General features: G+C 66.0%; 91 protein-coding genes and 1 tRNA gene. 35 read left to right on the forward strand and 57 right to left on the reverse strand.

Annotated features, from left to right (window positions below; all coding sequences use genetic code 11):
- Positions 1-27: 27 nt before the first annotated feature.
- Positions 28-792, reverse strand: a complete 765-nt coding sequence (locus AC3WRR_RS13395; RefSeq protein WP_010809358.1) for an SDR family oxidoreductase — start codon at positions 790-792, stop codon at positions 28-30.
- 165 nt (positions 793-957) lie between these two features.
- Between AC3WRR_RS13395 and AC3WRR_RS13400 the strand changes: the two genes are divergently transcribed.
- The 3 genes from AC3WRR_RS13400 to mdeB all read left to right on the forward strand — a co-directional run bounded on the left by AC3WRR_RS13400 (position 958) and on the right by mdeB (position 4,928).
- Complete coding sequence (locus tag AC3WRR_RS13400; protein ID WP_011617130.1) at positions 958-1,890, forward strand: LysR family transcriptional regulator; 933 nt, start codon at positions 958-960, stop codon at positions 1,888-1,890.
- 168 nt (positions 1,891-2,058) lie between these two features.
- On the forward strand, positions 2,059-2,448 hold the full coding sequence (locus tag AC3WRR_RS13405; protein WP_492297215.1) for an Lrp/AsnC family transcriptional regulator: 390 nt from the start codon (positions 2,059-2,061) through the stop codon (positions 2,446-2,448).
- Positions 2,337-4,928 (forward strand): alpha-ketoglutarate dehydrogenase, encoded by a 2,592-nt coding sequence (mdeB, locus tag AC3WRR_RS13410; protein ID WP_492297254.1) that lies wholly within the window; start codon positions 2,337-2,339, stop codon positions 4,926-4,928. The genes AC3WRR_RS13405 and mdeB overlap by 112 nt, the downstream gene beginning before the upstream one ends.
- A 72-nt stretch (positions 4,929-5,000) precedes the next feature.
- Here mdeB and AC3WRR_RS13415 read toward each other — a convergent pair whose 3' ends face one another.
- Positions 5,001-5,255 carry a hypothetical protein gene (locus tag AC3WRR_RS13415; RefSeq protein ID WP_231881523.1) on the reverse strand — a complete coding sequence of 85 codons (255 nt, stop codon included), beginning with the start codon at positions 5,253-5,255 and terminating at the stop codon, positions 5,001-5,003.
- Between AC3WRR_RS13415 and ampC the strand changes: the two genes are divergently transcribed.
- The 3 genes from ampC to AC3WRR_RS13430 all read left to right on the forward strand — a co-directional run bounded on the left by ampC (position 5,148) and on the right by AC3WRR_RS13430 (position 8,319).
- Positions 5,148-6,299, forward strand: coding sequence for a class C beta-lactamase (gene ampC / locus AC3WRR_RS13420; protein ID WP_492297256.1), 1,152 nt, complete (start codon positions 5,148-5,150; stop codon positions 6,297-6,299). The two genes, AC3WRR_RS13415 and ampC, sit on opposite strands and share 108 nt — an antisense overlap.
- Before the next feature lie 157 nt (positions 6,300-6,456).
- Positions 6,457-6,903, forward strand: a complete 447-nt coding sequence (copM, locus tag AC3WRR_RS13425; RefSeq protein ID WP_058697108.1) for a CopM family metallochaperone — start codon at positions 6,457-6,459, stop codon at positions 6,901-6,903.
- A 36-nt stretch (positions 6,904-6,939) separates the two neighbouring features.
- Positions 6,940-8,319, forward strand: coding sequence for a YncE family protein (locus tag AC3WRR_RS13430; RefSeq protein WP_011617134.1), 1,380 nt, complete (start codon positions 6,940-6,942; stop codon positions 8,317-8,319).
- 35 nt (positions 8,320-8,354) lie between these two features.
- On the opposite strand, the gene chrA is transcribed toward AC3WRR_RS13430, so the two are convergent.
- From chrA to AC3WRR_RS13445, 3 genes are all read right to left on the reverse strand, one after another.
- On the reverse strand, positions 8,355-9,587 hold the full coding sequence (gene chrA, locus AC3WRR_RS13435; RefSeq protein WP_010809352.1) for a chromate efflux transporter: 1,233 nt from the start codon (positions 9,585-9,587) through the stop codon (positions 8,355-8,357).
- A gap of 109 nt (positions 9,588-9,696) precedes the next feature.
- Entirely contained in the window at positions 9,697-9,909 is a 213-nt protein-coding gene (locus AC3WRR_RS13440) for a hypothetical protein (protein WP_011617135.1), read from the reverse strand.
- Positions 9,910-9,934: 25 nt separating this feature from the next.
- Positions 9,935-10,558 (reverse strand): hypothetical protein, encoded by a 624-nt coding sequence (locus AC3WRR_RS13445; protein WP_010809350.1) that lies wholly within the window; start codon positions 10,556-10,558, stop codon positions 9,935-9,937.
- Positions 10,559-11,300: 742 nt separating this feature from the next.
- On the opposite strand from AC3WRR_RS13445, the gene AC3WRR_RS13450 reads away from it, so the two are divergent.
- Together AC3WRR_RS13450 and AC3WRR_RS13455 are read left to right on the forward strand one after the other, a co-directional pair.
- Positions 11,301-11,552, forward strand: a complete 252-nt coding sequence (locus tag AC3WRR_RS13450) for a hypothetical protein (RefSeq protein ID WP_011617176.1) — start codon at positions 11,301-11,303, stop codon at positions 11,550-11,552.
- Between the two features lie 175 nt (positions 11,553-11,727).
- On the forward strand, positions 11,728-11,874 hold the full coding sequence (locus AC3WRR_RS13455; protein ID WP_010809333.1) for a DUF3096 domain-containing protein: 147 nt from the start codon (positions 11,728-11,730) through the stop codon (positions 11,872-11,874).
- Positions 11,875-11,993: 119 nt separating this feature from the next.
- Here AC3WRR_RS13455 and AC3WRR_RS13460 read toward each other — a convergent pair.
- From AC3WRR_RS13460 to AC3WRR_RS13470, 3 genes are all read right to left on the reverse strand, one after another.
- Positions 11,994-12,069, reverse strand: a tRNA-Met gene (locus tag AC3WRR_RS13460).
- A 305-nt stretch (positions 12,070-12,374) separates the two neighbouring features.
- Positions 12,375-12,911, reverse strand: coding sequence for a DUF3016 domain-containing protein (locus AC3WRR_RS13465; protein ID WP_011617177.1), 537 nt, complete (start codon positions 12,909-12,911; stop codon positions 12,375-12,377).
- Positions 12,860-13,078, reverse strand: coding sequence for a helix-turn-helix domain-containing protein (locus tag AC3WRR_RS13470; RefSeq protein WP_492297218.1), 219 nt, complete (start codon positions 13,076-13,078; stop codon positions 12,860-12,862). Before AC3WRR_RS13470 ends, AC3WRR_RS13465 begins: the two co-directional genes overlap by 52 nt.
- A 149-nt stretch (positions 13,079-13,227) precedes the next feature.
- Here AC3WRR_RS13470 and AC3WRR_RS13475 point away from each other — a divergent pair, with 149 nt between their 5' ends.
- The 4 genes from AC3WRR_RS13475 to AC3WRR_RS13490 are packed head-to-tail and all read left to right on the forward strand — an operon-like array spanning position 13,228 to position 32,204.
- Positions 13,228-21,162, forward strand: coding sequence for a SpvB/TcaC N-terminal domain-containing protein (locus AC3WRR_RS13475; protein WP_492297220.1), 7,935 nt, complete (start codon positions 13,228-13,230; stop codon positions 21,160-21,162).
- A gap of 56 nt (positions 21,163-21,218) precedes the next feature.
- Positions 21,219-21,578: a hypothetical protein gene (locus tag AC3WRR_RS13480; RefSeq protein ID WP_136227862.1), complete on the forward strand. Its 360-nt coding sequence runs from the start codon at positions 21,219-21,221 to the stop codon at positions 21,576-21,578.
- 49 nt (positions 21,579-21,627) lie between these two features.
- Positions 21,628-31,848 (forward strand): Tc toxin subunit A-related protein, encoded by a 10,221-nt coding sequence (locus tag AC3WRR_RS13485; protein ID WP_492297222.1) that lies wholly within the window; start codon positions 21,628-21,630, stop codon positions 31,846-31,848.
- Positions 31,849-31,886: 38 nt separating this feature from the next.
- Positions 31,887-32,204: a hypothetical protein gene (locus AC3WRR_RS13490; protein WP_011617180.1), complete on the forward strand. Its 318-nt coding sequence runs from the start codon at positions 31,887-31,889 to the stop codon at positions 32,202-32,204.
- Positions 32,205-32,234: 30 nt separating this feature from the next.
- Here the strand turns inward: AC3WRR_RS13490 and AC3WRR_RS13495 are convergent, their stop codons facing one another.
- From AC3WRR_RS13495 to paaA, 9 genes are all read right to left on the reverse strand, one after another.
- The gene (locus AC3WRR_RS13495) at positions 32,235-33,899 is read right to left on the reverse strand and encodes a cation acetate symporter (protein ID WP_492297224.1); all 1,665 of its coding nucleotides are present in this window, start codon (positions 33,897-33,899) and stop codon (positions 32,235-32,237) included.
- Positions 33,896-34,204 carry a DUF485 domain-containing protein gene (locus AC3WRR_RS13500; protein ID WP_010809327.1) on the reverse strand — a complete coding sequence of 103 codons (309 nt, stop codon included), beginning with the start codon at positions 34,202-34,204 and terminating at the stop codon, positions 33,896-33,898. Before AC3WRR_RS13500 ends, AC3WRR_RS13495 begins: the two co-directional genes overlap by 4 nt.
- 155 nt (positions 34,205-34,359) lie before the next feature.
- Positions 34,360-35,709 (reverse strand): phenylacetate--CoA ligase PaaK, encoded by a 1,350-nt coding sequence (gene paaK, locus AC3WRR_RS13505; RefSeq protein ID WP_010809326.1) that lies wholly within the window; start codon positions 35,707-35,709, stop codon positions 34,360-34,362.
- A 70-nt stretch (positions 35,710-35,779) separates the two neighbouring features.
- A complete protein-coding gene (gene paaN / locus AC3WRR_RS13510) occupies positions 35,780-37,444 on the reverse strand; it encodes a phenylacetic acid degradation protein PaaN (RefSeq protein WP_010809325.1) in 1,665 nt (554 codons plus the stop codon).
- A 71-nt stretch (positions 37,445-37,515) separates the two neighbouring features.
- Complete coding sequence (paaE, locus tag AC3WRR_RS13515; RefSeq protein ID WP_010809324.1) at positions 37,516-38,592, reverse strand: 1,2-phenylacetyl-CoA epoxidase subunit PaaE; 1,077 nt, start codon at positions 38,590-38,592, stop codon at positions 37,516-37,518.
- 19 nt (positions 38,593-38,611) lie between these two features.
- Positions 38,612-39,127: a 1,2-phenylacetyl-CoA epoxidase subunit PaaD gene (gene paaD, locus AC3WRR_RS13520; protein WP_439669084.1), complete on the reverse strand. Its 516-nt coding sequence runs from the start codon at positions 39,125-39,127 to the stop codon at positions 38,612-38,614.
- Positions 39,128-39,132: 5 nt separating this feature from the next.
- Positions 39,133-39,888 carry a 1,2-phenylacetyl-CoA epoxidase subunit PaaC gene (paaC, locus tag AC3WRR_RS13525; RefSeq protein ID WP_454749261.1) on the reverse strand — a complete coding sequence of 252 codons (756 nt, stop codon included), beginning with the start codon at positions 39,886-39,888 and terminating at the stop codon, positions 39,133-39,135.
- A gap of 10 nt (positions 39,889-39,898) precedes the next feature.
- On the reverse strand, positions 39,899-40,180 hold the full coding sequence (paaB, locus tag AC3WRR_RS13530) for a 1,2-phenylacetyl-CoA epoxidase subunit PaaB (RefSeq protein ID WP_010809321.1): 282 nt from the start codon (positions 40,178-40,180) through the stop codon (positions 39,899-39,901).
- A 54-nt stretch (positions 40,181-40,234) separates the two neighbouring features.
- Entirely contained in the window at positions 40,235-41,221 is a 987-nt protein-coding gene (gene paaA, locus AC3WRR_RS13535; RefSeq protein WP_492297227.1) for a 1,2-phenylacetyl-CoA epoxidase subunit PaaA, read from the reverse strand.
- Between the two features lie 131 nt (positions 41,222-41,352).
- Here paaA and paaX point away from each other — a divergent pair, with 131 nt between their 5' ends.
- A complete protein-coding gene (paaX, locus tag AC3WRR_RS13540; protein ID WP_492297229.1) occupies positions 41,353-42,282 on the forward strand; it encodes a phenylacetic acid degradation operon negative regulatory protein PaaX in 930 nt (309 codons plus the stop codon).
- A gap of 42 nt (positions 42,283-42,324) precedes the next feature.
- Here the strand turns inward: paaX and AC3WRR_RS13545 are convergent, their stop codons facing one another.
- On the reverse strand, positions 42,325-43,341 hold the full coding sequence (locus AC3WRR_RS13545) for a 1-aminocyclopropane-1-carboxylate deaminase (RefSeq protein ID WP_010809318.1): 1,017 nt from the start codon (positions 43,339-43,341) through the stop codon (positions 42,325-42,327).
- 192 nt (positions 43,342-43,533) lie between these two features.
- On the opposite strand from AC3WRR_RS13545, the gene AC3WRR_RS13550 reads away from it, so the two are divergent.
- Entirely contained in the window at positions 43,534-44,049 is a 516-nt protein-coding gene (locus AC3WRR_RS13550) for an Lrp/AsnC family transcriptional regulator (protein ID WP_492297231.1), read from the forward strand.
- Positions 44,050-44,198: 149 nt separating this feature from the next.
- On the opposite strand, the gene AC3WRR_RS13555 is transcribed toward AC3WRR_RS13550, so the two are convergent.
- Positions 44,199-45,365, reverse strand: coding sequence for an acyl-CoA dehydrogenase family protein (locus AC3WRR_RS13555; protein ID WP_010809316.1), 1,167 nt, complete (start codon positions 45,363-45,365; stop codon positions 44,199-44,201).
- A gap of 255 nt (positions 45,366-45,620) precedes the next feature.
- On the opposite strand from AC3WRR_RS13555, the gene AC3WRR_RS13560 reads away from it, so the two are divergent.
- The 6 genes from AC3WRR_RS13560 (at position 45,621) to AC3WRR_RS13585 (ending at position 53,561) form a co-directional block, all read left to right on the forward strand.
- The gene (locus AC3WRR_RS13560) at positions 45,621-46,925 is read left to right on the forward strand and encodes an acetyl-CoA hydrolase/transferase family protein (protein ID WP_492297233.1); all 1,305 of its coding nucleotides are present in this window, start codon (positions 45,621-45,623) and stop codon (positions 46,923-46,925) included.
- 41 nt (positions 46,926-46,966) lie between these two features.
- Complete coding sequence (locus AC3WRR_RS13565; RefSeq protein ID WP_010809314.1) at positions 46,967-48,175, forward strand: acetyl-CoA C-acetyltransferase; 1,209 nt, start codon at positions 46,967-46,969, stop codon at positions 48,173-48,175.
- Between the two features lie 120 nt (positions 48,176-48,295).
- Positions 48,296-49,282, forward strand: coding sequence for a Bug family tripartite tricarboxylate transporter substrate binding protein (locus AC3WRR_RS13570; protein WP_011617188.1), 987 nt, complete (start codon positions 48,296-48,298; stop codon positions 49,280-49,282).
- Positions 49,283-49,333: 51 nt separating this feature from the next.
- The gene (locus AC3WRR_RS13575; RefSeq protein ID WP_492297235.1) at positions 49,334-50,491 is read left to right on the forward strand and encodes an acyl-CoA dehydrogenase family protein; all 1,158 of its coding nucleotides are present in this window, start codon (positions 49,334-49,336) and stop codon (positions 50,489-50,491) included.
- A 96-nt stretch (positions 50,492-50,587) separates the two neighbouring features.
- The gene (locus AC3WRR_RS13580; protein WP_011617190.1) at positions 50,588-51,886 is read left to right on the forward strand and encodes a CaiB/BaiF CoA transferase family protein; all 1,299 of its coding nucleotides are present in this window, start codon (positions 50,588-50,590) and stop codon (positions 51,884-51,886) included.
- 142 nt (positions 51,887-52,028) lie between these two features.
- Entirely contained in the window at positions 52,029-53,561 is a 1,533-nt protein-coding gene (locus AC3WRR_RS13585; RefSeq protein ID WP_037025418.1) for a class I adenylate-forming enzyme family protein, read from the forward strand.
- 14 nt (positions 53,562-53,575) lie between these two features.
- Here AC3WRR_RS13585 and AC3WRR_RS13590 read toward each other — a convergent pair whose 3' ends face one another.
- From AC3WRR_RS13590 to AC3WRR_RS13610, 5 genes are all read right to left on the reverse strand, one after another.
- Complete coding sequence (locus AC3WRR_RS13590; RefSeq protein ID WP_010809309.1) at positions 53,576-54,478, reverse strand: LysR family transcriptional regulator; 903 nt, start codon at positions 54,476-54,478, stop codon at positions 53,576-53,578.
- A 149-nt stretch (positions 54,479-54,627) separates the two neighbouring features.
- Positions 54,628-55,224, reverse strand: a complete 597-nt coding sequence (locus AC3WRR_RS13595; RefSeq protein WP_492297238.1) for a helix-turn-helix transcriptional regulator — start codon at positions 55,222-55,224, stop codon at positions 54,628-54,630.
- A 628-nt stretch (positions 55,225-55,852) separates the two neighbouring features.
- Positions 55,853-58,027 (reverse strand): xanthine dehydrogenase family protein molybdopterin-binding subunit, encoded by a 2,175-nt coding sequence (locus tag AC3WRR_RS13600; protein ID WP_037025416.1) that lies wholly within the window; start codon positions 58,025-58,027, stop codon positions 55,853-55,855.
- 9 nt (positions 58,028-58,036) lie between these two features.
- On the reverse strand, positions 58,037-58,495 hold the full coding sequence (locus tag AC3WRR_RS13605) for a (2Fe-2S)-binding protein (protein ID WP_010809306.1): 459 nt from the start codon (positions 58,493-58,495) through the stop codon (positions 58,037-58,039).
- Positions 58,492-59,262 carry a hypothetical protein gene (locus AC3WRR_RS13610; protein WP_010809305.1) on the reverse strand — a complete coding sequence of 257 codons (771 nt, stop codon included), beginning with the start codon at positions 59,260-59,262 and terminating at the stop codon, positions 58,492-58,494. Before AC3WRR_RS13610 ends, AC3WRR_RS13605 begins: the two co-directional genes overlap by 4 nt.
- A gap of 237 nt (positions 59,263-59,499) precedes the next feature.
- Between AC3WRR_RS13610 and AC3WRR_RS13615 the strand changes: the two genes are divergently transcribed.
- Positions 59,500-60,405, forward strand: a complete 906-nt coding sequence (locus tag AC3WRR_RS13615; RefSeq protein ID WP_011617198.1) for an adenylate/guanylate cyclase domain-containing protein — start codon at positions 59,500-59,502, stop codon at positions 60,403-60,405.
- Between the two features lie 66 nt (positions 60,406-60,471).
- Here the strand turns inward: AC3WRR_RS13615 and AC3WRR_RS13620 are convergent, their stop codons facing one another.
- From AC3WRR_RS13620 to AC3WRR_RS13690, 15 genes are all read right to left on the reverse strand, one after another.
- Positions 60,472-60,669, reverse strand: a complete 198-nt coding sequence (locus AC3WRR_RS13620) for a hypothetical protein (RefSeq protein ID WP_010809303.1) — start codon at positions 60,667-60,669, stop codon at positions 60,472-60,474.
- Positions 60,670-60,713: 44 nt separating this feature from the next.
- Positions 60,714-63,488: an ATP-dependent Clp protease ATP-binding subunit gene (locus AC3WRR_RS13625; protein ID WP_010809302.1), complete on the reverse strand. Its 2,775-nt coding sequence runs from the start codon at positions 63,486-63,488 to the stop codon at positions 60,714-60,716.
- Positions 63,489-63,617: 129 nt separating this feature from the next.
- A complete protein-coding gene (locus tag AC3WRR_RS13630; protein WP_010809301.1) occupies positions 63,618-65,891 on the reverse strand; it encodes an FdhF/YdeP family oxidoreductase in 2,274 nt (757 codons plus the stop codon).
- 140 nt (positions 65,892-66,031) lie between these two features.
- A complete protein-coding gene (fba, locus tag AC3WRR_RS13635; protein WP_010809300.1) occupies positions 66,032-67,069 on the reverse strand; it encodes a class II fructose-bisphosphate aldolase in 1,038 nt (345 codons plus the stop codon).
- A 42-nt stretch (positions 67,070-67,111) separates the two neighbouring features.
- Positions 67,112-68,353 (reverse strand): phosphoglycerate kinase, encoded by a 1,242-nt coding sequence (locus tag AC3WRR_RS13640; protein ID WP_010809299.1) that lies wholly within the window; start codon positions 68,351-68,353, stop codon positions 67,112-67,114.
- A 9-nt stretch (positions 68,354-68,362) separates the two neighbouring features.
- The gene (gap, locus tag AC3WRR_RS13645; RefSeq protein ID WP_010809298.1) at positions 68,363-69,373 is read right to left on the reverse strand and encodes a type I glyceraldehyde-3-phosphate dehydrogenase; all 1,011 of its coding nucleotides are present in this window, start codon (positions 69,371-69,373) and stop codon (positions 68,363-68,365) included.
- 59 nt (positions 69,374-69,432) lie between these two features.
- On the reverse strand, positions 69,433-70,128 hold the full coding sequence (gene gph, locus AC3WRR_RS13650) for a phosphoglycolate phosphatase (protein ID WP_010809297.1): 696 nt from the start codon (positions 70,126-70,128) through the stop codon (positions 69,433-69,435).
- The gene (gene tkt, locus AC3WRR_RS13655; protein ID WP_010809296.1) at positions 70,128-72,140 is read right to left on the reverse strand and encodes a transketolase; all 2,013 of its coding nucleotides are present in this window, start codon (positions 72,138-72,140) and stop codon (positions 70,128-70,130) included. Before tkt ends, gph begins: the two co-directional genes overlap by 1 nt.
- Positions 72,141-72,180: 40 nt before the next feature.
- Complete coding sequence (locus tag AC3WRR_RS13660) at positions 72,181-73,059, reverse strand: phosphoribulokinase (RefSeq protein WP_010809295.1); 879 nt, start codon at positions 73,057-73,059, stop codon at positions 72,181-72,183.
- Between the two features lie 11 nt (positions 73,060-73,070).
- Positions 73,071-74,165, reverse strand: a complete 1,095-nt coding sequence (locus AC3WRR_RS13665) for a class 1 fructose-bisphosphatase (protein WP_010809294.1) — start codon at positions 74,163-74,165, stop codon at positions 73,071-73,073.
- A 56-nt stretch (positions 74,166-74,221) separates the two neighbouring features.
- Complete coding sequence (rpe, locus tag AC3WRR_RS13670; RefSeq protein ID WP_010809293.1) at positions 74,222-74,947, reverse strand: ribulose-phosphate 3-epimerase; 726 nt, start codon at positions 74,945-74,947, stop codon at positions 74,222-74,224.
- Between the two features lies 1 nt (position 74,948).
- Positions 74,949-75,713, reverse strand: a complete 765-nt coding sequence (locus AC3WRR_RS13675) for an HAD family hydrolase (protein WP_010809292.1) — start codon at positions 75,711-75,713, stop codon at positions 74,949-74,951.
- 3 nt (positions 75,714-75,716) lie between these two features.
- Complete coding sequence (gene cbbX / locus AC3WRR_RS13680) at positions 75,717-76,658, reverse strand: CbbX protein (protein WP_010809291.1); 942 nt, start codon at positions 76,656-76,658, stop codon at positions 75,717-75,719.
- A 125-nt stretch (positions 76,659-76,783) separates the two neighbouring features.
- A complete protein-coding gene (locus AC3WRR_RS13685; protein WP_010809290.1) occupies positions 76,784-77,203 on the reverse strand; it encodes a ribulose bisphosphate carboxylase small subunit in 420 nt (139 codons plus the stop codon).
- 57 nt (positions 77,204-77,260) lie between these two features.
- On the reverse strand, positions 77,261-78,721 hold the full coding sequence (locus AC3WRR_RS13690; protein ID WP_010809289.1) for a form I ribulose bisphosphate carboxylase large subunit: 1,461 nt from the start codon (positions 78,719-78,721) through the stop codon (positions 77,261-77,263).
- 167 nt (positions 78,722-78,888) lie between these two features.
- Between AC3WRR_RS13690 and AC3WRR_RS13695 the strand changes: the two genes are divergently transcribed.
- From AC3WRR_RS13695 to AC3WRR_RS13710, 4 genes are all read left to right on the forward strand, one after another.
- On the forward strand, positions 78,889-79,842 hold the full coding sequence (locus AC3WRR_RS13695; RefSeq protein ID WP_010809288.1) for a LysR family transcriptional regulator: 954 nt from the start codon (positions 78,889-78,891) through the stop codon (positions 79,840-79,842).
- A 573-nt stretch (positions 79,843-80,415) separates the two neighbouring features.
- Entirely contained in the window at positions 80,416-80,916 is a 501-nt protein-coding gene (locus AC3WRR_RS13700) for a hypothetical protein (protein WP_492297244.1), read from the forward strand.
- Positions 80,917-81,626: 710 nt separating this feature from the next.
- Complete coding sequence (locus AC3WRR_RS13705; protein ID WP_081645164.1) at positions 81,627-82,058, forward strand: Imm50 family immunity protein; 432 nt, start codon at positions 81,627-81,629, stop codon at positions 82,056-82,058.
- Positions 82,059-82,117: 59 nt separating this feature from the next.
- Entirely contained in the window at positions 82,118-82,447 is a 330-nt protein-coding gene (locus AC3WRR_RS13710) for a LysR substrate-binding domain-containing protein (RefSeq protein ID WP_081645163.1), read from the forward strand.
- A 19-nt stretch (positions 82,448-82,466) separates the two neighbouring features.
- Here the strand turns inward: AC3WRR_RS13710 and AC3WRR_RS13715 are convergent, their stop codons facing one another.
- Complete coding sequence (locus AC3WRR_RS13715; protein WP_010809286.1) at positions 82,467-83,309, reverse strand: universal stress protein; 843 nt, start codon at positions 83,307-83,309, stop codon at positions 82,467-82,469.
- Between the two features lie 32 nt (positions 83,310-83,341).
- A complete protein-coding gene (locus tag AC3WRR_RS13720) occupies positions 83,342-84,178 on the reverse strand; it encodes a universal stress protein (protein WP_010809285.1) in 837 nt (278 codons plus the stop codon).
- A 304-nt stretch (positions 84,179-84,482) separates the two neighbouring features.
- Here AC3WRR_RS13720 and AC3WRR_RS13725 point away from each other — a divergent pair, with 304 nt between their 5' ends.
- From AC3WRR_RS13725 to AC3WRR_RS13735, 3 genes are read left to right on the forward strand one after another with little or no spacing between them, the layout of a single operon-like run.
- Positions 84,483-84,938 carry a universal stress protein gene (locus AC3WRR_RS13725; protein WP_010809284.1) on the forward strand — a complete coding sequence of 152 codons (456 nt, stop codon included), beginning with the start codon at positions 84,483-84,485 and terminating at the stop codon, positions 84,936-84,938.
- Positions 84,939-84,945: 7 nt separating this feature from the next.
- Entirely contained in the window at positions 84,946-85,959 is a 1,014-nt protein-coding gene (locus AC3WRR_RS13730; protein ID WP_011617238.1) for a zinc-dependent alcohol dehydrogenase family protein, read from the forward strand.
- A 19-nt stretch (positions 85,960-85,978) separates the two neighbouring features.
- Positions 85,979-87,301, forward strand: a complete 1,323-nt coding sequence (locus AC3WRR_RS13735) for a phosphoribosyltransferase (RefSeq protein WP_010809282.1) — start codon at positions 85,979-85,981, stop codon at positions 87,299-87,301.
- Between the two features lie 143 nt (positions 87,302-87,444).
- Here AC3WRR_RS13735 and AC3WRR_RS13740 read toward each other — a convergent pair whose 3' ends face one another.
- The 11 genes from AC3WRR_RS13740 to AC3WRR_RS13790 all read right to left on the reverse strand — a co-directional run bounded on the left by AC3WRR_RS13740 (position 87,445) and on the right by AC3WRR_RS13790 (position 99,953).
- Complete coding sequence (locus AC3WRR_RS13740; RefSeq protein WP_010809281.1) at positions 87,445-88,248, reverse strand: IclR family transcriptional regulator; 804 nt, start codon at positions 88,246-88,248, stop codon at positions 87,445-87,447.
- Positions 88,249-88,416: 168 nt separating this feature from the next.
- Complete coding sequence (locus tag AC3WRR_RS13745) at positions 88,417-89,751, reverse strand: MmgE/PrpD family protein (RefSeq protein WP_010809280.1); 1,335 nt, start codon at positions 89,749-89,751, stop codon at positions 88,417-88,419.
- 12 nt (positions 89,752-89,763) lie between these two features.
- A complete protein-coding gene (locus AC3WRR_RS13750) occupies positions 89,764-90,612 on the reverse strand; it encodes an alpha/beta fold hydrolase (protein ID WP_010809279.1) in 849 nt (282 codons plus the stop codon).
- Positions 90,613-90,624: 12 nt separating this feature from the next.
- On the reverse strand, positions 90,625-92,727 hold the full coding sequence (locus AC3WRR_RS13755; protein ID WP_010809278.1) for an acetate--CoA ligase family protein: 2,103 nt from the start codon (positions 92,725-92,727) through the stop codon (positions 90,625-90,627).
- Positions 92,728-92,731: 4 nt separating this feature from the next.
- Positions 92,732-93,526: an enoyl-CoA hydratase/isomerase family protein gene (locus AC3WRR_RS13760; RefSeq protein WP_492297248.1), complete on the reverse strand. Its 795-nt coding sequence runs from the start codon at positions 93,524-93,526 to the stop codon at positions 92,732-92,734.
- A gap of 50 nt (positions 93,527-93,576) precedes the next feature.
- Entirely contained in the window at positions 93,577-94,572 is a 996-nt protein-coding gene (locus AC3WRR_RS13765) for a tripartite tricarboxylate transporter substrate binding protein (RefSeq protein ID WP_010809276.1), read from the reverse strand.
- Positions 94,573-94,891: 319 nt separating this feature from the next.
- Entirely contained in the window at positions 94,892-95,851 is a 960-nt protein-coding gene (locus tag AC3WRR_RS13770) for an SMP-30/gluconolactonase/LRE family protein (RefSeq protein WP_010809275.1), read from the reverse strand.
- 144 nt (positions 95,852-95,995) lie between these two features.
- Positions 95,996-96,796, reverse strand: coding sequence for an SDR family NAD(P)-dependent oxidoreductase (locus AC3WRR_RS13775; RefSeq protein ID WP_010809274.1), 801 nt, complete (start codon positions 96,794-96,796; stop codon positions 95,996-95,998).
- A gap of 42 nt (positions 96,797-96,838) precedes the next feature.
- Positions 96,839-97,393 carry a carboxymuconolactone decarboxylase family protein gene (locus tag AC3WRR_RS13780; RefSeq protein WP_010809273.1) on the reverse strand — a complete coding sequence of 185 codons (555 nt, stop codon included), beginning with the start codon at positions 97,391-97,393 and terminating at the stop codon, positions 96,839-96,841.
- Between the two features lie 140 nt (positions 97,394-97,533).
- Complete coding sequence (locus AC3WRR_RS13785) at positions 97,534-98,919, reverse strand: MmgE/PrpD family protein (protein ID WP_010809272.1); 1,386 nt, start codon at positions 98,917-98,919, stop codon at positions 97,534-97,536.
- Positions 98,920-98,948: 29 nt separating this feature from the next.
- A complete protein-coding gene (locus tag AC3WRR_RS13790; RefSeq protein WP_010809271.1) occupies positions 98,949-99,953 on the reverse strand; it encodes a Bug family tripartite tricarboxylate transporter substrate binding protein in 1,005 nt (334 codons plus the stop codon).
- 215 nt (positions 99,954-100,168) lie between these two features.
- On the opposite strand from AC3WRR_RS13790, the gene AC3WRR_RS13795 reads away from it, so the two are divergent.
- Complete coding sequence (locus tag AC3WRR_RS13795) at positions 100,169-101,056, forward strand: LysR family transcriptional regulator (protein WP_010809270.1); 888 nt, start codon at positions 100,169-100,171, stop codon at positions 101,054-101,056.
- Between the two features lie 28 nt (positions 101,057-101,084).
- Here AC3WRR_RS13795 and AC3WRR_RS13800 read toward each other — a convergent pair whose 3' ends face one another.
- The 3 genes from AC3WRR_RS13800 to AC3WRR_RS13810 all read right to left on the reverse strand — a co-directional run bounded on the left by AC3WRR_RS13800 (position 101,085) and on the right by AC3WRR_RS13810 (position 104,612).
- Positions 101,085-101,969 carry an alpha/beta fold hydrolase gene (locus AC3WRR_RS13800; protein WP_010809269.1) on the reverse strand — a complete coding sequence of 295 codons (885 nt, stop codon included), beginning with the start codon at positions 101,967-101,969 and terminating at the stop codon, positions 101,085-101,087.
- A 296-nt stretch (positions 101,970-102,265) separates the two neighbouring features.
- The gene (locus AC3WRR_RS13805) at positions 102,266-103,243 is read right to left on the reverse strand and encodes a Bug family tripartite tricarboxylate transporter substrate binding protein (RefSeq protein ID WP_041688106.1); all 978 of its coding nucleotides are present in this window, start codon (positions 103,241-103,243) and stop codon (positions 102,266-102,268) included.
- Positions 103,244-103,364: 121 nt separating this feature from the next.
- Complete coding sequence (locus AC3WRR_RS13810; RefSeq protein ID WP_492297251.1) at positions 103,365-104,612, reverse strand: CaiB/BaiF CoA transferase family protein; 1,248 nt, start codon at positions 104,610-104,612, stop codon at positions 103,365-103,367.
- A 453-nt stretch (positions 104,613-105,065) separates the two neighbouring features.
- Here AC3WRR_RS13810 and AC3WRR_RS13815 point away from each other — a divergent pair, with 453 nt between their 5' ends.
- Positions 105,066-106,025 carry a Bug family tripartite tricarboxylate transporter substrate binding protein gene (locus AC3WRR_RS13815; protein ID WP_010809266.1) on the forward strand — a complete coding sequence of 320 codons (960 nt, stop codon included), beginning with the start codon at positions 105,066-105,068 and terminating at the stop codon, positions 106,023-106,025.
- A 69-nt stretch (positions 106,026-106,094) separates the two neighbouring features.
- Here AC3WRR_RS13815 and AC3WRR_RS13820 read toward each other — a convergent pair whose 3' ends face one another.
- Positions 106,095-106,421 (reverse strand): hypothetical protein, encoded by a 327-nt coding sequence (locus AC3WRR_RS13820; protein ID WP_010809265.1) that lies wholly within the window; start codon positions 106,419-106,421, stop codon positions 106,095-106,097.
- 610 nt (positions 106,422-107,031) lie between these two features.
- On the opposite strand from AC3WRR_RS13820, the gene fdnG reads away from it, so the two are divergent.
- Genes fdnG through fdhE form a run of 4 tightly spaced genes read left to right on the forward strand, consistent with a single transcriptional unit; the run spans position 107,032 to position 112,547 of the window.
- Positions 107,032-110,121: a formate dehydrogenase-N subunit alpha gene (gene fdnG / locus AC3WRR_RS13825; RefSeq protein ID WP_010809264.1), complete on the forward strand. Its 3,090-nt coding sequence runs from the start codon at positions 107,032-107,034 to the stop codon at positions 110,119-110,121.
- Complete coding sequence (gene fdxH / locus AC3WRR_RS13830; protein ID WP_010809263.1) at positions 110,118-111,008, forward strand: formate dehydrogenase subunit beta; 891 nt, start codon at positions 110,118-110,120, stop codon at positions 111,006-111,008. Before fdnG ends, fdxH begins: the two co-directional genes overlap by 4 nt.
- 13 nt (positions 111,009-111,021) lie before the next feature.
- A complete protein-coding gene (locus AC3WRR_RS13835; RefSeq protein ID WP_010809262.1) occupies positions 111,022-111,687 on the forward strand; it encodes a formate dehydrogenase subunit gamma in 666 nt (221 codons plus the stop codon).
- Entirely contained in the window at positions 111,684-112,547 is an 864-nt protein-coding gene (gene fdhE, locus AC3WRR_RS13840) for a formate dehydrogenase accessory protein FdhE (protein ID WP_010809261.1), read from the forward strand. The genes AC3WRR_RS13835 and fdhE overlap by 4 nt, the downstream gene beginning before the upstream one ends.
- Before the next feature lie 41 nt (positions 112,548-112,588).
- On the opposite strand, the gene AC3WRR_RS13845 is transcribed toward fdhE, so the two are convergent.
- On the reverse strand, positions 112,589-113,167 hold the full coding sequence (locus AC3WRR_RS13845; protein ID WP_037025411.1) for an NnrU family protein: 579 nt from the start codon (positions 113,165-113,167) through the stop codon (positions 112,589-112,591).
- 76 nt (positions 113,168-113,243) lie between these two features.
- Between AC3WRR_RS13845 and AC3WRR_RS13850 the strand changes: the two genes are divergently transcribed.
- Positions 113,244-113,648: a VOC family protein gene (locus tag AC3WRR_RS13850; RefSeq protein WP_010809259.1), complete on the forward strand. Its 405-nt coding sequence runs from the start codon at positions 113,244-113,246 to the stop codon at positions 113,646-113,648.
- The last annotated feature ends 140 nt before the right edge of the window (positions 113,649-113,788 follow it).

Below are 113,788 nucleotides of genomic sequence, written 5' to 3' on the forward strand. Positions count from 1 at the left end.
CCATGCTGGCCGCCGGCGCCGGTGGGGTCAGGTGCGCGTGATCGAGACGCCGCCATCCACCAGCGATGCCGTGCCGGTGACGAAAGCCGAATCGTCCGATGCCAGGTACAGCACCGAGCGCGCCAGTTCTTCCGGCGTGGCCACGCGCTTGAGCGCATGCAGGTTGGTGATGAACGCCTGTGATTCCGCGGTGTCGTTCATGGTGCGATACATGTCCGTGTCCACGGCGCCCGGCAGGATCGCATTGACGCGGATGCCCTGCGGCCCATACTCGGCCGCCAGCGCCTGCGTCAGGCCGATCAGGCCGGACTTGCTTGCCGCATACGCGGCCACGCCGGGAAAGGCGACGGTGTAGCCAACGAAGGTCGAGGTGAAGATCACCGAACCGCCGCCATCCTTCAGCATCTGTGCAAGCTGGTGCTTGGCGCCGAGGAATGCGCCGGTGAGATTGATGGCAAGGGTGTCGTTCCAGCCGTCTGCCGAAACCCCGGTGCTGGGCCCGCCCTCGCCGAGCGTGCCGGCGTTGTTGAAGGCGATATCCAGGCGGCCATAGCGCTCGACCGCCAGCGCCACCAGCGCGCTGGCGTATTCCTCGCGCCGCACATCGCCGGCGAGCGCCACCGCGTCGCCGCCGGCGTCACGGATCTGCGCCACCAGGCTGTCCAGTTCGGACTGGCGGCGGGCACCGACTACCACCCTGGCGCCCTCGGCGGCAAACAGCAATGCGGTGGCGCGGCCAATGCCGGCACTGGCGCCGGTAATGATGGCAACTTTTCCAGACAAACGTCCCATGATCGATCTCCGGTCTGGCGCGGGGGCAACTTGCTGGTCCACAGCGCCGGGTTTGCGGGTAGGGCAGCAGGAACCGTCCTGCTGCCTCGTGAAACCAGTATGGGCAACGCGCGTGGTTCGAACTAGACTGAAGATCGCGGAACAACTTTCCGGATATGCCGAACAATGTTCAAGCTAGAAGGTGTCGCCAGCTTTGTCGCCGTGGTCGAGGCAGGCTCTATCAGCGAGGCCGCGAGGCGGCTCAACTTGTCCAAGTCCGTCGTCAGCGAACGCCTGGCCGAGCTTGAAAAGGCGATGGGTGCCAACCTGCTGCGCCGGACCACGCGGCGGCTGTCGCTGACCGAGGATGGCGCCGCCTTCCTGGAGCGGGCCACGCGCATCCTGCATGAAGTGGAGGCGGCGGCAACCGATGTTGCCGAGCGGCGCGGCACCCTGGCCGGGTCGTTGCGGATTTCCGCGCCGGTCACATTTGGCCGGATGCACCTGGGGCCTGCCATCTATCCGTTCCTGGCCCGGCATCCGGAACTGGAGCTGAGCCTGGACCTGGACGACCGCCGCGTGGACGCGGCCACCGACAGTTATGACGCCGTGGTGCGGCACGGCCCGCTGGAGAGCTCGCGCCTGGTGGCATGGCAGCTTGCCCCCAGCCACCGCCTCCTGGTCGCATCCCCGGATTACCTGGCGCAGATGGGCGCGCCGGCAACGCTGGCGGAGCTGCAGCAGCACCGTGGCATCTTCTACGCCAACCGCGGCGCGGCTGACTGGCGCCTGCACGGCCCCGACGGCACCGAAATCGCCCGTGCCGCCGTTGCGCTGCGCGTCAACAACGGCGACATGATGCGAGATGCCGCCATCGCGGGAGTCGGCATCGCGTTGTTGCCGACCTTTATTGCCGGCGATGCCATCCGGCAGGGGGCGCTGGCCGTGATCGAGGTCGGCCTGCGGGCCGAGCCGGAATCCATTTATATCGCCCACCCGGAAGGCCGGCGGGTGTCGGCGCGGCTGCGCGCGTTTGCGGAGTGCGTGCGCACGGCCATCGGCAGTCCGCCGTACTGGGACGCATGGGCGCAGGCACGCGGGGAGGGCGCGGGAACCTGATGCCGGCTGCTGGCCGGGTTCCACGATCGCCATGTGGCGGCCCTGCAAGCCTGGAGGTTTGCCGCCCGCGCCGCGCGGCCTGTATTCTAGCGCTCTGCCCGGCGCCCCGTTTCCGCAAGGAGGCAGGGCGCCATGCACTTCACATCGAGCCGGCCAAACAGGAACCCCATGCAGGAACCCGAACTGGATGAAATCAATATCCGGATCCTCGAGGCGTTGCAGCGCGACGCCAGCCTGACCAACGTCGAGCTGGCCGCGCGCGTCAACCTCTCGCCGTCGCCTTGCCTGGCGCGCGTGCGCGCGTTGGAGCAGCGCGGGATCATCCGGCAGCGCGTGACGCTGCTCGATCCGCAGAAGCTTGGCCTCAACGCCTGCTCGCCCAGGCCATGCCCGACGGCGACGACGATCCGCAGGAGACGCGCGAATGGCTGGACGCGCTGGAGGCAGTGGTGGCGCAATGCGGGCAGGAGCGCGCGCGCTTCCTGCTCGGCCGGCTGCTCGATGCCGCCCCCGCGCTGGGTGTGTCGACCACGGCGCAGAGCAACACGCCTTACCTGAACACCATCCCGGTCGAGCGCCAGCCGCCTTATCCGGGGGATCTGGCGATGGAAGAGCGCATCACCGGCATCGTGCGCTGGAATGCCCTTGCCATGGTGGTGCGCGCCAACCAGGCCTACGGTGAACTGGGCGGGCATATCTCCAGCTATGCCTCGGCGGCGGACCTGTTCGAGGTCGGCTTCAACCACTTCTTCCAGGGCGCCGATGCCGGCAACGGCGGCGACCTGGTCTACTTCCAGCCGCACTCGGCCCCGGGCGTGTACGCGCGCGCCTTCCTGGAAGGACGCCTGTCCGAGGCCCAGCTCGACAACTTCCGCCGAGAGGCGGGGGGGCAGGGCCTGTGCTCATATCCGCACCCCTGGCTGATGCCGGACTTCTGGCAGTTCCCGACCGGCTCGATGGGGCTGGGCCCGATCCAGTCGGTCTACCAGGCGCGCTTCATGCGCTACATGGAGCACCGGGGGCTGCAGGCCACTTCGGGCCGGCACGTGTGGGGCGTGTTCGGCGACGGCGAGATGGACGAGCCCGAATCGATCGCCGCGCTGCCGCTGGCAGCGCGCGAGAAGCTCGACAACCTGACCTTTGTCATCAACTGCAACCTGCAGCGCCTGGACGGCCCGGTGCGCGGCAACGGCCAGATCGTGCAGGAGCTGGAAGCGCTGTTCCGCGGCGCGGGCTGGAACGTGATCAAGGTGCTGTGGGGCAGCGCCTGGGACCCGATCTTCGCGCGCGATCACTCCGGCGCGTTGCTGCGCGCCTTCGCCTCGACCATGGACGGCCAGTTCCAGACTTACAAGGCCAAGGACGGCCACTATGGGCGCGAGCATTTCTTTGGCCAGAACGAAGCGCTGAAGGCATTGGTCGCGCATATGACGCCGGATGAGGTGGCGGCGCTGAACCGCGGCGGACACGACCTGCGCAAGCTCCATGCGGCCTTTGCCGCGGCACGCGCGCACAAGGGCCAGCCCACGGTGATCCTGGCCAAGACCATCAAGGGCTATGGCATGGGCAATGCCGGCCAGGCGCAGAACACCACGCACCAGCAGAAGAAGCTCGACATCGAGGCGCTGAAGGCATTCCGCAGCCGCTTCGGCCTGGAGCTGTCCGACGAGGACCTGGAATCGATGCGCTTCTACCGCCCGGCCGAGGACAGCGCTGAGCTGCGCTACCTGCGCGAACGCCGCCAGGTGCTGGGCGGCTACCTGCCGGCGCGCCAGCGCCAGGCCGACACCGTGGCGGTGCCGCCGCTGGCGCAATACGGCCAGTTCGCGGTGGCGGCCGACCAGAAGGAGATGTCGACCACCATGGCAATGGTGCGCATGCTGACCGGCCTGCTCAAGGACAAGGCGCTCGGTCCGCGCGTGGTGCCCATCGTCGCCGACGAGGCGCGCACCTTCGGCATGGCCAGCCTGTTCCGCCAGGTCGGCATCTATTCATCGCAGGGCCAGCTGTACGAGCCCGAGGACGCCGGCTCGATGCTGTACTACCGCGAGGACATCCGCGGCCAGATCCTGGAAGAAGGCATCACCGAGGCCGGTGCGATGTCGTCGTGGATTGCCGCGGGCACCGCCTACAGCAACCATGGCACGGCCATGCTGCCGCTCTATATCTACTACTCGATGTTCGGCTTCCAGCGCATCGGCGACCTGATCTGGGCCGCCGGCGACCAGCGTGCGCGCGGCTTCTTGGTGGGCGCTACGGCAGGCCGCACCACGCTGTCCGGCGAAGGGCTGCAGCACCAGGACGGCACCAGCCACATCATTGCCGCCACCATCCCCAACTGCCGCGCCTATGACCCCGCCTACGCCTATGAGCTGGCAGTCATCGTCGACGAGGGCATGCGCGCGATGATGGAGCGCCAGGAGGACGTGTTCTATTACCTGACCGTGATGAACGAGAACTACGCCCAGCCGTCGATGCCGGCGGGCGTGGAGCGCGACATCGTGCGCGGCATGTACCGGCTTGCGCAGGTGGAAGGCGGCGGGCGCGCCAGGGTGCGGCTGCTCGGCAGCGGCACCATCCTGCGCGAGGTGGAGGCCGCGGCGCAGATGCTGGCCGAGGACTGGCAGGTCGACAGCGAGGTGTTCAGCGTCACCAGCTTCTCCGAGCTGGAGCGCGAGGCGCGCGAGACCGCGCGCCAGCGCCTGCATCATCCGCAGGACAGCATCGCCCCCAGCCATGTGGAAGCGCTGCTGGCCGGCGACGCGCCGGTGGTGGCGGCCACTGACTACGTGCGCGCCTATCCGCAACTGATTGCGCCCTACGTGCCGGCTCCCTTCACGGTGCTGGGCACCGACGGCTATGGCCGCAGCGACAACCGGCCGTCGCTGCGCCGCTTCTTCGAGGTCGATCGCGCCTATGTCTGCGTGGCGGCGCTGCGCGCGCTTGCGGCGCAGGGCACGGTGCCGGCGTCGGTGGTGGCCGAGGCGATCACGCGCTACGGCATCGACACGGACAAGCCTGCGCCGTCCTCGCTCTGATATCGCCGGCTTCACCTTGCAGGCCAGGCGGGGCGCTTCGGTGCGGGACTCCACATGCGACGGCGGCGGCTGTTAAGCTTTGTCCTTCTGCAGCCGCTCCAGTTGCGCGTCCGTGCCGCCACGGGCGCGCACCGCCATGGTCCGGCGCCGCCCCCCCAGCATGATCGCCAAGCGCCGGATATGAAACGGATTCCTGTTGCCCGCATCGCCACCATCGCCATGGCTTGCAGCCTCTTCGCGGCCAATGCCAGTGCCGCCGACAGTGTCGGCCAGCGCCAGATAGAACGCGCTGTGAACGATGCCATCCGCCCCCTGATGGCGGCGCACGGCGTCCCCGGCATGGCCGTTGCCGTCACGGCCGGCGGCAAGCGCTACGTCTTCAACTACGGCGTCGCGGCGAAGGAGGGCCGGCGCAAGGTCGACGGCGACACGCTCTTCGAGATCGGCTCGGTCAGCAAGACCTTCACCGCGACGCTCGCGTCCTATGGACAGGCCCGCGGCACCCTGTCCCTGGCCGACCCTGCCGGGAAATACCTGCCGGCGCTTGCGGGAAGCAGCCTGGGCGCGACCAGCCTGCTCGACCTCGGCACCTATGCCGCCGGCGGCCTGCCGCTGCAGTTTCCGGATGCGGTCACCGATACCAGGACGATGGTCGACTATTTCCGGGGCTGGCGCCCCAGATATGCCGCCGGCAGCCATCGCCAGTATTCGAATCCCAGCATCGGCTTGTTCGGCTACCTGGCCGCCAGCAGCATGGGCCAGCCCTTCGATGACCTGATGGAGAAGACGCTGTTCCCGGCGCTGGGCCTGGCCCACACCTACATCAGGGTGCCGAAGGCGCGCATGGGCGACTACGCCTATGGCTATTCGAAAGACGGCAAGCCGGTCCGCGTGACGCCCGGCGTGCTGGATGCCGAAGCCTACGGCGTGAAAACCACGGCGGCCGACTTGATCCGCTTTGTCGAAGCCAACATCGACAGTGCCGGCCTGGACGACAAGCTGCGGCGTGCCATTGCCGGGACGCACACCGGGTACTTCAAGGTCGGCGACATGGTGCAGGGGCTGGGCTGGGAAATGTACGCCTGGCCCACACGGGTCGACAGCGTGCTGGCCGGCAGTTCACCGCAGGTCGTGCTCGAGGCGAACCAGGTGAGCCGGCTGGAGCCGCCGCTGTCATCGCCCGCCGATGTGCTGGTCAACAAGACCGGCTCGACCAATGGCTTTGGCGCCTACGTGGTCTTTGTGCCGGCGAAGCGGATTGGCATCGTGATGCTGGCGAACAAGAACTTCCCGGTACCGGAGCGGGTAAAGGCAGCGTTTCGGATACTGGCGGCCCTGGACGGTGCGCCGGGACGGGCGGATACCCCGTAAGGGGAGGGTGGGGCTGCGTCACGCATCGCAGGCCTGTCCAGCGGCTGGTCCGCAAAAAATCCGGCTTTCCATGGAATAGTCCACGCCCTCCATGTGTATACGCAGGTACCCCCCGGCCGCCGGCTAACGCCAGGCCCGGTAGAAAGGAGACCCTGCAATGCAACGGAGAACCCCAAGCAATGGCGTCGGCACCGCGGCACGCATCGTGCCGGCGCTGCTTCTATGGGCTGCAAGCTTTGCCGCGCCAGCCCAGGAAGCCCACCACCATCACCAAACCACTGCGGGGCAGGTGCCGCCGCCCTTTGTCGCCAGCACCGCAAAACCGTTTGCCGGCCTGATGGGTGACGCCATGGCCGTAATGGATCACGGTATGGCGCAGGCAGCCATGAACGGCATCCCCGACCACGACTTTGTCACCATGATGATTCCGCACCACCAGGGCGCGATCGACATGGCCAAGGCGCTGCTGCTGTATGGCAAAGACCCGGAGTTGCGCAATCTTGCACAGGCCATCATCACCGAGCAGCAAAACGAGATCCGCCTGATGCAGGCCTGGCTCCAGCGCAGCCAGGCCAGGGCACCTGGCGCCACCAATCCTCGCTAACCGGCGGACATACACCGCCCGCTTCTGGACCGAATCATGAAAAGACATGCCCTTATCCTTGCCGTGGCCGCGCCTCTCGCAGTCGCCGCGCCGCAGCCACAGGATCGCGTTTACACCGCCGACCAGAACAGCAACACCGTTTCAGTGATCAATCCGGCGAGCAACACCTTGCTTGGGCAGATCCGCCTTGGCAACGCGCGGCCGGACGTGCTGTCGCCGCTTTACAAGGGCGAGCTCAATGTCCACGGCCTTGGCTTCTCGCCCGACCATCGGACCCTGATCGCGATCTCGAACGGATCGAATTCCGTCGCGTTCATCGATACGGCGACCAACAAGGTCAAGGGCATTGCCTATATCGGCCGCTCACCGCATGAGGGCTTCTTTACCGCGGATGGAAAAGAGGTGTGGGTAGTCGTGCGCGGCGAAGACTATATCTCCGTCATCAACCCGGTGACATTCCGGGAAACCCGCCGCATCCAGACCACGGCAGGGCCGGGCATGGTGCTGTTCCATCCTGCCGGCAAGCTCGCCTTCGTGGTGTCCAGCTTCAACCCCGTGGTGGATGTCATCGATGTCAGGGCACACAAGGTGGTCAAGCGCCTCAGTGTCACCAGCCCGTTCTCACCGTTCCTGCAGTTCACGCCGGACTTCCGCGAGGTGTGGATGACGCACAAGGACGTGGGCAAGGTCACCCGCATCGACACCGAGAAACTGGAAGTGAAGGGCGTCTTCGACTCCGGCTTCATCACCAATCACCTTGCCTTTGCCAGGACCGCGCGTGGCACGTTCGCCTATGTGACAGTGGGCGGCGAAAACGTGGTCAAGGTATTCACCACCGAGGCCGAACCGCGGCTGGTCGCGACCATTCCGGTCGGCGCGCTGCCGCACGGCATCTGGGCTGCCGATGACAGTTCACGCATCTATGTCGGGCTGGAAAACGGCGACGCCGTCGACGTGATCGACACCGCAACGAACCAGGTCACGACCCGCGTGCCGGTTGGCCAGGCGCCGCAGGCACTGGTCTATGTCTCCAACGCAGTGCCAGGCGGCGACGGGACCGCCAACCTTGTGCAGAGAGCGAACAGCGATCCGGTCAACATCGCCCTTAAACCGGTCCGTGGCGATGCCAAGGGCTTTGTGGTCGCGCGCAATCTCGGTGTCGTCGACGCATTGGAAGTATCCCTGTTCAAGCTGAAGCCGCAAACCACGTACAGCGTCTATGTCGCAGGGCAGGCCACGCCCGTGGCAAGCTTCCGCACCAATGCGGCCGGCATGGCCAACGGCACCGCCATTGGCCCGCTGCGCGAAGTCGTGACGACGCTTTCGCCAAAAAGCGCCGCGCCAGCGAAGCTGATCGTCATGGAGGGCGATGCGGCGGCGGATCCGGCCGCGGCGGTGTTGGTGAGCGTGCCGTGATCTGAGCGTGGCGACCTGGGTTGGCGGATCCCCGGCTAGAGCGCCAGGATCCACCCACCCAGCGCCGCGCCGGCCACCACCAGTACGGGGGACACGCGGCCGTAGACGAGCAAGCCGAAGGCCGCCAGCGCCAGGCCGAAATCCGCCTTCGAGTGGATCGCGCTGGTCCACACCGGGTCGTACAGCGCGGCGGCCAGTACGCCAACGACGGCTGCATTGATGCCACCCATCGCGCTCTGCACCCCGTCGCGCTGGCGCAGGCTTTCCCAGAACGGCAATGCGCCGGCCACCAGCAGGAACGCCGGCGCAAAGATCGCGAGAAGCAGTACCAGCGCGCCCACCCATCCACCCAATGGCGCGGGCGAGAGCGCCCCGAGGTACGCGGCAAAGGTGAACAGGGGACCCGGAACTGCTTGTGCTGCGCCGTAGCCCGCCAGGAATGCATCGTTGCCGACCCAGCCAGGGGGCACCACGCCAGCCTGCAGCAGCGGCAGTACGACATGCCCACCCCCGAAAACCAGCGCTCCGGCCTGGTAGAAGACCGACACGGCCGACACCGCCATCGAACCAGTCATTGCGGCAAGGGCCGGGAGCAGCACCAGCAGCACGCCGAACAACGCGAGAAGCAAAGCGCCGACCCGGCGACTCACACCGTAGTTGAGATGCTGGGCAGGAGGCAGATGGTTCAGCTGCAAGGTCCAGCGCGCAACCAGGCCACCCAGCACAATGGCGGCAACCTGGCCCACCGCACTTGGCACCGCGAGGACCAGAAGCGCGGCCACGACCGCGATGCCGGCACGCAGCCGGTCCGGACACAGCGACCTGGCCATGCCCCATACCGCCTGTGCGACAACCGCCACGGCCGCCACCTTCAGGCCGTGGACTGCCCCGGAATCCGCAACGCCGGACCAGCGCGCAATGCCAAAGGCAAACAGGACAAGTGCAATCGCAGAGGGCAGGGTAAAGCCCATCCAGGCGGCCAGCGCGCCAAGCCAGCCCGCCCGCTGCAGCCCCAGCGCCATGCCAACCTGGCTGCTGGCTGGCCCCGGCAGGAATTGACACAGCGCGACCAGGTCCGAGTAGCTCTTGTCGTCCAGCCAGCGGCGGCGCTCGACGAATTCGGCTCGGAAGTAACCGAGGTGCGCGATCGGGCCGCCGAACGAAGTCAGGCCAAGTTTCAGGAACGCCCGAAGAACCTCTGGAGCCGTGCCACGTGTGGTGGTTGCGTCAGCGGCGCGGTTTGAGTCCTGGGCGGGGTTGGTGGGCATCGGCGGTTTCTCGGTTAAGGCTTCATCGGCCAGTTATGCCTCCCAAATTCGGCCTTACCATATGCGGAATTCCTGTGGCTCCGCAAAAGGCGTGGCCGAGCAGTCGGCTTCAGTCCAACAAAAACCCGCCCTCGAACGGGGCGGCGTAGTTCGCGTCGGCGCGCAACGCTTCGAACTCCGGCATGTCCGCGAACGGCGTCACCCGTATATCGACCTGGCAGCGCCATTGCTCAAGCGAATCGGACTGGATGGCCAGTGCCAGGTGGCTCTTGTGCTTGCGCGACGGATACCGGAAACCGACCGGCGCTCCATCGCCAGTCAAGTCCCAATGATTTTTGACGTCGACATCAGCTGATCAGATCCGAACTGCGCGAGGGCAGCGCGGTCAACTGCGCGATCACCCAGCCCTGCCGCTCGCCGGCGGATTGTGCAAGGTGGCCACGCTGCGCGGCGGTAAGTGCCGCGCGCGATTGGAACGCCTTGCCCGCCAGCATTTCGGCAGGCGTCAGGTCGTCGAAGGCATCGACCGGGGTGACCCAGAACGCATGGATTTCGCTACTCGGCAGGTTCTTCATCTGGCGCAGCACCGGAACCAGCAGCTCCGGCACCGGCGGCGCGAATTGCCAGGCCGGGAAGGCGCGGCCGATCGCCTTGCCGCGCGGGGTGACACAGTAAAAGCGTGCATCCTCCACTGCGCGGTATAGTGTCGCCTGCGACATGGCCACCAGACCCTGTGCAATGACCTCCGAGGGCTTCAGATATGACACGGCGAGCCGGTTCTCGACATCTGCCGCCGGCGAGCCGGGGTGTCCGAGCGTTGCCGTCAGGCACTGGCGCACGATGTCCATCACGCGGGCACGTTCGCCCACGTCGATGGTGTGTTCCAGTTGCTCGTCGATGTCGTGGACCAATTTCTCGACCAGTTGGGGGCCGACCGCAATGGCGGCCGGCACGTGGGTACGCGGTGTCATATCAAACTCCATCAGATGACAACCCGGGGCGGGGCGAAGGCGGGGGGATGCTCGCTTCGCGATCAGATCGCGCACAGGACAACCGATCTTGGGCTAACGACGCTAGAGCCAACGCCAGGACGGATCGGGATTGGCACCTGCACTTTACTCAACTTTCTCAGGATTCTCAAGTTTCTCGCAGGGACCTTGCGCCGGTCGATCTGCCGCATCGTCATGGTAATGGCTCCTGCTGGCATGACGGGCTCCCGCGCGCTGGAAGCCGTCAAGCTTACGCCTGCCAAACTCGGACATTTGAACTTAGCCAGAACCGGACATTACTGCTTAGCCGCTACATTCTATGCGCGCATAATAAGTGTTATGTCAAATTAGCGTTGCCGCATCCCACCATGACTATCACAGCGTTTACCGCGACCCCTGACCCTATGTCTACGCCCCGCCACCAGTGACCGATGCCGAAACGCGCCCTCCCGGTGCGTAAACTATCCTCTGGGCATAGGTATGGATGTTCCTGTCGATACGAAGGAGCAGCAACGAGTACTACAGCGAATCCCTCGAATCGGTGTTCAGGATTCCATGGCAGGCCATCGACAACGCGTTCCGCCCGAGCGGCAGTCCTCCGCCCTGGAGAGGGTCAGCACCCGAGCCATCGCACCGCGGGCGAAATGGCAAAGGCGGCCAGCCGACGGGCCGCCCTTGGCCGCTTCGGCCTTTCCTCGTTACATGTCGGCATCAGGAGACACCCATGCTGGAGACGATGCTGAATCAGTTCCCTCCGCTGGAGCAGGAAGCTTTCCGCGAGACCTGTCTGCGTAACGGGGTCGCACCCGACGGATTTACCGTAACAGCGGTTGAAGACGCTGCAGGCGCTGGGCCGCCACGCAGGCGCACCGTCTCGGTAGGCTTCGGGAGGGAAATCCGCCAATACAACGGAAACCTGGGTGCGCAATGGACTGTCGATTTCGAGGACGACCTGCGATCGCGTGTGTTCGGCTGAGCTTTGCCTCTCTGCGCCACCGTTTTCATAGCTCGAGCACCGGAGCAAATCATGGCGGACTGATGGCAGGCATCAGCCTCGAAGCCACTAAGGTCACGAAGCTGGCTGCCATGTAACCACCAACAGCCGCCCCCAGGAGCGCCCGGCAGATCAACCCCAATCACACAGGCCCATCATGGACTTCATTACCAGCGCCGGCCCGCTAATCTCGTTGATCGCCGGCATCCTTATTCTTGTCATTCCGCGGCTGCTTAACTATATCGTCGCCATTTACCTCATTGTCATCGGCCTGCTCGGACTGTTTGGCGGGCACCTGCGCTGAGCGGGCCGGGGCCTGCGTCTGGTCGGGAGCTTGCCGGGTGTGCGGACGCCCCCCTCACCATCTTCCGGCATGAAAGCAAAAGCCCCGCGCGGATAGCTCCGGCGGGGCCTGGGCGAATATGGTTGCGGGGGCAGGACTTGAACCTGCGACCTTCGGGTTATGAGCCCGACGAGCTGCCAACTGCTCCACCCCGCGGGGCGAAATATACGCGGGTTGGCAGCACTTGGATACCCCTATTCCAAAAAACTGTGCAGATTGCCGAGCAGGTCTTCTCGGGGCGACCGCTTTTGACACTGTCATGAACGGGCCGCCACGAACGCGTCAGCCGCCCTGCCCGCGCTACCGGAGCGTCCACCCGATCCGGGCAAGACCGGCGGCGCGGCGCTGCCATCGAACCATTCGCCATTCTTTGCGCCGGCGCCTGAGCCCGCGATCAAGGCCGGGGTCGGTGCAATGAGCCAGGCCGTCTTGTCGGCGCTGGCGCAACGGAAGGCAGCCAATCAGGCGTGATCGCTCTGGCGCGCCGGGATCTTGCGTGTCACGGCTTCGTCGAACCAACGGTCCATCATCGCTTTCTCGTAGCGCAGCCTGTCGGTGGGACTGTAGACGTTGACACCCATATTGAAGGTCTGGTCGGCGATACGCTGCTCGCCCCTGCCGATCACGGCACCATCGCTGCCGCGTAGTTCATAGAGCAGCTTCATGTGCGGCCAGGTGACATCGCGCACCACGCGCAAGTCATAGCCGGGAAAACGCCACGGTTCGAAATGTCCGGCCAGGTCGACATCGAGCACTTCGATGTTCAGCGTATAGCCAGGCGGCAGGTGGCGGGCGGCCAGTTCGTGGAAGTGGGCGCGGATATCGTTCATCACCTGCGCCCTCTCCTTGTCGCTGCCGTACGCGCTGCGATAGGCAGCATCCGTGTATGTCTCGGGATGATTGAAGCTAAGGATCAGGGTTCCGGCCGGCGGCGCAGCAAGAGCGCTCAAAGCGAGGGCTGCCGCGCAGGCAGCCAGCAGACGGAGGGATCTGGCCATGGCAAGCTCCAGGACGGTAGTACGATCCTTAATTCTAGACCGCCCCGATCGCTTCGGACCATCTGGCTGAGTGCAGGCTGAACCACCCCCAATTTTGCTGCTGCGCCCCTGAAGCTTTGCTCCCTCGCGATGCTTGCGAAGGCAGCAAGCGAGTATCCGGGTGCCATCGAACCCGGGAATGTGCAGATCAGAGTTAAACGGCTCGCAGTTGCACTTTGGCCGCGGTCTTCTACGCTGCATCCATTGCAAGGGCCGCCTTCACGTGCGTCTCCGCGCAGGAGCCAAGAACAAAAGCATTACACCGGGAGCGCCTGTCATGATTTCAGGCACGGCAGCGAGCGAGGGTTCAGGCAACCAGGGGACTCAGGGTCAGGCTGCGCCGTCGATCTCGCTGCCCAGGGGCGGCGGCGCGATCCGCGGTCTCGGCGAGAAGTTCGGGGCCAACCCGGTCACCGGCACCGCTTCGATTTCGGTGCCGATCGCAACAAGCCCGGGCCGTTCGGGCTTTGGCCCCCAGCTTTCTCTGAGCTACGATTCAGGCGCGGGCAACGGTCCGTTCGGCTTCGGCTGGAACCTGTCGCTTCCTGCGATCACTCGCAAGACCGATCGGGGGCTTCCGACCTACCTCGACCATGTGGACGCACCCGACGTCTACATGATCTCTGGCACCGAGGACCTGGTCCCGGTGCTCACGAATGCGCAAGGGAAATGGGAGCGGGAGCAGTTGCCCGCGCGCACCGTCAATGGAATGACGTACCGGGTAGACCGTTTCCGGCCGCGCATCGAGGGCTTGTTCGCCCGCATTGAGCGCTGGACCAACCTCGCCGATGCGAGCGACGTGTTCTGGCGCTCCATTTCAAAGAGCAACGTCACTACCTGGTACGGCAGGACAGCCGAAAGCCGCATTGCCGATCCAGCGGACCCAAGCCGCGTCTTCAGCTGGTTGATCTGCCAGAGCCATGATGACAAGGGCAACGTCATTGTCTATGGCTACAAGCCCGAAGACTCGGCGCGGATTCTTGAGGACACGGCCGGCAACGGACTTGCCAGGGCACATGAGCGCAACCGCACGGATGCGTCCCGTTCCGCGCAGCGCTACCTCAAGCGCATTCGTTATGGCCATCGTTCGCCCTACTTCCCGATACTGACGGACGATGCCCCCTGGCCCGAGCCCTCTGATTCGTGCGCGCGCGACGCAAGCAACGCCTGGCTCTTCGAGGTCGTCTTCGACTACGGCGAGCACGACGCCAGCGCGCCGACGCCCGTCGAAACGGGCACGTGGCCCGCGCGCCAGGATCCATTTTCCGCATACCGCGCCGGCTTCGAGTTGCGCACCTACCGGATCTGCCGGCGTGTCCTGATGTTCCACCACTTCCCGGGCGAAGCGGGTGTAGAGCGCGATTGCCTGGTGCGCTCCACCGACTTCAGTTATTCGGACGGCGCCCCCACTGACGTTCGCAACCCCATCTACGCTTTCCTGCGCGCGGTCACCCAGACCGGCTACCGTCGGCACAATGGCGGCTACGACCGGCGCAGCTTTCCGCCGTTGGAGTTCGAGTACACCGCGCCGGAGGTGCAGGATGTGGTGGAGGAAGTGGACCCGGAGAGCCTGGAGAGCGCGCCCATCGGCCTGGACGGCAGCAGCTACCGCTGGACCGACCTGCACGGCGAGGGGCTTGCCGGCATCCTCACCGAGCAGGCCGGGGCCTGGTACTACAAGCGCAATCTCAGCCCGATACCGGAAAGGCTGCCGGGCGGCCAGGAGGAAGTGAGGGCGAAATTCGCGCCGCTCGAAGCCGTCGCCATGAAGCCCGGTGCCAGCTTGTCCGGCGGCGCGGAGTTCATGGACCTCGCCGGCGACGGCCAGCCCGACGTGGTTGTCATGGAAGGCGCCGCCTCCGGCCTGTACGAGCATGACGAGGCCGAAGGCTGGCAACCCTTCCGTCCTTTCGCCTCGGGCCTGAACCGCAATCTGCGCGATCCGAACCTCAGGTTCGTGGACCTGGACGGCGACGGCCGTGCCGACGTGTTGATCACCGAAGACAATGCCTTTGTCTGGCATGCCTTGCTCGGGGAAGATGGCTTCGGCCCGGCCCGGCACGTCGCGCAGGCGCTCGATGAAGAGCAAGGCCCGCGCGTCATCTTTGCCGATGGCACCCAGTTGCTCTACCTGGCCGATCTCTCGGGCGATGGCCTGACCGACATCGTCCGCATCCGCAACGGGGAAGTCTGCTACTGGCCGAACCTGGGCTATGGCCGCTTCGGCGCCAAGATCACGATGGACAACGCGCCCTGGTTCGACCATCCGGGCCAGTTCGACCATCGCTATCTCCGCCTGGCCGACATTGACGGCAGCGGCACCACCGACATCATCTACCTGCACCGCGATGGCGTGCGGCTGTACTTCAACCAGTCCGGCAACGGCTGGAGCCAGCCACACGTGCTGAAGGTGTTCCCGCGCATCGATGACCTGGCAAGCATACTGGCCACCGACCTGCTCGGCAACGGCACGGCCTGCCTGGTCTGGTCATCGGCGCTGCCGGGCGACGCGCGGCGTTCGATGCGCTACGTCAACCTCATGGGCGGGCACAAGCCGCATCTGCTGGTCAGGACCGTCAACAACCTCGGGGCAGAGACCCGCGTCGACTACGCCCCCTCCACCAGGTTCTACCTGCAGGACAAGCGCGACGGAAAGCCGTGGATCACCCGGCTGCCGTTTCCGGTCCACGTGGTCGAGCGCGTGGAAACCTGCGACCATATCAGCCGCAACCGCTTCGTCACCCGCTACGCCTACCACCACGGCTATTTCGACGGCGAGGAACGAGAGTTCCGCGGCTTCGGGATGGTCGAGCAATGGGACACGGAGCAGTTCGCCGCCCTCGCCGGTGGCACTGTCCCGGCAGACAACATCGCCGCCGCATCGCACGTGCCGCCCGTGCACACCAAGAGCTGGTTCCATACCGGCGTCTACCTCGGTCGGGAACGCGTCTCGCGCCACTTCGAGAATGAGTATTTCCGTGAGCCCGGACTGACCGTCGAAACCGCGCGGCCGCTTCTGCTCGATGACACCATCGTCCCGCCTGGCCTGACCCTGGAAGAAGAGCGCGAAGCCTGCCGCACCCTCAAGGGCTCGATGCTGCGCCAGGAGGTCTATGCCGATGACGCCGATCACCCCGGCGCCACGCCGGATCAGGTCCAGCGTGCCCGTACGCCCTACACCGTCACCGAGCAGAACTTCAGCATCCGCGCCTTGCAGCCCCGTGGCGCCAATCGCCACGCCGTCTTCTTCACCCACCCCTGCGAGTCCCTCAGCTACCACTACGAGCGCAACCCAGCCGACCCGCGCATCCAGCACGCGCTGACGCTGGAGGTCGATGACTACGGCAACGTGCTCAAGCAAGCGGCTATCGGCTACGGACGCCGCGCTTCACCGCTGTCGACGCAGTGGGATCGCGAACGGCAGACAACATCGCTGCTCACCTACACCGAAAGCCGTGTCACCAATGCCATTGAGTCATCCGACACGCGCCGTAACCCACTGCCTTGCGAGGCGATCACGTTCGAGCTGACGGGCTACGCCGCCACTGGTGCGGACGGTCGCTACCAAGCCACGGACTTCGTCGAGCCCGATCCTGCCGCTGCCGGCCGGCTACGCCACAAGGTCACCGCACCAGATGTCGCTTACGAGGCCACAGCCGCCGGCAGCCAGCGCCGCCGCCCGATCGAATGGCTGCGCACCCTCTACCGGCGCGACAATCTAAACGGCCTCTTGCCGCTCGGAGAATCGCAGTCGTTTGGCCTGCCCGGCGAAAGCTACAAGCTCGCCTTCACCCCGGGCCTGATCGAACAGGCCTTTCAGCGTCCGCGCCAAGGGCAGGCGGCCGAACCCCTGCTGCCCGATCCGGCGGCCGTCCTTGGCGGACAGGCCGGCAACCGGGGCGGTTACCTTCGAAGCCAGACCCTCAAGACGGACAGCCGCTTCCCCGCGAGCGACGCGGACGATCACTGGTGGATGCCCTCGGGGCAGGCCTTCTTCAGCACGGATCCTGCCGACAACGCCGCCACCGAACTGGCGCAGGCGCGGCAGCACTTCTTTCGGCCGCGTCGCTACCGCGACCCCTTCGGCCAGAACGCCTTCGTCGACTTCGACGCCCACGACCTGCTGATGGTCGAAACCCGCGACGCGCTCGGCAACCGCGTCACGGTGGACAGCAACGATTGCCGCGTCCTGCAGCCGCGCCTGGTCAGCGATCCCAACCGCAACCAGACCGAAGTCGCTTTTGACACGCTCGGCATGGTGGTCGGCACTGCCGTGATGGGCAAGCCGCTGCCCGCACAGATGGAAGGTGACACACTGGCTGGTTTTGTCACCGACCTCACGCAAGCCCAGCTCGACGGCTTTGGTGCTGCCGATCCGCACGCCGTCGCAGCCGCGCTGCTGAAAGACGCTACCACGCGCATCGTCTACGACCTCGACCGCTTCCGCCGCACGCGGCTGGCCCACCCCAACGACCCGACGAAGTGGCAGCCCGCCTGCGCCGCGACGCTCGCGCGCGAAACCCACGCGAGCAGCCCGCTGCCGCCCCAGGGCCTGAAGATCCAGCTCAGCTTCTCCTACTCCGACGGCTTCGGCCGTGAGATCCAGAAGAAGATCCAGGCCGAGCCGGGACCGCTGGATGTCAGCAACCTAGCCGCGCCCATCGTCAATCCACGCTGGGTTGGCAGCGGCTGGGCCATCTTCAACAACAAAGGCAAGCCGGTCCGCCAGTACGAGCCCTTCTTCAGCGCCACGCATGACTACGAATTCGGCATCATGGTCGGCGTCAGCCCGGTGCTGTTCTACGACCCGGCCGAGCGTGTCATCGCGACGCTGCACCCGAACCACACCTACGAGAAGGTGGTATTCGACCCCTGGCAGCAGACCACCTACGACGTCAACGACACCTGTGCCGCGCGCAACGCCCAGACCGGTGACCCTCGCACCGACGCTGATATCCGCGGCTACGTCGCCGAGTTCTTCAAGGCCCCGCCAGCCAATCCCGCGCAGCCTTGGCAAACCTGGTATGTACAACGCATTGGCGGCGCCCTGGGAGCGGACGAGCGTAACGCTGCCCAACGGGCTGCAGCACATGCCGACACGCCCACCACCGCGCATTTCGATGTGCTCGGCCGCCCCTTTCTCACCGTGGCGCGCAACCGCGTCGTGTGCCTCGGTCACGACCTCGACGGCGGCGAGGACAGCTTCGCCACCCGCGTCGAGCTGGATATCGAAGGCAACCAGCGCGCCATGCGCGACGCCATCCGGCAGGCGGGCGACCCGCTCGGTCGCATCGTCATGCGCTACGCCTACGACATGCTTGGCAACCGCATCCACCAGCTCAGCATGGAAGCCGGCGCGCTCTGGATGCTCAACGAGGTGGGCGGCAAACCCATCCGAGCCTGGGACAGCCGCGGCCACAACTTCACCACTGCCTACGACTTGCTGCGCCGCCCCGTCGAGCAGACCGTGCGCGGCACGACCAACGAGTCCGATCCGCGCACCCTGAATCGCGAGATCCTGGTCGACAAGATCGAGTACGGGGAGACACTGGGCAACGCCGAAGTGCTCAACTTGCGCACCCGCATTTATCGCCACTTCGATTCGGCCCACGTCGCGACCAATGCGCGAGTGGATGCCAACAGCAATCCGACCGATGCGTACGACTTCAAGGGCAATTTGCTGTACAGCACGCGGCAACTGGTCAGCGACTACACCGCCATCCCCGACTGGCTGCGCGACCCGAAGCTCGACGTCGAAACCTTCGAGGCCGGCACCTGTTACGACGCACTCAACCGTCCCACCCAGTCCATCGCGCCGCGCAGCAGCTTGGGGCGCGGCAAGTTCAACGTCATCCAGCCGGTGTTCAACGAGGCCAACCTGCTGGAGCGGGTGGACGTGTGGCTGGAACGCGCTGCCGAACCTGCTGCACTACTCGACCCGGCCAACGAGGCCCCATCGCTGGTCGGCGTCGCCGACATCGACTACGACGCAAAGGGCCAGCGCCTGCTCATCGACTACAAGAACGGCGCCAGCACCTTCTACCGCTACGACCCGCTCACCTTCCGCCTCACCCAACTGCTGACCAAGCGCAAGGCGGCGGACTTCCCTGGCGACGATCCGCAGCAGCCCGGTGCCGGCTGGCCGGGCAAGCAGGTGCAGAACCTGCACTACACCTACGACCCGGCCGGCAACATCACCCACATCCAGGACGACGCGCAGCAGACCATCTACTTCCGGAACAAGCGCGTCGAACCGAGCAACGACTACGTCTACGACGCCCTCTACCGCCTGATCCAGGCCACCGGCCGCGAACACCTCGGTCAATTGGCAAGCGGCGAGCGAAAGCCGCCAACGGCACCCGATGGATCCAACGCCTTCCACACAGGACTCGACCACCCCGGCAACGGCAACGCCATGGGCACGTACATCGAGCGCTATGTGTACGACGCCGTCGGCAACTTCCTGCAAATGCAGCATCGCGGCAACGACCCGGCGCATCCGGGCTGGACACGCGCCTACGACTATCTCGAAGCCAGTCTGATCGAAGACGGCAACGGCGGTGCGCTGCTCAAGACCAGGAACCGCCTGACCCGTACCACGTTGAACCCGGCGGGTAACACGCCGCAGCCGGAAACCTACCTGCACGACGTTCACGGCAACATGCTGCGCATGCCGCACCTGGGCGGCGGCCTGCTCGGGCCCAACATGCACTGGGACTACAAGGATCAGTTGCGCCAGACCGACCTGGGCGGTGGCGGCGCGGCTTGGTACGTCTACGACGCCTCAGGCCAGCGCGTGCGCAAGGTGTGGGAGAAAGCGCCGGGCCTTACCGAAGAGCGCATCTACCTCGGCGGCTTCGAGATCTTCCGCAAGCACGTCGGCCCCATTGACGCCAACACCGCCACCCTGGAGCGCGAGACGCTGCACGTGATGGACGACAAGCAGCGCATTGCGGTGGTGGAGACGCGGACGTTTGACTCGGCGGGCGGCGACCACGCACCCCGGCAACTGATCCGCTACCAGTTCGGCAACCACCTCGGCTCAGCCAGCCTGGAACTGGATGAACAGGCGCAGATCATTTCCTACGAGGAATACGCACCCTACGGTAGTTCGACCTATCAGGCCGTACGCAGCCAGACCGAGACAGCGAAACGGTATCGGTATACCGGCAAGGAGCAGGATGAGGAGAGCGGGTTGTACTACCACGGGGCGAGGTATTACGCGCCGTGGCTCGGGCGATGGACGGCCTGCGATCCGGCAGGCGAGGAGGAGGGTCCCAACCTCTACCAATACTGCTTCGGCAATCCGACGGGCTTCGTCGATCCTGACGGCCAGAGCGGCAAAAAGCTCGCCATTGTCATGCACAATGAATCCAAGCCGGCGGGAAAGGAACTCCCCCGACCTAAGGAGCCCATAAAGCCCCAGAAGCCGACGATCAAAGCCCCCGGAAAAAATGCTTCAGATAAAGAGAAGGCGAAATACGAAAAAGATAAGAACAAAGCTGAGAAAGCATTCGTGGAAAGCATGAAAAAGTATGAAGAAGCAAAAAAGAAATATTCTTCTGATTTGAAAAAATACGAAGCAAATAAAAAGTTGTGGAGTGCTTATCGTCAGTCTCAAAACGAGTATAAGGCGTCTGAGGCCGCGTTGAAAGCCGAAGGCTATGATGTCGTGCAAGTCGATTCCGGCAAAGCGTTACTCGATGCACTCAAGAACGCCGGGTCGATCAAGGAACTCGTGGTCCTATCGCATGGCACACCCTTTGGACTGGGCGGTGAAGGACCTGGCGCCGGCCTATACACCGACAAGCCGCCGGGCGGTGCCACGTTCGACGCCAAGCGTGCGGCCAAACTTTCAGACTTGGAGAAAATGATCAATGACAAGAAGATCGCGTTCGAAAAGGACGCGACCATTGTCTTGGGAATGTGCAGAACCGCTGGCGGCAAAGAAGGTACGCATGTCGGTTCGTCCACATGGACCGGACCGATTGAGGATACCTTCGCTTATCGGCTAGCAAAAATTACTGGCCTTGAAGTCTTCGGCAGCGAAGGTGTTTCATCATACGGCGACGACAAGCGAACATCGACGCCATTGCGCCGTAGCGACATTGGCTGGCATCGATTCACGCAACAGAACAACACCATAAAAACGGAGAGCTTGAAAGGAAAATATTTGAATGTCGTGACTCGCAAAACGAGCGAGAAGCCGTAATGAAATTCCGACTATTGCTCGCATCCTAATCTATACAGATTTGTGAACGGAAATGTATGAAACCAGTTCCTCGCGAGTTCTTTATCGGCCCGATGGACTTTTTCTCCATCCTGCTGCCGGGCGCGCTGCTCACCTGGCTGCCCGAGGGGGCAGGCATCGGCATAGGACCGGGCAAGACTTTCATTGGTTCTGAACCGGGCAACATCCCCAAGGCAGGCCTCGTTGATCCGTTTGCTGGACCATCAAACGAACTGCCGGACTTTAGTCTGGGTCCGGCGATAGCGGTCTGGCCTCCCCCTCCAAGCCCACTACATCAACTCAGGGCCCTTGCTGAGCGCCTTGCTGTGCCTCTGGTCGACCGCGCTTGGCAAATGCTGTGGGGCTCCGGGCCCCAAACGAATACGGCTTCGCCGTGACGTTCTGCGGAACACGCGGATCGGTGAAGTGTTATAGGGGGAATGCGTCATGCCACAAGTCATCCTCGTCCGCCTCGTGCCAATGAAGCCGACCAGCGGCGCCAGTTTCACGAGCTATCTCAACAACCTGACGATCCGTGCGTTCGACCTGTCGTTCGGCAACTCCACCGATGGCACGCTGGTCGGGCAGGCACAGGGCGCCTGGATCCCGAATACGGGCATCAATGCGGTTGGCCCGGCATTCAATCCCGCCAACCAGCGGATCGTGCAGCACTTCTCCGTATATCCGGTGCAGGTGAACCCATTGCCCGCCCCGCCATTCCCGGACGTACGCCTTGAAGCGGTGGCGACGGCGATCATCGAGCTGAACCCGCCCGCGGCGGAGTTCAACACGACCGATCTGCGCCTCGAGATCAAGCAGGGCACGCAACTCGTTGCCTACGAGCGGCTCGACTTCAACGTGAAGGTCGAGCCCAACGCACCGATCTCCAGCAATCCGCTGACCTACATCGGTGTCGCCCCCCCCGCAGTCGTGCTGACGCTGCCGGACCCCGCGGTCGCGCTCGATCCGAATGCCGCCTTCGTAGAGCTGCCGCCCGACGGCACGCCGCCCAAGTTCGTGCCGCTGCGCAATGCGATCAACAAGGTGCTGGCGCAGGACCCGGGCGGCGGCGCCACGCTCGCCAACCGGAGCCCGCTGACCGCGGCGCAGTCGCGCCAGGTCTCGCGCGAGATCATCTGGAACCGCCAGATCGCGCCTCCGCCTGAGCGGCCGAACAACCGCCGGCTCGAGGACATGTATACGCGCCCGCCGACCGACACGTCGTGGAGCGCCGACGAGCGCGACAAGGCGGACATGGACCGGAAGCAGTATGAAGCCAGCCTGCTCGGGTATTACGCACTACAGAACGCCAACGCGGATCGCCTGGCGCAGTACGTCTTCGCCGCGTCAGCCGCGGTGTGGTCCGGACAGCAGAGCGCGAACCCCGGACGCGTTGGCCTGCGCTTCCCGGTGGAACCCGGCCCTCCGCCGGCCCCGGGCGCAACGTTCCGTCGGGCAGACGTCGTGATCGTGAACGATGGCGGGCTGGTCCTGGATTTCCAGGTTCCTGCCGAATACTTCTATGCGCTCTCGGCGGTCCTGGCGACGAACGTCACCGCCCAGGAGCGCTACCGGATGGCCACCGACGATGACGAATCGCGCATCGTTGCGTCCATCAAGGCCGCGCTGGACGCCAATATCATCGCCGCCCCGGCCACGACGCCCGAAAACGCGGCGCGCCGGCTCGCCGCAATCGGCCGGGGCCGCGTGCAGCGCGCCCCGCTCTGTCCGCTCAACGCCAACGTGAACGCGCTGGTCACGGCATGGCTGGCCCAGATGGTGCCGTCGATCGACCCGTTCTGGCAACCGAGCCCGTTCCCGGCCGCGCTGGTACCCGGGCACCTCGACCTGGTGCTCGCCGTCATCACGCAGCAGACTGCGGTCACGCCGGCATCGGCCGCGCTGATCGCCGCGATCAAGGGCATCCCGGTCGCCAACGTGGCCCAGCTCAAGGCACGCACGGTCCAGCAGTGGCACGCCTTCTTCCTCCCCGCCAACGTTGGCCTGCTTCCGGACTTCACCAACCCTGGCACGCCCGCGGAGCGGGTCGAGGCGTTCATCCGCCAGTTGCGGAAGTATTTTGAAGTGCTGTCGATCGCGCCGGCGCCGTCTGTGGGCGCGATCGCAAACGCGCAGTCGATTCCGCTCGCCGCCGGCGATCCCTTCGCTGCGTTCCTCGCGGCCGCCCCCGGCTTTGCATTTCCGGTGGCGAACTGGGGCGCGCCCGCCATCGTGAACGCGCTGCAGGCCGTGTTCCCCAGCGATGCGGCCGCGCAGGCGTGGCTGCTTGACGCGCTCAAGACCATCGACGAGCTGCTGCGCGCGACCACCGGTGTCGGGCCGGCGGCGCTGCAGTTCTCCTTGCTCGAAGCGCTCTACGCGCGCGGATTCACCTCGCGGGCGCAAATCCAGGCGCTGTCGGCCGCCGAGTTCGAGTACGCGCTGACGGGAACGGTGGCCTATCCATTTGCCGCGGCAATCCAGGCCGCGGCCGGCGGCGCGACGGGCGCTGCACCGCCGGCGCTTCCCGGTCCGTTCACGCCAGTCAATCCGGACGGATCGCTCATCAACTGCATCCCGCCATGGCACCTTTCGCCGCTCGGGCCGGTGACGTATCTGCAGGATCTGCTCGCGACCGGCATCGGCGCCACATGCGAGCATCCGGCGGCAACCGGCGCCACGCTCGCCGACCTGGTCGCGCCGCGCCGTGGTGCGCTCGGCAGCCTTCACGCCACCGCCGCAAACGTCCACACCACGCTGCCGCTGATCGATATCGTCAATGAGAACCTCGAGGACCTCGCCGACAATGGCGCTCCTGGCGTCGTCTATGACACCAGCGCCACGACGCTGGGCGGGCACGCGCTAAGACCCGCCGACGCGGACGACGGCACCGGGCACGCGCCGAATACCCTGTTCGCCGCGCTGCCGGAGCATTCGACGCCGGCAACGCCAGTGAAGAAGCCCGGCGCCTATGTGAAGCTCGCCGGCGATTTTTCCTCGCCGCTGCTGCCCTACTCGCAGCCGCTCGACATTTCGCGCACGTACCTGTGCGGCATGGGAACGTCGCGGTTCGCGACCATGCGCGCGTTCCGCGAAGAGATCACCGAGTTCGCGATCGACGCGAAGCAGGAGGCGGCGGACTTCCAGAAGCATCTGTGGCGGTATCCGGTGCGGATCGAGCTGGCAATCGAGTACCTGCGCCTGTCCCCGGACGAGTACCAGTCGCTGTACGTCGATCCAATCGGCCCGGCCGACCTGCTCAAGATGTACGGCTTCCCGTCGGCCACGATCAACGGGGTCGACTGGAAGTCGATCGTCGTGCATGTGCCGGAGTTCCTCAGGCGCACAGGGCTGGATTACTGCGAGTTCCTCGAGCTTTGGAAAGCCAGGTTTGTCGAGTTTGAACGGCAACCGGCCGCGTCAGGGACCGCTGCCGGGCGAACCACGGGCGCCACGGGGACGACGCCGAATGCCGGATTCCCGGATTGCGAACCGTGCTGCCCGGAAGATCTCGTCATCCAGTTCGTCAATCCGCAGGCGCCTGAAGATGCGCTGCGGCGGCTGATCGTCTTCATCCGCCTGTGGCGATCGCTCAGGTGCCTGCCCGGCGCGGGCTACAGCTTTGCGGATCTGCGCGACATCAGTCTGGTGCTCGGCCTGTTCCAGGGTGCGAACGTCAACCCGGTGTTCATCCGCCAGCTGGCCGCCTTCCAGATCCTGCGAGACGACTGGCGGCTCGCGCTGGGCACCGACCCGGACGCGGCACCGGACGCAACCGGATCGGCTCGCACACGCCTGCTTGGCCTGTGGGCCGCCGCGCCCGCCGCGTCGTTCGACTGGGCCGTGGACCATCTGCTCGGGCGTATCGAGGACCGCGCCGAGCGCGAGCACGCGCCCGGCCGGCGTCCGGGCAGCCACCGCCGCCATCGTCCGCCCGAGTTCATCAAGATCCTGCGCGACAACCTCGACACGCTGTCGCTGCTGAGCGGCTTCGATCCGGTCGCGAGGCCGTGGAATGCACAACCGTCGGGCACCCTGCGCTTCACGGAAATCCTGGCCAAGGTCTATGGCTCGTGGTTCACCACCGGCGAGCTGCTGTACCTGTTCTCGGTCGACCAGCATCTCGACGGCGACGATCCCTTCTGCCAGCAGGACAAGAACGAAGCGCTCGATCAGCCGTTCGACTTCCCGGAGGAAGGGCATCCGCACGACCTGTGGTGCCTGCGGCGCAAGCTGCTGGACGTCCACGCAACGGAAGAGGAAATCGCCGCGCTGACCTGGACCGCTCTCGTCACCGCGATGCGGACCGACTTCGGGTACGAGCCTGCGCCGGGCACCGATCCGCTGCGCGAGCTTGGGGAGCATTTCTTCCCAGGAATGCTTGCTGACGCGGGATTTCCGGTCAGTCCGCAGGCGCGCCAGTATCGCTCAGCCCTCGGGGCCACCGTCGCGAGCATGTGGAACCACCCGCATCCCGGACCGTTCCAGTACGATGCCGTCGCCAAGGAATTGGCGACGTCCCTGCCGCTCCTCGACCAGGACGTGCTGTTCAAGCTTAATGCGATCGAACAGTTGACGGACGCCGAGCGCAAGGCGGTGCAACAATTGTACTTCGCCCCGCGTGCCGAGCTCGCGCGGTTCTCGTTCCTGTTCCCCAGCCTCGCCGCCGCTGAACAAGCGCTGGTCCAGGAAGCGGATGAGACCCGGCGCTGGGAATACTTCCGCTGCGCGTTCGTGGAGTTCTCACGCCGCGCGCACATCGTCGCGGAGCACCTTGCCGCGCATGTGGGCTACGCCTCCGACGGCACCGACGCGGAAGCCGATCTGGCGTGGCTGATCCTTCTCCGCCTGCTCGGCGACGAGAACAAGGCAGCGTCGGCGTGGGAGCAGGATAACGGCAAGCCGCCCGCCAGCTTCTCATGGCCGTTGCCAGCGGGCGGTGCCTTTGCCGCCCTGACCGGCCTTACCGGCACCGGACTGCTCGGTGAGGTGAAAGGCGCGAGCGGGAGTTCATGGCCCGAACTGCGCGGACCGATGACGGCGTTCTCGCAGGCGGGCAACGCCTGGAATGCGCCGCTTCCCGGGGTCGTGCCGGACCTGGATTTCACGCTGCCGCCGGCGGCACTGAAGTTCGCCGTATTGCGCAACGGCCTGGCGATCCGCGAGTCAGACGGGCAGCCGCTGGCGGGCGCCGAAGGCTACACCGCACGCTGGACCGGCGTGCTCATCGTCGAGACATCGGGCACGTACACATTCTTCGCCGGCGCACCGGCACCGGACTGCGATGCACCCGATTTCGAGGCGTGCAGCCACAACAAATGGCGCGTCAATCTGCGGCGCGGCCAGAAGACGTTCCGACTGCTGAACTACGGTTGGGCGGACGAGCCGGCGGCGGACCGTGCGTCCGGCCCGCTGCATCTGAAGCGCGGCGCCTACTTCATCGATATCGACTTCGAGGAATCGCCACCCGAGTTCGACGAGAAGCAGGAGCTGGCGCGCGCCCGCACCGGCTTCACGGTGAAGTACCAGGGCCCGGACACCGATGACTGCATTGCGGAGCTGCCGGCCGAGCGCCTGTATCGCGACGTCTCACCGGGTGAGCTGACCAGCGCGCAGGCGGCGGTGCCGTCGGCAAAGGCGTATCTGGCCCTGCAGTACACCAGCAGCCTGCGCGACATCCGCCGCACCTACCAGCGCGCATTCAAGGCGCTGCTGTTCTGCCACCGGCTGCGACTGTCGGCACGCCTGGTGGCGCGGGCAAACGTTTCCGAGGCCGAGTACATGCTGTCGTCGCCAGGCCTGTTTGCCGGCTTCACCTACGTTCCCGGCACCCCGTATACATCGCACCGCGCGTATCTGGACTTCAATTTCCTGCCGGTCGGCGACACCTACAATGGCGATCCGGAGCGCAAGCCACCGGCGCCGCTCGACCAGCGCGCGACGCCGTCGGTCAAGCGCCGGCAGGCGCTCTTCGACTGGTTCGAGCGCGTCCATGACTACACGGTGATGCGGCGGGCGGTCCAGCAACGGGCTGAGCGCCTCGCGTGGCTCTGCTTCGTCGAGGCGTCGAACCAGCAGCCCGCCGATCCCGTGCCGCTGCTGATGGACCTTGGCGTCGACATGGATCATGCCGCGCTTGTCCTCGAATTCCACGACGGCGTATCCGTCGATTGGGCCAGGCTGTCGGACGATCGCTGGGCAATCCGCGTCTGGCACGCCGCGTCGTGGGTGAGGCGGCTGCTGAAGGCGTTCGTTCCGCTCGACCTCGCCCAGGCACAGCCCGATGCCTGGGCAGCGAGCGCGCCGGCGGCAATGGCCAGCGGCAACGCGAACCTGACAAGGTTCTACCGCGACGGCATGATCGAGCGCGGCAACCCGCTGCGTTACGCCGACATCGAGCACCTCAACAACCTGCTGCGCGAGCGGGGACGCACCGCGCTGGTCGCGTATCTCACCGGAATGAACCGGGTCCCGCTTCCGTTTGTGCCAGGCGGGTTCGCGACGTCGGCGAAGGATCTCAGCGCGTTGTTGCTGGTCGACGTCGATGCTGGCATTTGCCAGAAGATCAGCCGCATTGAAGAGGCGGTTACGGCGGTGCAGTCGTTCGTGGAACGCGCACGCCTGGCGCAGGAGCCGACCTTCGTGGTGACCCCGGCGTTTGCGTCGGCATGGGACAGGCTTTTTGTGACCTTCCACATCTGGCAGGCCTGCCGCCGCCGCACGCTGTACCAGGAGAACTACGTCGAGTGGACCGAGCACGAACGCGCGCTCCAGGCCGAAGCGTTCCGCTTCCTCGAATCCGAATTGCGGCGCGCCACCTTGACCGCGCCGCAACCCGGCGGCATGGAGTACTGGCCCGGACCCTACTGGCCGGCCCATCCGTCACTGACCGCGCTGCAGCATCGCGACCCGTCGCATCTGAAGCAGGTGCCGCAGCCCGAGAACCTCGGGCTGATGGGGCGGCCCGAGCGCCACGCGAGACCCAGCTGGCTGGCGCCGTCGCAGCTCCAGCTGTCTGCCGGCCCGACCCCGGGCACGACGAACAATGTCCCGGGGGCCGCTCGCGGCATGCTCGCCGCTACGGTGCCTGCCAACGCGTCCACAGGAACACCGCCCGGCGCTGAGTCTCCGCAGCTTCCGCTCTGGCTGCATGCGGCGGTCCGCCTCGGCACGCGGTTCCTGCGCATTGCCGCTGCCGGGGAGCCGCCCGCCACGTCGGCGTTCATGCTGCCGGAGACGTCGGGCTCGGTGTGCTGTGCCGAGTGCGGACGCGTGCATGCGCCGGTCATGGACGAGTACTACTTCTGGCTGGTGAACTCCGAGTACTACGATCCGGGTGTTCTGAATCCCGCCGATCCATCCTTGTTCCAGGACCCGGACTGGGGTGTCGTGCCGCCCGACATGACCTCGGACTGGCATCGCCGTGACCGCCTGCCGCAGCTGCTGGCCTGGCCGCCGCGGCCGATGGTGAAGCTCGCATGGTGCCGCGTGCATAACGGAGAATTCCAGACCCCGCGCATCACCGACGACGGCGCGCATGTCAATCCTGCCGGCGGCGAGCCACAGCTCGAATTCCTGGGCCGCGAGGTTGACTCCCTTCGGTTCCGGATCACGAACGCGGCGGCGCTCCCGCCGGGCCATACGGACCCGTCGCCGTGGGGCTTCCGCTACGACATTACGCCGGATACCGCCGTCGTAACGCCCGAGGTGATCGCGACGCCCCTGGCGCCGGCACCGCTCGCTCCATTGCTGCAGGCATATCCGTTCTTCGTCTATTTCACCTCCGGCGCCCCGCTTGAGCCTTCGCTCTACTCGACCGCGATGACGGTCGCCGGAACGCTGCGCGCCCACTGCCGCTTCGAGGCAGCCCTGAAATGGTACGAGCTCTACTTCGCGCCTGGCGACAAGGACCTGCGCTGGGCGACCTGCCGCACGCCGCAGCCGCCGTCGACCGGGACGATCCCCGGGACCAACGTTCCCGGTGGCTCGAACGAGCCAAATCCGAATACCCCGGCCAATCCCCCACAGCCCGCTGGCCGCGGCATTGCCGCAGCATCGACCCCGCGCGCGGCGGCGTCGACGCGCGGCCGCATGCGCACCGGCCAGGATCCGTGCTGCGACACACTGGTGAGGACGGAGCTTGCGTCCCGGCAGCGAAGCGTCGTCCTGGCGTATCTCGAGACGCTGCTTCAGCATGCGCAGGCGGCAATGTGCCGGCATTCCCCCGAGGGCTACGCCATGGCGCGGCTGCGCCTCGACACGCTCTCGAGATTCCTCGGCGAGCGGCCGCGCACGATCTTCGGCCAGGATGATGGCGCCAAAGCGCAGACGGTAACCGCGTTTATCCCGCGGTTCGCCCCGCTCAACCCGCGCCTGATGGAGATCTACGACCGCGTCGCCGACCAGCTGGACGCCCTGCACCGCTGCCTGACGAAGGCGCGGCTGGCGGGCGGCGTCCCCAATCTGGATACCTCATATTGGGGCGACAATCCGGTGCGGCGCGGATGGAAGACCGCGGCCGCGAACTGCCTTGACGACGACGGCTGCTGCTGTCCGCCCAGCCCGTACCGCTTCCCCTTCCTCATCCAGCGCGCGGTGGAGACGGCGAACGAGGTCCGCACGTTTGGCGCCGAGCTGCAGGCCGCATTCGAGAAAGGGGATGCCGAGTTCCTCGCGGCCATGCGTGCCGCGCACGAACGCCAGCTCCTCAACCTGACCGAGGAGATCCGCCGCATGGAATTCCGCGAAGCGGACTGGCAGGTGCAGGCACTGCAGAAGACCAAGCAGGGGGCGCAGGCGCGGCGGCAATATTACAGCGACCTGATCGCGAATGGGTTGATCCCGAAGGAGCAGGCCTACCAGAACCTGACCGGCGTTTCCATGACCACGCGCGCCGCCGGCAACATCGTGGAAGGTGTCGGCCAGGTCATGAACCTGATTCCGGACAATACGACCGGCGTTGCCGGGATCGCGTCCACCCCGGTGTCGGTGTTCCAGATGCCGATCGGCACCAAGCTGGCCCACGCGTTCGCCGCGGCCGCCAGGATTCTCTACACGGTTGCCGATATCAACGGCACGCAGGCCGGCCTGGCACTGACCGAGGGTGGATGGGACCGTCGCGAGGCGGACTGGATCCTCCAGGTCACGGTGCTCGATATCGAGATCCAGCAGATCGAGCGGCAGATCCTTGGCGCCGAGCGGCGCCGCGGCGTGGCGCTGCGCCAGTTGAACAACCTGGTGCAGCAGAAGCAGCAGGCGGCGGAGCTGCAGGACTTCCTGCGCGACAAGTTCACCAATCACGCGCTCTACCTGTTCCTGCAGCAGGAGACAGCGGCGCTGCACCACCAGATGTTCGAGATCGCCTGGTGCTGGGCACGCCAGGCACAACGCGCGTTCCAGCTGGAACGCGAGCTGACCACGCAGACGCAACTGCCACCGGATATCTGGGACGGTCTGCACGAAGGCCTGCTGGCCGGCGAGCGGCTGTCGACGTCGCTGCGCGCAATGGAAAAGGCGTACTACGACCAGAACCGGCGCGAGCAGGAGCTGGTGACGCGGCTGTCGCTGCGGATTGATTTTCCGCTCGCGTTCCTGCAGCTGAAGGCGACAGGCATGTGCGAGATCGAGATTCCCGAATGGCGCCTCGACCGCGAATACCCCGGACACTACCTGCGCCGCGTCAAGAGCGTCAGCCTGACCATCCCCTCTGTCGTGGGCCCTTACACGGGCGTGCACTGCAAGCTGACGCTGCTGAGCAGCGCGACCCGCATCGAGCCCACGCTGCTCGACGTCGAAGACTGCTGCCCTGGCGAATGCACCTGCGGCTGCTGCGAGCGCCGGCGCTACGAGGCGACCAGGGATGATCCGCGCATCGTGAAGCGCTATGGCGCAACCGAAGCGATCGCAACTTCCACCGGGCAGAACGACTCGGGGCTGTTCGAGCTCAATTTCCGCGACGAGCGCTACCTGCCGTTCGAATACGCCGGGGCGGTCAGCCGCTGGCGCATCGAGCTGCCCATCGAGACCAACGCGTTCGACATTGACACGGTAAGCGACCTGATCGTCCAGTTGAGCTACACCGCTCGCGAAGGCGGAGCGCTGCTGCGCAAGGCAAGCTGGGCCGCCGCGTCCTGCCTGCTGCCCGGCGCGGGGCTGCGCTTCTTTGACTGGAAGCAGGACTTCGCCGATGCGTGGCAGCGGTTCAAGGCAGCCGTGCCGGCGGCAGAAATGCCCGGCTGCACGCGTGCGCTCACGCTGCGCATGAGCCGCGGCATGTTCCCGTACCTGCCGGGCCAGCGGCCGGTGCGCATGCGCCGCGTCGAACTGTGGTTCGAGGCCCAAGGCTGCAGCGGCGCGCGCAACCATGAGATCGAGTTCGTGCCAGATCGCGACTGCACATGCGAGGACGACGGCGAAGCGTGCTGCGACCGCTTCTTCCTGACCTGCGTGGCCAGCGAGGATTGGCCGTGCCTCTTCCATGGTGTGATCGAGTACCCGTTCCCGTACCTGAGCGACGAGAGACCGGTCGTGATCGGCGACTTCCTGTTTCCGGAAGACGCCGGTGTGGTACACCGTGCCTATCTGGTGTGCTCGTACGAGGCCGGTCCGCCGGAACGCTGCTTGCCGAAGCTGCCGGCTTGCGACGGCGACTGCATGACGATCTGTTGAAGTAATGCCCGTGCCCGGGCCATAGCAGGAGTTGGCAAATGGAGAAGAAGCCCCCACCTGATGAAAACACGGACCTCCCACGCCGAGGGCACGGCTCCGCTGCGCGAGCGGCGAAGACTCCGCCGCCTCAGCAGAGCATGCCCGGGCATCTTATCGAGCTGAGGCCGGGCTTCTTTCTCAACCCCGACCACATTATCAGCGTGCGGGTGTTGCCGGAGGAGGAAGGCGACGTCTATGCAGTCCTGCACCTGTCGAATGGCGACAAGCAGAACCTTACCCGCGGCGAGTTCACCGCCATTACCGGGGAAGAGCCGCGCCCGCCGGCGCGGCTGCCGCAGAAACCACTGACCGAATAGCGTTGCTGCTACGCGGCCCTGCCCCCCGGATCAATGCTGGCTCGCCCCGGCAGCCCCGATCCCGGTCATCGCACGCACGAACTGCGCACCATAGCGCTGGCGCTCGGTGCTGGCCTGGGTGGAGCGGTCCAGCACCGACGCCAGCCAGGCGCTGGCGAAGGCCAGCGTCATCGAGAACAGCGCCGGGTTGGCGTACGGGAAGATCGCCTTGTCATGATGCAGGATGCCCACCCAGACCGTCGGGCCCAGCACCAGCAGCGCCACCGCTGACACCAGCCCGGCCAGGCTGCCGGCCACGGCGCCGCGCGTGGTCAGGCCTTTCCAGAACATCGACAGGAACAGCACCGGGAAGTTGACCGAGGCCGCGATCGCCAGCACCAGGCCGGACAGGAAGGCGATGTTCTGCTTCTCGAACATCACGCCCAGCACCATGGCCAGCACGCCGATCACCAGGGTGGCCGCCTTGGACACCCGGATCTCGTCCTTCTCGTTGGCCTGCCCGCGGCGGAACACGTTGGCGTACAGGTCATGCGAGACCGCGGAAGCGCCCGACAGGGCCAGGCCCGCCACCACCGCGAGGATGGTCGCGAACGCCACCGCCGAGATAAAGCCCAGGAAGAGATCGCCGCCGATCGCGTGCGACAGGTGCACCGCCACCATATTGCTGCCGCCGATGATCTTGCCGGCCGCGTCGCGGTAGGCCGGATCCGCGCCCACCATCACGATCGCACCGAAGCCCACCACCAGGATCAGCACGTAGAAGTAGCCGATGAAGCCGGTGGCGTAGAGCACGGACTTGCGCGCCTCGCGGGCGTCTGCCACCGTGAAGAAGCGCATCAGGATGTGCGGCAGGCCCGCGGTGCCGAACATCATGCCCACCCCCAGCGAGATCGCATCGATGGGATTGGACACCAGCCCGCCCGGAGACAGGATCGCCAGCCCCTTGTCATGCACCTTCGCCGCGCCGGCGAACATGGCTTCCGGGCTGAAGCCGAAGTACGCCACCACCATCACCGCCATGAAGGTCACGCCGCCCAGCAGCAGCGCGGCCTTGATGATCTGCACCCAGGTGGTGGCCAGCATGCCGCCGAACATCACATACAGCACCATCAACAGGCCGACGATCACCACGGCGGACTCATAGCTGGTGCCGAACAGCAGCTCGATCAGCTTGCCGGCGCCGACCATCTGCGCCACCAGGTACATGATCACCACCGTCAGCGTGCCGCAGGCGGCGGTGATCCGCACCGGCTTCTGCGCCAGCCGGTATGACACCACGTCGGCAAAGGTATAGCGGCCAAGGTTGCGCAGCCGTTCGGCGACGATGAACAGGATGATCGGCCAGCCCGCCACCACGCCCAGCGCGTAGATCAGCCCGTCATAGCCCTTGTCGAACATCATCGCGGAGATGCCGAGGAAGGAGGCAGCCGAGACCATGTCGCCGGCGATGGCCAGGCCGTTCTGGAAGCCGCTCAGCCCGCCTCCGGCGGCATAGAAGTCGGATGCCGAGCGCGTGCGGCGCGCGGCCCAGCGGGTAATGCCGAGCGTGAACAGCACGAACAGCAGGAACATCACGATGGCGCTCCAGTTCAGCGGCCGCGGCGCGGCATCGCCCTGGATGGCGGGGGCCGCCGCGGCGGCCATGCTGGCAAGCCCGAGCAGGGCCGCGCACAGGTAACGGTTGGCGGGTTTCATGCCCGGCACTCCTTGCGCACGCGTTCGTTGAGCGGATCCAGGTCGCGGTTGGCCCGGTACACGTAGATCCCGGTCAGCAGCACGGCCGAGACGATCACCGCCACGCCGACGGGAATGCCCACCGTCATCACACCCGCGCCGAGCGGTGTGCCGAGCGTGGCCGGCGAGAACGCCAGCAGCAGGATAAAGCCGAAGTAGATCGCCAGCATGACCAGCGTCAGCGACCAGCCCAGGCGGGTCCGCCCGTTGGTCAGCCGGATGAAATCGGGGTGGTTCTGGATGGTTTCCAGTTGTCGCGCGTCCATGGTGGTCTCCTTTGGCGCAGGGGGCACGGCGCCTCTGGGTGGGCGCCATCGTTGAGTGGTTCGTTGAGACTTGAACTCTTGCGGCGGTGTGCTCCCTCTCCCCGCATGGGGAGAGGGAGCACACATGCAGTGGCTTGTCAGTTCATGCGATACGTTCAGATCGCCCCGACCGGCTGCTCGTGCGTGAACTTCGGCCGCATATCGAGCACCCGCCGTGCCTTGCCGACCGTGGTGCGCTCGATGCCGTCCGCATCCACCACCTGCACGCGCGTGGTCACGCCCACGTAGGTCTTGATCTGGTCCTTCAGCTCGCGCTCCAGCATCGCGCGGTCGTCCGCGCAGAGGGGTGCCGAACCTCCGGGCCGCGCTTCGACGCGCACTTCCAGCTTGTCCAGGTGGCCGTCGCGGGTCACCACCAGCTGGTACTGCGGCGCCAGCGCCGGCGTCTTCAGGATCAGCTCCTCGATCTGCGACGGGAACACATTGACGCCGCGGATGATCAGCATGTCGTCCGAGCGGCCGGTGATCTTGCCGATGCGGCGCATCGAACGCGAGGTGGGCGGCAGCAGGCGCGTCAGGTCGCGCGTGCGGTATCGGATCACCGGCAGCGCTTCCTTGGTGAGCGACGTGAACACCAGTTCGCCCTCTTCTCCATCCGGCAGCACCTCGCCGGTGACCGGATCGATGATCTCGGCGTAGAAGTGGTCTTCCCAGATCACCGGACCGTCCTTGCTCTCGATGCATTCGCAAGCGACACCCGGCCCCATGACTTCAGACAGGCCGTAGATGTCCACCGCGTCGATACCAGCACGTGCCTCGATTTCGGCGCGCATCGCATCCGTCCACGGCTCGGCGCCGAAGATGCCCACCTTGAGCGAGCTTTCCGACGGATCCATGCCCTGGCGCTCCATCTCCTCGATCAGGTTCAGCATGTATGACGGCGTCACCATGATGATGTTGGGCTCGAACTCGCGGATCAGCTGCACCTGTTTCTCGGTCTGCCCGCCGGACATGGGGATCACCGTGCAGCCGGCCTTCTCGGCGCCATAGTGGGCACCCAGGCCGCCCGTGAACAGGCCGTAGCCATAGCTGACATGGACCAGGTCGCCGGCGCGGCCGCCGGCGGCGCGGATCGAGCGCGCCACCACGCTGGCCCAGGTATCGATATCCTTCGCGGTATAGCCGACCACGGTCGGCTTGCCCGTGGTGCCGCTCGACGCATGCACGCGCGCCACCTTCTCGCGCGGCACCGCGAACATGCCGAAGGGATAGTTGTCGCGCAGGTCCTGCTTGGTCAGGAACGGGAACTTCGACAGATCCGACAGCGACTGCAGGTCGTCCGGATGCACCCCGGCCGCATGGAAGGCCTTGCGGTAATGCGGCACGTTGTCGTAGGCATGGCGCACGCTCCATTTCAGCCGTTCCAGCTGCAGCGCCTGCAGTTCGTCGCGGCTGGCGCGCTCGATCGGCTCCAGCTCGTTGGGGTTGGGGATGCGTTGAACCATTGTCTACTCCATCATCGTTATGATTGCGCCGCATTTCTATTGGGGGCCGGCGCCGGGTACTGCGACTGCCTCAGATATGGGAACGGCTCTGTACCACGCGGAAGCGGTTGGCGACGAAAGCCGCATCCGACAGCGAGGCATTGGCTGCCGGGTTGGCGCCGGTGGCGTGGAAGTCGCTGAACGCGGCCGACTGGTTGACGAACACGCCCCCGGTCAGGTTCAGCGACAGGGCCACGCCCGCGTCCTCGGCGGCTTCGCGGATGCCCTCGGCCATGCCGGCATCGGTGGTGTAGGCCGACAACGTCAGTGCGCCATGTTCCTTCGCGCCGCGGTGCGCCAGCGCGATGCTGTGCGCGGTGTTGTCGGTGGCGACGATGAACGAGATCGGGCCGAACAATTCCTGCATGATCTTGTCCTCGTCGCTGGCGTCCACCTTGAGCACCAGCGGCGTGCGGATGCGCGCGCCGGGGAACTCCGGGTGCTCCAGCACGCGGCTGTCGGCGACGATCTCGCCCAGTGCGCGCGACGATTCGATGCGCTGAACCACCCCGTCGTTCTGGATCGCGCCGAGCAGCTCCACCGCCTTGGCCGCATCGCTGGTGAGCCTGACCACGCCCTCCCCGATCGCCGCGGCCACCTGGTCGAAGCTGAGGTGCCCTTCCGGCGTGTCGATGCCGCCCTTCGGCACATAGATGTTCTGCGGTGCCGTGCACATCTGGCCCGAGTACAGCGCCAGCGAGAACGCGATATTGCGCACCATGCCCTTGAAGTCGCTGGTGGAGTGGATCACGATCTGGTTGACGCCGGCCTTCTCGGTATAGACCTGGGCCTGGTGCGCGTTGCGCTCCAGCCAGTTGCCATTGGCGCTGCTGCCGGTGAAGTCGATCAGGCGCACTTCCGGGCGCAGCGCCAGCGTGGACGCCATGCGCTCGGTCGGGTCGTTGGCCACCAGCGTGACCAGGTTGGGGTCGAAGCCGGCTTCCTGCAGCACCTCGCGCGCCACCTCGACGGTGATCGCCAGCGGCAGGATCGCGCCCGGGTGCGGCTTGACCACCACCGCGTTGCCGGTCGCCAGGCTGGCGAACAGGCCGGGATAGCCGTTCCAGGTCGGGAAGGTGCAGCAGCCGATCACCAGGCCCACGCCGCGCGGCACCACGCTGTAGCGCTTCTCCATGCGCAGCGGCTCGTTCTTGCCCTGCGGCTTCTCCCAGATGGCCTGCTTCGGAATGCGGCGCATCTCGTCCCAGGCGTAGGCCACCGCTTCCAGCCCGCGGTCCTGCGCGTGCGGGCCGCCGGCCTGGAAGGCCATCATGAAGGCCTGGCCGGTGGTGTGCATTACCGCGTAGGCAATCTCGAAGCTGCGGCGGTTCAGGCGCTGCAGGATTTCCAGCGACACGCCGACCCAGGCTTCCGGCCCGGCCTTGCGCCAGGCCGGCATGCCTTCGGCCATGCCGGCAAAGAGCTGGTCGAGGTCGGGCTTCGGATAGGTGATGCCCAGTTCCGCGCCGTAGGGCGAGACTTCCTTGCCGGCCTGGCCGACGGTGCCCGGCTGCGACAGCGCGAACGGGCGGTTCAGGCGGGCCTCGAAGGCAGCCTTGCCGTCGGCGTTGGCGGTTTCGCCGTAGACCCTGGGGCTCGGCATTTCGCTGAACGGGCTCCAGTAGCCGCGCTCGGCAATGGCTTGGGTGGCTTGTTCCAGCAGCGCCTGGTGGCGTTCAAAAAACGGATGGGACACGGCTTGCTCCGGGGGCAGAATGGTTTGCGTATGGTTCGGGATGGCGGCAAGGGATTGCCGCGGGAAGCGCTTCAGGTTTCCTGGTCGAAGTCGATCACCAGCCTGTCGCTGACGGCGTAGCTCTGGCAGCTGAGGATGAAGCCGCGCGCGACTTCGTAGTCCTCCAGCGCAAAGTTGACGTCCATGTCGACCTCGCCTTCGATGCGCTTGCAGCGGCAGGTCGAGCAGACCCCGCCCTTGCATGAGTAAGGCAGCTCGATGCCTTGCGCCAGCGCGGCATCCAGCACCGTCTCCTTGTTCTTCTCCAGCGTGAAGGAGCGCGTGCGGCCGTCCTGGATCACCGTGACCTCGCACTGCTGCTGCCCCACCTGCTTGTGCGCATGCGCCGCCGGGCGGGCCGCGGGAATGCTGGTGGCAAACAGCTCGCGCTTGATGCGGGCCTTGTCCACGCCGTTGTCGAGCAGCGCCTGCGACACCTCTTCCATCATCGAGTGCGGGCCGCAGATAAAGGCGATGTCGATGTCCTGCGGCTTGACCCAGTGCTTGAGCAAGGCATTGACCTTCTCGCCGTCGATGCGGCCGTTGAACAGGTCGATATCCAGCTGCTCGCGGCTGAGCACGAACACCAGGTTGAAGCGCTGCAGGTAGGTGTCCTTCAGGTCTTCCAGCTCTTCCTTGAACAGCACCGAAGACGAGGCGCGGTTGCCGTAGAACAGCGTGAAGCGGCTCTGGGGCTCGGCCTCCAGCGTAGTCTTGATGATCGACAGCATCGGCGTGATGCCGCTGCCGGCGGCGAAGGCCACGTAGTGCCTCGCCTGCGTGGCAGACAGCGGCACGTGGAAGTGGCCGGATGGCGGCATCACTTCCAGCTTCATGCCGGGCTGCAGTTGTTCGTTGGCCCAGTTGGAGAACAGGCCGCCGTCGACGCGCTTGATCGCGACGCGCAGCTGCGCGTCCTGCACCGCCGAGCAGATCGAGTACGAGCGGCGCACGTCCTCGCCGCCGATGCCGGTGCGCAGCGTCAGGTGCTGGCCCTGGATGTAGCGGTAGGTGTCGGCCAGTTCATCCGGCACGGCAAAGGTCACGGCCACGGCATCGCGGGTTTCGCGGGTGACCGAGGCCACGGTCAGTTCATGGAATTTGCTCATCTCACTACCCCGGTCAGGCTCAGTGCGCCTTGAAGTAATCGAACGGTTCCTTGCAGTCGCCGCAGCGGTACAGGGCCTTGCAGGCGGTCGAGCCGAACTGGCTCACCAGCCGCGTGTGCCGCGAGCCGCAGTGCGGGCACGCCACCACCAGCGCCGGCGCCGCCTTGCGGCTGATGCCGCTGATGTCGATCACCTGCTGGGCCGGCGGCGCAATGCCGTAGCCGCCCAGGCTGGCCTTGCCGCGCGGCGTCATCCAGTCGGTGGTCCAGGCCGGCGCCAGCTGCGTGCGCACGCGCACGCTGGCAATGCCCTGCGCAGCCAGCGTGCGCTCGATCTCCTCCCGGATCACGGTCATGGCCGGGCAGCCGGAGTACGTCGGGGTGATGGTGACGACGCAGGCGTCGTCCTCCCATGCCACGTCGCGCACAATGCCGAGATCCACCACCGAGATCACCGGGATCTCGGGATCGGGCACCGTATCGAGCCAGGTCCAGACCTGCCCGAGCGCCGGGCGTGCGATCGCTTGCGCAGTCATGGCGTTCACCAGCTGGCGCCCGGATAGGCGCGCTGCAGGAACTGCATTTCGGCCAGCAGGTAGCCGAGGTGTTCGGTATGGCGGCCGTGGCGGCCGCCGCTCTGCGACCACGTGCCCGCAGGCAGCTGCAGCGTGGCTTCTTCCAGCACCGCGGCCACGTGGCGCTGCCACGGTTCGGCCAGTGATGCGGGATCCGGCACCAGGCCGGCCTGCACCAGCGCGGCGTCGCCCGCGTCGGACTCGAACAGCTCATCGCTGAACATCCACAGGTCGTTGAAGGCATCCTGCATGCGGCGGTGGCTCTCTTCGCTGCCGTCGCCCAGGCGCACCACCAGGTCGGCGCTGCGGCGCACGTGGTAGGTCACTTCCTTGAGCGACTTGGCGGCGATCTCGGCGATGCGGGCATCGGTCGAGCGCTGCAGCCCGTCGAGCAGGAAGTAGTGCCAGGTGTCGAACAGGAACTGCCGCGCCAGCGTATCGGCATAGCTGCCGTTGGGCTGCTCCACCAGCAGCGGGTTGCGGAACTGGTGCGCGTCGCGCAGGTAGGCCAGCTGGTCGGCGCTGCGGCCGGCGCCCTCCACTTCCGCGGCGTAGCCCAGCCACAGCCGGGTCTGGCCGATCAGGTCGAGCGCGACATTGGTCAGCGCGATGTCCTCTTCCAGCGCCGGGCCGCGGCCGCACCATTCCGACAAGCGCTGGCCAAGGACCAGCGTGGCGTCGCCGAGGCGCAGCAGGTATTCGAGCTTGTGGTTGTCCATCATGCGGGCCGTATCAGATGTGCTTGACGGCTTCCGGCATCGGGAAGAACGTCGGGTGGCGGTAGACCTTGCTGTTGGCCGGCTCGAACAGCGGGCCCTTGTCGCCGGGGCTGCTGGCGACCACGTCGCCGGCCTTCACCACCCAGACGCTGACGCCCTCGTTGCGGCGCGTATAGACGTCACGCGCGTTGTTGATCGCCATTTCGCCGTCGGGCGCGTGCAGGCTGCCCACGTGCTTGTGGGCCAGGCCGTGCTGGCTGCGGATAAAGATCTCCCAAAGCGGCCACTCTTTCATGGCAACCTCCTGTGTCATTGCGTTGGACGGATGGCGGCGCCGGGCGCCGCGGGGTCACGCGGCGGCGCGCTGGGCCTGCTTGTCGGCGTGGGTCACCAGGGCATCGCGGAACCACGCGCCCTTTTCCCAGGCCTTGACGCGGGTGCGCAGGCGCTCGCGGTTGCAGGGGCCGTTGCCCTGGATGACGTTGTAGAACTCGGACCAGTCGATCTCGCCGAAGTCATAGTGGCCGCGCTCCTCGTTCCACTTCAGTTCGGGATCCGGAATGGCCAGGCCCAGGTACTCTGCCTGCGGCACGGTCTGGTCGACCATCTTCTGGCGCAGCTCGTCATTGGAGAACAGCTTGATGCGCCATTGCATGGATTGCGCGCTGTTGGGCGAATCGCCGTCGGACGGGCCGAACATCATCAGCGCCGGCCACCACCAGCGATTGAGCGCGTCCTGCGCCATCTGCTTCTGCTCGGGGGTGCCGTTGCACAGCGACAGCAGGATGTCGTAGCCCTGGCGCTGGTGGAACGACTCTTCCTTGCACACGCGCACCATGGCGCGCGCATAGGGCCCGAACGAGCAGCGGCACAGCGGCACCTGGTTGATGATGGCCGAGCCGTCGACCAGCCAGCCGATCATGCCGATGTCGGCCCAACTCAGCGTCGGGTAGTTGAAGATGCTGGAATACTTGGCCTTGCCGGTGTGCAGGTCGCCCAGCATCTGGTCGCGCGACACGCCCAGGGTCTCGGCCGCGCTGTAGAGATACAGGCCATGGCCGGCCTCATCCTGGATCTTGGCCAGCAAGACTGCCTTGCGCTCCAGCGTCGGCGCGCGGGTGACCCAGTTGCCTTCCGGCAGCTGGCCCACAATCTCGGAATGGGCATGCTGCGAGATCTGGCGGACCAGGGTCTTGCGATAGGCCTCCGGCATCCAGTCCTTGGCCTCGATCTTGATCCCGGCATCGACGCGCGCCTGGAACTCGCGCTCCTGCGGCTCCATTTCTTCCATGGCGCGAAGCCTCGTCGCTCCTGTCTCCACCAGCTGTGCGTACATCCTTTGCTCCGCTCTTGGTTGCTCTGAATCGGGGTCTTGACCTGCATCAACATCGTCAGTTGCAACGGATGGTAGTGATACAATTTGATTCAATCAATCTGCATTTGTGTATCACTTCAGGGAGCGGGCCGATGGCGACGCCAGGCACAGATCCGCGCGTGGCGCGGCTGGCACGCGGGCTGAAGCTGGGCGCCAATTCCATGCTGGTGACCTTGTTCGGCGATGTGGTGGCGCCGCGGCCGCAGGCCATCTGGCTGGGCAGCCTGATCCGGCTGGCGGCGCCGTTCGGCATCAATGACCGGCTGGTGCGCACCGCCACCTTCCGCCTTACCGCCGACGACTGGCTGGCCGCGACCAGGATGGGGCGGCGCAGCTACTACGGGCTGTCAGACGCCGGTTTGCAGCGTGTACTGCACGCCGGCAAGCGCATCTATGCGGGTGAGGCATCCGAATGGGACGGCCGCTGGACCCTGGTGATGGTGCGCGGTGACGTACGCGCCACGGTCCGGCAGAAGCTGAAGCGGGAATTGCTGTGGGAGGGCTTCGGCGCCATCGCGCCGGGGGTGATGGCCCACCCCCAAGCGGACCTCGCCTCGCTGCGCGAAATCCTCCAGGCCGCACGCGCGCAGGACGATGTGGCGGTGATGGAAGCGAGCAGCCTCGAGGCGTTTTCCATCCGGCCACTGCAGGCGCTGATGCACCAGACCTTCAAGCTCGGCGACGTGGCCGCTGCCTGGCAGGCACTGCTGCGCCGCTTTGCGCCGCTGGCCGAAGAGGCCGCCGGGCTTGCTCCGGCCGATGCTTTCTTCGTGCGGACGCTCCTGGTGCACGAATACCGGCGTGTGCTGCTGCGCGACCCCAACCTGCCCGAAGCGATGCTGCCGCAAGACTGGCCCGGCCGCACCGCGCGCGGCTTGTGCCACACCCTGTACGGGGCGCTGCTAGACGCCAGCGAAGACTACCTGCACCGCGTGGTGGAAGCGGCGGACGGTTCGCTGCACGATGCCAACCGGAGCCTGCGCCTGCGCTTTGGGGCGGGCGCGCAGGCGGGCAACGATTAACCGGGCATCCGGGGAATCCCGGCTGCGCACCTGCGCATGGAATCAGCCGTCCTTGAACAGGAAGCTGTAGGCGTTCAATGCCGGTACCCCGCCCAGGTGTGCAAAGAGGACTTTCGATCCTTGCGGAAACTCGCCGCGACGGACCATGTCGATCATGCCCTGCATGGACTTGCCCTCATAGACCGGGTCCGTCATCATGCCCTCCAGCCTGGCGCTGAGGCGGATGGCTTCCAGGGTGCCGGCCGAAGGCAGGCCGTATTCGGGTCCGCCATAGCGGGTGTCCAGCACCACGTCCGCTTCAGTGATGTCGCGGCCGAGGCCGACCAGCTCCGCGGTATGGCGGGCGATGCGCAGGATCTGCGCGCGCGTCGGTTCCGGCTTGGCCGATGCATCGATGCCGATGACCCGGTCCGCGCGGCCGTCGGCAGCGAATCCGACCACCATGCCCGCCTGCGTGCTGCCGGTGACCGAGCAGACCACGATGTAGTCGAACCTGAAGCCGAGTCCGGCTTCCTGCTCCCGCACTTCCTCGGCGAAGCCTACGTAGCCGAGACCGCCGAGCGGATGCTCCGAGCAGCCTGCCGGAATCGGGTAGGGCTTGCCGCCCGCCTTGCGCACGCTCTCCATGGCTTCTTCCCAGCTGGGGCGAATACCGATGTCGAAGCCTTCGCTGACCAGGCGCACGTCGGCCCCCATGATGCGCGACATCTGGATGTTGCCCACGCGGTCATAAACCGCGTCGGAGTAGTTGACCCAGTTCTCCTGCACCAGCACGCACTTCAGCCCCAGGTGGGCCGCGATGGCGGCAACCTGGCGCGTGTGGTTCGACTGGATCCCGCCGATCGAGACCAGCGTATCGGCGCCCTGCGCCAGCACGTCTGGAATGACGTATTCGAGCTTGCGCGTCTTGTTGCCGCCAAAGGCGAGCCCGCTGTTGCAGTCGTCGCGCTTGGCATAGAGCTCGACCTTGCCACCCAGGCTTTCGCTCAGCCGCGATAGCGGATGGATCGGCGTCGGGCCGAAGGTCAGGGAATGACGCGGAAATTGCTTCAGGTTCATGACTGGCTCCAGGTTGCGGTTGGCATGCGGGCGCCTTGCAGCCGCAAAGCCCGGCATTCGCACGGACGCCGCGCGACGCCGCATCTGGAATCATCATAAGAAGGCTGGGACGAAAGGTGCTTGCAAATATCTGCGACTTCTTGCACGATAAAAAGCCAGGAAGTACCATGAAATTTTCTTTATTTCGTAGAAATGGCGACATCCAGAATAAAATTTCGTGCGAAATCCGAGACCTCCGCGCAGCCCGCGCCGGTGCTGGATCGCACGGACAAGGCCATCCTGCGCGCCTTGCAGCGCGATGCGTCCATTTCCAACCTGGCCCTGGCGGGCAAGGTCAGCCTCAGCCCGCCCGCGTGCCTGCGCCGCGTGGAACGCCTGAAGGCAGATGGCCTGATCCGCGGCGTCGTGGCGCTGCTGAACCCGGCTCCGCTGGACGCAGGAATGCTGGTCATCATCGGGGTCGTGCTGGACAGGTCCACGCCCGAGTCGTTTGCCGCCTTTGAGAAAGCGGCGCAGAAGGTATCAGGCTGTATGGAATGCCATGAAGTCACCGGCGAGTTCGACTACATCATGATGCTCAGGACCAAGGACAGCGAGAGCTTCAACCGCCTCCACGCGGAGCAGTTGCTCTACCTGCCGGGCGTGCGGCAGATTCGCTCGTTCATGGTGCTCAAGCAGGTGCTGTCGACGACGCAGTTTCCGATTTGAGGATCGGGCTGGATCCGGCTGCGCGGGCGAAGAGAGGAGACAGGGAGGGGAATTCGGGGCCTGGGCGAAGCAGGAACCCCGGCGCCGTTGCTGCCGGGGTTCCATCTGGCCAGCCCCTTGAATGTTGGGGCTGGCGCGCCGTCCATCGCTCAGAATGAGCGCGGCAGGCCCAGGACGTGTTCGGCGACGAAAGAGTAGATCAGGTTGGTGGAGATCGGTGCCACCTGGTACAGCCGCGTTTCCCGGAACTTGCGCTCCACGTCGTATTCGCAGGCAAAGCCGAAACCACCGTGGAACTGCAGGCAGGCGTTGCCGGCCTCCCAGCTCGCCTTGGCCGCCAGGTACTTGGCCATGTTGGCCTGGGCCCCCATGGGCTCGTGCTTGTCAAACAGCTCACAGGCTTTCCAGCGCATCAGGTTCGCCGCTTCCAGTTCGATAAAGGACTCGGCGATCGGGAACTGCACGCCCTGGTTCTGGCCGATGGGGCGGCCGAAGACCTCGCGTTCCCTGACGTACTTGGTCACGCGGTCGATGAACCAATAGCCGTCGCCGATGCACTCGGCCGCGATCAGCGTGCGCTCGGCGTTCAGGCCATCGAGGATGTACTTGAAGCCCTTGCCCTCTTCACCGATCAGGTTTTCCTCGGGGATTTCCAGGTCCTCGAAAAACAGTTCATTGGTCTCGTGGTTGACCATGTTGGGGATCGGGCGGACGGTCAGGCCCTTCTTCTGCGCCTCGTGCAGGTCCACCATGAAGATGGACATCCCCTCGCTCTTCTTCTTCACGTCGGCCAGCGGCGTGGTGCGCGCCAGCAGGATCATGAAGTCGCTGTGCTGGACGCGGCTGATCCAGACCTTCTGGCCGTTGACGACGTAGCGTCCGTCCTTCTTGACCGCCGAGGTCTTGATCTTGGTGGTGTCAGTGCCGGTGGTGGGCTCGGTCACGCCCATGGACTGCAGGCGCCATTCCCCCGAGGCAATCTTCGGCAGGTACTTGTCCTTCTGTGCCCTGGAGCCGTGCCGCAGCAGCGTGCCCATGTTGTACATCTGGCCGTGGCAGGCGCCGGAGTTGCCGCCGCAGCGGTTGATCTCTTCCATGATGACCGAGGCTTCGGTCAGACCCAGGCCGGAACCACCGTACTCCTGCGGAATCAGCGCCGCCAGCCAGCCCGCCGCGGTCAGCGCATTGACAAAGGCCTCGGGGTAGGCGCGCTGCTCGTCCACCTTGCGGAAGTACTCATCGGGAAACTCCGCGCAAAGCGCGCGGATGGCGTCGCGGATTTCTTGGAAGTTGTTCGATTGGGTCTGTTCGATCATAGCGCTTGGCTTGCGTTCGGTCTCTGGCGGACGGCCGCCTCCTTGTGATAACCGCAATAGTCGCGGCGTTCGGCCGGTTGGACAATCAGCCTTTCCGAAAGCGCGCCTTCCACCGGGGTTAAGTCCTGGCGACGGTTAAGGCCTTTCGCTTTCGCCAAAGTCCGCCATTGGCATTGTCAAATAGCGCAAACCACGCTTTGGGAACATGCTCCGGGCTATCCGGCGCATGCGCCGACTGACCGCTGCCCCGTGGACATGCACACCCTCGCCTCCCGCCTGCAAGCCCTGATCCGCCCCGGAGACCATATCTGGTGGGGGCAAGCGACCGCCGAGCCGCTGACGCTGACGCGCGCACTGGTGGAGCACCGCCACGCCATCGCCCAGGGCGGACGGCTCAGTGTCTTTGTCGGCATCGGGCAGTCAGACACGCTGCAGCCGGCCCAGGCGGATGTGCTCGACTTCTTCGGCTACGCCGCCAGCGGCCCGCACCGGCAACTGGCCAGGGCCGGCGTGCTGGACATCGTGCCCAGCCACTATTCGCACCTGCCCGGGCTGATCCGCCAGGGCACGCTGCGGGCGGACGTGGCGCTGGTGCAGGTCTCGCCCGCCGACGAGCAGGGGCGCCACAGCCTGGGGCTGGTGCATGAATACCTCCCCGCGGCGCTCGACCGCGCCCGCGTCATCATCGCCGAGGTGAACCCTGAGGTGCCGTGGACCCACGGCAGCCGCTACCTGAGCGCGGACGATATCGACCTGCAGGTCGAAGCGCTGCACCCGCCGATCAGCCTTGACCGCAGCGCGCCCGGCCCGGCCGAACAGGCTATCGCTCGCCACATCGCCGGCTGGGTGGAGGATGGCGCCACCCTGCAGATGGGCATCGGCAACCTGCCAGAGGCCGTGGTCGCTGCGCTGAATGGCCACCGCGACCTGGGGCTGCACAGCGGCGCGATCGGCGACGGCATTGCGGCGCTGGCCGAAGCCGGGGTGCTGACCAACGCACGCAAGAGCATCGATACGGGCGTGGGCATCGCCGGCATCCTGATGGGCAGCGAACGGCTGCGGCGCTGGGCCCACCGCAATCCGCAGCTGCAGCTGCGCGAGACCGCCTATACCCATCACCCCGAGGTGCTGGCCAGCGTCGACAAGCTGACCGCCATCAACTCCGCCATCGAGGTCGACCTCACCGGCCAGGTGAACGCCGAAGTTGCCGCCGGCGTCTATGTCGGCGCCGTCGGCGGTGCCGTGGACTTCCTGCGCGGCGCCGCGCGCAGCCGCGGCGGCCTGCCCATAGTCGCGCTGCCAGCAACCGCCAAGGGCGCGAGCCGCATCGTGGCCCAGTTGTCCGGCCCGGTCAGCACGCCCCGCTCGGACGCGGGCCTGATCGTCACCGAACACGGCGTTGCCGACCTGCGCGGCCAGACGCTGTCGCAGCGCGTGCGCCGCATGCTGGACATTGCCGCCCCCGAACACCGCGCGGACCTGGAACGCCAGGCCCACGCCCTGCTGCGCCAGTGCGGCGCGGTCTTCGTCGCCCTTCCCGGGCACACGCTGACAAACTGACTTATTTGCTCACCCCAACACAGAGTTCCAAGGAGACTTCCATGCGCAGAGCTGCAATCGTCACTCCCCTCCGCACGCCCGTCGGCACCTTCGGCGGCAGCTTGCGCCCGGTGCCTGTGGAGGAACTGGCCGCCACCGCCGTGCGCGCCGTGGTGGAACGCAGCGGCATCGATCCCGCGCGTATCGACGACGTGGTCTTTGCCCAGTCCTACGCCAACAGCGAAGTGCCCTGCGTCGGCCGCTGGGCCGCGCTGCAGGCCGGCCTGCCGGTCGAGGTGCCGGGCATGCAGCTGGACCGCCGCTGCGGCGGCGGCCTGCAGGCCATCGTCACGGCCTCGATGATGGTGCAAAGCGGCGCCGCCGACGTGGTGATCGCGGGCGGCGTCGAGAGCATGAGCAATATCGAGTACTACACCACCGACATGCGCTGGGGCGCGCGCTCGGGCAATGTGCGCTTCTTCGACCGCCTCGACCGCGGCCGTGAACGCTCCCAGCCGGTCGAGCGCTTCGGCAAGATCTCCGGGATGATCGAGACGGCCGAGAACCTGGCGCGCGACTACGGCATCAGCCGCGAGGCGGCCGATGTCTTCGCCGCCCGCAGCCACGCACGCGCCGCGGCAGCCTGGGAGGCCGGCCGCTTCGATGCCGAGGTCGTGCCCGTGCAGGTGCCCCAGCGCAAGGGCGATCCGGTGCGGTTCGCGCGCGACGAAGGTTTCCGCCCGGAAACCACGCGTGAAAGCCTGGGCAAGCTGCGCACGCTGATGCCGAACGGTACCGTCACCGCTGGCAACGCCAGCCAGCAGAATGACGCGTCGGCTGCCTGCCTGATCGTGGCCGAAGACAAGCTGGCCGAACTGGGCCTGACCCCCATGGCCTCGCTGGTGGGCTGGGCGGCGGCCGGCTGCGAGCCCTCGCACATGGGCATCGGCCCGGTGCCCGCGGTGAAGAAGCTGCTGGCGCGCCTGAACCTGACGCTGGACCAGATGGACCTGGTCGAGCTGAACGAAGCCTTCGCCTGCCAGGTGCTGGCCGTGCTCAAGGGCTGGGAATGGCATGACCAGGATGCGATCGAGCAGAAGCTGAACGTGAACGGCTCGGGCATCTCGCTGGGCCATCCGATCGGCGCCACCGGCGTGCGCATCCTGGCCACGCTGCTGCATGAACTGCAGCGCCGTGGCGGCCGCTATGGCCTGGAAACCATGTGCATCGGCGGCGGCCAGGGTATTGCCGCGGTCTTCGAACGCTACTGAGAAAACCCACTCCATTCACCGTACAGCCCCCGTGCGCGACGGCGGGGGCTGAGCCTGCCTTTTTGCCTTTTGCTTTTCGGCTTTTGCCATCGGCTCTTTGCTTTACGTAGGAGAAGTATCTTGATTTCCACCTCACGCCGCCACGCCATGCTGGCCGCCCTGGCTCTGTGCGGCGCAACCCTGGCTACTCCCCCTGCCTCGGCACAGCCCAACGGCCAGCCGGTGCGCCTCGTGGTCGGCTACGCGGCCGGCGGCCCCGCCGACCAGGCCGCGCGCCTGTTTGCGGTGGCGTTGGGCAAGGCGCTCAACGCCAACGTCATCGTCGACAACAAGCCCGGCGCCAATGCCACGCTGGCCGGCTATGAAGTGGTCCGCGCCAGGCCCGACGGCGCCACGCTGTGGTTCGCCGCCAGCGCGGCGCTGACGGTCGCGCCCAACATCATGAAGAGCCTGCCGTACGACCCGGCCAAGGACCTCGCCCCGGTGGCACCGGTGGCGCGCTACTACAACATGCTGGTGGCCAACGTCAAGGAGCCGTTCAAGGGCACCCAGGACCTGGTTGCCTACGCCAGGGCGCATCCCGGCAAGCTCAGCTACGGCTCCTCGGGCGTCGGCAGCTCCAACCACGTCGCCATGGCCCTGTTCGCCCGGCAGGCGCAGGTCCAGCTGAACCATATTCCCTACAAGGGCAATGCCCCGGCCATGACCGACACCATCGGCGGCCAGATCGACGTGATGTTCGATATCATCAGCACCGCCAGCGGCTATGTGCAGAGCGGCAAGGTCAAGCCCATCGCCGTGGGCTCGCCCAAGCGCAGCGCATCGCTGCCCGGCGTGCCCACCTTCCGCGAATCCGGGATTGCCGGCCTCAAGGACTACGAAGCCGGCGGCTGGTACGCCATCTACGCCCCCAAGGGCGTAACCCCCGAGCAGACCCAGAAGCTGGCCGCAGCAGTGCGGCAGGCCGTGGAAGACGTTGAGCTCAGGAAGCGCTATGCCGAACTGGGCTACGAGCAGTGGAGCGGCACCACGCAGGATGTCGTGAACACCGCCGCGCGCGAGCGCACGCAGTGGGCCAGCGTGCTCAAGGGCGTGACGCTGGACTGATGGTCCCGCCCCCTCGAACCGACACCGACCCGACACCCAGGAAGAACCGACATGATCCGCGATAACGACATCCTCGAAGCCCTGCTCGACAGCGTGCGCCGCTTTGTGCGCGAGCGCCTGGTGCCCGCCGAGGCGCTGGTCGCCGAGACCGACGAAATCCCGCAGGATATCGTGCAGGACATGCGCGAGATGGGCCTGTTCGGCATGACCATCCCCGAGCGCTTTGGCGGCCTGGAGCTGACCATGGAGGAGGAAGTGCGCGTGGTCATGGAGCTGTGCCAGACCTCGCCGGCCTTCCGCTCGCTGCTGGGCACCACCGTGGGCATCGGCTCGCAGGGCATCCTGATGGATGGCACGCCGGAGCAGCAGGCCGCGTGGCTGCCCCGCCTGGCCACCGGCGAGATCCTGGCCTCCTTTGCCCTGACCGAACCGGAAGCCGGCTCGGACGCCGGTTCGCTGCGCACCACCGCGGTCAGGAATGGCGACCACTACGTGGTCAACGGCACCAAGCGCTTTATCACCAACGCGCCGCAGGCCGGCATGTTCACGCTGATGGCGCGTACCAACCCTGAAATCAAGGGCTCGGCCGGCGTCTCGGCATTTATCGTCGATGCCAGGACGCCCGGCATCAGCTTCGGCAAGCGCGACGTGAAGATGGGGCAGAAAGGCGCGCATACCTGCGACGTGATCTTCGACAACGTGCGCGTACCGGCCGAGAACCTGATCGGCCTGAAGGAAGGCCAGGGCTTCAAGACGGCGATGAAGGTGCTCGACAAGGGCCGGCTGCACATTGCGGCGGTCAGCGTCGGGGTGGCCAGGCGCGTGCTGCGCGACGCGCTGAACTACGCACTGGAGCGCCAGCAGTTCGGCCAGCCGATCTGCGAGTTCCAGCTGATCCAGGCCATGCTGGCCGACAGCCAGGCCGAGCTTTATGCCGCCGAATGCATGGTGATCGACGCCGCGCGCCGCCGCGACGAAGGCAGGAACGTCTCCACCGAAGCCTCGTGCTGCAAGATGTTCGCCACCGAGATGGTGGGCCGCGTGGCGGACCGCGCGGTACAGATTCTCGGCGGTTCCGGCTATATTTCCGAGTTCGGCATCGAGCGCTTCTACCGCGATGTGCGCCTGTTCCGCCTGTATGAGGGCACCACGCAGATCCAGCAGGTCATCATCGCGCGCAACATGATCCGTGAGGCCCGCGGCGCGTAAGCACCGCGCCCCGCGCCAATACGCCTGAACCATGCCCGCGCGCAACGCTGCCCGTCCCCAGGACGGGCAGCCTGCCTTGAGACCGCCTGACCTGACATGACAGATTCCACCGCTACGCCGGCCGCTGGCCTTCCTCCCCCCTCCGCCCGCACCGGCGCCCTGAGTCACCTGCGCGTGCTCGATCTCTCGCGCGTGCTGGCCGGACCGTGGTCAACCCAGAACCTGGCGGACATGGGCGCCGACGTGATCAAGATCGAAAAACCCGGCGAAGGCGACGATACGCGCCACTGGGGGCCCCCTTTCCTCGCCGACGAGGCCGGCGCGCCGACCCGGCAGGCTTGCTATTTCACCGCCGCCAACCGCAACAAGCGCTCGGTCACCGTGGACATGGCCACGCCCGAGGGACAGGAGCTGATCCGCGAGCTGGCCCGGCAGAGCGATGTGGTGGTGGAGAATTTCAAGACCGGCGGCCTCAAGCGCTACGGGCTGGACTATGACAGCCTGAGCGCGCTCAACCCGCGCCTGATCTATTGCTCGGTCACGGGGTTTGGCCACACCGGACCCTACGCGGCGCGGCCCGGCTACGACCTGCTGATCCAGGCCATGAGCGGCCTGATGAGCATCACCGGCCACGCCGACGGCGAGCCCGGCGGCGGCCCGATGAAGGTAGGCGTGGCCGTGATCGACCTGTTCACCGGCATGTACGCCACCACCGCGATCCTGAGCGCGCTGGAAGCGCGCCACTTCACCGGCCGCGGCCAGCATATCGACATCGCCCTGCTGGATGTGGCGATGGCGGTGCTGGCCAACCAGGGCGCGGGCTTCCTGAACGCCGGCGACGTGCCGCGGCGCCAAGGCAATATCCACCCTAGCGTGGTGCCCTACCAGGACTTCCCGACCGCCGACGGCAATATGCTGCTGGCCATCGGCAACGACGGGCAGTTCGCACGCTTCTGCGACGCCGCGGGCGTGGACTGGGCGCGCGACGAGCGCTATGCCACCAACACCGGCCGCGTCAACAACCGCAAGACGCTGATCGCGATGATGATGGAGCTCACGCGCACCCGGTCCACGGCGCAATGGGTCGCGCTGCTGGAAGCCAATTCCGTGCCTTGCGGCCCCATCAACAATATCGCCCAGGCCCACGCCGACCCCCATGTGCAACACCGTGGCCTGCGCGTCGAGCAAGAGCGCTATCCGGGAGCCCAGCCGCCCGCCGGCGAGCCAGTGAACCACGTGGTCACCACGGCCAGCCCGCTGCGCCTGTCAGAGACGCCCCCGACGCTGCGCTACGCCCCGCCCGCGCTGGGCCAGCACACCGACGAGGTGCTGCGCGACTACCTGAAGCTGAGCCCGCAGCAACTGGAAGCACTGCGCGCCAGGCGCGTGGTGTAAGCGGCCAGGCGGCTTTCGGCAGACAAGAAATCCGCCTTTGCCGATTACCGATTGCACCGTGCAACGGGCGCACATACACTGGCGCCGTTCGGCTGGCCCCCGCCTCGCCGAACGGTTTTTCCAGCACAAGGATTCCCGCGAGATGCCACCGGACCGAGACACCCCACCACGGATCAGCGACATCCCTCGCCGCTGGGCCGCCGAGACCCCCGGCCATGTGGCCGTCTTCGAGGAAGGCCGGACCACCACCTATGCGCAGCTGTGGGCGGGCATCGAGGATGCGCAGCGCTACCTGCAAGCGCAGGGCGTGGGCACCGGCGATCGGGTGCTGATCACGGCCGAGAACTGCCTGGCGGTGATCACGCTGGTGTTCGCCTTGTCGGAACTGGGCGCGTGGCCGGTCGTCGTCAACGCCCGCCTGTCGGAGCGGGAAATCGAGGTGATCCGCGCCCACTGCCAGCCGCGCCTGATGCTGTTCACCCACGCGGTGTCGCCCGATGCCCTGCGGCACGGCGTGCGCTACCGGGCCAGGGAGATTGCCCCGGCCGGCCTCGGCCCGCTGATGGCGGGCGCTGTCGACGAGGCCGGCGAGCGCGAGCCTGAAGCGCTCGCGCGTGATGTCGCCGCGTTGATCTATACCTCCGGCACCACCGGACAGCCCAAGGGCGTGATGGTCACCCACCGGGGCCTGCTGCACTTTGCGCGCGTCACGGTCGAGTCGCGCCGCATGCAGGCAGACGACTGCGCCTATGCGGTCATGCCGATGTCGCATGTGTTCGGGCTGGGGACACTGCTGGTCTCGACCCTGCAGGCCGGCGCCAGCCTGTACCTGAGCGCGCGTTTCAATGCCGCTGACGTCACCGCCGCGATCCGGCAGGGTGCGATCACGCTGCTGCAGGGCGTGCCGACAATGTTCAACCGCATCGTCGCCCATGTGCGGGCAATGGGCACGCCCCTGCAGGCTTCGCCGCGGCTGCGCTATCTCTACACCGGCGGCGGGCCGCTTGATCCGACGCTCAAGCACGACGTCGAGGCGATGTTCGGCCAGCCGCTGCACCATGGCTATGGCATGACCGAATATGCGGGGTCGCTGTTCGTGACCCGCATGGACCGGCCGCGCACCGACTGCTCGGCCGGCGAGATCGTCGAAGGCGCGGAACTGCGGGTAGTCGGGCCGGAAGGCAAGCCGGTGCCGCCGGGGGAACCCGGCGAGCTATGGATCAGGGGGCCCGGCGTGATGCGCGGCTACTACCGCGCACCGGACCTGAGCGCCGAGGCCCTGCGGCCCGACGGCTGGCTCAATACCGGCGACATCGGCCGGCTGGACCCCGGCGGCGCGCTGTTCATCGTCGGCCGCACCAAGGACCTGATCATCCGCTCGGGCTTCAATGTCTACCCGATCGAAGTCGAATCGGTCATCAACACGCATCCGTCCGTGCGCGTATCAGCCGTCATCGGGCAGCCCACCGCGGACGGCAACGAGGAAGTGATCGCCTTCGTCGAGATCAGGGATGGCGAGAAATTCGACGCGCAGGCGCTGCACGACTACCTGGTCGACCGCCTGTCGCCGTACAAGCGCCCGGAGCGGATCCTGCGCGTTGCCTCGATCCCCACCACGGCCAGCGGCAAGCTGCTGAAGCACCAGCTACGGCAGATGCTGGCGGACAAGGCCTAGTCCGCCGGGCGCCCTCAGTCCTGGCGCCCGAGGCCGTCCTCGACCAGCAGGTCCACCAGCTTGCGCGCAAACAGCGGCAAGGCGCCGAGGTCGGCCACGCATATCTGCAGCTTGCGCTCGGCCCATTCATCGTTGAGCTGGACGATGCGCAGCGCCATCGTCTTCGCATGGCGGCTGGCGGTAGTCTCCGGCAACACGCCGACGCCGACATTGGCCTCGATCATCCGGCACGCGGTCTCGAAGTTGCTGACCTGCACGCGCCAGCGCAGCGTGCGCTGCAGGTCGGTCGCGGCCCGCAGCAGGAAATTGTGGATCGCGCTGGCCTCGGGCAGGCCGATGAAGTCGTAGTCCAGCGTATCGATAAAATCCACGCTGCCGCGCTCGGCCAGCGGATGGCTCAGCGCGGTGGCCAGCACCAGGCGGTCGCACCGGTACGGCATCACCTCCAGCCCTTCCGTGCGCACGTTGCCGGCAATGATGCCGATATCCACCATGCCCTCCTGCACCGCGCGCACGATATCCGGGCTCAGGCGCTCGTGCATGTCGATGGTCACGTCCGGATGGCTGACGAGATAACTGCGCAGCACCGCCGGCAGGAATTCGCTCATCGCGGTGGTGTTGGCGAACACGCGCACATGGCCTTTCACGCCCGCCGCATATTCCTGCAGATCGCCGCTCAGTTGCTCCAGCTGGCGCAGCACGCGGCGCGCGTGGGCGAGCAGGGTCTCCCCCGCCCCGGTCACCTTCACGCCCTGGCTGCTGCGGCTCAGCAGCTTGACGCCGACGTGTTCCTCGAGGTTCTTGATGCGCGTGCTGGCCGCGGCCAGCGACAGGTGCGAGCGTTGCGCACCGCCGGTCAGGCTCTGGGCCTCCGCAATATGCGTGAACAGTTTCAGGTCGACCAGATCAAAGCGCATGACATCATTCCGCAGCGTAAGGGCGGATTATCTCGCAAAGCGCGGCGTTCAGTACACTCTGGCGGGCGCAATTCGCAGTGGCCGGCACCCTCGCATCCGGGACCTGATCCCGGATCCTTGCGAACGTCCGGTAGATTTTTGGGAACGAGTCAGGCGACGGAGCGCCGCCGCTGCGCTGCGCGCGCGACCGCCAACCGGCTGGCAGCTTCCATCGATAAGCCGAAGCGGTCGTAGAAAGCGCAGTCCAGATCACTGCTGGCTGGCCAGCCGACGCGCCGCCGGGCATCGCCAATGCCGGCATCACCGGCCATGACCTCGAACAGCAACCGCATCAGCCGTTGCGTGCGGCACAGCTCGGTCAGCGCCGTGCCCTGCGAAAACAGCATGCGGCGCAGCTGTGCCGTGGACATGCCCAGCCGTTCCGCGATAAACGCGGCATTCCAGGCGTAATGGGGTTGCAGGAAGACCCGCTTGCAGATGCGGTGGTGCAGGTATTCCTGCTGCGCCGCGGGGATCATGCGCTGGATTTCGAGGGTGCACGCGGCCGGCTGAGTGCTGCTGCCATCCAGGTGCAGCGCAAAGGTTTCAAACGGTTCGATGGTGAGCTGCTGGCCCGGCAGCAGCACACGCTCATAGCCGCGGCGCCTGAGCACCAGCCTGCCGTGGGCCGCAGAGACCGCCAGCGGGAAAGCCAGCAACAGCCGCTGCAGGCTGACGTGCATGTGGGACTGCAGATGGACGTGCATGGTGGCTCGGGATGCGGACAGGATCAGACTGCATGATCGCCGCTAATCGGATTGCCCGCCTCTGCCATTTCCGAATGCACCGTTCACCGCCGCCCCATGGCCGTTCGTGTACGATGGACTCCCGCACTGCCGAATCAGAAGCCCGTTGCGTCAACCCGCGCCAGTGCTGACTTCTCGTGCATGCCAGAGGAAACGCCGGTTCCGGCATACCCCCGTCAACGTGTACGGGTTCTCGTCGTCTCGGGCAAGGGACAGTGAGCACCTGCGCGAAGCAGAATTCGCGCTCAAGTCAGTGCAGTCTCGCTATTTCCGCTTCTAATACTGGAAAGCGCTGGCCGAATTCACTGATAAGTGGTTGATTTTCCGGAAAACGCAGCCTCACGAATTCCGGATCCTCGCACTTCAACGGGCATTGTGATGGATAAAACCGAAGGCGCCGCTTGATGTGGATCCTGGCTAGACCACCCCTCATCCCGGCCCTCTCCCCATGAGGGGAAAGGAAGAACATCTTGCTTAGGCTGGTTCCGGCGGCTTTGGCGCACCCAAGACTGTTGGCATTTTGTCTGGGTGCTCGCTCTCCCGCTTGGGGAGAGATCACCGCACGCAGGCCATGCCGACTGCTCGAAGATCACGAGGTGAACGGCAGGCTGCGATGCCGCTTGCCGGTGAGCGCCGCGACGGCGTTGGCCAGTGCCGGTGCGATCGGCGGCACCGCGGTCTCGCCAATGCCGGTCGGCGGGTCGGCCGATGGCACGATGTGCACCGCGATCTGCGGCGGCGTGTCCGCATGCGTCGCCACCCGGTAGTCGTTCCAGTTGCCTTGCTGGACCACGCCATCCTTCAGCGTGATCTGGGCTCCGGGCAGCGTGGTGCCCAGCCCCATCATCATGCCGCCCTGGACCTGCGCCTCGACCGTGCGCGGATTGATCGGCATATTGCAGTGGACGGCCGCGGTGACCCGGTGCACCACCGGCTGGTTGCCGCGCATCGAGGCCTCGACGATGTAGGCCACCACGGTGTCGAACGATTCATGCACCGCCACGCCCCAGGCACGCCCGGCCGAGAGGCGCCGCTTGCCGTAGCCCGAGCGCTCGACCGCCAGGTCCAGCGCCGCCAGGTGACGCTTGTGCTCACGCAGCAGCGTGCGGCGGTAGGCCACCGGATCGATCCCGCCGGCGCGCGCCAGTTCATCGACCAGAGTCTCCATCACGTAGGCCGTGTGCGTGTGCCCCACCGAGCGCCACCACAGCACCGGCACATTGACCTTGGGATGATGGATCTCGAGCGCGATCGGGAACGGATAAGGACTGTCGCTCACGCCCTCGACCATGGTCGAGTCGACCCCGTTCTTCACGGTGAAGGACTCGAACGGCGTGCCGCTGGTGATGGACTGGCCGACGATCACGTGCTTCCAGGCCAGCACCTTGCCCTTGCCATCGTGGCCGATGTCAACGCGGTGCAGGTGCATCGGGCGGTAGTAGCCGCCGCGCACGTCGTCTTCGCGCGTCCAGATCATCTTGATCGGCTCGCGCCGGCCGGCCGCGTAGCGCGCCTTGGCCACCTGCGCGGCCTCGAACAGGTAGTCGGACGTGGGCACCGCACGCCGGCCGAAGCCGCCGCCGGCCATCATGGTGTTGAATGTCACCTGTTCCGGCTTCAGGCCGAGCACGGCTGCGACGTTGGCCTGGTCGACGGTCTGGAACTGCGAGCCGGCCCACACCGTGCATTGGTTGCCGCGGAAGTCGATGGTGCAGTTGAGCGGCTCCATCGGCGTGTGCGCCAGGTAGGGGAAGACATACTCGGCGGTGAGCTTGTGTGGCGCGGTGGCAAGCGCCGAAGTGTCCGCCGCCTTGGCCTGCACGCCGGGACTGGCCGCCAGCTCGCGATAGCGCGCCAGCAGCGCATCGCTATCCGGCTTCTCGACGCCGCTGCTGTCCCATTCCACCTGCAGCACCTCGCGCGCAGTGCGCGCGGGCCAGAAGCCATTGGCCACGATCGCCAACCCGGTCGCGCCGCCGGCCAGCGGCACCTGGTAGACCTCTTCCACGCCGGCGATGGCCCTGGCACGCGCCGGGTCGAAGCGCGCGACCCTGGCGCCGAACACCGGCGGATGCACCATGACCACGGTACGCGTGCCGGGCAGCGCCGTGTCGATGCCGAACTGCTGCCTGCCGGTGGACTTGTCGCGCGCATCGAGCCGGCCGGTGGGCTTGCCGATCAGCCTGAACTGCTGCGGCGACTTCAGCTGCACGCTTGCTGGCACCGGCTCGGCCAAGGCCGCGGCGGCCAGCTCGCCGTACGTGGCCCGGCGGCCGTCGGGCGCGGTCACCACGCCGGCCTCGGCCTTCAGCTGCCCGGCCGGGACCCCGAAGCGCCTGGCGGCCGCCCCGAGCAGCATGGCGCGCATGCGCGCGCCGACCTCGCGATACTGGGTCCACGAGTTTTTCATGCTGGTCGAGCCGCCGACCATCTGGATATGGAACACCGGATCCTTATAGGCCTCGCCGGCCGGGGCCAGCTGGCAGCGCACCTTGCTCCAGTCCGCGTCCAGTTCCTCGCCCACCAGCATCGGCAGTGCCGTCTGCACGCCCTGCCCGAACTCAAGCTTGCCGATCGTGACCATCACGGTGCCGTCGGCATCGATACTGACGAAGGCCGATGGCTGCACTGGCGCCTTGGGCTGCGCGGCCGCCTCCGTCTGCGCGCCAAGCGGAACGGCACAGAGCGCGAAGCCCGAGCCGAAGCTCAGTTTCAGGAAGGTCCGCCGGTCGATGCCGCCGCTTGCCTGCTGCATGAGTCTCATGGCATCTCCTCAGCCGATAGCCTTGGCTGCATCCTTGACCGCGGCATGGATGCGCGCGTAGGTGCCACAGCGGCACAGGTTGGCGCTCATGGCCTGTTCGATGTCGGCATCGGTCGGGCGCCGATTGACCCTGAGCAGCGCCACCGCCGACATGACCTGGCCGCTCTGGCAATAGCCGCACTGCGTGACGTCGTTGCGCACCCAGGCCTCTTCGACCGCGCGCCCCACCGGGTCCTCGCCGATGCCCTCGATCGTGGTGAGCTGCCGGCCGGCGATGGAAGACACCCGTGTCACGCACGCGCGGCGCTGCTGGCCATCGACATGTACCGTGCACGCGCCGCACACGGCGATGCCGCAGCCGAACTTGGTGCCGGTCAGGCCCAGCGTGTCGCGCAGCACCCACAGCACCGGCGTGTCGCCGGGCACGTCAACCTGCTGGGTCTTGCCGTTCAGTTGAAAGGAAATCATGGCTGGCTCCCGTTGCTGGTGCCTTTCGTCTGGGTCAAGGCGCCTGATCCGGCGATAGCGCGCAGGTTCTTCAGCAAGGCTTCGTCGGCGGCGGCGCGTGTAGGACCGGCAGAGGTGCGCAACGGCTCGCGCGTATCGCACGGCGCGCCGTTGCGTATCCACTGGCGCACCTGCTCGTCGAACGCGGGCTTGTCCAGCGGCGGCAATTCACGCCCCGGCCCCGGTTGCCAGCCCCAAGCCACCAGGTGGTCGGTCACCATGTGTTCTTCGAGCATCGCCAGCGAACGGCCGCCATTGGTCCTGGTGTCCCGGAAGACCTTGCATAGCGCCGGCCCGGACAGGCCCAGCCATGACATCTTCATCTTCGCCGGCGGCATGTGCCAGCCCGGCTGGCCATTGGTATCCAGCCCGGGCGGCGCATGCGCGAGCGGGCTGTTCTGGGTGCCATGGCACGTGGCGCATTGCAGCGGCGGCACGCCCTTGCCGTCGGTGCCTCGCTGCACCGGTGGAAAATGCACCCGTTTCGCATCGCCCTGCAGCGGGCCGTCCGGCACGTGGCAATTCAGGCAGCGGGCATGCAGCAGCACACGCTCGATCTGCGCGAAGGCCTGCAGCCCCGCATTGCGGTCCGGCGTGGCCGACACCTGCGTGGGCTGGAAGGATCCGCCGGACCCGGCAGCGAAGGCAAGCACCGGAAGCGTCAGGACCGACCCCGCCAAGAGCTGGCGAATGGCGGCGACGAGGGGGTTGCGGGCGTCATGCTTCATGGAGCCTCCTCCTTCACCGTCGTCGGCGTGCTAGATCGTTGTAGTGCCTGATGCGATCCCTGGCAAGACGAAACGGCAGCAGAGGCTCCAGGCGCCCGGATCGGCAAGCAGCACTTTTGCGGGATGGTCACCAGCGCTGCAATGTCGCGATGAAGTTCTATGATGCAGAATCATGCAGACGAAGCGCACTGCCGATCGAAGGCATGGCGCGCTCCGATCAAACGGCCTGTGATGCATATGGACCAAGATTCGCGACAAGACGCCTCTGATGGATCGGTGATGTTCGCGGACGTCTGCGACAGCACCAGGCTCTACGAGCAGGCCGGCGATGCGGCGGCGCTTGGCGCAATCCGCCAGTGCCTGGCGCTGATGAAGTCCCACTCCGCGGCCGCGCAAGGCCGGGTGGTCAAGACCATCGGTGACGAAATCATGGTGCTGTTTCCCACCGCGGAGAATGCGATGCGGGCGGCACTGGACATGCAGGAGGCCGTCGCCGGGCTGCCGCCGATCATCGGCGCTCCGCTGGCGATCCATATCGGCTTTCACCATGGCCCGATCCTGTCGGATGAATCCGGCGACCTGTTCGGCGACACCGTCAACCTTGCCGCCCGACTGGCCAGCCTGGCGTCGCGGGGCCAGATCATCACCAGCAAGAACGCGGTGGAGCAGCTCTCAGCAGGGCTGCGCCAGATGACACGCTACCTGTATCCGATACAGGTGCGCGGCAAGCACCAGGTGATCGAGCTGTACGAAGCGATCTGGCAGCAGAGCATCGACCTGACCCTGGTGGCCCCGGTGGATCTTGCATTGGCCCGCTCGGCACTGCTTTCGCTGCGGTATCGGGAAACCGTCTTCGAAATGAACACCGCCTCGCCGCCTGTCACCATCGGCCGGGACACGACCATGAGCATTGTCGTCACGGACCGGCAGGTTTCGAGATTCCAGGCCACGGTGGAGCCGCGCGGCGGCCGCTTTGTCCTGATCGACAGAAGCTCGAACGGCACCCATGTGAAGATCGATGGCGAAAGCGCGCTCATCCTGCGCCGTGACGAAATCACGCTCAGGGGTCATGGCTGGATTACCTTTGCCCAGCCGAAAGAATGCATCGACGAAGGTATCGAGTTCTTTGTCGACGAGAAGTAATGCTGGCAGGAAGGAAGCCGCGCGGCCGCAACCCATAGGAGCAGGCCGCGGCCCGCGCGTGGCTGCTTACCCTCCCAGTTCCTGGAAGGCGTGCCCGTTGGCTTCCAGACCCTTCAACATGCCGGGTGGCAGTGCGCTCTCCGGAACCGTCCCTTCAAGTTGCCACTCCTTTGCGTCGGCGAGGTCCTGAAGTCCTTCCCCCTTGCGCACATAGAGACCCAGCGTCGGCTTCAGCAGATTGATGTAAAAGTCGTACTCCTGCATTTGCGAACCTCCCACGAAAGTCGTGATTGCCCTGGCTCTTGCACTCAAGCGCCGGAGTCTCCTGCTGCGACGGTGCTGTCCGCCTTCCTGGGTGCAGCGCCCTTGGCGGCAGCTTTGCCTGCCTTCGGCTTCTTGACGGCTTCCATCTTCCTGAAGACCACGGCTTCGCTTGCCTTGTCGTAGCCAAGCTCGACGCTGTCGCCTGATTTCAGCTTGTCGCCGAGGATCTCCTTGGCCAGGCCGGTCTCGACCGACTGGCGGATCTGGCGCCGCAGTTCCCGCGCACCAAACTCAGGCTGGTAGCCCACCTCGACCAGGTGATCGACCAGCTCATCGTCGGGCTTGACCGTGATGTCCTGCGCGGCGGCGGTGCGCACCACACGCTCCAGCTGGATCTGCACGATCGCGCGGATGTTCTCGCGCGACAGCGCATGGAACACGATGATGTCGTCGATTCGGTTCAGGAACTCGGGCCGGAAGTGTCCCTTCAGCACCTTCATCAGCGCCTCGCGCAAGTCCTTCTCAGGCATGCGCTTGTCCTCGGGCTGCTCCAGGTTGTCCATGATGATCGGCGCGCCCAGGTTGCTGGTGGCGATGATGACGGTATTGCTGAAGTCCACCACGCGGCCCTTGCCGTCGGTCAAGCGGCCGTCGTCGAAGACCTGCAGCAGTACGTTGTTCACGTCCGGGTGGGCCTTCTCGATCTCATCCAGCAGGATCACGCTATAGGGCTTGCGCCGCACGCGCTCGGTCAGCTGCCCGCCTTCGTCATAGCCGACATAGCCCGGCGGCGCACCGATCAGCCGGGCCACCGCATGGCGCTCCATGTACTCGGACATGTCGATGCGGATGATGGCCTGCTCGTCGCCGAACACGGTTTCCGCCAGGGCCTTGGCCAGCTCGGTCTTGCCGACGCCGGTCGGCCCTAGGAAGAGGAAGGTCGCGATCGGGCGGTTAGCCTGCCCCAGGCCTGCGCGCGACAGGCGCACCGCATCGCTGACCGCGACCACCGCGTCGTCCTGCCCCACCACCCGCTCGCGCAGCCGCGCTTCCATTTTCAGCAGCTTCTGGCGCTCTTCCTGGGTAAGGTCGGTCACCGGGATGCCGGTCAGGCGCGACACCACTTCGGCAATGGCCGCAACCGTCACCTCCAGGGTCTCCGACCCCGTCTTGCGCTGCCACGCCTCGGTCAACTCGTCAAGCCGCTTCTGCTTGTCGTTGATGCGGTCCTCGAAGCCCTTGGCCTCGTCAAAGCGCTTGCGCGACGACGCATAGTCCTGCTCGCGCTTGAGCTGGGCGATCTCGGCCTCCAGTTCCTGGATATCCGCGGGGCGTGAGGTGGCGCCGATGCGCACGCGCGCCGCGGCCTGGTCGATCAGGTCGATGGCCTTGTCCGGCAGGAAGCGCGCGGTGATGTAGCGGTCCGACAGTTCCGCCGCGGCCACAAAGGCGTCGTCGGCGAAGGTGACCTGGTGGTGCGCCTCAAGCTTGTCGCGCAGGCCGCGCAGGATGACGATGGTCTGCTCGACGGTCGGCTCCGGCACCAGCACCGGCTGGAAGCGCCGTTCCAGCGCCGCGTCTTTCTCGATGTACTTCTGGTATTCGTTCAGCGTGGTGGCGCCGATCAGGCTCAGTTCGCCGCGCGCCAGCGCCGGCTTGAGCACGTTGGCGATATCGAGCCCGCCCTCGCCGCCGCCCTGCCCCGCGCCGACGATGGTGTGCAGTTCGTCGATAAACAGGATCAGTTCGTCGTTCTTGGCGGTGACCTCGTCAATCAGCTGCTTGGCACGCTCCTCGAACTCGCCGCGGTACTTGGCGCCCGCCACCATCGAATTGATGTTCACCTCAACCAGGCGCTTGCCGCGCAGCACCTCCGGCACATCGCCATTGACGATGCGCTGCGCCAGCCCTTCCACGATCGCGGTCTTGCCCACGCCCGGCTCGCCAATCAGCACCGGGTTGTTCTTCTTGCGCCGCGCCAGCACTTCGATCGCGCTCTCGATCTCCTGCGCACGGCCCAGCACCGGATCGAGCTTGCCCTGCCGCGCGATCACGGTCAGGTCGCGCCCGAACTTGTCCAGCGTGGGCGTGCCGGTGGGCGTATCGACGCGGCCATCCTCGGCGCCCTTGCCGACCACCTTCACCACCTTCTGGCGCAGTGCCTCGGGGGTGACGCCATACTTCTTGAGCAGCGTCCCGGCGATGCTTTCCGGGACCGAGGCCAGGCCGATCAGCAGGTGCTCGGGGCCAACGTAGGAATGCCCGAGGTCGCGCGAGGCCTGGAAGGCATACTGGAAGGCCTTCTTCAGCCGCGGCGAGATCGTCATCCGGTCGATGGCCGCGTCAGGCCCGGCGGTTCCGGTCTGCGCGTGCTCGTCGATATAGCCCCTGATATCCTGCGGCGAGAGCTTTAGCTCCTTGAGCAGCGCCGTGCAGACATCGGTATCGGCGAGCACGTAGAGCAGGTGCTCGGTGTCCAGCTCATTGCGCCGCAGCTCGTGGGCCTTCTCCGCGGCGCGCTGCAGCAGTTCCATGGTCTGCTCGCTGAAGGCATCGGTGGGGTCGACGGATTCGCGCGGGACTTCGGTGGAGAATCCGGGATGCTCGTCGTCATCCATCCCGCCTCCCATTCCTCGGAAGAAGCGGGACAGCCCGCCGCCACCCAGCAGGGAGTCGAACGGGTTGAGCATGTCCTGGTGGCGCAGCAGCTGCCGGTAGTCGTAGTCGCAGATCGACATCGTCTTGCGCTCGCCGTCCTGAACCACCGTCACCCGCGCCACGGCGGGACGTGCGTTGCAGATTTCGCATAGGGTCGGCATGATGGACTTTCCTCCACAGGTAGGTCGCATTGCTTCAACAGAGGGCCGTTGCGCGCGCTCAGGGCCGCGCACAACGGCGCTGGAAAGCGGGCATGAGCCGTGCTTACGTGATGGTGGGCTCGCCTGCCATTACGTCACCTCCGAACGCACCACGCGCACGGGCACTGACTTGTAGGACGGGGTGCCGCTGTCCTCGTCGATGTAGTCGAGCGGCACCAGCCTGTTTGCTTCCGGATAGTAGGCAGCGACGGAGCCGGGCGCAATTTCATATTCGATCGCAGTGATCTTCTCGAAACGCAGCTGCCGGCCCGCGGCGATAGTCTCGATGTCGACCAGGTCGCCATGCTCCAGGCCGCGCGCGGCCAGGTCGGCCGGGTTCATGAACAGCACGTCGCGCCGCCCGAACACGCCCCGGTAGCGGTCGTCCATGGCATAGATGGTGGTGTTGTACTGGTCATGGCTGCGGATGGTCACCAGCCGCAGCACATCGTCGGCATGGACTTGCTTGTCTTCATGCAGCCCCTTGAACACGTAGAACTCGGCCTTGCCCGACGACGTTTCCCATTTGCGCTCGGTTGGTGGCAAGGGCATGCGGAATCCGCCAGGGACCCGCACGCGCGCGTTGAAATCCTCAAAGCCGGGCACCGTCTTCTCGATCAGGTCGCGGATCCTGTCGTAGTCGGCGACGAGCTCCAGCCATGGCACCTTGCTGTCAGGCAGGGTCGCGGTGGCAATGCCCGCCACGATGGCCGGCTCGGAGCGCAGGAATTCCGACGCCGGCGCGAGCTTGCCGGCCGAGGCATGCACCATCGACATCGAATCCTCCACCGTCACCGATTGCGGCCCGGTCTCCTGCACATCCAGTTCGGTGCGGCCCAGGCAAGGCAGCACATAGGTCTCCCTGGCCACCAGCAGGTGCGTGCGGTTGAGCTTGGTCCCGACATGCACGCTCAGGTCGAGCTTGCCCATGGCCGGGAAGCACTGCTCGGGATCGGGCAAGGCGACCGCGAAATTGCCGCCCAGGCAGAACAGCGCCCTGGACTTGCCATCGATCATCGCCTGCATCGCGTTGACGGCATCGTGCCCGTGTCCGGCGGGCGGGCTGAAGCCGAAGGTGTCCTCGATCCGCTGCAGGAAGCCGGCCGACGGCTTCTCGGTAATGCCGACAGTCCGGTTCCCCTGGACATTGGAGTGGCCGCGCAAGGGGCAGATGCCGGCGCCGGGCTTGCCGAAGTTGCCGCGCAGCATCAGCAGGTCGCACAGCAGGCGCACATTGGCCGTGCCTTCGTTGTGCTGGGTCACGCCCATGCCATAGGTAACGATGGTGGCATTCGACTTGGCATAGGCCGCCGCCACCAGTTCCAGGTCCGCACGGGTCAGCCCACTGGTCTTTTCAATATCCGCCCATTCGGTCGACCGCAGATCGTCGGCCAGCGCCTCGAAGCCCTCGGTGTGGACCGCGATGAAGTCGTGGTCCAGCACATTGCCCTGGCTGGCTTCCAGGTCCAGCAGCGCCTTCATCACCCCCTTGATGGCGGCGGCGTCGCCACCGGCGCGGACCAGGAAGTAGGACGACGCAATCCGGGTGGAACCATAGGTGGCCATCTCCACCATGTTCTGCGGGTCGGCAAAGCGCTCGAGCGCCCGTTCGCGCAGCGGGTTGAACACCAGGATCGGCACCTTGCGGCGCGACGCCTCATGCAGCGTCCCCATCATGCGCGGGTGGTTGGTGCCCGGGTTGTGGCCGATCGAAATGATCAGCTCGCAGGTGTCAAAGTCCTCCAGCGACACCGTGCCCTTGCCGATGCCGATCGAGCGCGGCAAGCCCACGCTGGTGGGCTCGTGGCACATGTTCGAGCAGTCGGGGAAGTTGTTCGTGCCATATTCGCGCGCGAACAGCTGGTACAGGTAGGCGGCTTCGTTGGAAGCCCGGCCCGAGGTATAGAACTCGACCTGGTCGGGCGATAGCCCGCGCAGGATTTCGCCGATGCGGGCGAACGCGGCCTCCCATTCCACCGCGCGGAAGGTGTCGGTGGCGCGGTCATAGACCAGGGGATGCGTCAGCCTGCCAAAGTCTTCGAGCTCATAGTCGGTCCGGTTCAACAGCGACGACACCGTATTGGTTGCAAAGAACTCGGGAGGCACCCGTTTGGTGGTTGCCTCCCACGTCACGGCCTTGGCGCCGTTCTCGCAGAACTGGAAGGTCGACCGGTGCTCCTTGTCGGGCCATGCGCAGCCGGGGCAATCGAAGCCGTCGGGCTGGTTGGTCCGCATCAGCGTGATCGGCGCCTTGACGGTATCCATCTGCGTGCGGATCGCCGTGGCAGTTGCCTTCAGCGCCCCCCAGCCGCCGGCGGGACCGTCGTACTTCCTGATACCGGGCACTTCGCGTCGATTGGCCATGTTTGCTCCTTGTGCCGCGCCAGGTTGCTGGTGACGGCGTTGGGGTTAGTCACGCGAACAACTCCTGCTGCCGGTTTGCTCCCCTCGCCCGCTCGCGGGAGAGGGGTGCGTGTGCCTGGGCTCGTGGTGCGGATGCTCCTTCAGGAATAGAGCTTCGCCACCCGCTCCAGCGGCACCGGCTTGATCCGCGAGGCCTGCCCGGCGCAGCCGAAGGCCTCGAAGCGCAGCTTGACCACGCTTCTCGCCCCCTTCTTGGCCGCCAGCAGCGCCTTGCGCGGATCGAATTCGCTGCGGTCGTCGGACAAGGACTTGCGGATGGCCCCGGTCATGGCCAGGCGGATATCCGTATCGATATTCACCTTGCGCACCCCCATCTTGATGCCGCGCAGGATCTCCTCGACCGGCACGCCGTAGGTCTCCTTGATGTCGCCGCCGTACTGGCGGATGATCTCCAGCCATTCCTGCGGCACCGAGCTGGAGCCGTGCATCACCAGGTGGGTGTCAGGGATCTGCTCGTGGATCTCGCGGATGCGGTCCATCGCCAGGATGTCGCCGGTGGGCTTGCGTGAGAACTTGTAGGCGCCGTGGCTGGTGCCGATGGCGATCGCCAGTGCATCCACGCCGGTGCGGGCAACGAAGTCGCGCGCCTGGGCCGGGTCGGTCAGCATCATGTCGTGCGACAGCGTGCCCGCCGCGCCCACGCCGTCCTCTTCGCCGGCCTGGCCGGTTTCGAGCGAGCCCAGGCAGCCCAGTTCGCCTTCCACCGACACGCCGATCGCATGCGCCATCTCGCACACGCGCCGCGTGACCTCGACGTTGTAGTCGTAGTCGGAGGGGGTCTTCATGTCTTCGCGCAGCGAGCCGTCCATCATCACGCTGGTGAAGCCGGAGCGGATCGAGGCCTGGCAGATCGCCGGGCTGGAGCCGTGGTCCTGGTGCAGCACGATGGGGATGTCCGGATGGGTCTCGGCCGCGGCCAGCACCATATGGCGCAGGTAAGCCTCGCCAGCATACTTGCGGGCGCCGGCCGAGGCCTGCAGGATGACCGGGCTGTCGGTTTCCTGGGCCGCCTCCATGATGGCGTGGATCTGTTCCAGGTTGTTGACGTTGAAGGCCGGCACGCCGTAGCCGAACTCTCCCGCGTGGTCCAGCAGCTGGCGCAAGGAAATGAGTGCCATGATGAAGCTCCTTTACTGATTGCAGAATCGGTGAGGTCGGGTTCAGGCAGCGGCGCGCTGTGCCAGCACGGCCAGCGCGGGCAGCGTCTTGCCCTCCAGGAATTCCAGGAACGCGCCGCCGCCGGTCGAGATATAGCCCACGCGGTCGGCAATGCCGTGCTTGGCGATCGCGGCCAGCGTGTCGCCGCCGCCGGCGATCGAGAATGCCTTCGATTCGGCGATGGCCTGGGCCAGCACCCTGGTGCCGTTGCCGAACTGGTCGAACTCGAACACGCCCACCGGGCCGTTCCAGACGATGGTGCCGGCGGCCTTGAGTTGCTCGGCCAGCATCGTTGCGGTCCTGGGGCCGATGTCCAGGATCATGTCGTCGTCGGCCACGTCCTTGACGTCCTTGACGGTAGCCGCGGCGGTGGCGCTGAATTCCTTGGCGCACACCACGTCGACCGGAATCGGCACCGAGGCGCCACGCCTGGCCATGATGTCGATGATGGCCCTGGCATCGGCCAGCAGGTCAGGCTCGGCCAGCGACTTGCCGATCTTCAGGCCGGCGGCCAGCATGAAGGTATTGGCGATGCCGCCGCCGACGATCAGGTTGTCGACCTTGTCGGCCAGCGACTTCAGGATGGTCAGCTTGGTCGAGACCTTGGAGCCGGCCACGATTGCCACCAGCGGACGCGCCGGCTGGCCCAGCGCCTTGCCCAGCGCGTCGATCTCGGCGGCCAGCAGCGGGCCGGCGCAGGCAATGGGGGCGTACCTGGCGATGCCATGCGTGGTCGCCTCGGCGCGGTGGGCGGTGCCGAACGCGTCGTTGACGTAGACATCGCACAGCGCCGCCATTTTCTGCGCCAGTTCGTCGCTGTTCTTCTTCTCGCCCGTGTTCATGCGGCAGTTTTCCAGCAGCACCACCTGCCCGGGCGGCACCTGGAAGCCGCCCTCGGTCCAGCCGGACAAGAGCGGCACCTGGCGGCCCAGCAGTTCAGACAGGCGGCGGCCCACCGGCGCCAGGCTGTGGCGCGGGTCGGGCGCCCCCTCCTGCGGCCGGCCCAGGTGCGAGGTGACCATCACCGCGGCGCCCGCCTGCAGGCAGGCCGCGATGGCGGGCACGGAAGCCCGGATGCGGGTATCGTCGGTGATAGCGCCCGCTGCATCCTGCGGGACGTTGAGGTCGGCGCGGATGAAGACCCGCTTGCCAGCCAGTCCACCGGCTGCAAGCAGTGCGGCCAGCGTGTGCGGCGCCGCCGCGGGTTTCGGTTGCGGGTTCGTAGCATGGGATAGGCTCATCATGGCGATCTGCTAGCGTGCGTGGGCCAACGCCACCGCGGTATCCAGCATGCGGTTGGAGAAGCCCCATTCGTTGTCATACCAGGCCGACACCTTGACCAGGGTGCCGTTGACCTTGGTCAGGGTGGCGTCGAAGGTGGACGACGCCGGGTTGTGGTTGAAGTCCACCGAGACCAGCGGCGCGGTGTTGTAGTCCAGGATGCCCTTGAGCTCGCCTTCTGCGGCGGCCTTCAGGATGCCGTTCACCTCCTCCACCGTGGTCGGCCGCGCCGCCACGAAGGACAGGTCGACCAGCGACACATTGATGGTCGGCACGCGCACGGCAAAACCGTCCAGCCGGCCGTCCAGCTCAGGCATCACCAGCCCGACCGCGGCGGCTGCGCCGGTCTTGGTCGGGATCATCGACATGGTGGCCGAGCGCGCCCGGCGCAGGTCTTCGTGGTAGACGTCGGTCAGCACCTGGTCGTTGGTATAGGAGTGCACGGTGGTCATCAGGCCATTCACCAGCCCCAGCTTCTCGTGCAGCGGCTTGACCAGCGGCGCCAGGCAGTTGGTGGTGCAGGAGGCGTTGGAGATCACCGTGTCGGTGGCCTTCAGCACGCCGTGGTTGACGCCATAGACGATGGTGGCGTCCACGTCCTTGCCGCCGGGGGCGGAGATGATCACCTTCTTCGCGCCGCCCCTCAGGTGGGCCGAGGCTTTTTCCTTGCTGGTGAAGAGCCCGGTGCATTCCATCACCACGTCCACGCCCAGCTCGCCCCACGGCAGCTCGGCCGGGTTGCGCTGCGCCAGCACGCGGATCCGGTCGCCGTTGACGCGGAAGGCATCGCCGTCGACCGAGACCTCGCCCGGGAAGCGGCCGTGGACGGTGTCGTACTGGGTCAGGTGCGCATTGGTGGCCGCGTTGCCGAGGTCGTTGATGGCGACGATCTCGATATCGTGCCGCTTGCCGCCTTCATAGTGGGCGCGCAGCACATTGCGGCCGATGCGTCCGTAGCCGTTGATGGCAACCTTGATAGTCATGCTGTCTCCTTTACTTGTCTTGGTATCCTTGCCGGTCGCGCTGGCGCGCCGGCGCAACATCAGGCGGCTGGCGCCAGCCGCGCCGGCGTCAGCAGCGCCGGCAACGCCTCCAGCGAATCGAGCAGCGCATCCGCGCCCAGCGCCGCGGGCCCGCCGGGGCCGGCGTAGCCATAGCGCACCAGGCAGACCGGGATGCCGGCCGCGCGCGCCGCCGCCACGTCCACCGCCGAATCCCCCACCAGCACGCCCTGCGCCGTATCGACGTCGAGCAGGTTGCAGGCGTGGCGCAGCGGTTCGGGATCCGGTTTCATCTGCGCGATCGAGTCGCCCGCCACCAGCACTTCCAGGTACTGCGACAACCCGGTCAGCGCCAGCAGCGGCACCGCCAGCGCGCGCGGCTTGTTGGTGACGCAGGCAAGCCGGTAGCCCTGGCGCCTGAGCGCCTCCAGGCCTGCCTCCACGCCCGGGAACACCGACCCGAGGCGGCCGTTGGTCTCGGCATAGTGGCGGTGGAACATCGCCACGGCTTCGGCGGCCTCAACCCGCGGCGTAAGCCCGGCGGTCTCGAGCACGCGCCGCACCAGGTTGGGCACGCCGCGGCCGATGAAGCCGGCCACGGTGTCGAACGGCAATGCCGGGCTGCCGAAGTCGGCCAGCATGCGGTTGGCGGCCTCGACAATATCGGGCGCGCTGTCGACCAGCGTGCCGTCCAGGTCGATCAGCACCGCGGTGCAGGGCATGGATACGGTAGCCATCACGCCTCCTCCAGCAGCACGCGCGCGGCCGCGGCGACATGCGCCGGGGTCAGGCCGAAGTGCTGGTACAGCGCCTCGGCCGGCGCGGATTCGCCGAAGGTGTCGATGCCCAGCGCCAGGCCCTGCTCGCCCACCACGCCGCGCCAGAACCAGGTGCCGCCCGCCTCCACGCTGACGCGCGGCAGGCCAGGTGGCAGCACGGTGTCGCGGTACGCCACGTCCTGCGCGTAGAACAGCTCCACGCAGGGCATGGACACCACGCGCGCGGCGATGCCGGCATCGGCCAGGTCCAGCGCCGCGCGCATGGCGATTTCCACCTCGGAGCCAGTGGCAATCAGCACCACGCGCGGCGCCGGCACATCGCGCAGCACATAGCCGCCGCGCGCAATCTCCGCGCGCTGGGCCGGATTGCGCTCGAACGGCATCAGCGCCTGCCGCGACAGCACCAGGCAGCTCGGGCCATCCTCGCGCCGTAGCGCGGCCAGCCACGCGTACGCGGTCTCGGCGCCGTCGCAGGGACGCCAGACCTGGTTGTTGGGGATCAGGCGCAGGCTGGCGGCGTGTTCCACCGGCTGGTGGGTGGGACCGTCCTCGCCGAGCCCGATCGAGTCATGCGTCAGCACGTGGACCACGCGCAGGCGCATCAGCGCCGCCATGCGGATGGCATTGCGCGAGTAGTCCGAGAAGGTCATGAAGGTGCCGCCGTAGGGGATCAGCCCGCCATGCAGCGCAATGCCGTTCATCGCGGCGGCCATGCCGAACTCGCGCACGCCGTAGCTCACGTAGTTGCCATGCCCGGCATGGTTGACCCAGACCGACGCCTTGACATTGGTCAGGTTGGACCCGGTCAGGTCGGCCGAGCCGCCCAGCAGCTCGGGCAAGGCGGGCGTGAGCGCCTCCAGGCACAGCTGCGATGCCTTGCGCGTGGCGATCTTGCCTTGCAGCGGCGACGGCGCGTCCAGCAACGCCATCAATTCGGCATCGAAGCCCTCGGGCAGGCGGCCATTGGCACGGCGCACGAATTCTTCGGCCAGTTCGGGGTGCGCGGCGCAATAGCTGACGAAGCGCGCCTCCCATTCGGCCTCGCGCGCGGCGCCTTGCGCGCGTGCATCCCAGGCGTCGGCGACATCCGCCGGCACCGTGAAGGGCTCGGCTTCCCAGCCCAGCGCGGTGCGCATGGCGGCGATCTCCGGCGCGCCCAGCGGGGCGCCGTGCACATCGTGCCCGCCGGCCTTGGCGGGCGCGCCCTTGCCGATCACGGTGCGGCAGCAGATCAGCGTGGGCCGGTCGCGCTCGGCCTTGGCCTCGTGCAGCGCGGCATCGAGGGCGTGCGCATCGTGTCCGTCGACGTCCGCAATCACATGCCAGCCATAGGCGGCAAAGCGCTTCGGGGTGTCGTCGGCAAACCAGCCGGCGACCTCGCCGTCGATGGAGATACCGTTGTCGTCGTACAGGCAGATCAGCTTGCCCAGCCTGAGCGTGCCCGCCAGCGAGCAGGCCTCGTGGCTGAGTCCTTCCATCAGGCAGCCATCGCCAAGGAAGACGTAGGTGTGGTGGTCGACGATGTCGAAGCCGGGCCGGTTGAAGGTGGCGGCCAGCAGCTTCTCCGCCAGCGCCATGCCGACGGCATTGGCCAGGCCCTGTCCCAGCGGCCCGGTGGTGGTTTCCACGCCCGGCGTCACGCCAAGCTCCGGATGGCCGGGCGTGGCCGCGTGCAGCTGGCGGAACTGGCGCAGCTGCGACATCGGCAGGTCGTAGCCGGTCAGGTGCAGCAGCGCATACTGCAGCATGGACGCATGGCCGTTGGACAGCACGAAGCGGTCACGGTCGGGCCAGGCCGGGTTGGCCGGGTTGTGTCGCAGGTGGCGCCGCCACAGCACTTCGGCCATTTCGGCCATGCCCATGGGTGCGCCGGGGTGGCCCGATTTGGCCTGCTCCACCGCGTCGGCGGCCAGGAAGCGCAGCGCGTTGGCACAGCGCGCTGCGGAATCGATGCGTTCTGGTGCGTTCATTCAGGAGATCCTCGCGAGTCGGCGTTTCACGGTCGAGTCCTTACTGCGCGGCGCGCTTGCGGCGCTCCATCATGCGCAGCACGAAGGGCGTGAAGATCAGCTGCATGGCCAGCTCCATCTTGCCGCCGGGCACCACGATGGTGTTGGCGCGCGACATGAAGGAGTCGTGGATCATGCTCAGCAGGTACTGGAAGTCGATCCCCTTCGGGTTGGCAAAGCGGATCACCACCATGCTTTCATCGGGCGCGGGGATTTCGCGCGAGATAAAGGGGTTGGACGTATCCACGCACGGCACGCGCTGGAAGTTCACATGCGTGCGCGAGAACTGCGGGCAGATGTAATTCACGTAGTCCGGCATGCGGCGCAGGATGGTGTCGGTCACGGCCTCGGTCGAATAGCCGCGCTGCTTCTTGTCGCGCCAGAGCTTCTGGATCCATTCCAGGTTGATGACAGGGACCACGCCGATCAGCAGGTTGGGATACTGGGCGACATTGACCGAATCGGTGACCACGCCGCCGTGCAGGCCCTCGTAGAACAGCAGATCGGTATCGGCCGGCAGCGGCTCCCACTGCGTGAAGGTGCCGGGTTCCTGCCCGAACGGCGCGGCTTCCTCCGGGCTATGCAGGTAGTGCCGGTGCATGCCCGTGCCGGTTTCGGCATAGGAGCGGAACAGGTTCTCCAGCTCGCCGAACAGGTTGTTCTCCTCGCCGAAGTGGCTGAAGTTCATATTGCCGGTGCGCTCGGCCTCGGCCATCTTGACCTTCATCTCGGCGCGGTCATAGCGGTGGAAGCTGTCGCCTTCGATCACCACTGACTTCACGCCCTCGCGGCGGAAGATGTTCTCGAAGGTACGGGTCACCGACGTGGTACCGGCGCCCGAGGAGCCGGTGATGGCGATAATGGGATAACGTTCTGACATGGCCAGGCACCTCAGGCAGACGCGCGGAACAGGCTGCGCTCGTTGAACAGGGGACTCGGAAGGTCGGGATCGGTCTGGTCGGTGTGGTAGCCCTCGATCCGTTCCACTTCATTGCGCGAGCCGAAGATCACGCCAATGCGCTGGTGCAGCGCACCCGGCGCCACCGACATCAGCGTCTGCCGGCCCGTGCTGGCGCGCCCGCCAGCCTGCTCCATCAGGAAGGCAATCGGATTGGCCTCGTACAGCAGGCGCAGGCGGCCCGGCTTGGCGGGATCCTTGGAGTCGCGCGGGTACATGAAGACGCCGCCACGCATCAGGATGCGGTGCGCCTCGGCCACCATCGACGCGATCCAGCGCATATTGAAATCCTTGCCGCGCGGCCCGCTCTTGCCGGCCATGCACTCGGCGATGTAGCGCTGCACCGGCGCTTCCCAGAAGCGGCTGTTCGACGCATTGATGGCAAATTCCTGGGTATCGGCCGGCACCTGCAGGTTGGGGTGCGTGAGGAAGAACTCGCCCAGGTTGGGATCGAGCGTGAAGCCGTTGACGCCATTGCCCACGGTCAGCACCAGCATGGTGGTGGGACCGTAGAGCGCGTAGCCGGCCGCCACCTGGGCGCTGCCGGGCTGCAGGAAATCCTGCTCGGTGACGGCGCTTGCGCCCTCAGGCGCGCGCAGCACCGAGAAGATGCTGCCCACCGAGACATTGACGTCGATGTTGGATGAGCCGTCGAGCGGATCGAACAGCAGCAGGTACTTGCCGCGCGGGTAGTGATCCGGGATCTGGTAAGGCGCCTCCATCTCCTCCGACGCCATGCCGGCCAGGTACCCGCCCCACTCGTTGACGCGCAGGAAGGTGGTATTGCTCAGCACGTCCAGCTTCTGCTGGATTTCGCCCTGCACGTTGACGGCCCCTGCTTCTCCGGCTTGATTGCTGGCCTTGCCGTGCAAGCCCCCCAGCGCGCCGAAGGCAACCGCGCGCGCGATTTCCTTGCAGGCCATGGCGACGTTGAGAATCAGGCCGTTGAAGCCGCCGCTGGCATCCGGATAGCGGCGGCGTTCCTCGATCAGGAACTGCGTCAGGGTCATCCTTTGGACTTCAGGCATGACAGGTCTCCTATAGATTGGCTATGCATTCTTGTGTGGTGCCGGTGCGGGGCGGGCTACGTGACCGTGGCGGCCTCGCGCAAGCGGTAAAGGATGCTCGAGTAGCCGCCGTCGGCATCGGGCGCGCCGAACACGGCGCTGCCGGCAACGAAGGTGTCGGCGCCCGCTCGCGCGATCGCGGCAATGTTGTCGGCCTTGACGCCGCCGTCGATCTCCAGCCAGACCGGCCGCCCGCCGGCGTCCACCTGCCGGTCGATGCGCGCGCGTGCCTGGCGCACCTTGTCCAGCACGCCCGGAATGAAGGCCTGGCCGCCAAAGCCCGGGTTCACGCTCATCAGCAGCACCAGGTCGAGCTGGTCCAGCGTATGGTCCAGCCAGCCCAGCGGCGTGGCCGGGTTGAGCACCAGGCCTGCCTTGCAGCCGTGGTCGCGGATCAGGCCGATGGTGCGGTCGACATGGCGGCTCGCCTCCGGATGGAAGCTGATGATGTTGGCGCCGGCCTTGGCGAACAGCGGGATCAGCGCATCGACCGGTTCCACCATCAGATGCACGTCGATGGGGATGGAGACCAGCGGCCGGATTGCCTCGCACACCAGCGGGCCGATGGTCAGGTTGGGCACATAGTGGTTGTCCATCACATCGAAGTGCACCAGGTCTGCGCCGCCGGCCTCGATCGCGCACACCTCTTCGCCCAGGCGCGCGAAATCGGCCGACAGGATGGATGGCGCCAGGCGGATGGCACGCTGGCTGCCATGGCCGGTGTTGGGTTCAGTGGCATGCATGTCAGGTTGCCTCGATCAGGGTGCCGTGGTGCCAGGCGCGCAACGCGGCAAGGTCGGCCCAGCGGTTTGCCGCGCCGGGCACGTGCTGGGGCATGGGCTCGCCGGGATCGCCAAGATGCGGCAGCACCAGCAGCGCGCCCTCGAAGGAGTCCTGCGCGCTGAACGCGGTGGGCGTGACCACGGTGGGAATGCCGGCCGCCCGGGCGGCGCGCAGGCCGTTCGCCGAGTCCTCGATCGCCAGGCAGTCACCGCCTTCCAGGCCCAGCCGCTCCAGCACCGCCAGGTAGACATCGGGCGCCGGCTTCTTGATGGCCGTGGTGCCGGCGTCGCCGATGGCGGCAAAGCGACGGCGCCAGTCGGCGCCAAGCGGCGCCTGCAGCAGCGCGTCGAGGTTGGCCGGCGTGGTGGTGGTGGCAATCGCCAGCGGGAGCCCGGCCTCGCCGGCCTCGTCGATCAGGCGGGCAATGCCCGGGCGCAGCGGCAGGCCGCCCGCCCCGACGCGCTCGGCATAGTGGCGGGTCTTGATGGCGTGCACGGCGTCGATGGTTTCCTTCACCTTGCAGCCGCGGGCCTCTTCCGGGTCGACCATGCGCCAGTAATGCATCAGGCGCTCCTTGCCGCCGGCCACCTTGAGCAGGCGCGTATAGAGCGGCGCGTCCCAGTACCAGTCCAGGCCGACCTCCGCGAAGGCGGCATTGAAGGCTTGCAGATGCGCGCTTTCGGTATCGGCCAGGGTGCCGTCGACATCGAAAATCAGGGCTTGCATGGCTTACTCCTTGGCCGGCGTCCGTGCGTCCGGCGCGGCCTTCGAAAACACGCGGCTGGCAAGCAGGTCAGACGCGGTGATGGTGGTCAGGGTACGGTCGTCGACGACCGCGCCGGCATCGTCCAGCAGGCGCGAGGCATGGCGCAGGCGCGCGCGGTCCAGCGCATTGCGCACGCTGCGGGCATTGGCAAAGTGCGGCTGCGCCATGCGCCGGGCCAGGTAGTCGGCAAACACGGCCCGGCTTTCGTCGTCGAAGCGGTATTGCATCTCGGACAGCATCAGGTCGGCGATCTGGCGCAGCTCGTCGAGCTGGTAGTCGGGGAAATCGACATGGTGGGCAACGCGCGAGGACATGCCCGGGTTGGACTCGAAGAAACGGTCCATGCGGTCCTTGTAGCCGGCCAGGATCACCACCAGGTCGTCGCGGTTGTTCTCCATCACCTGCAGCAGGATCTCGATGGCCTCCTGGCCGTAGTCGCGCTCGTTCTCCGGGCGGTAGAGGTAGTAGGCCTCGTCGATGAAGAGCACCCCGCCCATGGCCTTCTTCAGGATCTCCTTGGTCTTGGGCGCGGTATGGCCGATGTACTGGCCGACCAGGTCGTCGCGGGTCACCGCCACCAGGTGGCCGCGGCGCACGTAGCCCAGCTGGTGCAGGATCTGCGCCATGCGCATGGCCACGGTGGTCTTGCCGGTGCCGGGATTGCCGGTGAAGCACATATGCAGGCTGGGCGCACCGGCGCTGAAGCCGCGCGCGGCGCGCAGCTTGTCCACCAGCAGCAAGGCGGCGATATCGCGGATGCGCGCTTTCACCGGCTTCAGCCCGATCAGCTCGCGGTCAAGCTGGGCCAGCAGCTCGGTGATGCCCGAGCTGGCCAGCGACTCGGCCAGCGATCCGGCCGGAGCGGCCGGCGGCTGCAGCGGTGCGGTCGTTTCAGGTGCGGACATGGCAGGCTCCGTGAGGATCAATCGAGCATCCGGCTCGAAAGATTCGAGGCGCAACTCCCCCCCGGTGCGCGGCCTTGCGGCGGCGCAACCGTGGGATTGCACAGTCAGGAAATCGCCGGCGCCGCTCAGTAGCGGCTGCCCTCGGGGCGTGCCTGCACAGCGTAGCTCTCGATCGAGTAGCGCATGGTGCGGCCGGGCTCTTCCTGTCGCACCAGGCGGAAGCCGGGCTCGTCCGCAGGACGGTTGACGATGAACGACATCACCACCGACTCCACCGTATGCGTCGAATCGAAGGCCGTGACGCGGATGTAGTGGTTGGGGAAGGTGCTGCGCGCGTTGTTGATCTCCAGCAGGATGCCGGCGGCATCGCGCAGGTCGAACATCGGCAGGCCGAACATCTCCCAGTAGGTATTGCGCGGATGCGGGTCGTCGGTGTACTCGATGCCGACCGCCCAGCCCTGGTTCAGGCAGTATTCAAGCTGGCTGGTGATCTGCGCGTCGGTGAGGTCGGGCAGGAAGGAGAAAGTGCCTTGAGTAATACGCATGATGTCCTCTCGTTCTTTGGGTTCGCTCGTCGTGCTTTGGTGGCGTCGCGCCAGGGCTCAGGCCACCGACGCGGTGGGCGCGAAGTCCGAGGTGTCGGTCGGCGTGTAGTTGAAGCTGATGTCGCCCCAGGTATCGAGCGCAGCCCGCAGCGGTCCGCACCAGCGCGCGGCATCGCGCAGGATCTCCGGCCCTTCGTTGAGGATGTCGCGGCCTTCGTTGCGCGCCAGCACCATCGCTTCCAGCGCAACGCGGTTGGCGGTGGCGCCGGCCTGGATGCCCTGCGGGTGGCCGATGGTGCCGCCACCGAACTGCAGCACCACGTCGTCGCCGAAGAGGCTGATCAGCTGGTGCATCTGGCCGGCGTGGATGCCGCCCGAGGCCACCGGCATCACCTTGCGCAGCGAAGCCCAGTCCTGGTCGAAGAACAGCCCGCGCGACAGGTCGGCATGGGTGTAGGCATCGCGGCAGACGTTGTAGTAGCCCTGCACGGTCAGCGGATCGCCTTCCAGCTTGCCCACCGCGGTGCCGGTGTGCATGTGGTCGACACCGGCCAGGCGCAGCCATTTGGCAATCACGCGGAACGACACGCCGTGGTTCTTCTGCCGGGTGTAGGTGCCATGGCCCGCGCGGTGCAGGTGCAGGATCATGTCGTTCTGGCGGCACCAGTTGCTCATGGACTGGATACAGGTCCAGCCGACGATCAGGTCGATCATGATGATGACCGAGCCCAGCGACTTGGCGAACTCGGCACGCCGGTACATCTCTTCCATGGTGCCGGCGGTCACGTTGAGGTAGCTGCCCTTGACCTCGCCGGTGGCGGCCGAGGCCTTGTTGACCGCGTCCATCACGAACAGGAAGCGGTCGCGCCAGTGCATGAAGGGCTGCGAGTTGATGTTCTCGTCATCCTTCATGAAGTCCAGCCCGCCCTTCAGGCCCTCATACACCACGCGGCCGTAGTTGCGGCCCGACAGGCCCAGCTTGGGCTTAGTGGTGGCGCCCAGCAGCGGACGGCCGAACTTGTCCAGGCGCTCGCGCTCGACGATGATGCCGGTGGACGGGCCGGCGAAGGTCTTCACGTAGGCGACCGGGAAGCGCATGTCTTCCAGGCGCGCCGCCTTGATCGGCTTGAAGCTGAAGACGTTGCCGATGATCGACGCGGTCAGGTTGGCGATCGAGCCTTCCTCGAACAGCGACAGGTCATAGGCCACGTAGCAGAAGAACTGCTCGGGGTTGTTGGGCACCGGGTCGACCCGGTAGGCCTTGGCACGGTACATGTCGCAGGCGGTCAGGCGGTCGGTCCACACCACCGTCCAGGTGGCGGTGGAGGACTCGCCGGCAACCGCGGCGGCGGCCTCGACCGGATCCACGCCGTCCTGCGGCGTGATGCGGAACAGCGCCAGCAGGTCGGTATCCTTGGGCTCGTAGTCGCCGTCCCAGTACCCCATTTCCTTGTACTTCATGACGCCGGCGTCGTAGCGCTTGCGCGGCTTGGCTTGGACCGATTCAGGTGCGTTCATGCTTGTCTCCTTGCGTGGTTGAGCGTCTTGGCTGCTGCGTTGATGCAAAGATATAAGCCCACCCACATAAGGTAAATTCAGATATTCTTAGCCCCTGTATAAGCAATCCCTTAAGTGCGGACCAAGCTGCACATCACGGGACCATCCAAAGCCGCCCCCAACCGCCCATGTCGTCCTTCCTGCGCGCCCTTACCCTTCGCCAGTTGCAGATCTTCGTCACCGTGGCCAGGCACGCCAGCTTCGTGCGCGCGGCCGAAGAACTGCACCTGACCCAGCCTGCGGTCTCGATGCAGGTCAAGCAGCTTGAATCCGTGGTCGGCATGGCGCTGTTCGAGCGGGTCAAGGGGCAGCTCACGCTGACCGAGCCCGGCGACCGCCTGCTGCACCATGCGTCCCGGATCCTCGGCGAGGTCAAGGACGCCGAGGAAGGCTTGCAGGCGGTCAAGGACGTCGAGCAGGGCTCGATCACGATCGGGCTGATCAGCACGTCGAAGTACTTCGCCCCCAAGCTGCTGGCCGGCTTTACCGCGCTGCACCCGGGCGTGGATCTGCGCATCGCCGAAGGCAACCGGGAAACGCTGCTGCGGCTGCTGCAGGACAACGCCATCGACCTCGCGCTGATGGGCCGCCCGCCGCGCGAACTGGATGCGGTGTCGGAACCCATCGCCGCGCATCCGCACGTGCTGGTGGCCTCGCCGCGGCACCCGTTACACGATGCAAAGGGGTTCGACCTGCAGGAACTGCGTCACGAGACCTTCCTGCTGCGCGAACCGGGTTCAGGCACCCGCACCGTGGCGGAGTACATGTTCCGGGACCACCTGTTCACGCCGGCCAAGGTGATCACCCTGGGCAGCAACGAGACCATCAAGCAGGCCGTGATGGCCGGCATGGGCATCAGCCTGTTGTCGCTGCACACGCTGGGACTGGAGCTGCGCACCGGCGAGATCGGGCTGCTGGACGTGGCCGGCACGCCGATCGAGCGCATCTGGCATGTTGCGCATATGTCCAGCAAGCGTTTGTCGCCGGCCAGCGAGAGCTGCCGCGCCTATTTGCTGGAGCACACTGCGGAGTTTTTGGGGAGGGAGTACGGGGGGCTGATGCCCGGGCGGCGGGTGGCCTGAGGTTCCAGGAGGGTTGGCTGGGATTAGAGAGCCATCCGTCCCGTCCCGGTCGGAACCCACTGGGCAGCGGCGGCTGGTGAAGGCCTTCGGATGACAAAGGCTAGAGAGAATTGCGAATCCTCTTGATCAAGCCGCAGCTTGATCGGACTGCTGCGGAGCATTTCCCCTCGGACTGAGGCGAATGTCTGGCGCGGCCGCTACGAGGGCAGTCCTGATGGCGGTTGGTCATACTGGGGAATGAAGGATAACCGCAGCTTCGGCTGCGGTTATTTACTTTGGACGCCTGATACAACGTTGGGCTGGCTGGACCGTCCCTTGTCGGCCATGAAGCGTCACTCGTTCGCTCCTTGACCAAGCCGCCCGAACGGCCGGTGTATCAACAAAGCCGCCCAAGCACTTCGCCTCATGTGTCCGGCTCGCGGCACGCTACGCAACCGTCGACTAGTTTTATGTGTACTCTAACGCACGCACATGCCTGCCGCTCCTCGTTAGCCTATAGGAGATTGAAGGCACTGATTAGACGTATGCTAGCAGCCGGTGGCATCTGCGGCTCAGCCCCCGTGGGGTGATGACATGAAAGCTCTCTCTCCATCCGAATGTTCGGCATGGTTGAAGCGTGAAGGTTGCCGCGAAAACCCGTATGGGGGAAAGGAATTTAGCCCAGCCTCATATATTCAGTTTGCCATTTCGAAAGCCGACGGGGGTGTCTCCCAGACGATTGATTGCATCCGTACTCTTCTTGGATCACCGCGAACCTGCCTGTTTCAGGTTACCGACTGGTCGCGGTATGCGGAGCATGAGAATTCAAGACTGATTGACCTGGAATCGAAAACTTCTGGCAACCCATTCGATGCTTGGGGCATGGTATTCGACGCCAGTGAAGTCGATGAAATGTTTGAGTGTTGTTTCCGGGTGGTCCAATGCGGAATGAGTGCTTACCTATACGTAGCGCGAATCGCTACCGTTTATTTCTGGGAAGGAGATCTTGTTGATGTCTGGACGAATGGCCCAGCAATGTGGGACCGGTTGGCCCAATGGCTAGGAAGCGAACAATTCCGCATTACAAGTTCTTAGCGACCGGCGAAGTTGCCCGGCGATCGGCGGTTGCACCTCGGAATCAGTCGTTACGGTCTCTCGGATCTGAAAGGCGGCTGAGGGTCGGTCAGAGACGGCCGCAGTTTCCTGGCGGGTAACGCAAGTCGCTTCTGACGTCCTGCATACATCAATGCAGGTTCAGAGCCGTCATGGCGGTAACAATGCGAAGGAGGGTCATGCAAACCGCGGAAGAGTTAATCGCCCAACGATTGCCAGGTATTCAATTGGGCATCTTCGAAGTCATATGGCCTGCATGTACATGGATTGATCACGTGGCATTGAGACCAAATGGGCGAGTTTGTTTCGTTCATATCCAATCTCACGTGGAGCCATCCGACGAAGAGTGGGAGGCCGGAACACGGCTGATGCGAGAGCTACTTGGTGTCGCAAGTGATGGGGCTAACCTCAGTATCGTATTCGAGCTCAGCCGCATGCGACCGAGCGATCGAACTCACGTCGTCGCAATGTCCGACACCTTATTCAAAGTCATTGCAAGTAGTGTGGCACCATGGCGGCTGAGGCACGGTAGATGATATCGACACTCATCTTCGGCATCGCCGGTGGATAGGCGCCCTCTCCAACGCAAGCGCAAGCTGGCCAGCCCTCGTTATGCTTCAATTGCCAAATATATCTGGATAGCCGCCGAGTACGGGAGGGGCGAAGCAATTTCTAGACTTTGGAGGTGAGCGATGGGCGTAGACAGTTCCGGAGGTGAGTCGGGTCAGACGTTGGTACAGAACAGCCAGTTGGTCCTGAATGCGTTTGGCTACTGGCCAGCCTTTCACGATTCTGAGGTTGTCACCTTCTGCATTAGGATTGCTGAAGAAGCAGGCGGGTATGTGGCTGATGCAACTATTGCAGTACGGCATGGCGGCCAGGACAATCCAAAGTGGACGGGCTCAAGGGAAGATCGGATCGTTGAATTCCTATGCCGAGATATAGCCGAGACCGACATCAATCTCAATGAACTGTCTGGCGGTGCATGGCTGGACGAGATCGTTATATCGAGGCAAGACAATGGTCGCTTTAGCTTTGATATGAGGCCCCTCGCCGGCTTTGACGTTCGATTCAATTGTCGATCTGTGGAGATCCTTGGGGTTGGCCCGGTGCCCTCCACTTGATCAGTGCTGGGTGCCATTGAGTTCAGCGACCGGCGGCGGTTGTACGTCGGAAGCGGTCGTTGCGCCGTCTTGCGTCCGAAAGGCGGTTCAGGGTCGGTCAGAGACGGCCACGCTTTGGCGGCGGGCATCCGATCAAGCAGGCGGTGATGGCCGGCATGGGCATCAGCCTGTTGTCGCTGCACACGCTGTCGCTGGAACTGCGCACCGGCGAGATCGCGCTGCTGGACGTGACCGGTACGCCGATCGAGCGCATCTGGCATGTCGCGCATATGTCCAGCAAGCGTTTGTCACCGGCGAGCGAGAGCTGCCGCGCCTATCTGCTGGAGCACACGGCGGAGTTTTTGGGGAAGGAATATGGCGGGCTGATGCCTGGGCGGCGCGTGGCTTGAGGTACCGGGAGGGTTCGCCTCAGTGCGACATGAAGACAGGCAAGCCTGACTGCCGCAGCAGGGCGCGGGTGGTGCCGCCCAGCACCAGCTCCCTCAGCCGGGAGCGGCCATAGCCGCCGGCGACCAGCAGGCCGGCCTGAACCTTGGCCGCAAGCTGTGGCAGAACGTGGTCGGGATCGCCCTCTCCGACCAGCAGACTGGCGCGGATGCCATGGCTGAGCAGCCATGCTGTCAGCCGATCGGCGCTGTCACGATAGGCCTCTTTCTCACCGGCAGCGCTGTACTTGCCAGCGCTGACCACCAGGACGGTAACGGCGCTGGCATGCACAAGCCACGGCAGTGCGTCCGCGACCGCGCGCGCGGCCTCCCGGCCGCCGTTCCATGCGATGGCGACATGGCCGCCAAGTCGCGGGCCGGACGCGCCCGGCACCAGCAGGATGGGCCGGCCTGCATTGAGCATTGCGTACTCCGCGACCCCGGCCAGCAAAGCCGGCACATCGGCCTGCGCCGAGGGCGCTGCGGGCAGGATGAGATCGGCGAAGCGGCCCTCGTCGGCAAGCGCCCAGCCAGACTCGGCTTCGACAACGATGTGCCGGCTGGGAATGGCCGGCGACACTTGCCCGGTCAGCGTTTCGAGTGCGTTCCTGTGAGCCGCAGCCAGCTTGTGCAAATGGTTCGCGGCAAGCACGCCGTATTGCCCGGCTTCTTCGCCCGCCCCGCGAAACGGCTCCAGGTGCGTTCCTGTTGCCGTCAGTCCGACCACGCTGCCGCCGGACTTTTCGGCAAGCCGTGCTGCCGTTTCAATGCGCGCGGACCGTGCAGCATCTTCGCTCAGGTCGACAAGGATGGTTCTGAAGTCCATGAGGTGATTCCACTCTTTGGTTTGACCTTGCATCATCGTGAAAACAGCACCGGTGCCGTCATCGAGTCAAGCAGCGTACGCGTGACACCGCCGAGCACCAGCTCCCGCATGCGACCGTGTCCGTAGGCACCCATCACGATCAGGTCGGCATCGAAATCCGCCGCGCGCGAAAGGATGAGTTCGCCGATGGTCAGGTCAGCCCCACCGGGACCGTGTTCGATTTCCACGGCGACGCCGTGGCGCTCCAGCACGCGTGCGGCGTGGCCGACCGGGGTGGCGTCGGCTCTGGCCTCCTTGGCCGCGGTCTGTGCGCAAAAAATGCGCGCCTGCGCGCCGGCCATCAGCGGCACGGCGTCGTGAAGCGCCCGCGCCGCCTCGCGGCTGCCATTCCACGCCACGATCACGCGCGTACCCAGCGATGGAAACGTGCCCGCGCACGGCACCACGAGCGTCGGTCGGCCGGTCTCCAGCAGCAGCGATTCCAGCAGTTGCCGGGCCACCGGACCTTCCGTATTGCCGGGGTCGTACTGGCCGGCAACGACCAGGCCGGCCTCGCGGGCCTCGCGCAGCACTGATGCCACCGCCCCCTGCTCCGCGGCGCGCCACTCCGCGCGCACCGGCATGGCCTGGGTTGCAGCCAGAAACTGCGCGCGGACGTCTTCCCTGACCTGCTTGCGCCGGGCCAGATCGTCCGCGACATATTGCTGCGCGCCGTCCATGAGGTAGAACCAGGCAGGATCGGGAATGAAACCTGCGTACATGCCGATCAGCCGGCACTGGCTGGCCGCCGCAAGTCGCCCCGCCACTTCGAGCCGCTGCCGTGCCTGCGGACTGCTGTCCAGATGCACGAGGATGCTGTCGTAAGCCATGATCGCCCTCCCCCTCAACTACAGACCAGTCTAGGCAGCAAGGCCGACCGGCGCTTGACCCGGATCAACGGGCCAGCCATGCGGCGACATGGCTCAAGTTCGTCCTGATGTGCGGTGGAGGCTACTGCGAACAAGGTATGTAAAACCGTCAAGCCATGCGGCCATCACTTCTGTCTGCGGTCAGTTTCTCGCGGCGCCTGCCCCTTCGGGTTGACCTATCTCAAGCGCATATCGAGGCCGGCGCCTACGCTGAATGCAGCGAATCGCAACATCGAGCACACCCTTGCCCTTCAGGAGATCCATCATGTACCAGCGCATCCTGCTCGCCGTCGATGGCAGCCGTTCTTCCGACCTGGCACTGAGCCAGGCCATCATCATCGCCAAGGCAACCGGGGCCGAGGTCAAGGCGCTGTTCGTGGTAGACGACAGCGATGTGTTCTTCGAGGCCAGTTACTTCAATCCAAAAGAACTGGTCGACAACATCACCGCGCACGGCCGCAAGGCACTGGATGCCGCCTCAGCCAGGCTCAGCGAAGCAGGCGTGCGCAATTCGGTGAAACTGGATGAAAAGCCGGTGGCGCCGGGCCGGATCTCGTTGACCATTGTCACCGAAGCCGATGCGTGGAATGCCGACCTGATCGTGCTTGGCACCCACGGCCGCCGCGGCGTCCGGCGCCTGCTGATGGGCAGCGTGTCGGAAGGCGTGCTTGCCAAGACCAGCAAGCCCGTGCTCCTGGTCCGCAGCGAAGTCGAAGGTTAGGCGCGCCATGCCCCACCAAACCATGCGTGCAATGGTCTTCGAGGGCGCAGGCCTGCCGCTGCGCCTCCACCACTTGCCGGTTGCCGAACCGGGGCCCGGCGAACTTCGCATTGCCGTGGGAGCTTGCGGGGTGTGCCGGACCGACCTGCATATCGCCGACGGCGACCTGCGCCATCCCAAGCCGGTGCTCATCCCGGGACATGAAATCGTCGGACAGGTGGATTCGTGCGGCGCCGGTGTCACCGTCTTCAAGCCGGGGGACCGCGTCGGTGTGCCCTGGCTCGGACATAGCTGTGGCCATTGTCGCTACTGCCTGCGTCATCACGAGAATCTTTGCGACGCACCGCTGTTCACTGGCTATACCCGCGATGGCGGCTATGCGGAGTACGTTGTTGCCGACAGCGGCTATTGCTTCCGGATTCCGCCCGGCTACGATGACGAACACGCCGCGCCACTACTCTGCGCGGGCCTGATCGGCTACCGGACGCTGCGCATGGCGGGCGCAGCCAGCCATGCGCAGCGCGTCGGCATCTACGGCTTCGGCGCCGCCGCCCACCTGGTGACGCAGATCGCGGTGGCGCAAGGCCGCGAAGTCTACGCCTTCACCCGCACGGGCGACGCAGGCGCCCAGCAACTCGCCTACCAATCCGGTGCGTGCTGGGCCGGCTCGAGCGAGCTCGAGTCGCCCGTGCCGCTGGACGCCGCGCTGATTTTCGCCCCGGTGGGCGCGCTGGTGCCCAAGGCGCTGCGCGCCGTGGACAAGGGTGGCATCGTGGTCTGTGGCGGAATTCATATGAGCGATATCCCAAGCATGCCTTACCAGCTGCTTTGGGAAGAAAGGCGCCTGTGTTCCGTAGCCAACCTCACGCGTGCCGACGGCATCGCGCTGATGGATATCGCCGCCCGGACGCCGCTGCATACGCACACCACCGCGTATCCGCTGGAGCAGGCCAACGAAGCACTGGCCGACCTGCGCGAGGGCCGGCTTACCGGCGCCGCCGTCCTGAAAGTCCGTCAATAGATCCCTGGCAGATAGATCGATGAGCCGTTACCAGACACGTTTTCAGGCGCGTGAGCATGCGGGCTCGGAGCTCGCCTGGGCGTTGCGCGCGTATCGGGGAACCGATGCCCTGGTGCTGGCGATTCCGCGCGGCGGCGTGCCGGTCGGGCGTGTTGTGGCCGACGCACTGGGCGCTGACTTCGACCTGGTGATGGCGCGCAGGATCGTTCCTGGCGTAGCACTGGACGACTCTGGCGCGACATGGTGCACGGACGCAATGGACGCAAATGGCGGCGCCGACAGCCAGCGTGATGCCCAGTTCGACCAGCTTCGCAGGCAGCGCGCCGTGTATACGCCGGTCCGCAAGCTGGCGGATCCGGGCGGTCGCGTGGTGATCGTCGTGGATGACGGCCTGGTGAGCGGCGCAACGATGTATGCGGCCCTCGCCAGCCTGCGCAAGCGGCAACCTGCCCGGCTCATATGCGCACTCCCGATCGCCACCCCAGCCGGGCTGGACCGGGTCCGCGCCCTGGCCGACGAAGTCATCTGCCTGGATACTCCGGACCGCATCGAAAACCTCGCGCACTTCTATCATGAGTTCCAGCTGGTCAGCGACGACCGCGTGCGACAGTTGACAGGGATACCGCCAACGCAGCCCCGGACCCGTGCCCGGCCAGGTGCGGTGGCGGGCGTGCCGTCGTTGAGCAAGGCGATGCTGATTCCGTATCAGACCACTCGGCTGCGGGCCATGCTCGAAACGGCCCCGAACCCGGTCGGCGTCGCGGTGATGGTGTATGCCGGTGGCGCGCAACGCCGTGCAGCCCGCAGCAATTACCTGGCACGCAAGCTGCGCGCGAAAGGATTCGCCACCATGCTCGTAGACCTGCAGCCTGACAGCCGCGTCGACGACGCACCGGAATCGGAGGTCGATGAGCTGGTGGCAAGACTGGACCAGACCTTGAGCTTCCTGCGTACTGGGACCCCTTGCGCAAGCTTGCCTGTGGGCCTGCTAAGTACCGGCACCGCAGCGGCGGCAGCCTTGCGCTCAGCCGCGTGCGGCGCGACGCAACTCAGCGCCGTGGCCTGTGTTGCGGGGCGGCTGGATCTCGCGGGCAGCGCAACCCTGCGGCAGCTTGAAATCCCTGCCTTGCTGATATGTGCCAGCGGCAATCCGAAAGACATCCAGATCAACAATCTTGCATTCGAGCAGATGCATTGTCCGCGGCAACTGAGGCTCATCCCGACCAGCGGCCGCGGATTTGAAGACCGCAGGGCCCTGGAAGACATCGCGGCACTCACGATAGGCTGGTTCGAGCGACACCTTGCGAGCCCATCTTGTCCCCGCCTGGGTTACGGCGGATGACCATGCCTGGCGGCTACGCCGGGCTGCGCCTGATGCGTGAGGCTCAACCCCAAAGACCGGACAACAATCTTGGGACCAATAACGGGGAGCCCGGCCTTTGACATGGGGCGAAAGCCGGCGCGGATCTCGATACCGCAGCGCCCCTACTCCACGCGCGGCATCCGCTCCTGTATCGCCGCTGCAAGTTCCATCAGTGGCTTGGCCAGCGCCGCCTCGACAGCACCGGCATCCTGGTGCGTGGATACGCTGACGTTCAATACATGGACGGCATATTCGTCAAATCGCAATGGTGTTGCCATGGCCACAACCTGAGGCTGCCATGACGCGACGCAGTAGCCTTTCTCATGCACGGAAGACACCGCAGCATCGATTTCGCGTCGCAGCTCCCCCCAGCCGCGGCCGCGGTTCTTGTCGGCCATGGCCCTCATCATCGCGTTGAACGCCTCAGGTGCCAGCGTTGCGAGGTGCGCGCGGCCGAGAGAGGTCAGCGCCATCGGGATGCGCTGCCCGCTCACCACCGTGCGCAGTGACTGGCGCCGGTTGTAGCGGAACGACTCCAGGTAAATCATCTCATCTCCCTCCGCCACCGCCAGTCCGACATTGATCTTGTGCCGCATGGCAACCTCGGCCATCATCGGCGCCGCGACCCTGAGAACCTGCGAGCCGTCGCGCATGGCATGCGCCATGCTGAGGACCGGCACACCCAGCCGGTAGGCCCGGCACTGCGGGACATACTCGAGCATGCCGGTCTCAATCAGCGACTGCGTCAGGCGGCTGACGGTCGAGCGGGACAAGCCGGTGCGCTCGGCAATCTCGCTGTTGCCGAGCATGGACGCGCCGGCGCGGAAGGCGCGCAGTACGGCAATGCCACGTTCGAGCGAGCGGTTGGGCGTCGCCTTGCCTTGGCCTGGTTTGATCCGTTCGATGTTGACGGTGCTGTTTGGCATGACAGGGGATCACTGCGCACCAGTGACCGTTCTGGAAAGCGGCGTCCGGTGCATGCATTTGCTGAGGTTGCACCCGCCGCAGGCAATGCTACTCGATGCCGATCTCCTTGTCCTACACCGCTTGTGTTCGTCATGCCGGTGACCGCGTTGGCGCCGGAGCGCCGCTGCTCAGCCAAACAGGCTGACCACCGGCTCCGTCTCGACGTGCCAGATCTTCTGCGCCAGCCGGCGCGCGCCATCGGCGCCTATCACCGGCGCTGCCAGTTCGATCAGCTTGCCGCCGAGGTCAGCGTCGGACAGCGGGTCCTCCGGATCGCCCTTGCGATTTGGCTGCAAGTAGTCTGCCGTGGCCCCGTCCAGGGTTTCGATCTCAATCCTTGCCGCGCGCTTGCCAGGAAACCAGCCGTCGATTTCAGGATCGACCTCGACAGTCATGCAGTCCATCAGCCGGCGCGTCTCGCTGTCCCACAACCGTTCCGGCGTGTAGGCCGACAAGCGCACGCTGCCATGCACCAGGGCGGCGGCGACGATGAACTTGAGGCTGAACTTGGCTTCGTTCTCGCTCCTGGGGTCGAGATAGCAGGCGATATCCAGCGCCGGGCGATACGTGGCGACGCGGATGCGACGGATCTGGGCGGTGTCGATGCCCAGCTTCGCTTTCAGCGCCAGCGCGCCGTCGATTGCCGCAAAGGTATGGCCGCAGCCAATGTGGTTCTTGAAGGTCAGCCGGCAAATATGGAAGTCTTGCCCAAGCGTCGATGCCAGCCCGTTCCAGTCAGGGCCGTCCGACATCGCTCGCCCCATGCCGGTCTCACCGTCGAGCACATCGAGCGAACCGGTGATGCCGGCAATGGCGGCGCGGGCGGCCAGCAATCCGCCCTCCGCTGCGCGGCCTGCGTGCAGCGGCTTGGACATCGAGTCCATGCGGAACGCCTGCTGCAGTCCGGCGGCGAAGGTCGCCGCGGTCGCCAGCGCGTGGGCAAGCTGCTCCTCGCTCGCCCCATGGATAAACGCCGCGGCGGCCGCCGCGCCAAACGTGCCGACAGTCGCGGTGCTGTGCCAGAAGCGATAGTGCGCCCGGCCCAGCACGACGCCGATGCGCGTTGAAACCTCATAGCCGACGACGATGCCCTTGAGCAGCGTCTCGCCGCTGGCGCCCGCGTCCTGTGCCGCAGCAATGGCGGCGGCGATGGTGGCGGCGCCGGGGTGGTACATGGCATCACGGAAACTGTCATCGATCTCGGCAGCGTGGGCGGCAGCGCCATTGAGCAGCGCCGCGGCGCGCGCCGTGGCGCGTTGCCCCATTGGCAGGGTGGCGTTGCCGCGGCCAAGCTCCTCTTCCAGCACGCGCTGCAGGCGCTGGACCGCATCGGTGCCGATGCCCGGGAACAGCGCCGCATGCCAGTCGACCAGCGCGCGCTTCGCATGATGCATCACCTCGGCTGGCAGCGGTCCTGCCTTGATGATGCTGAAGAACGGCCCAAAGGCCTCGGTTGCGTTCAAGATAGGTTCTCCTCAGCCGGCCTGCGCCGGCGTGTCGGGGAGCTGCTGCAGCCATGCCTGCAGCAGCCGGTTGACTTGTTGGTGGGCCTCATACTGGACCCAATGGCCGGCGCCCGGCACCACGCTGACACTGACTTCGGGCGCGTCGGCTGATGCATGCCGCGAGTCGCGGGCGATCCCGGCAATCGATTCGGGCGACATGGTCACGTCCGCTTCGCCCCAGATCATCAATACCGGGCCGGGAAAGCGCGCCAGCGCCTGCTGCAATCCGCCTGCGCGCGAGATCGATTTGCTATGGAAGCGGGTCGCACGACAGGCACGCGTGTGGATGGCCACGGCTTCGCTGTCGATGGCGGCCGGATCGGCGATCATGAATGCCGCCAGATTGTCGCGCATCGCCGCGGCAAGCGCGTGCGGATCGTGGCAGCGGCGCCAGTCGACCAGCGCCCGCGTCATGCGGCGCGGACCGCCATGGCCGGCCGGCCCGAGCAACGCCAGGCGACCGACATCGATATCGCCAAGGCCCGCATGGGTCGCAAGGTGCACCGCCACCAGCGCGCCGAAGGAAAAGCCCACCAGGTCGACACGGCCAGGTGATAGCTGGGCCAGCGAGCGGGCCAGGATCTCGACGACTCCAGGCAGATCGGCGCGCGGCGCCGCACCGGAATCGCCAAAGCCCGGCATGTCTGGCACCAGCAGCCGGCGGTTCCGGGACAACGGCCCGATATTGCGCGTCCAGTGCTGCCAGCTGCCATGGCCGCCATGCAACAGCACGCTCGCCGGGCCGTCGCCAAAGCTTCGCCAGATGATCTCGCACCCATCGACCGAAGTCACCAACACACCGTCGCGCACGTTGCACATGCCAGGGTCTCGTCAGGGCTTGTCGTTGCCGGCCAGCACCGCCACGCCATCGGCGGCCATCACACCCTGCCCTTCGGGCAGCACGAACACGGGATTCATCTCCGCCTCGACCAGCCGGTCGCCAAGCGTGGCGACCATGCGCGAGAAGGCGACGATCGCGTCGGCCAGGGCTTCCACATCCGCCTTCGGCCGGCCCCGGAAGCCCTGCAGCAGCGGGGCCGTCTTCAGGCGCCCGATCATCGCCAGCGCGGCGTCGCGGCTCAATCCGCGCTCGCCAGGCAGCAGCCGCAGCGTGGTATCGCCGAACAGCTCCGCGGTCACGCCGCCCATGCCGAGCAGGATCGCGGTGCCCAGCGCGTCGCGGTGCATACCGAGGATCACTTCGACGCCGGCCTTGACCATTTCCTGCACCAGGAAGCGTTGGGGCGCGATACCCGTGGCCGACTGCACGTCGCTTGCCATTCTTGCCAGCCGGCTTCCCACCTCCGCAGGCGGGACATTGACGGCCACGCCGCCGACATCGCTCTTGTGGGTGATCTCGGCCGACAGGATCTTCAGCACGACATTGCCGCTGAAGGCTTGCGCCGCCGCCATCGCCTCGGCGCCATCGGCAACCACAACCTCCTTCGCAACCGGTACGCCGAAACCGGCGAACAAGGTCTTGGCCGCGGCTTCGTCGAGCGAGCCGGTGCCATAGGAGGTGAGATCGGGCAACGGCAGCGTGGGAGTGCCCGCTTCGTCGACCGCGCCGAGCTTGCCGGCACGCAGCATCGCGTCGATCGCCACCGTGCAAGCCTCCGGCGCGGAAAACGCCGGCACGCCACGGCGATTGAGCAGCGATGCGACTTCCGGCGCATGCGGGCTCACGTACGCAATCACCGGTTTGTCGCTATGGGGCAGGCAGTCGCGAATGGCATTGGCCATCAGGTCTGGCATGGCCAGGCTGGACGAGCCCACGATGACTGCGACCGCGTCGTAGCTCGGGCTGTCGAGCAGGATGCGGATCGCTGCGCGGAGCAGGTCGGGCTGCAGCCCGGCCAGGGTTACGTCGATCGGGTTGCGGTCGAGCGCCGCGTGGTCGCCCTTCTGCAGCGCGCGCAGCTTCGCCGCGGTCGCTTCGTCAGGGGCCGGGGTCTCGAAGCCGGCCACGCCCAGGCTGTCGGAGACCAGCGTGCCGGCGCCGCCGGTCGAGGTCAGGATCGCAACGCGATTGCCAGTCAGTTTGCGCCCGGTAGCCAGGGCGGCGGGCATGTCGAGCAGGTCCGAGAAGGTCTGCGCGCGAATCACGCCGACCTGCTCAAAGAGCGCGTCATACATGCGATCCGTACCGGCCAACGCGCCGGTATGTGACACCGCGGCGCGCGCACCACTCTCGGAGCGGCCGATCTTGAACGCCACCACCGGCTTGCCGGCGCGCGCCGCCTTCAGCGCCGCGCGGCGGAACGTCTCCGGGTTGCGCACGCTCTCGACATACAGCGCGATCACGCGGGTGGCCTCGTCATCGGCCAGATAATCGATAAAGTCGGCCAGATCCAGGTCGACTTCATTGCTGGTCGAAACCAGCTTGGACAGGCCGATGCCGCGTGCCGCGGCGCGCGACAGCAAGGCACCGAGGATGCCGCCGCTTTGCGACACCACGCCAATGCTGCCGGTCGGGAACTGGTCCATCTCCAGCGCGCCGCTGGCCGACAGCGGGATGTTGTCGGTCAGGTTGACCAGGCCGATGGTATTGGGCCCCAGCAGGCGCATGCTGCCGGCCGCCTCGATCAGCTCAGCCTGGCGCCGCGCGCCCTCGGCGCCGGTCTCGGTATAGCCGCTCGCCAGCACGATGGCCGCGCCGGCGCCGCGCGCCGCCAGGTCGCGCACGGCCAGGTGCGCACGCTCGGCGCCCAGCAGCACGATGCCGACGTCCGGCACTTCGGGCAGCGAGGCAATGTCCGGAAAGCAAGGCAGCCCGTCGATCGACTCGACCTTGGGGTTGACCGGGTAGATCGCCCCGCTGAACCCATGCTTGCGCAGGTAGGAAACCGGGCGGCCTGCAGTCTTTGCGGGGTCGGCGGATGCGCCAATCACGGCAACGCTGCGCGGCGTGACAAGTCTTTGGATGGCATTCATGTGGTCAGGCGTTGCTGGCGGTCTTGTTCAGGAAAGCCAGCACGGAGTCGCGATGCTCGGTGCTGGTGTAGCAGATGCCCTGCGCCTGGCTGCCCTGGGCGAAGACCTGGTCGGCGGGCAGTTCGAAGGACTGGTTCATGATGCTCTTGCCCAGCGCGATCGCGGTAGCCGAGCCCTGGCTCAGTTGCGCCGCCCAGCTCAGCGCATCGTCGATCAGCGCTTCGGGCTTGCTCAGGCGGTCCGCGATGCCGAGGGCCGCGGCCTCCTGCGCCTCGACCTTGCGGCCCGTGAAGACCAGTTCCTTCGCTGCCGACAGCCCTACGCGGCGCGGCAGGAAATACATGCCGCCACCGTCCGGGATCAGGCCCCGGTTGATATAGGACCAGGAGAACGACGCCGCTTCGGACGCCAGCACGAAATCGCAGCACAGCGCGGTATCGGCACCCAGCCCGGCCGCGGCACCGTTGACCGCGGCGATGGTGGGCTTGGGCATGGTGTGGAGCAGCTTCACGGTGTAGTGGACCCGCTGCTGGCGGCTCCAGCCATTGAAGCCCACCTCGCCGATGGGCGCCTCCATGCGGCGCTGCATGCCGGCCACGTCGCCGCCGGCGCAGAAGCCCTTGCCGTTCCCGGTGAGCACCAGGGCACGAATGGCCTTGTCCGCCGCCACGCGCTCCAGCGCGTCGATGAATTCCGAGCGCATGTCGTCGCTCATGGCATTGCGCTTGTCGGGGCGGGTAAAGGTGAGCAGCGCGATGCCCGATTCGATCTTCAGTTCAATCAGGGAATAGTTGTCCATGGTCCTGTCCGGTGCTATGTGTGCGATCTGTTTTTTTACGAGTGCCGCGCTCAGTCGGCCGTGATATTGGCGTCCTTGATGACCTTGCTCCAGCGCTGGCTCTCGGCCTTGACGTAGCGGCCGAACTCATCTGGTGTGCCGCCACTGATGGCAAGCCCCTCCTGTTCGGCGCGCTTGCGGAACGCGTCGGTGTGCACGGCCTTCTTCGCCGCGGCGTTCAGCCGCGTGATCACCGCCGGCGGCGTGCCGGCCGGTACGAACAGGCCATACCAGCTATCCGCCACATAATTGGGCACGCCGCTTTCCGCGATCGTTGGCACCTTGCTCAGCGCCGGCGCCTGCGAGCGCTGTGCGGTCGTGACCGCCACCGCCCGAAGCTTGCCGCTCTCCAGGTGCGGCGCGACTGCGGCTGCCGTGGCGAACATCACATCGACCTGCCCGCCGAGCAGGTCCGTGATCGCCGGGCCGGCGCCGCGATAAGGAATGTGGTTCAAGTCGACCCTGGCCATGTTCTTGAACAGCTCGCCGGCCAGGTGCGCCGAAGTGCCCGCGCCTTGCGAGGCGTAGTTGAGCTTGCCCGGCTTGGCCTTGGCGGCCGCGATCAGGTCCTGCACGGTCTTGATGGGGCTGTCCGGCTTCACCACCAGCACGTTGGGCGAGCGGCCCACCAGCATGACCGGCGCGAACGCCTTCTCCGTATCGAACGGCAGTTTCTTGTGCAGGCTCGGGTTGACCGCGTGGGCCAGCGTCGCCATCACCAGCGTGTAGCCGTCTGGCGCGCTCTTGGCCACCGCATCGGTGCCGATAATGGTGCTGCCGCCCGGCTTGTTATCGACGATGACGGGCTGGCCAAGGTCCTCGCCCATGGTAATGCCCATGGCACGCGCCACCAGGTCCGTGCCGCCGCCGGGGGCGAACGGCACCACCATGCGGATCGGCTTGTCGGGAAAGGCTGCGAGCGCCGGCAAAGGCGCTGTCGCCGCCATGAGGAACGGAATGGCTGCCTTGGCAAGCCGGCGGAACAATCCGGTGCAGAACCGATGCATGCTTTGTCTCCTGGAACGAGTCGGAACGCCGCGGCCATCACACTGCGTGCACCGGGCGCGTTTCTTTGTTGGAGACAGCTTAGGCCCAGGCGGGCGATTCCACACCCCCACAATTCCACTGTATGGAATTCATAGGGCGCCATCCCGCGCGGCAAAAAAGGAGGCCCTGCAGAGCCCACAAACTCTGCAGGGCCAACCGTATCCCCAAACCAGTCCCAGACCGCCAGCCCCCGGGGAAATCAGGACTGCAAACCGACGACGGACCTGGGTCCGGCGAGCACATTACTCAGGCCTGAGGCGCTTCAGTGGGTGCTTGCCGTCAGCCGCCGGCCGCGCCTTGCGTATTGACATAAAGCGTATAGATCGACGTACAGGACGCCATGAACAGCCGATTGCGATGGCGCCCCCCGAAACACAGGTTGGCACAGCGCTCTGGCAGGCTGATATGGCCGATGGGTTCGCCGTCCGGGGCAAAGATGCGCACGCCGTCGAGTTCGGGCGTGCCCATGCCCCAGCCGCACCACAGGTTGCCATCAATATCGACACGGAAGCCATCCGGGGTGCCGGGCCCGGCGTCAACCAGTACTCGGCTGTTGCCCAGCGCCTCGCCGCCTTCACTGACCTGAAAAGCGCGGATGCGGCGAGGCCGGGTGCGCGACTCGATCACATACAGCAATTCCTCGTCAGGCGAGAATGCCAGGCCATTGGGCCCGCTGACGTCATCGGCGACGATGTCAAGGCGGCCGCTGGCCGGATCGATGCGGTAAATGCGCTCCGGCAGTTCCGAAGTTGCCTTCTCGCCCTGGTAGTAGCCGGCGATACCGAACGGCGGATCGGTGAACCAGATCGAGTCGTCCGATTTCACCACCACGTCATTGGGCGAATTCAGCGGCTTGCCGTCATAGCGGTCCGCCAGCACGGTGATGCTGCCGTCATACTCGGTGCGCGTGACACGCCGGCCGACATGTTCACAGGTCACCAGCCTTCCCTGGCGGTCGCGGGTATTGCCATTGGCATGGTTTGACGGGCTACGGAACATGCTGGTGTTACCGGTCTCCTCATCCCAGCGCAGGATCCGGTCGTTCGGGACGTCGCTCCACAGCAGGTAGCGGCCATCACCGAACCAGACCGGGCCTTCGCTCCAGCGGCAGCCGGTGGCAATGCGGTCGATCGCGGCAAGGGGCAGGTGGTATTTCTCGAAGCGCGGGCTCAGTGCCTGGACGCGCGCATCCGGATAGCGCACCGGCTCGGCCGGCGCAAGGAAAGTGTGCATGGTCATGGTTCAGCCCAGAGGATCCGAAAAGAGGGTTAACCGTGGCGACGGGACGGGGTAACCGACAACACGGCACGCAGCAATGAGTCTTTGCCAGCCGCAGCTTGCAGCCAGCCCAGCGGCGAACGGTCGTCCGGCACCGGATGCTGATCAGTCGCAGCGTACGCTCATGCCACCGTCGACCACGATCTCCGTGCCGGTGACGAAGCGCGCCTCGTCGGATGCCAGGAACAGCGCCGCATTGGCGGTATCGCGGCCATCGCCCATGAACCCGAGCGGAATACGTGCCTGGCGCTGGGCCAGCAGTGAGTCGACATCACCGCCCGCACGTTGCCCGGCAAGGCGCGCCTCCACCATGGGCGTATGCATCTGGCCGGGGATCACCGTGTTGACGCGAATGTTCTTCCTGGCGTACTCGACCGCGACCACGCGCGAGAGTTGAATGATTGCCGCCTTGGCCGAGGCGTAGCCGACCTGGGCCGAACCGGTCCAGCGCATGCCCGAAGTCGACGCGGTATTGACGATGGCGCCGCCGCCCTGCCGCTCCATGTGCGGCAGCACGTGCTTGCAGGTCAGGAAGACACTCTTCAGGTTGAAGTTGAGCTGGCGGTCCCAGTCTTCTTCGCTAAGCTGCACCGGGCCACCCCTGGCCGAGCCGCCGACGTTGTTGACCAGCACATCCACGCGCCCGAAGCGCGCCACGCAGGCATCGACCATGGCCTTGACCGCGGCGGTGTCGGTCACGTCGCACAGGTGCGAGTCAAACTCTGCACCCGCGGCGTCCAGCCGCTCCAGCGTTTCACGCATCGCGTCAGCGCTTTTGTCGACGGCAAAGATCTTTGCGCCTTCCTGTGCAAAGCGCACCGCAACGGCGCGGCCATTGCCCCAACCGGGGCCGACGCAACCCGCGCCGGTAACGATGACAACCTTTCCTTCGAGACGGCCTGACATACGGAGTCCTTTTGTGTTTCGGGGTAACGGTTTGAACGGAATTCAGGCGCGCACCAGCTCCGGCGCGCTGCCGGCCGGGGGCATGACACCAAAAGCGTTGATCGTCATCGAGATCAGCGTGTAGTAGCCCGCCAGGCCAACGAGGTCCACCACCTGGTCCTTGCCCAGCACCGCCATCGCGCGCTGGTAAAGTTGGTCCGGCACATTGCGCGTGGCGTGCAGCACAGTCAGGAACTCATGGATCACGCGCTCATCCTCCTTGACGAAGGCCGGCTCACGGCCGGTGCGGATCGCCTCGACCACGTCTTCGGCCACGCCTGCCTTCAGCGCGATGGGCTTGTGTGCCCACCATTCGAATTCGGACATCCAGATGCGGGCCATCACCAGGATGGCCAGCTCCGACAGCCGCGGCGGCAACGACGAGTCATAGCGGCAGTACTGGCCCAGCGCCTGCGCGCGGTTGGCCAGGCCCGGGCGGTGCAGCCACATCGCAAGCGGCCCGCGAACCTGCCCGCGCGGACCGGCGGCAATGGCCGCGTGGACTTCCTGCTGCTCGGGCGTCAGTTCTTCGGGTTTCAGTGGCTTGAGGCGTTCCATTCGCTTGCGCTCCGTGTCGATGGTCGGAAGCGGAACGCAGGCCAGGGCACCGATGGGGCGCGATGCGACTGGGTCGGCCGGGCTGTCTCCGCTTCATTGTTGGTTTGATGAAAGCTATTCTGGTCGCCGGCATTCCGGCTTCAGGCGACGGATTCGGCGGCGGCGAGGATGTGGCGCACCGGCGTCGTCGCCAGCTTGCCAAATGCGTCGATCAGCACCTCAACCTGCGCGGGCGCAAGCACGTCCGCCGTCAAGGCGCGGAACTTGTCCCGGATGGCTGCCATGCGCGCCGGATTCTCCGCGGAACCCGACGGGTTGGCCTGGTACGCACGCAGCGGCTCACCGTTCTTCGACATCAGCTCCACCCAGCCACAGAAGCTGGCCGGATACAGCGCGTCGAGTTCGGGGTCGCGTACGATCTCGATCGCGTTGGCCAGCGCGATGATCTTCGGATCCGCCAGGCGGGCCTGCCCGAACTGCGCCGGCAGCACCTCGCCATCCAGCAGCGCCACCGCCAGCGCGTAACGGGCGCTCATCTGCGCGTTCAGCACACTGCCCGGCGCATAGCGGTAGCCGCATTGCACATCGACAACGGCCGGCATGCCGACGCGAATCGGCCCCTGCCCCGCCCAGTCGGCACGCAGCCGCAGCGCACCATCGACATGCGCATGGGCACTGCCGCAGCAAGCATAGGGCTTGAAGTTGGTCCGGGGCATGTGCCAGTCGCTGCCCAGCCCTGCCAGCAGCCTTTCCGGTTTGGGCGACTCCGAGAACGCCTTGAGCCAGCCGCCGTCCCCGGTCTCGAACAACTGCGTCGGGCCGGTCAGGCCGCGCGCCGCCAGTTCGGCAGCCATCACGCCGGCCTGAGCGCCGCGCCCCGGATGGAAGCGCTTCGAATCCGCGCCGTCGCAAGCGAACGCAAACAGTCCGCCCGACTGGGTGCCGGCAAGACCCAGCGCCCACGCCGTGCGCTCGGCGTCGAGCCCCAGCATCACCGCCGATGCCGCGGCTCCGCCCAGTGGCGCGCACACGGCGGTCATATGCCATCCCTTCATCCTGGCCAGCGCCGGCTGCAGCGCCAGTGAGCAGCGGATCATGGTTTCGTAGCCGACGGCAATAGCGGTTTCGACCCGCTCGGGCGGCACCTCGAGCGTCTCCGCCAACGCGAAGACCGCCGGCAATACGACCGCGCCCAAGTGGACCTTTGCATTATGGAAGTCGTCCAGCTCGTACGCGTGTGCAGCGGCGCCATTGACCAGCGCGGCATCGGCGGCGCGGTACGTCCTGCCCCGCCGGCCCCATGCGCGTGCCCCGCCATCGCACGGAGCGAGGTAACCATCGTCGGCCCAGCCACGGATAGCCTGCGACCAGGGCTCGTCATGCCCGGTCAGGCCGGCGCCGAACGTATCCAGCGAGAGTCCGGCGACCGCCTGCCGCACCGCGTCCGACAGGTCGGCGTTGCGGATGCCGGCGATCCATCCGGCGAGCTCCCGGGTGATGGCCATCGGTTGCGTTTGTTGATGCATGCTTGCTTGTCCTTGTCCCTGCCCTTCGCTCAATCGATACGGATGCTGGCTGCCTTGACGATGCCCGCGACCTTGTCGATCTCATCCTTGATCACCACCTTGAACTGTTCAGGCGTGGACTGCACGGTTTCAAAGGCCAGTTCGTCGAAGCGCGTCTTAAGACTGGCTTCGCGCACGGCCTTGTTGACCTCCTGCGAGAGCTTGCGGGTGATCTCCGCAGGCAGGTTGGCGGGACCCCAGAGCCCGTACCACGACAGCAACTCGAACCCGGGCAGGCCACTCTCGGCAACGGTCGGCACGCCGGGAAGCTGCGGAATACGCTTGCTGCTGGTGACCGCCAGCACCTTCAGCCGCCCCGCCTTGACGAACGGATATGCGCCTGGCATCGGCGACACCGCCGCCGACACGTGACCGCCCATCACGTCGTTCAACTGCGGCACGGCGCCCTTGTAGGACACGATATCCATCTCCAGCTTGAAGGCGTGGCGGATCATCTCCTCGGCCAGGTGGCTGGTGGTGCCTAGCCCGGAGGTGGCCCAGGTGTAGGTCCGCGGCTTGGCTTTCGCCAGCTTGACCAGGTCGCGCAGCGAGCTGGTGGGGAGGCTGGTGTTGGCGACGACGATCAGCGGCACATGCCCCACCTGTGCGATCGGGGTGAAATCCCTGATCGCGTCGTAAGGGGCGTTCTTCGCGACCAGCGGCAGGTAGACCTGGCTGGAGGCATTGAAGAGCAGCGTATAGCCGTCAGCCGATGCCTTCGCCACCGCTTCGGACCCGATCATGCCCGACGCGCCCGGTCGGTTCTCGATAACGATCGCTTGCCCAAGCTGACGCTGCAGCTGTGCAGCCACCAGGCGCCCGACTGTATCGATCGAGCCGCCCGGGGTGTAAGGGATGATCATCTTGATCGGGCGATTGGGATACGCCTCGCTCGCGAACGCCGCCGGCTGCGATCCGACCATCATGGCCATCATCGCGATCGCGCCGATCCCACCCAGCGCCGCACGCCGCCCTGTTCTGCCTGTCTTGTTCATGGCTGTCTCCTTGGTTTTTGCGCGGTCTCCAAAGGCTTCCGGATCCTTTCGTCCGCATGCCGCCGCGCTATGCAGGCCACTGTAGGGACGGGCCGGCAGACCGTCCAATACTGTTTCGCACCATGAGTTATAGGGCTGGCATATGACACGGCAGCGCGCTACCCCGGGTTGGTTGCGGCTATCCTAGTACCTTGTCCCGCAAGGAAATCAGCACCATGGAACTCCGGCAACTGCTCTATTTCGTGACCGTCGCGGATGAGTTGAACTTCAGCAAGGCGGCGGTGCGGCTGCACATGTCGCAGCCACCGCTCTCCCAGCAAATCAAGGCACTGGAAGACGAGATGGGCGTGGAGCTGTTGGTGCGCAATCGCCGGGAAGTGCGCCTGACCGACGCGGGCCGTGCCTTCCAGGCAGACTGCCGCGCCGTGCTCGAACAGGTGCGCGTAGCCGTGACCACCGCGCGGCGCACGGCGGCCGGCGACATCGGCACACTGCAGATCGGCATGGTGACGTCAGGCATCTTCCATGTGCTGCCTACCATCCTGACGCGCATGGCAGAGCGTTTTCCCGGACTGCATATCGCCGTGACCGACATGGGCTCGGCCGACCAGGCGCATGCCGTGATGCAGGGCAAGCTCGATATCGGCATCGTGCATTCGATCCCGACGCGCAGCGGCCTCGGCAAGACGCCGATCTTCACCGAGTATTTCACTATCGTCGTGCCCGAGGGCCACGAACTCGCCGCAAGGCCGGCGCTGGCGCTCCGCGACCTCGAGGGCGTGCCGCTGGTGGCATTCTCGCGTGAGCACGCGCCGGCGCTGTTCGACGGCATGATCGCCTCATGCCTGCATGCCGGCTTCAGTCCCGTCATTGCGCATACGGCGCGCAATCCGCTGACCACTTTCCAGATGGTAAAGCTCGGCCTGGGCGTGGCGCTGGTGCCGCGTTCCTACGCCCGCGCCGGGCTGCCAGGCGTGGTGTTCCGCGAGATCGGCCAGACCGCTGGCCACATCCAGCTCTATGCAATCTGGCGTGAGCAGGCGCCCAGCGATCTGGTCATGCGGGTCGTGAGCGAAGTGATGAGCGAACCGATCGGCTACTAAGCCGCATCTCGGCACCGTCATACCGCCTTCAAGCCACCGTGCTTCGCGCCGGAGACAGCGCAGCCACATAGTCGATGATCGCCGCCACAACCTCGTCCAGCCGCTCCGGCAGCAAGGCATGCGCGGCATCGCGGATGGTGAGGTTGGTCACGCGCTCACCCAGGTAGTCACGCAGCACATTGGCATAGCGCTGCGGTGCAATCACATCGTACTCAGCCTGCACATTCAGGATCGGCACGTTGCCGCCAGCGAAGAAGTCATCGACCGGTGTGCGCTTCTGAGCCAGCGTCTGCATCGTCATCAGCTCCGTGTTCCAGCCTTGCAGCCACGGTGCAGGATCATTGCACGGCGCGAAGAATACGGCGCGCAGGCTTTCCAGGCGCACCGCGTCCGGCAGGCTGGTATCGCCGCAGCGCTCGATCTGGGCGCGTACCTCCGGCGGAATCGGCACGGCATCGACGTCCTTCGGCACCTTGCCCGCCGAGCCGGCCAGCAGGACCAGCGCGCGCACCAGGTCGGGCCGGTCGCTGGCCACGGTGCGGGCGATCCAGTTGCCATGGGCATGCCCGACGATCACGACCGGCGCCTGGCCGGCATGCTCGATCACGGCCGCGATATCGCCTGCCCAGTCGTGCAACGTCTTGTCGGCAAGCGGGCCGACGCTGCGGCCATTGCCGCGCGGCTCCGGGCAGAGCACGCGATAACCGGCAGCCGCAAGCGGCTCGGCCAGTTCCAGCATGTCAGTTGCGCCGCGGCCGAGCGATGGCAGCAAGACGATGGCCGGGCCGGCACCCAGCTCGTAGACCTCGATGGAGATCGCCGCCGAGCGCGTTACTTCATAGCGCCGGACTGCGCTCTGCTTGTCCCCGGCGTGCGATGTTGCCTGCGCTTGCTGCTCGGTGTTGCCTGGCATGGCCTGGTCTCCTCAGTGTGCTGGTCAGGACAACGGCGTCCTGCACCTTGTGCGCACCACTGTACCGAGGCCATTATTTAAATTCCAATATGGAATCTGACTGAGAGTTATAGGGCTGGCGTGCAACAAGCAAGCCCTGGAGAACGCGCAGAAGGCAAACGGATTGAAGAGCAAATGAGAAGTGTCGGGGGAAGACTCCTGGTAGCCCGTGGCACCCACTTCCCGCGGCGAAGGCCACTCCAACCTCGCCAACTGGCACCGGGCACGCCATTGCAGCGTGCCCGGCTTGCGGACGCTTACTCGACCGCGATGCCTTTCTCGCGGATCACCTTGCCCCACTTGGAATAGTCCTGCTGGATGCGCTGGCCCATCTGCGCCGGCGCCTGGTAGTTGGCAATGGCGCCGGCCTTCAGCAACTTGTCCTGTACATCCTTGTCGGCCAGGATCTTGCCGACCTCGCCCGACACGCGGTCCACCACCTCCTTGGGCGTTCCCGGCGGCGCCAGCAGGCCGCCCCAGGAAACGGCGTCGTAGCCCTTGAAGCCTTGCTCGGCAATGGTCTTGACGTCCGGCAGCATGCTCACGCGCTGCGGCGAGCCGACCGCGATGGCGCGCAGCTTGCCCGCCTGGATGTGCGGCAGCGCGGCGACGAGGTCGGCGTACATGATCGGGACCTGGCCACCGAGGGTGTCGCTGATGGCGGGCACGCCGCCCTTGTAGGGCACGTGCTGCATCTCGAAGCCGCCCATCTGCTTGAGCAGTTCCATGCTCAGGTGGCCGAAGCTGCCCGCGCCGGAGCTGGTGTAGTTGAGCTTGCCCGGCTGTGCCTTGGCCTGTGCGATCAGCTTGGGCAGGTCGGTCACGTTGGGCAGCAGCGTCGGGTTGACCACCACCACGATCGGCAGGTCATAGACGGTGGCCACGGGCGTGAAGTCCTTGGTCGTGTCGTAGCCCGCTTTCTTGTACAGGTGCGGCGCCAGCAGCGTGGGCGTGGCCAGCATCATCAGCGTGTAGCCGTCAGGCGCGCTCTTGGCTACCTGCGCGGCAGCGATGGAACCCGATGCACCGGCGCGGTTCTCGACCACGACGGGCTGCTTCAGGCGCTCGGCCAGCTTCTGGCCGACGATGCGCGACGCCGTATCCGTGGGCCCGCCCGGCGGGAACGGCACGACAAGCTTGATCGGCTTGCTGGGCCAGGATTGCGCGAAAGCGCTGCCGGCGAGCAGCGGCACTGCGGCCAGGGCCAGAATGGCACGACGCCGGGAGTGGACCATACGGGTGAAATTTCGAGTGCGCACGATGTTGTTCCAGTTTGAATCAGTGCAAGGGAACCCAAGCCCCCCTTGCCGGGCAGGGCTGCGCGGACGCCCATGAGCGTCCGCGCGGCGCGAATACTCAGGCTTGCTGCGGTGCCTCGGGCAGCGTCAGCACGCCGCGGGCCTGCAGGTCCTGCAACTGCTCATCGCTCATCTGCAGCAGGTTCTGCAGTACCGCCCGCGTGCCCTCGCCCAGCGTGGGCGGCGCGTTGCGGATCGGCAGGCGCTGGCCATCCAGACGATATGGGGGCGCGAATACGTGCGTGCTGCCTGCCACGGGATGGGGCATCTCGCGCAGCAGACCGCCCTCGCGGGTCCGTTCGCTGGTCAAAGCCTCGTGCAGTCCCGCCACCTTGCCACAGGGAATGCCGCAGGCGGTCATGCGCTCGAGCAGCAGGTCGCGCGCAAAGCTGCGGATCAGGCCCGTGATCAGCGGGGTCAGCGTCTCGCGGTTTCTGGCGCGCTCCACATTGGTGGCATAGCGCGGGTCCTCGACGATGTCCGGACGCTCGATGACCTGGCGGCAGAACTTGTCGAACTGGCTGTTGTTGCCCACCGCGATGATCAGCGGGCCATCGGCGGACTCGAACATGCCATAGGGCACGATGGACGGATGGGCATTGCCATAGCGGGCGGGGTCGCGCCCGAGCAGCATGGCGTCCAGGCCGTAGTAGCCGGTGACCATCAGCCCGCAGTCGTACAGCGCCATCTCGATCAGCTGGCCCTTGCCCTTGCGCTCGCGGCGGAACAAGGCAGCCAGCACCGCCTGCGCGGCATACATGCCGGTCATCAGGTCCACCACGGCTACGCCGAACTTCAGCGGCGGCGTGTCGGCTTCGCCGTTGAGCGCCATGAGGCCGGCCTCACCCTGGATCACCAGGTCGTAGCCGGGACGCTTGGCCTCGGGGCCTCTGGTGTTGTAGCCGGAAACCGCGCAGTAGATCAGCTCGGGCTTGATCGCCTTGAGCTGTTCGTAGCCAAGGCCCAGCTTCTCGGCCCCGCCGGTCTTGAAATTGTGGATGACCACGTCGAACTGCGGCAGCAGGTCGTAGACAATCTGCACGCCTTCCTTGCTCTGCAGATCCAGCGTGATGGACCGCTTGTTGCGGTTCATGCTGTTGTAGTAGGTGGTCTCGGTCTTGCCGATGCGCATGCCCCAGTCGCGCGTGTCGTCGCCGCGGCCGGGGTGCTCCACCTTGACCACCTCCGCGCCGAAATCGGCCAGTACCTGGCCACACAGCGGCCCCGCAAACACGCGCGACAAGTCGAGTACGCGCACGCCCTCAAGCGGGAAATCGATGCCTTGGGATTGATCAGGCGTCTGCATTGTTGGTCTCCATGGGCTGTTTCGAGGCACGAGCCGTCTGTGAGTAATCGTAGCTTATGTCGGGCTGGCGTCACGCGATGCCGGCAGGGCTGCCACATAGCGCAGCACGCTGGATGGCGCGTGCCGGAATCCCGAACGTCGGTACCGGCGATGAAGACTCAGCGCATCGCCGACGACGGTGCGACAGAAGGAAGCAGAAGCTCTTCCTCGGGCGTGAAAGGTCCCCATCGCGGTCAGCCTAGCATTCTTGCTTGGATAAATACGCTATACAATCCCTCTTCACATTGACAAAATGTTCAATAAAATTTGACAGTTGATCCTGGGGGCGGGCGAAGCGCGGTGCGCGCCCAGGCATTTGACCCATAACATCGATATTAGACGCGCGCGTCACCTTGCCCTCTTCCGGGATCCGGGCGCCTCGTCACACACCGACAATCATTCGAGGAGATTCCGTTGAAGCCGTCGAGCAAACACATTGTTGCGCTGCTGCTGGCCGTCGCCAGCACCGCCCGCGCCGCCTATCCGGACCGCCCTATCAAGCTGATCGTGCCGTTCCCGCCCGGACAGGCCACTGACATCTTCGCGCGCGCCCTGGCCGAGAGGCTGGGCAAGCAGCTAGGCCAGTCAATCGTGGTGGAAAACCGCGCCGGCGCCGGCGGCAACATCGGCATGGAAGTGGCCGCGAAAGCCCCGGCAGACGGCTACACGCTCGTCATGGGCGGCAGCGCGATGGCCATCAACCAGACGCTGTACAAGAAGACCAATTACGATCCGCGTCAGGACTTCGCGCCGATCTCGGGTGTGTTCTCGGTGCCGCTGGTGTTCCTGGCTACGCCACAATCGGGCTTCACGTCATTGCGCGACCTGATCGCCAAGGCCAAGGCCGCACCGGGCAAGTACAGCTATGCCAGCGCTGGCATCGGCGGCACGCAGCACCTGTCTGCCGAGATGCTCAAAGCGCAGACCGGCGTGTTTATCGTGCATATTCCCTACAAGGGCAGCGGCCCCGCGCAGGCGGATTTCCTGGGCAACCAGATTCCGCTGATGGTCGATTCCGTGACCGCCGCCCTGCCGCTGATCCAGACCAGCAAGGCCGTGCCGCTTGCTGTAACAACGTCAAAGCGCGTGCCGCAGTTGCGGTCGGTGCCAACCGTGCGTGAGGAAGGCGTACCGGGTTTCGAAGCGCTTGGATGGGCGGTGATGATGGCGCCCGCGGGCACGCCGCCGGCAATCGTCAATCAGCTCAATGCGGAGACGGTGAAGGCACTGCAATCGCCCGAACTGCACAAGTTCATTACGGATCGCGGGTCGGAGCCGATGCCGATGACTCCGGTTGAGACGGGGAAGTTTGTGGATAGCGAGATTCGGAAGTGGGCGACAGTCGTGAAACGGTCGGGCGCAACGGCGGATTGAGGGGGCGAAGTGGTCGCCCATGCGCCATTCCTGGCGTCGCAGCCGGATGCCAGCCCAGCCGGTCGCCGCTTACAGCGGCCCGGGCAGCGTCTTCAGGCCGACCCAGAGCACCACGATGACAACATTGACCGGCACGCAGAGCGCTCCGGGCACGTAGAAGAGTGCTGACAGCGCAGGCGCGGACAGCACCAACTCCACCACGCTACCCAGCCCATAGCAGCAGACACCGCACCAGAGCCAGCGCCGCATGTAGGTTAGCAGCCAATGCGCGCGCGCCTTGTTGAAATGCCAGGCGAGGGCTCGTTCAGCGCGGTTGCCTTTGCTGGCGTCCCGGTACAGCCAGCCGAAGAAGAAGTAGCGGTACAGCAGGGCGCGAAATGTCAGCTCTTGCGTCATCACTCATCTGGCCTCTGCCAGCCCATGGAGTGCAAAGATCTTCAAGCCCTCGCCGCATGCAGGAATGCCAGCGGCACAGGCCAATTGCCGTTCTGTTCAATATCATTGGTAGAAACGGCCAGCATGGAAGTCAAGCGTGACGCTTCCTTGGGGCATGAGCCGCCCGCGCCGAACCGGACTTTCCCCTATTTGGAGTAATCGGCCGGTCGTGCTACGCTCCTCAGCGAGCGATACCCGTCCCGACGTCGTGCCCCGGTGGGGCCGCGCATCTGCAGGGCAATCCGCAGGGCGTTTCGGGCTCATTCTCATCGCTTATCCAAATTAGTCTGCATTCGAACCTGAGCGGCATTTCTCCGCTCGTGGAGCCGTGCGCGCGGAAAACCGGCACGGATGACGTCGCGTCGTGACCGGCGCCGCGACGTCATTTGTGGTTGGTCATCCTCTTGCGCATGCACCTCAGGGACGTGCCGGACGGGGCATCTCCGTGATCGATCGCGATCCGGACGCCCCGAGGATACGTGCGCCCAAATGAAGCTGCGGGTCTCGAATGCGATCGCCCCCACCCCTGGCAGCAGGGATGGGCGGAAGAAGAAATGACGATGAGACCACGATGACCTACACCACCAATATCGGACGTCGGCAGTTCCTCAAGATCCTTGGCTTTGGATCTGTTGCCGTCTCGGCCTCGGCGCTGGGCCTGGGTACTGCCTGGGCGCAGGCGCCTGCCGGCGTGCGCCCCTACAAGCTGCTGCGTGCGAAAGAGACGCGCAACAACTGCACCTATTGCTCGGTCGGGTGCGGCCTGCTGATGTATTCGCTGGGTGACGGCGCCAGGAACGCGAAGCCCCGCATCTTCCACATCGAGGGGGATCCCGATCACCCGGTCAGCCGTGGTTCGCTCTGTCCCAAGGGCGCCGGGCTGCTGGACATCGTCCATTCGAAGAACCGGTTGCAGTATCCGGAATATCGCGCGCCGGGATCAAAGGAGTGGGTGCGCATCAGTTGGGACGATGCGACCAGGCGCATCGCCCGCCTGCTGAAGGACGACCGCGACAAGAACTTCATCGCGCGCAACGACAAGGGCCAGCTGGTCAACCGCTGGCTCAGTTCGGGCATGCTCGCCTCGTCGGCGGCATCTAACGAAACCGGGGTTCTCGACTTCAAGTTTGCCCGATCGCTGGGCATGCTGGCGCTGGACTGCCAGGCGCGCCTGTGCCACGGGCCAACGGTTTCGGCGCTGGGGCCGTCCTTCGGGCGCGGCGCGATGACGAATCACTGGGTGGACATCAAGAACGCCAATGTCGTCATCGTCATGGGCGGCAACCCGGCCGAGGCCCATCCGGTCGGCTTCAAGTGGGTGATCGAGGCCAAGATCAGGAACAAGGCCAAGGTCATCGTCATTGATCCGCGCTTCAACCGCACCGCCTCGGTTGCCGATATCTTCTCGCCGATCCGGGCGGGGTCGGACACGGCATTCCTGATGGGCATGGTCAACTGGCTGCTGCAGCACGACAAGATCCAGCACGACTATGTACGCGCGTACACCAACGCGTCGCTGATCGTACGCGAGGATTTCGGCTTCGACGAAGGGTTGTTCTCGGGCTTCGATCCGCAGAAGCTCGTCTACGACAAATCCTCCTGGAACTATGAGCTGGACGCGGCGGGGAACGCGAAACGCGATCCCTCGATGCGCCATCCGCGCTGCGTGCTGAGCCTGCTGAAGCAGCACGTGTCACGCTACACGCCCGAGAAGGTCGAGGAGATCACCGGCGTCCGCAAGGCCGACTTCCTGCAGATCGCCGAGATCGTCGGCTCGTGCTCGGCGAAGGACAAGACCCTGACCTGGCTTTACGCACTCGGCTGGACGCACCACACCGGTGGCGCGCAGATCATCCGCGGCGCCGCGATGATCCAGCTGCTGCTGGGCAATGTCGGTATGTCCGGCGGCGGCGTCAATGCGCTGCGCGGGCATTCCAATATCCAGGGCTATACCGACCTTGGCCTGCTGTCAGTGCGGCTGCCGGGCTACATGGACCTGCCCGCCGACAGGCAGCAGACCCTGAAGCAATACCTGGCCGATGCCACGCCCAAGGCCGTGCTGCCCGATCAGGTGAACTACTGGAAGAACCTGCCCAAGTTCTTCGTCTCACTGCAGAAGAACCTGTTCGGCAAGCATGCCACTGCGGAAAACAACTGGGCCTTCGACCTGCTGCCGAAATGGGACCGCAGCTACGACATGCTGGCCTATTTCGACCTGATGTACGAGGGCAAGGTCAACGGCTATGTCGTCCAGGGGTTCAACCCGCTGGCGGCGATGCCTGACAAGAACAAGACCTCGGCCGCGCTGTCGAAACTGAAGTTCCTCGTGGTCATCGACCCGCTGGTGACCGAGACCTCCAACTTCTGGCGCAACGAAGGCAAGTTCAACGACGTCAAGACCGAAGAGATCATGACCGAGGTCTTCCGGCTGCCGTCGAGCTGCTTTGCCGAGGAAGACGGGACGGTCGTGAACTCCGGCCGCTGGCTGCAATGGCACTACGCGGGCCAGCAGCCGCCGGGCGAGGCGCGTCATGACCCGGCCATCCTCGGCGGCATCATGATGGAGCTGCGGCGGCTCTACGAGAAGGAAGGCGGCGCCTGCCCGGAACAGGTGCTGCACATGACCTGGGACGAGGCGACCTATCACGATCCGCACAGCCCGCATCCCGAGGAAATGGCCAAGGAAGCCAATGGCTACGCGCTGGCAGACGTGTTCGACGAGACCGGCAAGAAGATCCTGCGCAAGGGCCAGCTGCTGGATTCGTTCGCCCAACTGCGCGACGACGGCACCACCTCAAGCTACTGCTGGATCTTCGCCGGTTCCTGGACCGAGGCGGGCAACCAGATGGCCAGGCGCGACAACACCGACACCGGCCTGGGCAACACGCCGGGCTGGGCCTGGTCGTGGCCCGCGAACCGCCGCATCCTCTACAACCGCGCCTCGATGGACGAGATGGGGAACCCCTGGGACCCCAAGCGCCAGATCCTGCATTGGAACGGCGAGAAATGGGTGGGCGCTGACGTGCCCGACTTTCCGCTCACTGCGGCGCCCGGCACGCCCGTCGGCCCCTTCATCATGCTGCCCGAAGGCGTCGGGCGCCTGTTCTCCGTCGGCGGCATGACCGACGGCCCCTTCCCCGAGCATTACGAGCCGGTTGAAAGCCCGATCGCCAAGAACCCCCTGCACGACAAGGTCACGCACAACCCGACCGCCCGCATCTTCCAGAACGATGCGCAGCGGATGGGCAACCGCACCGAGTTCCCCTATGTCGCCACGACCTATTCCATCACGGAACTGTTCCGCCACTGGACCAAGCACTCGCACCTGAACGCCATGCTCCAGCCCGAGCAATTCGTCGAGATCGGCGAAAAGCTGGCCGCGGACAAGGGCATCGCGCATGGCGACACAGTGAAGATCACGACCAAGCGCGGCCATATCACTGCCAAGGCCGTGGTGACCAAGCGCATGCGCACGCTCCGGGTGGCCGGGCAGGCGGTCGATCAGATCGGCATCCCCTGCCATTGGGGCTTCGAGGGGGCGACCCGCAAGGGCTATCTCGCCAACACGCTTGCGCCCGGTGTCGGCGACGCCAATTCGCAAACGCCGGAATTCAAGGCATTCCTTGTAAACATTGAAAAAGTGGCGGGAGCGCAAACATGAACTCGCAGAACATCATCCGTAGCTCGGCCTCGTCGGAGCTGACACCCGCCCCTCGTATCCGCGACCATCAGATGGAAGTGGCCAAGCTGATCGACGTGTCGATCTGCATCGGCTGCAAGGCGTGCCAGGTCGCCTGCAACGAATGGAACGACCTGCGCGGCGACGTGCAGGAGAATGTCGGCGTCTACGACAATCCGCGCGACCTGTCGCCCAACACCTGGACCCTGATGCGCTTCACCGAGCATGAGGACCAGGCGGGCAAGCTGGAATGGCTGATCCGCAAGGACGGCTGCATGCATTGCGAGGATCCCGGCTGCCTGAAAGCCTGCCCGGCGCCGGGCGCCATCGTCCAGTACGCCAACGGCATCGTCGACTTCCAGTCCGACCTGTGCATCGGCTGCGGCTATTGCGTCGCGGGCTGCCCCTTCGACGTGCCGCGTATTTCCAAGCTGGACAACAAGGCCTACAAGTGCACGCTGTGCTCGGACCGCGTCTCGGTCGGGCAGGAGCCTGCCTGCGTCAAGACCTGCCCGACCGGCGCCATCGCCTTTGGCTCGAAGGCAGAGATGCAATCCCTTGCCGGCGAGCGCGTGGCCGAGTTGAATGAGCGCGGCTATGCCAGGGCCGGCCTGTATGACCCGGCGGGGGTCGGCGGCACCCACGTGATGTATGTGCTGCAACATGCCGACGACCCGAAGCGTTACGCGGGCTTGCCGAAGGACCCGGAGATCAGCTCGGTGGTCTCCGGCTGGAAGGATGGCCTGAAACCCGTAGCCGGCTTCGTCGGCGCGGCGGCGGTCGTGGGCATGGCGGCGCATTTCATGGCGGTCGGCCCCAACATCACCGAATCAGACGAACACGACGCCCCGACTGACGGCGCAGCATAAGCGGAGACCGGAAATGGCGACCAACAACGACAGGATCCTGCGCACGAAATTCGCCGAGCGGCTGTGTCACTGGGCGATCGTGCTCTGCTTCTTCCTTGCAGCGGTTTCGGGAATCTCGTGGTTCTTCCCGACGGTGAGCTGGCTGAGCGGCTTCCTTGGCACGCCGCAGATGGCACGGCTGCTCCACCCGTTCCTGGGCATCGCGGTGTTCGCGGGGCTGTGCTACATGTTCTGGCGCTTTGTCGGCCACAACATGCCCGCGCGCACCGACGCGATCTGGTTCCGCCGCGCCAGGGAAGTGCTGCTGAACCAGCATGGTGGCGAACCGCTGCAGATCGGCAAGTACAACGCCGGCCAGAAGGTGCTGTTCTGGCTCATTATGGCTTCGATCCTGGCCCTGCTGGTCTCCGGCCTGATCATGTGGCGCGCCTATTTCGCCGAGTATTTCCCGATTCCAGTGCTCCGCCTGGCGATCCTGGCCCATTCCGTCGCGGGGATCGGCCTGATCCTGCTGATCGTGGGCCACATCTATCTGGCGATCTGGGTCCGCGGCTCGATCACCGGCATGGTGACGGGCTACGTCTCGCGCGCCTGGGCCAGGCAGCACCATGACCGCTGGTATGGCGAGTTGCAGGCAAAGGAGTCGAAAGCGGCGCAAGCGAAGGGGAACGAGGCATGAACCAGCATCAGGCCACGCCGGGAACACTGCCATCGGACGAGGCCTCCCGGCATTTCACGCCGCTGATCCAGCCAGACCTTGCCGGTCTTTACAGCCGCCGCGCCGCACGCCTGCGCGCGCTGGCCGAAGGGCACGACCTTGCCGATTACCTGCGCCTGGCCGCCCGCGTGGCCGAGGTGCAGGCATCGCTTGTGGCCGAGGCCGATGTGTCCGCCCCGGCAGACGCCAGGGCCATCCCGCAGGAGGGGCATTGGGGCGCCCTGCTTGATCGGTTGATCGAGCGGCTCGCGCACGATGTTCCCGCCCCGGTCGCCCCGCATCTTGCGGCGCTGCGCGCCCTCCCTGCGGATGCGCGCCTTGGCGCCGCCCAGGCGCTGACCGAGGGCCGCTTTGATGCGGTGCCGGCGGCAATCGCGCCCTTCCTCTGGGCTGCGCTCTCGCTGCAATGTGCCAGCGCCGCGCGGGCGGCGCCCGTGCCCGACAGCGGCCCGGCCGAGCACGCATCCTGCCCGGTCTGCGGCACTGCCCCCGTGGCAAGCCTGATCCTGATCGGCGACCGCCAGGGCATGCGCTATCTGCATTGCGCGCTCTGCGAGAGCCAGTGGCACATGGTGCGGGCGAAATGCACCAACTGCGGCGAAGCCTCGGAGCTTGACTACCTCAGCTTCGACACCGCCGAAGCTACGGTGCGCGCCGAAAGCTGCGGGGTGTGCCACGGTTACCTGAAGGTGATCTCACTGGAACGCGACCCGCAGGCCGAGGCCGTGGCCGATGACCTTGCCTCCCTGGCGCTGGACGATGCTGTGACGGCGGAGGGCTATCAACGGACCGGGTTTAATCCCTTTGCGCTGCCGGGATGAGGCGCTGCCCGACCTGTCCTGCTGACGACCAGATTCTTCGCCTATCCGAACGCCCGCACGCCAGTCATCCATTCGTGAAGCACGAATCCGAACAGCACCCAGCCTGCCAGCCCGACGACCGCCACCATCGCATCGCGCGCAGGTGTCCCGGCCGGGTAGCTGGTTCCTGCTTCCCGGTCCCGCCGGCGCGCTGACACGAAGTCCGCCACCGCCCACGCCAGGAACGCGCCAAACAGCACCACTGCCGCGAGTGTTCCGTTGGCAAGAAGGTGCCCCAGGGCCCAGGCCTGCACGCCTGCCAGCATCGGATGGCCAAGCGCAGCCTTGATGCGGTTGCGAGGCACATACGCCGCCGCAATCAGCACAAAGGCCGGGATCGTGAGCAATGCGGCAACGTGCCGCCCCCACACCGGCGCCGTCCAGGCCATCACAGGATCCGCGCTGGCCAGGCCGTAGCCCCAGACAACCAGCGCCAGGCCGGCAATCGAAACCAGGGTGTACAAGCCTTTCCAGCGACGGGGGCCGAGCCTGGCAATCTGCGCGGTGCGCCATGGGTCGGCAACCATGCGTACCGAGTGCGAACCCAGAAAAATGAGCAATCCCAAAACCAGTACCGTCATGCTGCTACCCCTTTCTCTAGCGCCCGTCCCACGCCTAAGCTAGTCACAGGTCCAGCCTTGACCAGGAGGGTTTCCCATGCTTCAGAACAGTGACGTCGCGGCCAGGATTCCTGCGCAAGACCTCGCGCGAGCGAGATCCTTCTACTCGAGCAAGCTCGGTCTTGAGCCAGTTGAGGAACGGCCCGGCGGCCTGCGCTACAAGTGCGGCAACAGCTACTTCGTACTTTTCGAGTCGGCTGGCTCGGCCTCTGGCAATCACACACAAATGGCCTGGGAGGTCGATGACATCCAGGCAACCGTTAGCGAGCTGCGGCAGCTGGGAGTCGTGTTCGAAGAATACGATCTTCCCGGCCTCAAGACCATCAACGGGATCGCCGAGGTCCAGGGGAACTACCCGTCCAAGGGTGGCCTGGGCGAGAAAGGTGCCTGGTTCAGAGACAGCGAGGGCAACCTCCTTGCCATCGGGCAACCGATCAGGTGAGTCGATCGGCCTGATTGAACTGCTCCTTCGGACCGTGCACCGCGCTGCATCACCCTGGCTTGGAAGGCTTGGTGCTCTCACGTGGGCCGCCAACATGCCATGTCATGGCACGCCGCCGCCCGCCCCCGCCTGCGCCGGGG

It is taken from the genome of Cupriavidus sp. FW305-3-2-15-C-LB2 (assembly GCF_058787575.1).

Excerpts from the sequence above, each read along its gene's own strand:
- AC3WRR_RS13395 (WP_010809358.1), bottom strand. The coding sequence starts at position 792 with ATGGGACGTTTGTCTGGAAAAGTTGCCATCATTACCGGCGCCAGTGCC.
- AC3WRR_RS13400 (WP_011617130.1), top strand. The coding sequence starts at position 958 with ATGTTCAAGCTAGAAGGTGTCGCCAGCTTTGTCGCCGTGGTCGAGGCA.
- AC3WRR_RS13405 (WP_492297215.1), top strand. The coding sequence starts at position 2,059 with ATGCAGGAACCCGAACTGGATGAAATCAATATCCGGATCCTCGAGGCG.
- ampC (WP_492297256.1), top strand. The coding sequence starts at position 5,148 with ATGGCTTGCAGCCTCTTCGCGGCCAATGCCAGTGCCGCCGACAGTGTC.
- copM (WP_058697108.1), top strand. The coding sequence starts at position 6,457 with ATGCAACGGAGAACCCCAAGCAATGGCGTCGGCACCGCGGCACGCATC.
- AC3WRR_RS13430 (WP_011617134.1), top strand. The coding sequence starts at position 6,940 with ATGAAAAGACATGCCCTTATCCTTGCCGTGGCCGCGCCTCTCGCAGTC.
- chrA (WP_010809352.1), bottom strand. The coding sequence starts at position 9,587 with ATGCCCACCAACCCCGCCCAGGACTCAAACCGCGCCGCTGACGCAACC.
- AC3WRR_RS13445 (WP_010809350.1), bottom strand. The coding sequence starts at position 10,558 with ATGACACCGCGTACCCACGTGCCGGCCGCCATTGCGGTCGGCCCCCAA.
- AC3WRR_RS13450 (WP_011617176.1), top strand. The coding sequence starts at position 11,301 with ATGCTGGAGACGATGCTGAATCAGTTCCCTCCGCTGGAGCAGGAAGCT.
- AC3WRR_RS13455 (WP_010809333.1), top strand. The coding sequence starts at position 11,728 with ATGGACTTCATTACCAGCGCCGGCCCGCTAATCTCGTTGATCGCCGGC.
- AC3WRR_RS13465 (WP_011617177.1), bottom strand. The coding sequence starts at position 12,911 with ATGGCCAGATCCCTCCGTCTGCTGGCTGCCTGCGCGGCAGCCCTCGCT.
- AC3WRR_RS13470 (WP_492297218.1), bottom strand. The coding sequence starts at position 13,078 with ATGGCACCCGGATACTCGCTTGCTGCCTTCGCAAGCATCGCGAGGGAG.
- AC3WRR_RS13475 (WP_492297220.1), top strand. The coding sequence starts at position 13,228 with ATGATTTCAGGCACGGCAGCGAGCGAGGGTTCAGGCAACCAGGGGACT.
- AC3WRR_RS13480 (WP_136227862.1), top strand. The coding sequence starts at position 21,219 with ATGAAACCAGTTCCTCGCGAGTTCTTTATCGGCCCGATGGACTTTTTC.
- AC3WRR_RS13485 (WP_492297222.1), top strand. The coding sequence starts at position 21,628 with ATGCCACAAGTCATCCTCGTCCGCCTCGTGCCAATGAAGCCGACCAGC.
- AC3WRR_RS13490 (WP_011617180.1), top strand. The coding sequence starts at position 31,887 with ATGGAGAAGAAGCCCCCACCTGATGAAAACACGGACCTCCCACGCCGA.
- AC3WRR_RS13495 (WP_492297224.1), bottom strand. The coding sequence starts at position 33,899 with ATGAAACCCGCCAACCGTTACCTGTGCGCGGCCCTGCTCGGGCTTGCC.
- AC3WRR_RS13500 (WP_010809327.1), bottom strand. The coding sequence starts at position 34,204 with ATGGACGCGCGACAACTGGAAACCATCCAGAACCACCCCGATTTCATC.
- paaK (WP_010809326.1), bottom strand. The coding sequence starts at position 35,709 with ATGGTTCAACGCATCCCCAACCCCAACGAGCTGGAGCCGATCGAGCGC.
- paaE (WP_010809324.1), bottom strand. The coding sequence starts at position 38,592 with ATGAGCAAATTCCATGAACTGACCGTGGCCTCGGTCACCCGCGAAACC.
- paaD (WP_439669084.1), bottom strand. The coding sequence starts at position 39,127 with ATGACTGCGCAAGCGATCGCACGCCCGGCGCTCGGGCAGGTCTGGACC.
- paaC (WP_454749261.1), bottom strand. The coding sequence starts at position 39,888 with ATGATGGACAACCACAAGCTCGAATACCTGCTGCGCCTCGGCGACGCC.
- paaB (WP_010809321.1), bottom strand. The coding sequence starts at position 40,180 with ATGAAAGAGTGGCCGCTTTGGGAGATCTTTATCCGCAGCCAGCACGGC.
- paaA (WP_492297227.1), bottom strand. The coding sequence starts at position 41,221 with ATGTACGCACAGCTGGTGGAGACAGGAGCGACGAGGCTTCGCGCCATG.
- paaX (WP_492297229.1), top strand. The coding sequence starts at position 41,353 with ATGGCGACGCCAGGCACAGATCCGCGCGTGGCGCGGCTGGCACGCGGG.
- AC3WRR_RS13545 (WP_010809318.1), bottom strand. The coding sequence starts at position 43,341 with ATGAACCTGAAGCAATTTCCGCGTCATTCCCTGACCTTCGGCCCGACG.
- AC3WRR_RS13550 (WP_492297231.1), top strand. The coding sequence starts at position 43,534 with ATGGCGACATCCAGAATAAAATTTCGTGCGAAATCCGAGACCTCCGCG.
- AC3WRR_RS13555 (WP_010809316.1), bottom strand. The coding sequence starts at position 45,365 with ATGATCGAACAGACCCAATCGAACAACTTCCAAGAAATCCGCGACGCC.
- AC3WRR_RS13560 (WP_492297233.1), top strand. The coding sequence starts at position 45,621 with ATGCACACCCTCGCCTCCCGCCTGCAAGCCCTGATCCGCCCCGGAGAC.
- AC3WRR_RS13565 (WP_010809314.1), top strand. The coding sequence starts at position 46,967 with ATGCGCAGAGCTGCAATCGTCACTCCCCTCCGCACGCCCGTCGGCACC.
- AC3WRR_RS13575 (WP_492297235.1), top strand. The coding sequence starts at position 49,334 with ATGATCCGCGATAACGACATCCTCGAAGCCCTGCTCGACAGCGTGCGC.
- AC3WRR_RS13580 (WP_011617190.1), top strand. The coding sequence starts at position 50,588 with ATGACAGATTCCACCGCTACGCCGGCCGCTGGCCTTCCTCCCCCCTCC.
- AC3WRR_RS13585 (WP_037025418.1), top strand. The coding sequence starts at position 52,029 with ATGCCACCGGACCGAGACACCCCACCACGGATCAGCGACATCCCTCGC.
- AC3WRR_RS13590 (WP_010809309.1), bottom strand. The coding sequence starts at position 54,478 with ATGCGCTTTGATCTGGTCGACCTGAAACTGTTCACGCATATTGCGGAG.
- AC3WRR_RS13595 (WP_492297238.1), bottom strand. The coding sequence starts at position 55,224 with ATGCACGTCCATCTGCAGTCCCACATGCACGTCAGCCTGCAGCGGCTG.
- AC3WRR_RS13600 (WP_037025416.1), bottom strand. The coding sequence starts at position 58,027 with ATGAGACTCATGCAGCAGGCAAGCGGCGGCATCGACCGGCGGACCTTC.
- AC3WRR_RS13605 (WP_010809306.1), bottom strand. The coding sequence starts at position 58,495 with ATGATTTCCTTTCAACTGAACGGCAAGACCCAGCAGGTTGACGTGCCC.
- AC3WRR_RS13610 (WP_010809305.1), bottom strand. The coding sequence starts at position 59,262 with ATGAAGCATGACGCCCGCAACCCCCTCGTCGCCGCCATTCGCCAGCTC.
- AC3WRR_RS13615 (WP_011617198.1), top strand. The coding sequence starts at position 59,500 with ATGGACCAAGATTCGCGACAAGACGCCTCTGATGGATCGGTGATGTTC.
- AC3WRR_RS13620 (WP_010809303.1), bottom strand. The coding sequence starts at position 60,669 with ATGCAGGAGTACGACTTTTACATCAATCTGCTGAAGCCGACGCTGGGT.
- AC3WRR_RS13625 (WP_010809302.1), bottom strand. The coding sequence starts at position 63,488 with ATGCCGACCCTATGCGAAATCTGCAACGCACGTCCCGCCGTGGCGCGG.
- AC3WRR_RS13630 (WP_010809301.1), bottom strand. The coding sequence starts at position 65,891 with ATGGCCAATCGACGCGAAGTGCCCGGTATCAGGAAGTACGACGGTCCC.
- fba (WP_010809300.1), bottom strand. The coding sequence starts at position 67,069 with ATGGCACTCATTTCCTTGCGCCAGCTGCTGGACCACGCGGGAGAGTTC.
- AC3WRR_RS13640 (WP_010809299.1), bottom strand. The coding sequence starts at position 68,353 with ATGATGAGCCTATCCCATGCTACGAACCCGCAACCGAAACCCGCGGCG.
- gap (WP_010809298.1), bottom strand. The coding sequence starts at position 69,373 with ATGACTATCAAGGTTGCCATCAACGGCTACGGACGCATCGGCCGCAAT.
- gph (WP_010809297.1), bottom strand. The coding sequence starts at position 70,128 with ATGGCTACCGTATCCATGCCCTGCACCGCGGTGCTGATCGACCTGGAC.
- tkt (WP_010809296.1), bottom strand. The coding sequence starts at position 72,140 with ATGAACGCACCAGAACGCATCGATTCCGCAGCGCGCTGTGCCAACGCG.
- AC3WRR_RS13660 (WP_010809295.1), bottom strand. The coding sequence starts at position 73,059 with ATGTCAGAACGTTATCCCATTATCGCCATCACCGGCTCCTCGGGCGCC.
- AC3WRR_RS13665 (WP_010809294.1), bottom strand. The coding sequence starts at position 74,165 with ATGCCTGAAGTCCAAAGGATGACCCTGACGCAGTTCCTGATCGAGGAA.
- rpe (WP_010809293.1), bottom strand. The coding sequence starts at position 74,947 with ATGCATGCCACTGAACCCAACACCGGCCATGGCAGCCAGCGTGCCATC.
- AC3WRR_RS13675 (WP_010809292.1), bottom strand. The coding sequence starts at position 75,713 with ATGCAAGCCCTGATTTTCGATGTCGACGGCACCCTGGCCGATACCGAA.
- cbbX (WP_010809291.1), bottom strand. The coding sequence starts at position 76,658 with ATGTCCGCACCTGAAACGACCGCACCGCTGCAGCCGCCGGCCGCTCCG.
- AC3WRR_RS13685 (WP_010809290.1), bottom strand. The coding sequence starts at position 77,203 with ATGCGTATTACTCAAGGCACTTTCTCCTTCCTGCCCGACCTCACCGAC.
- AC3WRR_RS13690 (WP_010809289.1), bottom strand. The coding sequence starts at position 78,721 with ATGAACGCACCTGAATCGGTCCAAGCCAAGCCGCGCAAGCGCTACGAC.
- AC3WRR_RS13695 (WP_010809288.1), top strand. The coding sequence starts at position 78,889 with ATGTCGTCCTTCCTGCGCGCCCTTACCCTTCGCCAGTTGCAGATCTTC.
- AC3WRR_RS13700 (WP_492297244.1), top strand. The coding sequence starts at position 80,416 with ATGAAAGCTCTCTCTCCATCCGAATGTTCGGCATGGTTGAAGCGTGAA.
- AC3WRR_RS13705 (WP_081645164.1), top strand. The coding sequence starts at position 81,627 with ATGGGCGTAGACAGTTCCGGAGGTGAGTCGGGTCAGACGTTGGTACAG.
- AC3WRR_RS13715 (WP_010809286.1), bottom strand. The coding sequence starts at position 83,309 with ATGGACTTCAGAACCATCCTTGTCGACCTGAGCGAAGATGCTGCACGG.
- AC3WRR_RS13720 (WP_010809285.1), bottom strand. The coding sequence starts at position 84,178 with ATGGCTTACGACAGCATCCTCGTGCATCTGGACAGCAGTCCGCAGGCA.
- AC3WRR_RS13725 (WP_010809284.1), top strand. The coding sequence starts at position 84,483 with ATGTACCAGCGCATCCTGCTCGCCGTCGATGGCAGCCGTTCTTCCGAC.
- AC3WRR_RS13730 (WP_011617238.1), top strand. The coding sequence starts at position 84,946 with ATGCCCCACCAAACCATGCGTGCAATGGTCTTCGAGGGCGCAGGCCTG.
- AC3WRR_RS13735 (WP_010809282.1), top strand. The coding sequence starts at position 85,979 with ATGAGCCGTTACCAGACACGTTTTCAGGCGCGTGAGCATGCGGGCTCG.
- AC3WRR_RS13740 (WP_010809281.1), bottom strand. The coding sequence starts at position 88,248 with ATGCCAAACAGCACCGTCAACATCGAACGGATCAAACCAGGCCAAGGC.
- AC3WRR_RS13750 (WP_010809279.1), bottom strand. The coding sequence starts at position 90,612 with ATGTGCAACGTGCGCGACGGTGTGTTGGTGACTTCGGTCGATGGGTGC.
- AC3WRR_RS13755 (WP_010809278.1), bottom strand. The coding sequence starts at position 92,727 with ATGAATGCCATCCAAAGACTTGTCACGCCGCGCAGCGTTGCCGTGATT.
- AC3WRR_RS13760 (WP_492297248.1), bottom strand. The coding sequence starts at position 93,526 with ATGGACAACTATTCCCTGATTGAACTGAAGATCGAATCGGGCATCGCG.
- AC3WRR_RS13765 (WP_010809276.1), bottom strand. The coding sequence starts at position 94,572 with ATGCATCGGTTCTGCACCGGATTGTTCCGCCGGCTTGCCAAGGCAGCC.
- AC3WRR_RS13770 (WP_010809275.1), bottom strand. The coding sequence starts at position 95,851 with ATGACCATGCACACTTTCCTTGCGCCGGCCGAGCCGGTGCGCTATCCG.
- AC3WRR_RS13775 (WP_010809274.1), bottom strand. The coding sequence starts at position 96,796 with ATGTCAGGCCGTCTCGAAGGAAAGGTTGTCATCGTTACCGGCGCGGGT.
- AC3WRR_RS13780 (WP_010809273.1), bottom strand. The coding sequence starts at position 97,393 with ATGGAACGCCTCAAGCCACTGAAACCCGAAGAACTGACGCCCGAGCAG.
- AC3WRR_RS13785 (WP_010809272.1), bottom strand. The coding sequence starts at position 98,919 with ATGCATCAACAAACGCAACCGATGGCCATCACCCGGGAGCTCGCCGGA.
- AC3WRR_RS13790 (WP_010809271.1), bottom strand. The coding sequence starts at position 99,953 with ATGAACAAGACAGGCAGAACAGGGCGGCGTGCGGCGCTGGGTGGGATC.
- AC3WRR_RS13795 (WP_010809270.1), top strand. The coding sequence starts at position 100,169 with ATGGAACTCCGGCAACTGCTCTATTTCGTGACCGTCGCGGATGAGTTG.
- AC3WRR_RS13800 (WP_010809269.1), bottom strand. The coding sequence starts at position 101,969 with ATGCCAGGCAACACCGAGCAGCAAGCGCAGGCAACATCGCACGCCGGG.
- AC3WRR_RS13805 (WP_041688106.1), bottom strand. The coding sequence starts at position 103,243 with ATGGTCCACTCCCGGCGTCGTGCCATTCTGGCCCTGGCCGCAGTGCCG.
- AC3WRR_RS13810 (WP_492297251.1), bottom strand. The coding sequence starts at position 104,612 with ATGCAGACGCCTGATCAATCCCAAGGCATCGATTTCCCGCTTGAGGGC.
- AC3WRR_RS13820 (WP_010809265.1), bottom strand. The coding sequence starts at position 106,421 with ATGACGCAAGAGCTGACATTTCGCGCCCTGCTGTACCGCTACTTCTTC.
- fdnG (WP_010809264.1), top strand. The coding sequence starts at position 107,032 with ATGACCTACACCACCAATATCGGACGTCGGCAGTTCCTCAAGATCCTT.
- fdxH (WP_010809263.1), top strand. The coding sequence starts at position 110,118 with ATGAACTCGCAGAACATCATCCGTAGCTCGGCCTCGTCGGAGCTGACA.
- AC3WRR_RS13835 (WP_010809262.1), top strand. The coding sequence starts at position 111,022 with ATGGCGACCAACAACGACAGGATCCTGCGCACGAAATTCGCCGAGCGG.
- fdhE (WP_010809261.1), top strand. The coding sequence starts at position 111,684 with ATGAACCAGCATCAGGCCACGCCGGGAACACTGCCATCGGACGAGGCC.
- AC3WRR_RS13845 (WP_037025411.1), bottom strand. The coding sequence starts at position 113,167 with ATGACGGTACTGGTTTTGGGATTGCTCATTTTTCTGGGTTCGCACTCG.
- AC3WRR_RS13850 (WP_010809259.1), top strand. The coding sequence starts at position 113,244 with ATGCTTCAGAACAGTGACGTCGCGGCCAGGATTCCTGCGCAAGACCTC.